Origin of the sequence: Thalassobius vesicularis, assembly GCF_004799325.1 — a bacterium.
GTDB classification, from domain to species: domain Bacteria; phylum Pseudomonadota; class Alphaproteobacteria; order Rhodobacterales; family Rhodobacteraceae; genus Thalassobius; species Thalassobius vesicularis.
Genome location: NZ_SSMD01000005.1, coordinates 225090 through 337433, shown reverse-complemented (window position 1 = coordinate 337433; position 112344 = coordinate 225090). Strand labels below are relative to the sequence as shown.

Below are 112344 nucleotides of genomic sequence, written 5' to 3'. Positions count from 1 at the left end.
CGTGACCCATCCAACCGTGCCAGTCGCTGCGGCACACACCGGTGGCCTCGACCTTCAGGACGACACCATGCGGTTCCGGTGACGGGTCCGCCACGTTTACGACCTTGGGGGCTTCTTGGAATTTTTCGAACAGGACAGCTTTCATGGCAAGATCTTTCGATTGTATGGACTGGTTGAGTGGAAGCTATCATATGGCGACGAAATTACCTTGCCATTCTGCCTTTTTTTGTAATATTTTTGAGGAGAAAACCCTCAACATGAGGGATTATTGAGGAAACTCTTCCCTTGTCCAGCATCGACACAGTCAACGCACAGATTCTCGAACTGCTTCAAAGCGACGGGCGCATGACCAACGCCAAACTGGCTGAGCACCTGAACATGAGCGAAACCCCCTGCTGGCGACGGCTCAAGAAACTGGAAGAGACGGGCATCATCGAGGGCTACCAAGCCCACCTCAATCGCCGAAAGCTCGGGCTCGGCGTCATGGCCTTCGTTCAGCTGAGCTGTTCAGAGCACAATCAGGCCGCGACCGCCGAGTTCCAACGTATTATCGAGGTCACGCCCAATATCCTCGCCTGCCATAACACCACCGGCGAGGACGATTTCCTGCTGATCGTGGTCGCGCGCGATCTGGACGACTACAGCGCCTTCGTCGACAGCACGCTGCGGCGTCTTCCCGGTGTGACTAGCATTCGCTCGAACCTGTCACTCAAAGAGATGAAGGCGTCTAGTAAACTGCCTGTGTGTGGTTCAGAGCGATGATCAATGCTCCACTCCGACAGCAGACATTCGTGCGAAGGGATTGAAAGGCAGCTTGGTCCGCATCTCGGTCCTTATTGCAAGCTGCAGCGAATGACTGGTCTGGGATCCGTCGACCACTGTCGCGGGAGCAGTGTCGCCCGACTTGGTTGTGGCCTAACCTACCAAGGCTTTCTCACCATCTCGCACTACCACGCCGCCTTCGGGTGTCTCTGTTCGCACCGAGAGCAGACGAACCGGGGTCAACTGCGGCGTAGTTGGATTTCATCAAATCGCTGAAAAGACGTCACTTTTTGAATCCGTCTCGATTTCCATGAAGGGCGGGTGGAAAGAGACGCGGGGCGTTCAGAGACCGATTTCGGTGGAAATACCAGTCTCCGAAAGTCGGATTGCTCCGCTAAACCCCTTTGAAACAAAAAGAAAAAAGGCCCCGTCAGGGACCTCATCTCGGGTTTGCGATGTGCAAGTGGCGGACAGTGAGGGATTCGAACCCTCGAGACGGTTCCCCGCCTACACACTTTCCAGGCGTGCGCCTTCGACCACTCGGCCAACTGTCCGTTCGGCCCTTCTAATCGCAGCGCCCTGTGGAATGCAAGCCCTGTTCAACCCATTGTCGGGATGCAGTGCGCCTGTTGTCACGGCGCGGGCAAAGGCCCATAATCGGTTGGAAAATCAGACCCCGGACATGACCGACAAGATGAACAAATTCCTTCGCCGTCCGCCGCAACCCAGACAACTGCCGGGCGCGGGGGCACGAAACGATCTGCAGCGCATCCAGACCGGGGCGCTGGTGATCATTGCGTTCGCGGTGGTGTTGTTCCTGCTGGTGCAGGCGCGGTTTTTGCTGATCTCTCTGGCCACGGCCATCGTGCTGTTCTCGCTGACCTCGGACGCGATCAACTTCATCGCGCGGCTCAGGATCGGCCCGATCCGCATCCCGAATTTCCTGGCCTCGCTGATGGCCCTGCTGCTGATCTCGGCGGCACTGCTGACGCTGACCTCGATCATCCTCAGCCAGGTCAATACCGTGCTGGCTACCACCGTCGCCTATGCCGAAAGCGCACCCTCGGCGATCGCGGCGATGTTCAAATGGCTGGGCGAGGATGTGCAGACCTCGGTCTACAACTCCGTCCGCTCGATCGAGGTCGCCGGCTACCTGCGCACCGCTGCCGGTCAAGCCGGCAACCTGATGTCGGCCACGGTGCTGGTGATCCTCTTCGTCGGCTTCCTGTTCGCCGAGAGGATCTGGTTCGCCACCAAACTGGAAAACTTCTTCGGCGGCGACACCGCCCAGGCCCAGCATGTCAGCCGCATCATCAGCACCATCATCCACCGGGTGAACTATTACCTGCTGGTGAAAACCGGCGTCAGCGCGATCACCGGCGTGATGGCCTTCGGCGTTGCCAAGATCTTCAACCTCGATCTGGCGGGCGCTTTGGGCATCCTGACCTTCGTGCTCAACTACATCCCCAATGTCGGCTCCATCGTCGCCACCGTGCTGATGGCGCTGGTCACCTTCGTGCAAACCTCGGACCCGGGCTCGACCCTGGCGGTGCTGATCATCGTGACGCTGATCCAGTTCACCAACGGCAGCGTGATCGACCCGATGCTGATGGGCCGCGCGCTGCGCCTGTCCTCGTTCGGGATCATCATCAGCCTGGCCTTTTGGGGCGCGGTCTGGGGCATTCCCGGCATGTTCCTGTCGGTGCCGATCATGGTGGCGATGCTGATCGTGTGCTCGCAGGTCCCTGCCCTTCGCCCCATCGCGATCCTGCTCTCGCGCCAAGGCCTCCCCGAGCCTGAAGACACGCCCGAACCCGCCGAATAACCCGGCCCCTGCTTCTTTCTGATCCTAAATACTCACATCCCGCCGCCGCCACAGGCCGCGACGCGTCCGGGCTCACTCCGCCAGCAACAGGCTCACGCGGCGGTTCTGACGGCCCTTTTTCTCGATCTTGCCCAGGGTGACGCGGCCGATCTCTCCGGTCCGCGCGACATGCGTGCCGCCGCAGGGCTGCAAATCGACCTGGTCGTCGCCCTGCCCGATCCGCACCAGACGCACCCGGCCCTGCCCCATCGGAGGCATCACCGACATCGTTTTCACCAGCCCCGGATTGGCGGCCAGTTCCTCGTCGGTGATCCAGTCCTCGGTCACCGGCAAATCCCGCGCGATCAACGCGTTCAGCGCGTCTTCCAGCGCCTGCTTGTCCTCGGGGGCTTCGGGCATGTCGAAATCCAGCCGGCCCTTCTCTTCGCCAATCGCCCCGCCGCTGACCGGCAGAGGGATCACCACCGACAACAGGTGCAGCGCCGTGTGCACCCGCATCAGGCGATGGCGCCGTTCCCAGTCCAGCTCCTGCTCGACCGAGGCGCCGATCTCGGGCAGCGCGCTGCCCTCTGCGGGCACCAGCACCACGGCACCGTTCTCCCCCTTCTCGGCGGTCACGATGCGGGCCTCGCCCCCGTCCCAGCGCAGCACGCCTGAATCCCCGGGCTGTCCGCCGCCGGTGGCGTAGAACACCGTCCGGTCCAGCACCACGCCCTGATCGGTCAGCGCCACCACCGTTGCCGGGACCTTGCGCAGATAGGCGTCGTCACGAAACAGCAGCTCGGTCATGCGTCGTCTCCTTCGGGGGCGTCCTGCGCGTTGGGCGGCAGCGGCTCGGCCGGAGCGGATGCCTGCGGGCGCAGCGCCTCGGGGTTGCGCAGCCAGATGTCCCGCTGGGCAAAGGGAATCTCGATCTTCTCATCCGCAAATCGTTTGGCGATCTGGTGGTTGATCTCGGATTTCACCGCCATCGACCAGTTGATGTCGCGCAGGATGGCGCGGATTTCAAAGTTCAGCGAATCCGCACCGAAGCCGGTAAAATACACGCTGGGCAACGGGTTCAGCAGCACCATCGGATGCGCCTCGGCGATCTCGCGCAGTATCTTGTCCACCCGCGCCGTATCGGTGCCATAGGCCACGCCCACCGGCACGATGACCCGCCCGATGGTGTTGCCGCGGGTGTAGTTCGTCACCGTCCCGCTGACCAGATCGGCGTTGGGCACGATCACATCCGTGCGGTCAAAGGTCTCGATCCGGGTCGAACGCACCGAGATGTTGCGCACATAGCCCATCTTGCCGCCAACCTCGATCCAGTCGCCTTCGGACACCGGACGCTCGATCAGCAGGATGATGCCCGACACGAAGTTCGACACGATATTCTGAAGCCCGAAACCGATGCCCACCGACAGCGCACCGGCGACAATGGCGATCGAGCTCAGGTCCAGCCCCGCGCTGGTGATCGCCACCAGTGCCGACAGGAAAATCCCGACATAACCCAGCCCCGAGACGATCGCGTTCTGCCCGCCCACATCGATCCGCGTCTTGGGCAGGATCGAGCTGCGCATCGTCCCCTGAATGATCCGCGTCGCCATGTAGCCAAGCGCGAAAACCAGCACGAAGACCATGAAATCCGTGGGCGAAATCCGCGTATCCCCGATCGAGAACCCGACCCGGAACTTGGTCCACAGCTCGGTCAGCTCGGCCACGCGCACGCCCCAGACCAGCGCCAGCACCGGCATCGCCGCCAGCGCCAGAACAAAGCCGATCAGCACCGGCCACAGCGCCTCTTGGGTGCTGTCCTCGTTGCGGGTGACCAGTGTGTAGACGTCATTCACCAGCTTGCGCAGCACCGCGACAAAGCCCAGCAAGGCAAAGGTCAGCACGGTGGGATAAACGATGGCGTCCGCCGCGTTGCGATAGCCCACCGCCCACATCAGCGGGCCAACCACGGCGACGACCTGCGCCAGCCGGTGCAGCGCCCGGATGATCCGGTTGCGATAGGTCAGACCGCCGGTTTCCGCCTCTTCGGTCAGGCTGATCTGGGCCGAGATGAACTGCCCCAGCCGGAACAGCACCAGCCCGGTCAGACAGACCACCGGAAAGCCGATTACCGCCTCGGCCTCGGGCGTGAAATTCCCGACCGAGCCCAGCACGTCAATCGCCGCGCTGATCACCACCAGGATCGCCAGCAGCGTGGCATAGCCGCGCGCCTCGGCCCGGCGGGCGGGTTCCACAGGCACCGGCGCGGGGCCGTCGCCCTCGGGGAACAGGCGGTCGGCCAGCCAGCGGATGACCAGGATCGACAGGCCCCAGGCCGGCAGATAATTCAACACGGTCGAGCCACGCAGACCGATGAACCCGGTCTGGATGATCGCCTGCATGATGACCATCAGCCCGATGAACGGCGTGACCACCTTGCCCAGCGACACCAGGAAGCCCCAGACATCGCCGCCGCGTTTCGACAGTTTACGCGCACGCAGGCCCAGCGTGTTGAACCAGCGCCGACCGCGCAGCAGCAGGATCAGCCCCAGCAGCAGCAACCCGGCCGAGACCGGCGCCGCCTGTTCAAACTCGGCCTGACGGACCTCGTTGTTCCAGTTGGCATAGGTTTCGCGCCACAGGTCGTGGAACGTTCCCAACACCTCTTCCAGCGAGGGGGTCCAATGCACCGGGTTCAGCGGCGACGGCCCAAGCGAGACCAGCTCCTCGGCCTGACGTTCGCGGAAAATGCGGTCGATCTCGGCGATCAGGCCGGTGGCGCGGGTGTGCGCCTCCTCAGCGGCCAGAACCGGGGCCTGCAGCCGGGTCAGCTGCGCCATCAGATCGGCACGGCGGGCCGAGATATCCTCGGATTCACCACCTTCGGGCACCGGGCCCAGGGCGGTCAGCTGCGATTGCAGCGTGGTGATCCGCGCCTTGTTGGTGTTCTGCGCCGCCAGGAACTTGTCCCGCCAGACCGCCAGATCCGAGCGCAGCGTCTCAAGCGCGGAATTCGAGGCTCGCCCCGCCTCCAACGCCGCTTCGGCCCGCGTGGCAGTGGCCTGCCAGGCCTCGTAATCCAGCGTCGATTGGGTGCCGGCGTCCTGGCTCAGCGGCACGTCCTGCGCCAGAACCGGCCCAGCCGGAGCCAGCGCCCAGGAAGCCAACGCCACCCACAGCCAAAGAACGATACGTGTCATGGGCGGCCTCAGTCTTGGAAAACCGTCGGCACGGCGGGCGCGTCGGCCACCAGCCATGCGGGCACCGGCAGCCCCTTGGCCTGCAGGAATTCAGGGTTGTACAGCTTGGACTGGTAGCGCGTGCCGTAATCGCACAGCACGGTCACGATGGTGTGCCCCGGCCCCATGTCCTTGGCCATGCGGATCGCGCCCGCGACGTTCACGGCGGACGACCCGCCCAGGCACAGCCCTTCGTCGGACATCAGGTCGAACACCACCGGCAGCGCCTCGGCATCATCGACGCGATAGGCGAAATCGGGGGTGAAGCCTTCGAGGTTGGCGGTGATGCGCCCCTGCCCGATGCCCTCGGTGATCGAGTTGCCGGGGTTTTCCTGCCCGGTGTAGATCTGGAACAGGCCCGCGCCCTCGGGGTCGGCCAGGCCGATCTTCACGCCCTTGGGCTGCAGCGCCTCGGCCACACCGGCCAGCGTGCCACCCGAGCCGACCGCGCAGATGAAGCCATCCACCTTGCCGCCGGTCTGTTCCCAGATCTCGGGGCCAGTGGTTTCCACATGCGCACGGCGGTTGGCGACGTTGTCGAACTGGTTGGCCCAGATCGCGCCATTGGGTTCGGTTTTAGCAAGCTCTTCGGCCAGACGGCCCGAGTAGCGGACATAATTATTCGGATTCTTATAGGGTGCGGCCGGCACCTCGATCAGTTGCGCGCCCGCCAGACGCAGCATGTCCTTTTTTTCCTGGCTCTGCGTTTCGGGGATCACGATCACCGTGCGGAACCCCATCGAGGCCCCCACCAGCGCCAGCCCGATCCCGGTGTTACCCGCCGTGCCCTCGACGATCGTGCCGCCCGGTTTCAGCAGCCCCTTGGCCACCGCATCGCGGATGATATACAGCGCCGCTCGGTCCTTGACCGACTGGCCGGGGTTCATGAATTCGGCCTTGCCCAGGATCTCGCAGCCGGTCATTTCGCTGGCCTTTTTCAGGCGGATCAGAGGGGTGTTGCCGATGGCCTCGGCCAGATCATGAGCGATACGCATTTCCGTTTCCTTTCCGGTTCCCCCTAGGTCTAGGGCGCAAGCCCCCGGAACTCAAGCACCCGCGCGCAGATGTTCGCGGTGTCGCGCCAGCCATAGCAGCGCCGTGACCAGCGGGATCACGCGGATTTCGCCCCGGTCCAGCATTCCCATCGCCGCGTCAAAGCTCAGGACATGGCTGCGGATGTTTTCCGATTCCGTGTCCAGCCCCCCAACCCCGTCCGCGCCATCGGGCAGATCGGCCAGGCCCAGGTAGATGTGGAAATACTCGTTGCTGCATCCCGGCGTCGGATAGCCGCGCACGATCGGGCGCAGGCCGGTCAGGGTTAGCCCTGCCTCTTCCTCGGCCTCGCGATAGGCGGTCTGTTCGGGGGTTTCGCCCGCATCAATGCGGCCCGCGATCGGCTCCATCTGCCACGGCACCCGGTCGCCGCGCACGTAAGGGCCCATGCGGAACTGCTCCAACAGCATCACCCGGTCGCGATGCGGATCATAAGGCAGCACCAGCGCCGCATCCGTCGCCACGAACGAGGCCAGATTGACCGCCGGCCCCATCTGCCCGTCGAACTGCCGGAACCGCAGGCGGTGCGCCTCGACCGCGAAATAGTCGACGTAAGGCTGGGCGACGGTCTCGCTGTCCACATCGTCCCGCGTCAGCCCGCCGGGGGCGTCCGGCACCGGCTCGGACTGGCCCAGCAGGCGCGAGTAGGCCCGCATTTCGATCATCGGGTACAACCGCGCGACCTCCTCGGCGGATTTACGGCCGAAATGGCTCATCATTTCCTCGGCCGCGCGCATGTTGATCGCCGCCCGGCGGGTTTCCCACGCGTCCAGATCGAACGGGGCGCCGCGCTCGAAGCGGTCCTCGGCGGTCAGCCAGATTTGCGCGGTTTTCGGCCCCTCCGCCGTTTGCACCGTGACCGGCGTCAGCGCATAGCCGAACCCACCCTCGTAATAGTCCAGCCGCGCCACGTCCTCGGCGCTCAGCCCCTCGGCCAGCAACCCCTCGGCAACCTCACCGGGGGCCTTGGTCAGGAAGGGATAGCCCTGCCCCTTGACCCAATAAGCCTGCCAATCCGGCAGCTGCGCCGGGGTCAGGCGGCAGGCATCGCTGCGGCCAAGGACGGTTTCCAGCAGCGGCAGATGCCGCAGCGTGCCGTAAAAGAACAAGGTTGTCATGTCAGTATCCGTTCAGCGCCAATGGCGTCCTGCAATTTCGGCCAGTATCCCGGCCAGTACGGCCCCCACCAGCAGCGGCACCAGAACATCCGGGTTCAGCACCAGCTTGGCGTAGCCGATGCTCAGATCGCCAATGTCCAGCAACGCCTCGACCGGGCCCTTGTAGTGTCGCCGCAGCGACTGGCGCAGCATCTCGTTGCTGGCTTGCAGGAAGATCGCCCAGAACACCAGCAGGAACGCCCCGGTCAGCCCGTTGCCAACCGCCGCCGGCATCCCCCGACCCGAGCGGCTGCCGACCGTGATCCAGCCCACCAGCAGCCCCAGCACCACGTTCACATAGTCGAACCATCCGAAAATCGTGCCCTCGGGCAGGTGCGGCTTGATCGTCTGCGAAACCAGCCAGGCTGTGGCGGCCAGAACAAGGGCGGCAATCAGCCGTGCGGCGGTGGGCATCATCGGTCAGGCGGGCCTTTTCATCGTGATCTGAGTCACGTCGCAGTTTCGCCACTCGAACGAGCCGGCACAAGAGGTCAGGTAGAAATTCCACATGCGGCGGAACCGCTCGTCGAACCCCAGCGCCTGCACCTCGTCCCAGCGGGCGTTGAACGTGTCGTGCCAGCGCCGCAGCGTCTGGCTGTAGCTTTGCCCGAACTCGACCGAGGTCTGGAACTCCAGCCCCGCCTTGTCGATCTGCTCCAGCAGCGCCGAGCGCGACGGCAACATGCCCCCCGGAAAGATGTATTTCTGGATGAAGTCCACGCCCTTACGATATGTTTCAAAACGCTTTTCTTGAAGCGTGATGATTTGCAACGCAGCCGATTTTCCGGGCTTCAGACAGTCGTGCACCTTGTTGAAATAGGTGGGCCAGTATTTCTCGCCCACGGCCTCGAACATCTCGATGCTGGCGATGCCGTCATATTGCGCCGCCTCGTCGCGATAATCCTGCAGCTTCAGCGTCACACGGTCGGAAAGCCCAGCCTTTTCAATGCGCTCCAAGGCATAACTCAACTGCTCCCTGCTGATCGTCAGCCCCGTGACCCGCAGCCCGCGTTCGCGCGCGGCGTATTCCGCGAACCCGCCCCAGCCGCAGCCGATCTCCAGCACGTGGTCGCCCGGCTGCACGCCCATCAGGTCCACCAATTGAGCATATTTCTGGGTCTGCGCTTGCTCCGTGCTTTCCTGCCCTGTCAGGAACAGCGCGCTGGAATAGGTCATCGTGTCGTCCAGCCACAGCCCGTAGAAGTCGTTCCCCAGATCGTAGTGATAGCTGATGTTCTTCTTGGCCTGCGCTTTCGAGTTCCGGTTCATCCAGTGCCGCAGCCGTTCATAGGCGCGCACCAGGAACATTCCGGGGAAACCGTCGTAAAGCTCGTCATTCTCGGCATGCAGGAAGTCCAGGAACGCCTGCAAGTCCGGGCTGCTCCACCAGCCGTCCAGATAGGCGTCACAAAAGCCCAGATCGCCCTCGCGGATCAGCCGGGTAAAGGTTTCGGGGTTGTGCACCACCAGCGCGGCCACCGGGCCGGGGGTCGGTGCCTCGACGCGAAAGGTCCGCCCGTCGGGCATCACGAAATCCAGCCGCCCGCGCTTGATCCCCTTGGCCAGTTGGAACACGGCCGGGAAATATCGGGGCAAGTCTGTCTGGCCTTGCGTCTCAGTCAGGATCATCCGCGCCTCCCGTAGCGGTTGGTCCCTGACAGGCTGACAAGAAATCGGGTTTCGGGCAAGAAAATCGTTAATAACCCGTTAAAATCCCCGGTTTTCATAGGCATGTAGCGCCCGTTTGCGCCCGTCCTCGGCACTGACGATGGGCGCGGGATAGCGATCCTGCGCCGTCAAACCCCAGCTGAGCGGCACCGCGCGGAACCAATCCAGCGCGGTTTGCGGCGGGTTTGTCTGCCCCTCGGCCAGCCAGCGGCGGGTGTACGCGCCCTTGGGGTCGAACTTCTCCAGCTGCGTCACCGGGTTGAACACGCGGAAATACGGCGCTGCATCGGGGCCAGATCCCGCCACCCATTGCCACCCCATCGCATTGGCCGCCGGGTCCCAGTCCGTCAGGCAGTCGGCGAACCACGCCTGCCCGATGCGCCAATCCGTCAGCAGGTGCTTGGTCAGGTACGAGCCGACGATCATCCGCGCCCGGTTGTGCATCCGCCCCGTCACGTACATCTCGCGCATCGCCGCATCGACAAAGCGGATCCCCGTCCGCCCCTGTTTCCACGCGATGACATGCGGGTGTTCGGGGTCGGTTTGCCAGGGAAAAGCGTCCCATTCCTGCCGCCAGTTGCGGGTCAGCATGTGGGGCGTGTGATAGGCCAGGTGATAGGCGAACTCGCGCCAGACCACCTCTTTGAGGAAGGTCTCGGCCCCTGCCGCCCCCTCTTGCATCGCGCGCCAGCCCGCATGCCAGACCTGCGCGGGGCTGATTTCCCCCAGCGCCAGCGGTTCCGACAGGCCCGAGGTCGCCGCCTCGGCCGGGAAATCCCTGCGCGCCTTGTACTGCGCGATGGGGCCGTCCACGAACTCCGCCAACCGTTTCTGCGCCGCGGCCTCGCCCAACAGCAGATGTGGGCGCACGACATCGACCCCCCGGCGCATCCCGGCGCCCAGTCGCCAGTCGCTCAGCGCCTCGGAGCTGGGCCAAACCTGCGGCCCCGGCACATGCATCGGCGCGGCCAGAGGCACCGGCACCGACCGACCCCGCACCGCGTTCCAAAACGGCGTGTAGACGCGGTAAAACCCGCCCGTCTTGGTCTCAACCGTCTGCGGCTCGAACAGCAGCTGGCCGCTGTAGCTTTGCGCTGCAACCCCCTGCTCTTTCAGTGTTTTCTTGACGGCGGCGTCACGCTCCATGTACGCCGGATCATAGCAGCGCGACCACATCACCGCCCGCGCGCCCGTCTCGGCGATCAGCCCCTGCAGCACCGCCAACGCATCGCCCGAGCGCAGGATCAACCGGCTGCCCACGCCCTCCAGCGCGCGCGCCAGCACCTCCAGCCCCAGACCCAGCCGCCAAGCGGGGGCCGTGCCCAGACCGTCGACCAACTCGTCCCGGACAAAGACAGGAATAACAGGCCCGCCACGCGCCACGGCGGCGCACAGCGCCGGGTGATCGGTCAGCCGCAGATCGCGGCGCAGCCACAAAAGGGTCGGAGCGTTCGTCATACCCCCACTACGCCCCGTCCGCCCGGTTGGATCACAAAACCGCGTCCAGCGCCTGGATCAGCTTGGCCACCTCGTCGGGGCGGGTGTAGTGCACGAAGCTCAGCCGCAGCACGCCCTGATCGGGGTCCACGCCCATGCCCTGCAAGGCGCGCACCGCATAGAAGTTGCCGCCCCCCGCCATGATCCCGTGTTTCGCCAGCTTGGCCGCCAGTGGTTCGGCCGCACGGCCGACCTCCAGCGCCACGGTCGGTGCCCGCCGCCGCGCATCCGACGGCCCCAGCAACCGGACCGAGTTCTTCTCCGAGACATAATCCAGCAGCGGCTGCAGCAGCGCGATCTCATGCGCGCGCATCAGGTCATGCACCGCCTGCCCGCCCTTGATGCCGTGATGCGCCGCCAGATCGTCGAAATAATCCGCCATGCCCGCGCTGGCAGCGACCTGAGCATGATCCGGCCCCGCCGGGGTGAACCGCTTGTACAGCACCTCGCCGTTGAAATAATGCGCCTGATTGGGCAGCTGCATCCCCAGACCACGCCGGATCACCATGATGCCCTGATGCGGGCCATAGGTCTTGTAGGCCGAGAACAGGTAGATATCCGCCCCCAGCATCCCCACATCCGGCAGCCCGTGCGGCGCGTAGGACACGCCATCGACGCACACAAACGCCCCCGCCGCATGGGCCATCGCGGTGATCTGCGGCACCGGGTTGATTTCCCCCACCACGTTCGAGCAATGCGGAAAGCACACCAGCCGCACCTTGTCGTCCAGCAGATCGGCCAGCCGGTCCGTGTCCAGATGCCCGGTCTCGGGGTCGATGCGCCATTCGCGCACCTCGATCCCCGTATCGGCCAGCCGCCGCCACGGGCCGGTATTCGCCTCGTGATCCTGGTTGGTGACGATGATTGCCTCGCCCGGCTGCATCCACTGCCGGAACGCCTGCGCCAGCACATAGGTGTTCTGCGTGGTCGAGGGGCCAAAGCTGACCTCGTCCGCCTCGACCCCCAGATAGCCCGCCAGCCGCGCGCGCGCCTCGTCCATCTCCTCGCCCGCCAGCCGGCTGGCCTCGTAGGGCGCATAGGGCTGCACCTTGCGCTGGTGGTAGTAGCGGTTCAGCCGGTCGATCACCGGCGCGCAGGTGTAGGACCCACCCGCGTTTTCAAAGAACGCCTGCTTCTTCAAGGACGGCTCCTGAAACGCCGGAAACTGCGCGCGGACATAGTCCAGATCAAGGCTCATGGTGGCTCCTTTCAGGCGCCGTCACAGGGGGCGTTTCGAATCGTACGAAAACGGCGCGTTTTCCTACAATTCGGGCGGTTAATCAGACGTGACTCAGCCGTCCAGACCGGCGCGGATCTTGGCCGCGATCTCTTTGATGACGGCCTGATCTTCCATCTTTCCGGGGGGACGCAGGCGCACGCCGTCATGGCGCGGCAGGATGTGGTAATGCAGGTGGAACACCTCTTGTCCGCCAACGGCCTCGTTGAATTGCTGGACCGTGACGCCCTCGGCGCCCAGCCCTTTCATCACCGCATGGCCCATCTTGCGCACGGTGCGCAGGCAGGCGGCCAGTTGGGCATCAGAGGCGTCCAGCATGTTGCGGCAGGGCGTCTTGGGGATCACCAGGCAATGGCCATCCGCACGAGGCATAATGTCCATGAAAACAAAGGTTTCGTCGTCTTCGTAAAGCTTTTCACAGGGGATTTCCCCGCGCAGGATCTTGGCGAAGATGTTGTTGGGATCATAGGCCATGCGGCACCTTTCTGACTCGGATTCGGGGCCAAGGCTAGCGCCCCGGCCCCGTCTGTTCCAGTCCGATCAGGCGTTGACGTCGACGACGACGCGGCCCTTGACCTGGCCCTTCAGGATGTCGCGCCCCAGCCCCGGCAGATCCGACAGGGTGGCGGGATGGACCATCGCCTCCAGCTTGTCCATCGGCAGGTCCTTGGCGATGCGTTCCCAGGCCCGCACACGATCCGCATAGGGCCGCATGACCGAGTCGATCCCCAGCAAATTCACGCCCCGCAGAATGAACGGCGTGATCAGCGCGCCCTCGATCGCGGCACCGCCTGCCAGACCGACAGCGGCGACCGAGCAGCCGTATTTCATCTGCTTCAGCACGCGCCCCAGCATCGCCCCCCCGACCGCATCGACGCAGCCAGACCAGGTTTCGGATTCCAGAGGTTTGCGTGTGATTTCAGTAAGTTCCTCGCGCGGAACGATCTGCGTGGCACCCAAGGAGCGCAGGTATCCTTCGGTATCCGGACGGCCCGTGACGGCGGCAACCTCATGCCCCAGATTGGCCAGAATGGCGGTGGCGACCGAGCCCACACCACCCGCAGCACCCGTCACCAGAACCGGCCCGTGACCCGGTTTCAGCCCGTGATCTTCCAGCGCCATGACGCACAGCATCGCGGTAAATCCAGCGGTGCCGACCGCCATCGCCTGACGCGTGCTCAGCCCCTCGGGCAGCGGCACCAGCCAGTCGGCCAGCACCCGCGCCTTTTGCGAGTAACCGCCCCAATGCGCCTCGCCCACGCGCCAGCCGGTCAGCACGACCTTGTCGCCGGGCTTGTAGCGCGGATCGTCCGAGCTTTCGACCGTGCCGGCAAAGTCGATCCCCGGTACGTGCGGGTACTTGCGCACCAGCCCGCCGCCCGGCCCGATGCACAGCCCGTCCTTGTAGTTGACCGTCGAGTATTCGACCGCCACCGTCACCTCGGCCTGCGGCAGGTCTGCCTCGCTGAGTTGTTGCACGGCGGCGTGGGTCTTGCCCTCGTCATCCTTGGTCACGACCAATGCGTTGAACATGTGTTTTCTCCTCTCTCCCGCGCGTGAAAGCGCTGTATTTTCAGCTCGTTACAGCCATGGGCCGTCTTTTGGCATAAAGACCAGATCGGTGTTCCAGCCGGTACCGCCCGCTGCGGTCACCATGGCGTGGATCTGGCCGCGATGGTGGGTCTGGTGGTTAAAGAAATGGGTCACGCATTGCGGCGTCGGCACCGCGACGTTCGTTCCCATCGCGCCCGAGTACCATCGCATCTCGCCCAGCAGTTCGACCGTCTGAACACGCCGCGCCCAGTTCAGAATCCGGGCATCCGTGCGAAAACGATCCGCGCTCCAGGCGGCCAGGGTCGGGTTCAGATCCACGCTGCCCGGAATACCGCCCGAGGGCGGCTCGCCCCCGTCGAACTTGGCCATCCAGATCAAATCGCCCCACAGGATGTGATTGGCCGTTTTCAGGATCGAGCCAAAGAACGCCCCGCGATCCTGCGTCAGCGTCTCGTGATCCAGCGCCTCCAGCGCGGCCTTCATCTGCTTGTTCTGCCAGGCATTGTAACGCGCCATCATCCGGCAGTAGTCGGGTGTCATCATCACGGTGCTCCGTTCGGGCGGCCTTTGACCCGCAGGCTAGCACAGGTTTTGGCCCTGTCATCCCGTGGGAAATCGACTCGGGCCTTGTGTTGTGCCCCGCCCCGCCCGTAAATGTCTGACAAAATCAAACGGCTCTGCCAAGCACAAATGTCAGACAAATGAAAATCGACCCGAACAGCACCGCCGACCTTTCCGCCCAGATCGCCAGCGCGATCCGAGACGCCATTGTCAGCGGCGAGTTGATCGTCGATGCCCGCCTGCCCTCCGAGGCCGAGCTGGCCGACCAGTTCCAGGTGTCACGCCCCACGGTCCGCGAGGCGCTGAAACGGCTGGCCGCGCAATCGCTGATCCGCACCCAGCGCGGGGCCACCGGCGGGGCCTTTGTGAACCGGCTGTCGTTCGAGGAGGCATACGGTCAGCAGATCACCACATCGACCCTGCTATTGTCGATGAACGAGGTCAGTTTCGACGTCGCCTGCGAGGCGCGCTACGCGATGGAGCGCGCCTGTGCGCCGTTGTCCGCAAAGCGCCGGACCGGTGACCAACTGGCCACGATGCGCGCCGAGATCCACCGCCAATCGCAACCCGGCCTGTCGGACGAAGCGTTCTGCGCCTCGGACGTGACCTTTCACCGGGCCTTGGTGGATGGTGCGGGCAACCCGGTGCTGTCCTATCAACTGGCCGGCGCGGTCGAGGCGATGCAGCCCCTGATGAACATGATCACCTTTTCCGAACGCTCGCGCGAACGGATCGTGGCGCTGCACACCGCCATCACTGACGCGCTGGAGGCCCGCAATCCCGCCCAGATCGAGGCCCTGCTGGCCGATCTGGAGGCGTATACCCTGAAAATCGCCCACGAAATCGCTGCCCGCCGCCGCGCGAAGTGATGGACAGGGCCTGACGCGCCGCCTACCCTTCCCGTAGGGAAGGAGAACCGGATGCGCCTCGTCTACATGCTCAGCCTGCTGGCGCTGACCGGTTGTCAGTTGGGCAGTTACGGGCAATCCGCGCACTATCACTACTCGGTCGAGCATCCGATTCCGGTCAGCATTCCGGCCAACGCCCCTTCGGTCATCCAGCAGTATCGCCCACCGCGCAGGGATCGTGGCCGCGAAGGTGGCGGCGAACATCCCGGCATCGACATCTACGAGGCGCGCGGCGTGCCCGTTCTGGCGGCAGCCGATGGCGTGGTTCTGGCCTCGTTCAGGGAACCGTCCTACGGCAACCGCGTGGTGATCCAGCACAAGGCGGGCCCCAACGGCCTGCCCCTGCAAACGGTGTACAAGCACCTTGACACCCGGCTGGTGTCCAAAGGCGATCGCGTGAAGCGCGGCCAGCAGATCGGCGGGCTTGGCAACTCGGGCATCTTGGCGGCGGGCATCCTGCACCTGCATTTCGAGGTGCACGAGACCGATCAGGGCCACACCGCCCCGCGCGATCCGAACCGGTTCTGGGTCAAGGGCGAAGGCCAGATCACCTGCTACAATCCGCGCCGACACGTATCGCGCCGCCCGGTCCGCCTCAGCTATCCGATCCTGTGCAAACCCACGAAGTGAGGGCTTTAATTCCGTCGCGCGCCGCACTATATCTGGGTTGTCCTTCGGGACTATGGGCATAAACGCGCATGTAATAAACGGATCGGACCCGGGGGCGGTACCCGGCGGCTCCACCAAAATCCTTCGTTTGAGGATCATGGGGCCGAAACAGGATCGACGAACGCGTAAAGATGTAGCTTTGTCCCGGTGAGGTACCACCGTTATCGGTCCGAAAAGTACAATTGCAAACGACAATCGTGCTCCGGTCGCAATGGCTGCGTAAGCAGTCGGAGTTACCGAAATCTAAGTCCTTGCGCCTAGCAGCGTAAGGCGGGGTTCGCAGGTACCTGGCAACAGAAACCTGCACTTTCCCCCCATCGTGGAAATCCCGTAGTCGTTCACACTTTGTTCAGCAGATTGACCTAGCTTCGCCCCACAACGTGCAGAGCGAGGTTTGCCATGTCCAATACCGACATCATGCGTGAATGGTTTTCCCGAGTTTGGGAACAAGGCGATGTTTCCGCCATCGATGAATTGTTCGTCCCCGACACCCAGGCCCGCGGGATCGTGCCCGACATGGAAATGGGCGGGGAAGAGTTCAAATTCCTGGTCGCCACCATGCAGGAAATCATCACGCCGCCCAAGGTGCGCATCGACAAACTGGTCGAACAAGACGACTGGATCGCCGGTCTGATGACGATGCAGGCCGAAAGCCTGATCGAGCGGAAACCGGTTCAGGTTTCGGCGATGGTGTTCTGCCGTTTCCGCGACGGGCGCATCGTCGAGGCCTACAACAACTTTGATTTTGTTGGATTTTTCGAACAGATCGGGATGCTGCCGGAAAACACGATCGCGCTGTGCCTGTCGGGCCAGTCAATCGGGTAAGGCGCATTTCCTGACGTCCGGTCGCAAAACGAAATGGGGCGCGGAAAAAATCTCCGGGTCCTCTTTCGTTTTGTTCCGAATCCCCTATGCTCTGGAACCGGACTTTCAAGGAACCCCTGATGTCGAAATCCATCGATTATGGCAGACTGATGCACCGCGCCATGCGTGGCCTGATCCAGCAAGTGCTGGAGGGTGTCGCCCAACACGGTTTGCCGGGTGCGCACCATTTCTTCATCACCTTCGACACCACTCACCCCGAGGCACAACTGGCCGATTGGCTCAAGCAGCGTTATCCGACCGAGATGACCGTGGTGATGCAGCACTGGTACGAAAACCTTGAGGTCACGGATGACGGCTTCTACGTCACGCTGAATTTCGGCGACCAGCCTGAACCGCTGTACATCCCCTATGACGCGATCAAGACCTTCGTCGATCCGTCGGTGGAATTCGGCCTGCGCTTCGAATCGGCCGAGGCGGAGGATGACGAGGATCCCACCCCACCGAACGACGATCCCGCCCCGCACCACGATGCCGAGGTCGTCAGCCTGGACAAGTTCCGCAAGTAATCGCTGATCCATCCGACCCTTCACGCGGCTGAAACACAGCTCTGGCGCGCCCCCTTTCAACACTTGAAGGGAAGGCCAACATGACGACTGATTTTGCTGTAGTTCTGGGCCATATGATGCGCCACCCGACCGAAGGACTGGAACAGGGTCAGGGTCCGATCATCGAAATCGGGCCGGTTCTCGGCCGCGCCCTGCGCGTCATACCCCCCGCGCGTCAGCGTCGCAAAATACGCACGGTATGGGCCAATTTGCCGCCCGCCCGCACACTTGTATTCCATCGTATGCAACATTGAATTTCCTGCTGGTTTCGGTATGTAGGCGGCAATTCCCTTCAGGAGGCTGACCTATGACTCAAACTCGTACCGAAACCGACAGCTTTGGCCCGCTGGAAGTCCCCACCGACAAGTACTGGGGCGCACAGACCCAGCGCTCGATCATGAACTTCCCGATTGGCTGGGAAAAGCAGCCGGTCGCCATCGTTCGCGCCCTGGGCGTGATCAAGAAGGCCTGCGCCATGGCCAACAAGGCCTCGGGCAAGCTGGACGCGACACTGGCCGATGCGATGATCCAGGCCGCCGGCGAAGTGATCGAAGGCAAGTTCGACGACAACTTCCCGCTGGTCGTCTGGCAGACCGGTTCGGGCACCCAGTCGAACATGAACGCGAACGAGGTGATCTCGAACCGCGCCATCGAGATCCTGGGCGGCGTGATCGGCTCGAAAAAGCCGGTGCACCCGAATGATCACGTGAACATGGGTCAGTCCTCGAACGACACCTTCCCGACCGCGATGCATGTGGCCGCCGCGATGACCACGCGCGACGTTCTGCTGCCGGGCCTGCGCAAGCTGCTGGCCGGGCTGGAGCAAAAATCGAACGAATTCAAGGACATCATCAAGATCGGCCGGACCCACACCCAGGACGCCACCCCGCTGACGCTGGGCCAGGAATTCTCGGGCTACGCACACCAGATCCGTCAGGCAATCGCCCGCGTGGAAATGGCCCTGCCCGGCATCTACGAGCTGGCACAAGGCGGCACCGCCGTCGGCACCGGCCTGAACACCGATCTGGGCTGGGGCGAAACCGTCGCTGCCAACATGGCTGAAATCACCGACCTGCCCTTTGTCACCGCCCCCAACAAGTTCGAGGCCCTGGCCGCCCATGACGCGATGGTTTTCATGTCGGGCGCGCTGGCGACCGCAGCGGGTGCGATGTACAAGATCGCCAACGACATCCGTTTCCTGGGCTCGGGCCCGCGTTCGGGTCTGGGCGAACTGATCCTGCCGGAAAACGAGCCGGGCTCGTCGATCATGCCGGGCAAGGTGAACCCGACTCAGGCCGAAGCGATGACCCAGGTCGCCGCTCACGTCATGGGCAACGACGCCGCGATCAAGTTCGCCGGCTCGCAGGGTCACTTTGAACTGAACGTCTACAACCCGATGATGGCCTACAACCTGCTGCAATCCATGCAGCTGCTGGGCGACGTGGCCGACAGCTTCACCGAGCGTATGCTGCTGGGCATCGAGGCCAACAAGCCGCGTATCCAGAAGCTGATGCAGGAATCGCTGATGCTGGTGACCGCGCTGGCCCCGACCATCGGCTACGACAACGCCACCAAGGTCGCCAAGACCGCGCACAAGAACGGCACCACCCTGAAGGAAGAGGCGATCGCCCTCGGCTTTGTGGACGAGGCAACGTTTGATGCCGTCGTGCGCCCCGAAGACATGATCGGCCCGAAAGGCTGATGACTGAACCGGTCAACCTGAACCGGTTTCGAAAAGACAAAGCGCGGGCCGAGAAAAAGGCCCGCGCTGACGAAAACGCGGTCAAATTCGGGCGTACCAAAGCGCAAAAGGATCTGGACCGCGCCCGCGCCGAGAAAGCCGACCGCGATCTGGACGGCAAGAAGCGCGAATGAGCACCCGGCCTGTCAAACGCTCGCTCACCCTCAAGGGGCACCGTACCAGCGTGTCGCTGGAGGATGAATTCTGGCAGGCATTCCGCGAAATCGCCGAGCTTCAGGACAAACCCATCAACGTACTGGCTGCCGAGATCGACGCCACCCGCGATCTGGAAACCGGTCTTGCGACGGCGATCCGCCTGTTCGTGCTGCGCCACTACCGCGCGCGTTAACGCGGTGTGACTGCCAGCCAAATGCCATCCTTACCGCGCACCGTCAGATGTGCGACCGGCATGGCGGGGCGGTCCTGCACCAGTTCGAACCGATAGGCGCGCACCAGCATCGACAGGATCAGCGGCCCCTCGATCATCGCGAACGCCGCACCCGTGCAGACTCGTTGCCCGGCCGAGAACGGGATATAGGCGTTCCGCAGGCAGGTCTTGCCGTTTTCGGTCTTGAAACGGGTCGGATCGAACTCATCCGGCCGATCCCACAGCCGCTCATGCCGATGCAGGTGCCACGGGCTGAGCACGATCTGGCTGCCCTTTGGCACCGTCCGCCCCCGGAACGTCTCGGCCTGCGTCGCCTCGCGCACCATCATGGGGACGGGGGGATAAAGGCGCAGCGTCTCGCGGAACACATTGCGCGACAGGGTCAGTTTCGAGACCGTCGAAAAGTAGATGGTTTCGGGGTCGATTACCTCCTGCGCCTCTGCCGCGACCCGCTCTTGCCACTCGGGATAAAGCGCCAGCAGATACAGCGCCCAGGCCAGCGCCGAGGCGCTGGTTTCATGGCCGGCGAGGAAGAAGATGGCAACCTGATCAACCATCTCATCCGTGTCGAACCGCGCCCCGTTCTGCGGATCGGCCGTGGTCATGATCTTGGTCGCCAGGTCATCCGGGGCCGTCCCTGCCCGGATCGCGGTCATCCGTTCGGCGGTCAGTTGCGTGATCAGCCCCCTGATCTTGCGCGCCGTGGCTTTCGTACGACGATTGTGAAAGCGCGGGAACCATTTCGGCAGGGGCAGCAAGGCGCCCAGATTTACGACCGGCTGCGCGCGCTGATGCTCTCGGAATTCAGCAAACACCTGCGTGGCGACCTGATGTTCGATAGGAATCGAGAATAGCGTGCGAAAGATCACGTCCGCCGCCGCGTGACTGGTTTGCGCTTCGATTTCAATCGGTTGGCCGTCCGCCAAGGGCCGCAACCGCGCGACCGCCGCACACGCGGCGTCCCACATCGCGGGAAACACCTCGCGCAGACGCCCCCCTTCGAAGGCCGGATCAATGATCCGCCGCTGCCGCTTCCACGTCTCGCCGTTGGTGACGAAAACCGAGTTGCCCAGCAATGGTGTTAGCCCCTCGCGGATGCGGTCGGACTTGGGGAAGTCGTCGGGGCGGTCGCGCAGGACCAGGTTCACCAGCTCGGGCTGATTGCACAGATACGATCGGAAAAACGGCGTGCGAAACTCGGCCATCCAGGCCCGGTACAGCCGCGCGGGCTGCGCCGACAGGATATCGCGGCGGAACAGCTGCAAATACCGCCAGAGCGAGACCTTGTCGGCCCGCGCGGGCGGCTTGGGGGGCATCGGGCAACTCATGGTGCAACCGATACGTATTTCGAGACGGCGTAATCAATGCGCGACTTGGACGCGGCGCGGCCGTCATAGCGCGCGCGCAGGGTCAGCGGGCCGGCGGTGATCTGGAAATAATCATAGTCGCGGGGCTGGTCAAAGGCGCAGAGGTACTGAAAATGCAGGCGGAAATAGCGGCGTTTCAGGCGGTTCCACGTCTCGGGGCGCAGCGTCTGGCTGAAGGCGGCAGAAAAGACCAGCGGCCAGCGTTTGGTCGGCCCCGCCACGCCCGAGACCGCAACCGGATCGCACAGCGCAAAGGCACAGCCATCGCCGGGGGCCGTCACGTCCACCCAGGCGATCTGGGAACGCTCGGACAGATAGGCCAGATCGGCGCGCAGCTGCCAGGCGTCGGGCAGGAACGACACCATCGGCACCACCTGGCCCAGCGTCAGCAGGTTCAACTCGGGGCCAATCGTGCGCCCCTCGCGCAGCAGCTGCGCCAGGATTGACACCGCCAGATGCGCGCCCGAGCTGTGACCGACGACCAGAACCTCGTCCGCATCCGTGTCCAGCGCGGCCCGGATCGTTTGGGTAAACTGCGCCAGACGCTCGGCCAGTTCGGGGGCGATGGCCCCGCCGGTCCGGGCGGAATAGGCATAGTCGTGCATCAGGTAATAGGCAAAGAACTTGCTGTCCTGACGGCGGAACCACATCAGGATCGGGGGCACGGCCGCCAGCCCCAACAGCGACAACGCGGGATGCAGCAGCGCCAGAGCCCAGCCGATCAGCCCCGCAACCCCAAGCGCGAGGGCCAGCTGCACCAGCAGAAACACCACTGGGTAGAGCGCCGCGATCACCGGCCCTTTGCGCAGCCGCATCAGCCGCCATAACGCGCCCGAGCCGATGTACATCCACGCCGTACGCACCAACTGCCCGTAGGTCGCCAAGATCCCCTGATCCATGCTGTCGCGCACGATGTCAGACCAGACCAGCACCTCGACATCAGCCTCGACGTCCCGCCCATCCATCCGGGCCGAGACGTGCCAGCCATAGGGCCCTGGCGCGGTTTTGGGTTTCAGCGCAATATCATAGCCCGAGATCTGCGCCTGCGCGGCGCTTTCCTTGCGGTACAATTCTCGATAGCGACGCGGGTGAAACGGGTCATAGCCGGGGATGTAGAACACCCGGCGTTTGCGGACCTGTTGTTGCTCGACTGCGCTCATCTCACCCTCTTGGAGGCACGCTAGCGCAGCTTTCCGACCGAAGTAAGACTTAACCGAGGCTGGCCAGCGCGGGGAAATGCTCCAGCAGCCAGTAGGAGAATGTCGAGAAGCCGCCGGTCAGCATCAGCAAGCCGATGGTCCACAGCAGCAGCCCCATGACGCGCTCGATCTGCTCCATGTGGCGTTTCATCCAGCCCATCAGCCCGCCCAGACGCGGCAGGAACGCGGCGACCAGCAGGAAAGGAATGCCCAGGCCCGCCGCATAGACGGCCAGCAGGATGGTGCCCCGGCTGATCGACGCCTCAGAGGCGGCCAGCGACAGGATCGCGCCCAGCTGCGGGCCAATGCAGGGCGTCCACCCGAACGCAAAGGCCAGCCCCAGGATGTAGGCACCAAACGCGCTGCCACCGCGATCACCGGCATCCAGGCGCGCCTCGCGGTCCAGGAACTTGATCCGGTAGACCCCCACGAAATGCGCGCCGAAAATCATCACGACGACGCCTGCGATGGTGTTGAACCAGTTCTGATAGGCCAGAAACACCGAGCCGATCGCCGACGCGGTAAAGCCGAGGAACAGGAAGACCGTCGACAGGCCCAGAACGAAGAAGAACGCCGGACCCAGCGCTGAGCGCCCCTTGCCGCCAGAGTTCAGATCGCCCAACGAGACCCCGCTCATATAGGCCAGGTACGGCGGCACAATGGGCAACACGCAGGGGCTGAGGAACGAGAGAAACCCCGCCAGCAGCGCCACGAACATCGCAGGCATCAGGCCTGCATCTATGATCTCGATTCCGAACATGGCTCTCTGTTAGGGGAAATTTTCGGCCGCGTCACTGCGACGGAATTCACAATTGCGTTGCGTCAACGAAAAACGCCGCCCCGGTGTGGAGCGGCGTTTTTGGATCAGCGACCGGCGTTCCACCAGCCACGGCGTTTCGGCTTGTCCGGCTCTTCCTCGGCGACCACTTCAGGCTCTACAGCCACGGGTGCCTCGGCGGGCTCGGCCACAACTTCCGCAGCGGGTTCCGACTGGGCGGGTTCTTCAACCTCGGCGACAGGCTCAGGCTGCGGTTCGGCAGGCTGTTCCTCGGCGACGGGTTCGGCCACCTCTGCGACCGGTTCCGCTGCCGGTTCCTCAGAGGCGACGACCTCCTCGGTTGCCGCAGCGGGTTCTTCCGCAGGCGCTTCGGGGACAGGTTCTGCCACCTCTGCCACGGGCTCTGCCGCAGCAGGCTCGACCGCTTCTTCTGCCGGTGCTGCAGCCTCAACGGGGGCTGCCTCTTCGCTCACGGCCTCGTCCGAAGTTTCCGCATCATCGGTGTCGCGCGATTTGGAGCGCGAACGGCGGCGGCGCGACCGCTTCTTGGGGGCCTCTTCGGCGGCGTCTTCACCTTCGGTGGTCTCAGCCTCCGAAGCATCCGCTTCGGCTGCGCCCTCCTCGGCATCGTCCGCACCATCCTCATCCGAGGAGTTGTTCCCGTTCTCGCCATTCTCGCCATCCGACGAGCTGCGCGAACGCGAGCGACGACGACGACGACGGCGTTTCTTGGGCTTGTTTTCTTCCTCGGTCTCGGCATCCGCTTCGACTTCGGCTTCGACGATATCTTCGTCCTCTGCCTCGGCAGCCTCGTCGATCTCGTCCATGATCTTGCTGTCGACCGAGACAACCGGGGTCGTCTGTTCCGGCACCGAGCGGGTGGCCGTCTTGAACTTTTCAAGCGTGAAATCGGGGCTGATCAGCATCGGGTCGCCCTCGATACGGACCGACAATCCATAGCGCGCTTCGATGCCCGCCACGTGTTCACGCTTCTGGTTCATGATGAAGTTGGCGATGCCGACCGGGCATTTCACCAGCACCTCGCGCGAGCGACGGCGGGTGCCCTCTTCCTCGATCTGACGCAGGATCGACAGCGCAAGGTTGTCGTCCGAGCGGATCAGGCCGGTGCCGTGGCAAGCCGGGCACGGCTGGGTGGTGGCTTCGATCATGCCTGGGCGCAGGCGCTGACGGCTCATCTCCAGCAGGCCGAAGCCCGAGATACGGCCGACCTGAATGCGCGCGCGGTCGGTCTTCAGCTTGTCCTTCAGACGCTTTTCGACCGAGGCGTTGTTCTTGCGCTCGTCCATGTCGATGAAGTCGATCACGATCAGACCGGCCAGGTCGCGCAGGCGCAACTGGCGGGCCACTTCCTCGGCGGCCTCAAGGTTGGTCTTCAGCGCGGTTTCCTCGATCGAGCCTTCCTTGGTGGCCCGGCCCGAGTTCACGTCGATCGCAACCAGCGCCTCGGTGACACCGATCACGATGTAACCGCCGGATTTCAGCTGAACCACGGGGTTGAACATGCTGCTCAGGTAGCTTTCGACCTGGTAGCGCGCGAACAGCGGCAGTTGCTCGCCGTAATGCTTCACGTTCTTGGCGTGGGACGGCATGATCATCTTCATGAAGTCCTTGGCGATGCGATAGCCGCGTTCGCCCTCGACCAGCACTTCGTCGATATCGCGGTTATAGAGGTCGCGGATAGAGCGTTTGATCAGGTCGCCTTCTTCATAGATCTTGGCCGGGGCCACGGATTCCAGCGTCAGCTTGCGGATCTGCTCCCACAGGCGGAACAGGTATTCATAGTCGCGCTTGATCTCGGCCTTGGTGCGCTTGGCGCCCGCGGTGCGGATGATCAGGCCCGCGCCACGCGGCACGTCGATCTCGGTGGCGATGTCTTTCAGTTTCTTGCGGTCAGCAGCGTTGGTGATCTTGCGGCTGATGCCGCCGCCACGGGCCGTGTTGGGCATCAGCACGCAGTAGCGGCCGGCCAGCGACAGGTAGGTGGTCAGCGCTGCGCCCTTGTTGCCGCGCTCTTCCTTGACGACCTGGACCAGCAGGATCTGGCGAACCTTGATCACTTCCTGGATCTTGTAGCGACGCGGGCGCGGTTTGCGAACCGGGCGCACGTCCTCGGGATCGTCCTCTTCCGAGACGTTCTCGATCGTGTCGTCTTTTTCGATGATTTCGACCGGGCCGTCGTCATCCTCGTCATCCGAGGCGTCGCTCTCGTCGGACGTTTGCGCTTCGGTCTCCAGCTCCGGCGTATCGGCGGTGGGTTCCTCGACCGGCGTTTCGGCCACACGCTCCATCGGAGAGCTGCCTTCGGCGGCTTCGTCCTCGTCCAGATCGATGGTTTCCATGCCCGCGATCTCGGCGTTCACCTCACGCGTGGCGACAGCGTCAGCCGATTTGGCCGATGCAGCACTGGAACGCGAACGCGAGCGTGACCGACTGGAGCGCTTGCGGGACGAGCCATCGTCGTCCTCTTCGGCCTTCTGCGCTTCGGCATAGGCGCGTTCTTCTTCCAGCAGCGCCTCGCGGTCTGCGACGGGGATCTGGTAGTAATCCGGATGGATTTCCGAGAACGCAAGGAAACCATGGCGATTTCCACCATAGTCCACGAACGCAGCCTGAAGCGAGGGTTCGACCCGCGTTACTTTTGCCAGATAGATGTTGCCAGCAAGCTGACGTTTGTTTTCGGATTCAAAATCGAATTCCTCGACCTTGTTTCCGTCAACCACCACGACCCGAGTTTCCTCGGAGTGGGTGGCGTCGATGAGCATTTTCTTTGCCATTGGGTCCGTCTGCACTGCGGCAAAACCCCTTGACCCGGTGGGCGGGGGCGTTGCGGCAAGTGTCTGTTAGGGGCGAATGCGGACGCGCGGCAGACTTGGCCATCTTGGCCTTCTGCTCCAACACTCTGGTGTCTTGCGCGCCTCATCGCGTTTCTTCTCCGACAGGTTCGCGGCCATGCCACGCCCTGCCCGTTCATTGCCCGGCGGTCCGAAAACGAACGCGGGCGTTTATCATGCCTCTTACGAGGCCAATCGGTCTGCCTGATCGGGCCGGGTTTGATCGGTCATCCGCTCAGGACAGCGAAACTCTCGCGGCGGGCAGAAACCTGCCTGTCGCCGTTCTACCAACATAAGGTGTGCGAGGGATGAATGACAATATGCAAAATTCCCAACCGCCAGCGCGATTGCCTCTGTTGGGGTGTTCTGCTTCGCTTTCCCGTCACCAAGGCTTCATTTGCGCGTCATTCAGACGTCACCGCGCTGTAGCGCGCCTGCCCCACCACTGGGCCATCTCATGACATCCTGATGGAGTTCCCAAGATGAAGACCACCCTTCTGGGCGCACTGGCGCTGACCGCGCTGACCGCCCCCGCCTTTGCAGACCGGATCGAGATGGGCCCCCGCCCCGGCTTTCTGATCGACCGCATGCCCGTCTCTGAGCTGAAGACCAAGCTGGCCGCCTGCGCCGACGCCGAGCCGATCCGCAGCGACTTCTCGATTGGTCACCGTGGCGCCGCGATGATGTTCCCCGAACATACCGAGCAAAGCTATCGCGCCGCAGCCCGCATGGGTGCCGGCATCGTGGAATGCGACGTCACCTTTACCAAGGACAAGCAGCTGGTCTGCCGCCACGCGCAAAACGACCTGCACACCACCACCAACATCTTGGCGACCGAGCTGTCCTCGACCTGCGCCAAGCCGTTCAGCGTCACCGACGGCGTCGCCTCGGCCGAGTGCCGCACATCGGAACTGACCCTGGCCGAATTCCAGAGCCTGACCGGCAAGATGGACGCCGCCGACAAGACCGCCACGACCGTCGAAGGCTACCTGAACGGCACCCCGCGCTGGCGCACCGATCTGTACGCCACCGAGGGCAAAGTCATGACCCACGCCGAGTCGATCGCGCTATTCAAGGAACTGGGTGTGAAATTCACCCCCGAGCTGAAGTCGCCCTCGGTCGAAATGCCCTTCGACGGGTTCACCCAGCAGGACTATGCCCAGAAGATGATCGACGAATACAAGGCCGCAGGCGTGTCGCCTTCGGACGTGTTCGCGCAAAGCTTCAACCTCGAGGACGTGCTGTACTGGATCAAGGCCGAGCCCGAGTTCGGCAAGCAGGCCGTCTACCTGGTCGAGCTGTCCGACAGCTTCAACCCGCAGGACGCCAAGACCTGGAAAGAGGATTTCGCGGCGCTGAAGGCGCAAGGCGTGAACTACCTGGCCCCATCGATGAACATGCTGCTGACCGTCAAGAACGGTCAGATCGTGGCCTCGGACTATGCCAAAGCCGCGAAAGAGGCCGGACTGAACCTGATCACCTGGACGCTGGAACGCTCGGGCCCGCTGGCGGCTGGAGGTGGCTGGTATTTCCAGACCATCAAGGACGCGACCACCGACGACAGCGTCTATTTCACCGCGCTGGACGTGCTGGCGCAGGACGTTGGTGTGAAAGGCGTGTTCTCGGACTGGCCGGCGACCACGACCTACTACGCCTCGTGCATGGCGCAAAAATCGAACTGACCCCTGAAAAACGCGAAGGGCGGCCCTCGTGGCCGCCCCGAATTCTTTCCAAGAATTCGGACAAGAATTTTGAAAAATTCTTGTCCCAGCCCGATCCGTCAGGACAGGTAATCCGCGCGTTGCAGGCCGTACTTGGCCATTTTCTCGTTCAACGTCCGGCGCGGCAGGCACAGTTCGTCCATGACACCCGAGATCGAGCCCTTGTGACGCCGCATCGTGTTGTCGATCAGCATCCGCTCGAACGCCTCGACATATTCCTTCAGCGGTTTGCCTTCGGTCGTCATCACCGGCTGCATGTCATCATGATCGGCCATCAGCAACGAGGTGATCGTCCCGCTGCCCCGGCGCGATTGCAGAACGGCGCGTTCGGCGATGTTGATCAGCTGGCGCACGTTGCCGGGCCAGGGCGCCTGCAGAAGTTGGGCCGCCTCTTGCGCGCTGACTTGCGGGGCGTCGCAGCCATATTCCTCGGCGAATTGCTCGGACAGGCGGGTGAATAATGTCAGGATGTCCTCTCCGCGCTGGCGCAGCGGCGGCAGGGTAATACGCAAGGCGGCGAGGCGATAAAACAGGTCGGGGCGCAGGGCGTCCTCGCAGGTGCGATCCTGCTCCTGCATGTTGCAGATCGCCACGATCCGGGTTTCCGGCGGGGTGCCTTGCTCGTTAATCACGCTCAGCAGGCGGGCTTGCAGCCCGTCCGAGAGCGCCTCGATCCCTTCCAGAACCAGCGTGCCGCCGCGCGCCTCTTCAACGGCGGGCAGTTGCGAATCCTCGGGCAACATCGGGCCGAACAGGCGTTTGGCCAGCGCGTCCTCGTCCCAGGCCGAGCAGGGGATCAGCACGAATTTCTTGCCCGCCCGCGCGCCAACCGCGTGCAGCGCGTGCGCGACCAGCGTCTTGCCGGTGCCGGTTTCGCCGTCGATCAGCACGTGACCATCGGCCTGCCCCAGATCCAGAATATCTTCGCGCAGACGCTCCATCACCGGGGACGTCCCGATGAGTTTCTTCATGATCTGACCACCATCCGACAGCTCTTTGCGCAGTTGGCGGTTGTCCAGCGTCAGGCGGCGGGCGTTGGTGGCCTTCTTGGCCAGCTCGGTCATGCGGTCCGGATTGAACGGTTTTTCCAGAAAATCGTACGCTCCGACGCGCATCGCCTCGACCGCCATCGGCACGTCACCGTGACCGGTGATCATAATCACCGGCAGGGCCGAGTCCGTGCCCATCAGCTTCTTGAGGAACTGCATCCCGTCCATGCCGGGCATCTTGATGTCGCTGATGACGATGCCGGGATAGTCGGCGCCCAGAACCTTCAGCGCGTCTTCGGCGCTGGCGTAGGTTTCCGTGTCATAGCCCGACAGCGCCAGCCATTGGCTGATCGACTGCCGCATATCCTGCTCGTCATCCACAATGGCGATCTTCATCACCTTCGACATGGGCCTTACTCCGCCGCTTCTATTTCAGTGTCATTGGTTAAGATAGGAAGCTGCATCTCGAATACAGCCCCCCCGCCCTCGGCGTTTCGCGCCGTCAGGCGGCCGCCAAGGTCGTGTACGATGCCCGAGGAGATGGCCAAACCCAGCCCGACCCCCTCGCCCGGTTTCTTCGTCGTGTAGAACGGCTCGAACAGCGCATCGAGGTTGTCGATGCCGTGGCCGTTGTCGCGCACGGTCAGGGTCGCGGTTTCGCCCGCAGCCAGAATGATGTCGATCTCGGGGTCTTTCACACCCTGCGTCGCATCCAGCGCGTTGCGCAGCAGGTTGATCATCACCTGCTCGATCCGCACCCGGTCGCCCATCACCTTTACGGGAAGCGACGGGATCGCCCGCGTGATCCGCACATGCCTGTTTTTCAGCTGCGGCTCCATCATCGACAAGGCCGAGGCCAGCGCCTCGTTCATGTTCACCTCGGTCAGGCTGTCGCCACCCTTGCGGGCATAGGATTTCAGCTGACGTGTGATCGCGCCCATCCGGGTGATCAGATCGTCGATCCGCTGGAACGAAGACAGCGCCTCTTCGGGGCGGTTGCGGTTCAGCAGCAGGCGCGCGCCCGCCAGATAGGTTTTCATCGCTGCCAAGGGCTGGTTCAACTCGTGGCTGACGGCCGCCGACATCTCGCCCAAGGCGGCCAGTTTCTGGCTTTGCGCAAGGGTCTGTTCGGCCACGGCAAGGGTTTCCTGCACGCGCTCGCGCTCGGCGATTTCCCGCTGCAGGCGGGCGTTCAACAGGCGCAATTCAGCCGATTCCCGCTGGAACAGCGCCATGCGCAGCGCCGTCTTGCGGCTGAGGAAGTAGAAGGCCAGCGCCAGGAAGATCGCGAAGCCCATGATTTCCAGCGCCAGAAAGCCGTTTACCTTTTCCCGGACCGAGTCGTAGGTGGTGAAGCTGGTGATGCGCCAGCCGCGGAACGGGATGCGCGATTCCATCCGCATGACCGCCTCGCCCTTCACGTAGGCGTCGGCGGGCAGCGCGGCCCAATCGCTGGTGGCCTGGATCGCGCGTTGGATCGCGCCTGATGCCGGATCGGTCTTCAGTGCCTCGGCCTCGGACAGACCACGCCAGCGCGGTTCGGTCGCCAGGATGATCGTGCCGGCACTGTCAGTGACCAGAACGGCATCGGAAATGCCGGCCCAGGCGCGCTCGAATTTCTGTAGGTCGACCTCGACCAGGATGGCTCCCAGCACCTCGCCCTGGTTTTCGACGCGCCGCGAATAGGTAAAGCTGTAGCCGCCGCTTTCGCGCCGCAGCACCGTGAAAACCGTGTCCGACGCCCTTACAGCGTTGAGGAAATACGGGTCATTGCGATGCTGCGAGCCCAGCCGGTTGCGATCCGTCGCGGCCACCGCGCGGCCGTCCTTGTCCAGCAGCATCAGCGAGGCCGCGCCGATTTCATCGACAAAGGAAATCAGCCGCTGCGTGGATTGCGAGAAGTCACCCGAGTTCAGCGCCCCGATCAGCGCCGCGTCCCGCGCCAACAGCTGCGGCACGATGGCGTTCCGGCGCAGCTCGGACAGCAGGTTGCCGCCGTAGAGCGCCAGACGCAGCTCGGCCCGGATGCGGGTGTTCTGGGTGAAGCGGTCAGTCAGAAGGCTGTTGGTGACAAAGACCGTGACCACGGCCAGCGCGAACAGAACGCCCAATGCAACACGCACCCGCCAACTGATCGGGCCGGTGCGTCTTGCAGTATCTCTGGATCGTCGTTTCGTCGCCATGCCCCAGATTACGCCGGGGCCGTGGCAGCCTCAAGTCACGCCGTTGCCAGCTGGTCCAGCAACGCGCGGAACATTGCCACCCCGTCGGTGCCGCCGTGACGTTCGTCCACGCAGCGCTCGGGGTGGGGCATCATGCCCAGCACGCGACGGTTGTCGCTCAGCACACCGGCGATCGAGTCGACCGACCCGTTCGGGTTGTCGGTGTAGCGGAATGCAACGCGGTCTTCGCCGTTCAGGCGGGCCAACAGTTCGGCGTCGGCGTTGTAGTTGCCATCATGGTGCGCGACCGGAACGGTCAGCACCTGGCCCTTTTCGTAGCCCGAGGTAAAAGCGCTGTCGGCGGTGGCCACTTCCAGGCCCACCGGGCGGCAGATGAACTTCAGGTTGGCGTTGCGCATCAGCGCTCCCGGCAGCAGGCCGGTTTCCGTCAGCACCTGAAAGCCGTTGCAAACGCCCAGCACATAGCCGCCACGCTCGGCATGCTTCACCACCGAACGGCAGATCGGCGAGTTGGCCGCGATCGCACCGCAGCGCAGGTAGTCCCCGAACGAGAACCCGCCCGGAATGCCCACGATATCGATATCGCCCGGCAGCTCGGTGTCCTTGTGCCAGATCATGCTGACATCGGCGCCGGCGCGCTCGAAGGCGACGGCCAGGTCGCGGTCACAGTTGGAACCGGGGAATACGACGACGGCAGCTTTCATGGCTGGGGCTCCTTGGCGCTCAGTTCAGCTCGATCGAGTAGCTTTCGATGACGGTGTTCGCCAGCAGCTTCTCGCACATCTCTTTGACGGTGGCTTCGGTGGTGCCGTCAGCCAGGTCCAGCTCGATCACCTTGCCCTGACGGACGCCGTTGACGCCAGCAAAGCCCAGCGAACCCAGAGCGTGGCGCACGGCCTCGCCCTGCGGGTCGAGAACGCCGTTCTTCAGCATGACATGAACACGAGCTTTCATCTGTCTTTCCTTATCTCGCAGCCGGATCAGTTGATCAGGGTCGGTTTGATGGGGGTGGTCGTCTTGGGCAGAACGCCCAGGCGGCGGGCCACTTCGGTATAGGCATCGGTCAGGCTGCCCAGGTCGCGGCGGAACACGTCCTTGTCCAGCTTCTGGCCGGTCTGGATGTCCCACAGGCGGCAGCTGTCGGGGCTGATTTCGTCAGCAACGACCAGGCGCTGGTAGTCGCCTTCGTAGACGCGGCCGATCTCGATCTTGAAGTCGATCAGCTTGATGCCAACGCCATACATGACACCGGCCAGGAAATCGTTGACCCGCAGAGCCAGGCTCAGGATGTCGTCCATGTCCTGCTGGGTGGCCCAGCCAAAGGCGGCGATGTGCTCTTCGGTGACCAGCGGGTCGCCCAGCTTGTCGTCCTTGTAGCAATATTCCACCACGGGGCGCGGCAGCTGGGTGCCTTCTTCGATACCCAGACGAGTCGCCAGCGAGCCAGCGGCAAAGTTGCGCACGATGATTTCCAGCGGGATGATCTCGCAGCTGCGAACCAGCTGTTCGCGCATGTTCAGGCGCCGAAGGAAGTGCGTGGGCACGCCGATATTGATCAGCCCCAGCATGAAATACTCGGACAACAGGTTGTTCAGAACCCCCTTGCCCTCGATCACGTCCTTCTTCTGCGCGTTGAACGCAGTCGCGTCGTCCTTGAAATACTGGACAATGGTTCCCGGCTCCGGACCCTCGTAAAGGGTCTTTGCCTTGCCTTCGTAGATTTTCTTGCGCCGTGCCATGGTCACTCCGTCGCTGGGCCGGGATGAGTCCCGGTTTTGCGCCCTCTTAGTCTAAGGACGCCCCTGTCGCAAGAGAGCCTGACCGGAAAGGCCCGGAACCCCTTGCGCCGAACGTCTCATGCGGGCATATCAGTCTTAACACCAACGTCAGCCGAGGACACTGGAATGACCACCTTTGACGATCGCGAAAACGCATTCGAGAACAAATTTGCCCATGACGAAGAAATGAAGTTCAAGGCCGAAGCACGCTGCAACAAGCTGCTGGGCCTGTGGGCTGCCGAACTGCTGGGCAAGTCGGGTGACGCTGCCGCCGAATACGCCAAATCGGTGATCGTTGCCGATTTCGAAGAAGCCGGCCACGAAGACGTCGTGCGCAAAGTTGCCAAGGATTTGGACGGCAAGGCCGATGCCGACGCCATCCGCGCCAAGCGCGCAGAGCTGCTGCTGGTCGCCAAGGACCAGGTGATGAAAGAAGGCTGAGACCTTCTTTATCAGAGACTTAAGGGAAACGCGGCCTGTTGTGGGCCGCGTTTTTCTTTGGGGGGTGCCTGCACCGCAGCCCCCTGCCCCCGCGAATACCGCGCAATATGGGTTTGCCCTTTGCACGCAAATCTGACAGTTAGCGCCCCGAAACGGCCTGCTTTTCAAGGAACCGACGATGACCGACGCATTGACCAAACTGCTGCAAACCCGCGACTGGCTGATGGCCGATGGCGCGACCGGGACCAACCTGTTCAACATGGGCCTCAGCTCGGGCGACGCGCCCGAGATGTGGAACGAGGAACACCCCGACCGCATCAAGAAGCTGTACAAATTCGCCGTCGATGCGGGCTCGGACATTTTCCTGACCAACTCGTTTGGCGGCAATTCGGCCCGTCTGAAGCTGCACGGCGCGCAAAACCGGGCGCGCGAATTGTCGCGGATCAGTGCTGAACTGGGCCGCGAAGTCGCGGATGCCTCGGGTCGTACCGTGGTTGTGGCCGGCTCCGTCGGCCCGACCGGCGAGATTTTCGCCCCGATGGGCCCGCTGACCCATGCCGCCGCCGTGGAAATCTTCCACGAACAGGCCGAGGGTCTGAAAGAAGGCGGCGCTGACGTGCTGTGGCTGGAAACCATCTCGGCCCCCGAAGAATACAAGGCCGCGGCCGAGGCCTTCGCGCTGGCCGGCATGCCCTGGTGCGGCACGATGAGCTTTGACACCGCCGGGCGCACCATGATGGGCATCACCTCGGCTGCGATGGTGGACATGGTTGAAAAACTGCCGAACCCGCCGATCGGTTTCGGTGCCAACTGCGGCGTCGGCGCGTCGGATCTGCTGCGCACCGTGCTGGGCTTTGCCGCCCACGGCACCGAGCGTCCGATCATCGCCAAGGGCAATGCGGGCATCCCCAAATACCACGACGGCCACATCCATTACGACGGCACGCCCGAGCTGATGGCCGAATACGCCGTGATGGCCCGTGATGCGGGCGCAACCATCATCGGCGGCTGCTGCGGCACCATGCCGGAACACCTGTCCGCGATGCGCGAAGCCTTGGAAACCCGCGAGCGCGGCCCCCGTCCGACGCTGGACGAGATCGCCGCGAAACTGGGCGGTTTCTCCTCGGCATCGGATGGGACTGGCGACGACGACGGCGCGCCCGCACGCCGCACCTCGCGCCGCCGCCGGGGTTAATTTGCACGGCAAAAAACAGAAATGCCAAGTTTTCAATAACTTGGCGTTTCTGGAATGTGATTTAGATCAAATTGATTAACATGTTTTGCACCTAGGGTGTGAGTCGAGTATCTCACCCACTCAAGGAACAAACCATGTCAACCAAACCGGATTTCCCCGAGCGCTGGCGAACCATGCCAGATGAAAAGCGCGCCATTTTCCTGCAAGCCGTTCAAGGCTGCGGCCGACTGACCGAGGAACAGATCAATGCCTTTCCTCAGGTCAAAGCCCTGAAAGGCATCATGAATTGCCTGGTGGATTGCGACGACAAATACGAAGCGGCAGCAAACGCGGGCCCCTCGGACACGCCCAATGTCGAGGCCGGGAAAATGGCGATAAGGATGGCGCTTCGGCAGCATTGCAGCCTGTGCACGGCCTGACCGGCCCGTCAGAACAAGCTTAACTGATCGCCCGCCTTTGGAGGTGGGCGAAACAGATCACAGCGCAACGGCGGCTGCGGCGCATCCAGACCCAGCCGCCGGGCGGCCACGGCAAAACGGTCGGCGATCATCCTGGCATAATGCCCCTCGCCGCGCATCCGGTGGCCCCAGCGCGCCGCGTAATCCGCGCCTCCATGCATCTCGCGCACGCGCGCCATGATCCGCTCGGCCCGGTCGGGGCGATGTTCGTGCAGCCATTCGCGAAACAGCTGCGACACCTCCAGCGGCAGGCGCAGCATGATCCAGCTGGCCGCATCCGCGCCCGCCGCCTTGCCCGCCTTCAGCAGCGCCTCGATCTCGTGGTCGTTCAGCATCGGGATGATGGGAGAGGTCATGATCCGAACCGGCACCCCGGCCTCGGTCAAATGCCGGATCACCTTCAACCGGCGGCGCGGCAGGGGCACGCGCGGCTCCATCGCCCGCGACAGCCCGTCGTCCAGCGTGGTGACCGAGATGCCAACCCGCACAAGCCCCTTCGCGGCCATCGGCGCCAGGATATCCAGATCCCGCTCGATCAGAGTGCCCTTGGTGACGATGGCCACCGGGTGATTGAACGCGCTCAGCACCTCAAGGCAGCCGCGCATGATTCCCCGCGCCTTTTCCAAGGGTTGGTACGGGTCGGTATTCGTTCCGATCGCCAGCGGCGCGACCTTGTAGCCGGGTTTGCGCAACTCGGCGGCCAGCACAGCGGGCGCATCCGGCCGCGCCACCAGCCGGGTTTCGAAATCCAGACCCGGCGACAGTCCCAGATAGGCATGAGTCGGACGGGCGAAACAGTAGATGCACCCATGCTCGCACCCGCGATAGGGGTTCAGCGTCCGGTCAAACGGCAGATCGGGCGAGCGGACATAGTTGATCACGCTGCGCGGCGTTTCCTCGCGCACTTCGGTGCGCAGCTTCGGCAGGTCCTCCTCGATGTCCCAGCCGTCATGCACGCGCACCCGTTCGCAACCCTCGAACCGCCCCGTTCGATTGGTGCTTGCCCCCCGGCCGCGCCGCCGGTCTGCCTGAATTTCATGTGTTTCATGGCTGTCCATCGCCACATCATGAACAAATAGGGAACATTTGCAATCTGCGTCACAATCATCCTGAAGATTTTTCAATCCCCATTCGTGACAATCCCCCCTATAAGTCGGAACCGAAACCAGTCCGGTCGCAATCCGCCTAGTCTACGCGTCGGAAACGGACCAAAGCTGACACGAATATAGGACCACGGCGGCCCCCGCCCCTACAAAGGAATCGCGCCATGTCGGAAGAAGACGACATCATCCTGTCTGAGCTGAACGACGACGAACTGGTCGAACAGATGTTCGACGACCTCTATGACGGCATGAAGGAAGAGATCGAGGAAGGCGTCAACATCCTTCTGGATCGCGGCTGGGCGCCCTACGACGTGCTGACCAAAGCCCTGGTCGGCGGCATGACCATCGTCGGCAACGACTTCCGCGATGGCATCCTGTTCGTCCCCGAAGTGCTGCTGGCCGCACAGGCGATGAAGAGCGGCATGGCCATCCTCAAGCCGCTGCTGGCTGAAACCGGCGCCCCGCGCATGGGCAAGATGGTGATCGGTACCGTCAAGGGCGACATCCACGACATCGGCAAGAACCTGGTCGCCATGATGATGGAAGGCGCCGGCTTCGAAGTGGTCGATCTGGGCATCAACAACGACGTCGACAAATACCTCGGCGCGCTGGAAACCGAACAGCCCGACATCCTGGGCATGTCCGCCCTGCTGACCACCACCATGCCCTACATGAAAACGGTGATCGACACGCTAGCCGCCAAGGGCCTGCGCGACGACTACATCGTGCTGGTCGGCGGCGCCCCCCTGAACGAGGAATTCGGCAAGGCCATCGGCGCCGACGCCTATTGCCGTGATGCGGCCGTCGCGGTGGAAACCGCCAAGTCGTTCATCGCCCGCAAGCACAACCAGATGTCGGCCTGACCGGCCCCCGGCCCGCGCGCACCCCGCGCGGGCCTGTTCCCATGACCCTGCCCAGCGACGCCAGCCTCACCACCGACGGCCTGCCGCCCACCCATAATACCGGGCGGGTGTTGATCATCGCTTGCGGCGCGCTGGCCCGCGAAATCCTGACCCTGATCGAGCTGAACAACTGGTCCCACATGGACCTGACCTGCCTGCCCGCGATCCTGCACAACCACCCCGAAAAGATCGCTACTGCGGTCGAGCAGGCCATCACCAAACACCGCGCCACCCACGCCCAGCTTTTCGTGGCCTACGCCGATTGCGGCACCGGCGGCGCGCTGGAACAGGTCTGCGGCCGCCTCGGCGTACAGATGATCGCCGGCCCGCATTGCTACTCGTTCTTCGAAGGCAACACCGCCTTCGCCCGCCACGACGACGAGATCACGGCCTTCTACCTGACCGACTTCCTGACCCGGCAATTCGACGCCTTCGTGTGGAAACCGCTGGGCCTCGACCGCCATCCGCAACTGCGCGACAGCTATTTCGGCCACTACACCAAACTGGTCTACCAGGCCCAAACCGACGACCCCGCCCTGACCGCCAAGGCCCAGGACGCCGCCGCCCGCCTCGGCCTCGCGTTCGAGCGCCGCTTCACCGGCTACGGCGATCTCGCCACCGCCCTCGCCGATCAGGCCTGACTTCTTCTTTTCTCAAATATCCTGGGGGAATGCGCCGCAGGCGCAGGGGGCAACGCCCCACCCCGCTTCGGCGCAGGCCGAAGCACCCCATGCGCGGCGCAGCCGCACCATTGGATCACGCGGCCGCAGCCACGCTCCGGATGCGCTCGATCATCGCCCGCACCCCGTTCGAGCGTTGCGCCGACAGATGCTCGTGCAGCCCCAGCCGCGCCAGTTCGGCATGGGCGTCGATCTTGCCGACCTCTCCCACCGCCACGCCGTTATAGAGCGACCGAAGTACGGCGATCAGCCCGCGCACGATCAGCGCGTCGCTGTCGCCGTCAAAGCTGAACACGCCGGCATCGATCTTGGGGTGCAGCCAGACCTGGCTGGCGCAGCCGTCCACCTTGGTGGCGGGCACCTTCAGCGCCTCGTCCAGCGCGGTCATCGCCTTGCCCTGCTCGATCACATAACGATAGCGATCCTCCCAGTCCTCCAGGAATTCGAAATCCTCGACGATCGCTTCAAAGCTTTCGGTGGCCATGCGTGTCCCCTTTTTGCCTGTTCCTCAGCTAGCCCCCGCGCGCCCAAAGGTCCAGCCCCGCCTTGCGTCTTTTCAAGCCCGCGCGGATGAGGTAACCCAAACAGGACAGCGACAAAGGCGGATGTTATGCGGATACCCCTCTCGGCCCTTCTGATCTCCACGCTCGTACTGGCGGGCTGCGGCAGTTCCCGTTGGAACCCGGTGAACTGGTTCGGCGGCGGCCGCTCTGAACCTGTCGCGGTTGAGGGGACGAACCCGCTGATCCCGCGCAAATCCGGCAGCATCTTCCGCCGCGGTGAAACGCCCTATACCGGTCAGCTGGTGGACAAGGTCACCGGCCTGAAGGTCGAGCGTGTGCCCGGCGGTGCCGTCGTGCGTGTCACCGGCGTGGCCCGGCTTCAGGGTCAGTACGATGTCAAGCTGATCTCGCCGACCAAGAAAAAGCCCGAAAAAGGCGTGCTGACCTTTGAACTCCGCGCCGAATTGCCGGCAGGCCGTCAGGCCCAGGGCACCGAATGGACGCGCACGCTGACCGTGGCCACTTTCCTGACGGATAACGAGCTGTTCGGCGTCGGCACCATCCGCGTGGTCGGTGCGACCAACGCGATGACCTCGCGCCGCTAAGAAAAAAGGCGCGTCCCCGACGCGCCCTTTTCTTACAATTCCACGATCTTGACGGCCTTGCCCTTGGCAGCCAGGGCGATCTCGCCCTTGCACAGGCGCAGCGCGTCGTCGCCAAAGACCTCGCGCCGCCAGCCTTGCAGCGCAGGCACGTCCCGCAGCCCCGCCGCAATCGCATCCAGGTCCGAGGCCGGTGCGATCAGCTTGGGCGCCACGCCCGACGACTCGGTCTTGGCCTTCAGCAGCACGCGCAGCAGGTCGGCCAGCGCCGGGTTCACCTGCAACTTGTCGTTTTCATCAGCAACCTTGGGGTAGTCGGCGGGCTTGCATTCCACACCGGCCTTGACCGCCGCCAGAATACCATCCGCGATCTCGCCCTTGCGGGCCTCGCGCAGCAGCAGGCGCGAGCGGCCCAGATCGTTCAGCGTCAGCGGCTTGGTCGAGGCCAGCTCGACCAGCGCGTCGTCCTTGTACACCCGGTTGCGCGGGACGTTGCGCGACTGGGCGTAATCCTCGCGGAAGCGTGCCAGTTCGCGCACCACGGCCAGGAATTTGCCGCTGGTGGTGCGGGTTTTGACCCGCTGCCAGGCTTCCTCGGGGCGCACGATATAGGTCTCGGGGTTGGTCAGAACCTGCAGTTCCTCCTGCACCCATTTCTCGCGCTTGTTCTTTTTCAGCTGCGCGGACAGGAATTCGTAGATCTTGCGCAGATGGGTCACATCAGCCAGCGCATAGGTCTTTTGCGCATCCGTCAACGGGCGGCGCGACCAGTCGGTGAAGCGGTGCGATTTGTCCAGCGACGCCTTGGCGATCTTCTTGACCAGCGTTTCATAGCCGACCTGTTCACCAAAGCCGCAGACCATCGCGGCGACTTGCGTGTCGAACAGCGGCTCGGGGAAAACACGCGCGTCGATAAAGAAAATCTCCAGATCCTGACGCGCGGCGTGGAACACCTTCACGACCGAGGTATCGCGGAACAGCTCGTACAGCGGTTCCAGCGACAGCCCATCGGACAGCGGATCGACCAGAACGGCATTTTCATCCGTCTCGCCCGGCATCGCCATCTGGATCAGGCAAAGCTTGGAATAATAGGTCCGCTCGCGCAGAAATTCCGTGTCCAGGGTGACGTAATCGTGGGTGCGGGCTTCGGCGCAGAATGCGGCCAGTTCTTCCGTAGTCGTCAGTGTCTTCATGCGGGCGGTTTTCGATTGTGCCTGTTTGTGGCGAATTGTGCGATTTTGTGCCTATACGCGAAAGGCCCGCCAAAGGAAAGGCGGGCCTTGGGGCGTCTCAGCCCAGATACAGCGGCGAGGTGTCGCCCCTTGCAAAGCGTTCCAGCACGGCGGGGTATAATTTGTGCTCTTGCACCAGAACCCGCGCGGCCAGAGTGTCGGCATCGTCCTCGGGCAGGATCGGTACGCGGGCCTGTCCCAGGATCGGGCCATCGTCCAGCGCGGGCGTGACCAGATGCACGGTGCAGCCGGCCTCGGTATCGCCGGCCTCAAGCGCGCGGGCATGGGTGTGCAGGCCCTTGTACTTGGGCAGCAGCGAAGGGTGGATGTTCAGCATCCGCCCGTCCCATTCGCGCACGAAGCTTTCGGTCAGCACGCGCATGAACCCGGCCAGGCAGACGATATCCGGCTTTGCCGCTTTCAGGTGCTTCAGCAGCTCGGCCTGAAACGCCTCGCGGTCGCCCTTGAAGGGGCGGTGATCCACGGCAAACGTGTCCACGCCCATTTCGGCGGCTTTCTTCAGCCCAGCGGCATTCGCGTCGTTCGAGCCGACCAGCACAGCGCGGGCCGGATGATCCCCCACCATGCTTTCGACCAGTTTCACCATGTTCGAGCCACCGCCCGAAATCAGGATGGCGACCCGTTTGGTCACAGGATCGCCCCGGTATAGCTGACGCCCTCGCCGGCACCCACGGTGCCCAGGCGGCTGACGGATTCGCCAGCGGCGACCAGCAGCTCGGCCAGCGCGTCGGCGCGGTCAGCGTCCACGACCAGGATCATGCCGATGCCGCAGTTAAAGGTCTTCAGCAGTTCGGGTTGCTCCATCCCGCCGGTGGCCGCCAGCCATTTGAAGACGGGAGGCAGCTCCCAGCTGTTCAGGTCGATGCTGGCGCCCATGCCCTCGGGCAGAACGCGCGGCAGGTTCTCGGTCAGGCCGCCGCCGGTGATATGCGCCAGCGCGTGAACGCCGCCTGCGCGCACCGCTTCCAGCGCCTGTTTGACGTACAGACGGGTCGGCGCCAGCAGGGCCGCGCCCAGCGTACCCTCGGCAAAGGGACAATCGGCGTCCCAGCCCAGGCCGGACACTTCGACCAGCTTGCGGACCAGCGAATAGCCGTTGGAATGCACCCCGTTCGAGCCAAGGCCCAGCAGCACGTCGCCCTCTTTCACGCCGGCGGGCAGATCCGCGCCGCGTTCCATCGCGCCGACGGCAAAACCGGCCAGGTCGAAGTCGCCCTTGTGGTACATGCCGGGCATTTCCGCGGTCTCACCACCGATCAGCGCGCAACCGGACTGCGCGCAGCCCTCGGCGATGCCCTCGATGATGCGGGTGGCCTGCTCCAGCTCCAGCTTGCCGGTGGCGAAATAGTCCAGGAAGAACAGCGGTTCGGCGCCTTGGCAGACCAGATCGTTCACGCACATGGCGACCAGATCGATGCCGATCGTGTCGACGTTGCCGGTGTCGATGGCGATGCGCAGCTTGGTGCCCACACCGTCGGTCGCGGCCACCAGGATCGGGTCTTTATAGCCCGCGTCCTTCAGGTCAAACAGCGCGCCAAAACCACCCAGCCCCGACATCACGCCCGAGCGCGTGGTCCGCTTTGCGGCCGGTTTGATCCGGTTGACCAACTCGTTGCCTGCGTCGATATCCACGCCTGCGTCTGCATAGGTGATGCCGTTCTTGCCAGTGCTCATAGCTATTCCCCGATTTCGTTGCGCACCCGTTAAACCAAACCCGCGCCCGAGTCCACGGGGCCACCGATTCAAACACGTACAACACCGCAGGAAGGCCGCCTTTTGCGCCGCACCCGTGGGCCGCGCGGGCAACAAAAAAGCCCTCGAGCATCAGCTCAAGGGCTTTTTATGGCTCCGGCGGTAGGGATCGAACCTACGACCAATTGATTAACAGTCAACTGCTCTACCGCTGAGCTACGCCGGAACATGGGGGGGTGTATAGCTATGTCATTTTCCGGCGTCCAGAGGCTTTTGCCACTTTTTTCCGAAAAAAATTCATCCCCCTCAAACCAGCCGGAAAATCGCGTCCGCGGCCAGTTCATCCATCGCGGTGACGGTGTTTTTTCCAGACAGATCAACGAGATGCGCAAAGACGTTGCGCGTGGCCGCCGGAATCAACGCAGGCGGGGTTTCGGTGTAGATGCGCAGCGCAAGGTCGCGGGCGGTGGCGGGATTGCCCTCCAGCGCGGACAGGATCGCGGCCTCGCGGGCGCGGCGGTGACTCAGCAGCCAATCGACCCGTTCGGCGGTTTCCGTAACCGGCGCGCCGTGGCCCGCATGATAGCGCCGGGCCGGCAGGTCCTGCAGCAACTCGCACGAGCGCATGAAGTCCGTCAGGTCACCATCCGGCGGCGACACCAGAGAGCTGGCCCACCCCATCACCAGATCGCCGGTAAAGATCGCATCGTTCCAGGCAAAGCTCAGGTGGTTGCCGAAATGACCAGGCGTCCAAAGCGCGCGCAGGGCCCAACCGTCGCCCGCGATCACCTCGCCATCGGCGACGGTGATGTCCGGCTCGAACTCGGCATCGGTGCCTTCGCCGCCGCCCGCCAGCCCGCCCTGGGCCAGTTGCACCATCACATCGGACCGGCCCGCCAGGTAATCGCCATAGGCGTAGACCGGCGCGCCCACCCGCGCGGACAAGGCCCGCGCCAGCGGCGAGTGATCCAGATGCGCGTGCGTCACGATGATGTGCGAAATCTGCTGACCCGGATGCAGCGCGTCCAGAATCGCCTGCAAATGGCGCGGATCGTCGGGGCCGGGGTCGATCACCGCGATATCCCGCTCGCCCAGCAGGTAGGTGTTCGTGCCGCGATAGGTCATGGGCGAGGGATTGGGCGCCAGCACCCGGCGCAGCCCCTCTTCCAGCTGTTCGGCCACGCCCACGGGCGGATTGAAATCGTCCGGTGGCAACATCCTCTATTCCTCTCGCTGCGGCTGCCCGCTAGGTTTAGCCCATGTTCTTTCGCTGGCTCAAACGCTATTTGCCCCGCGGCCTCTATAGTCGTGCGGCGCTGATCCTGATCCTGCCTGTGGTCACGCTGCAGCTGGTGGTCTCTGTCGTCTTCATCCAACGCCATTTCGAGGGCGTCACCCGCCAGATGACCCAGACCGCCACGCGCGAGGTTCGCCTGCTGCTGGATGCCATCCCCGCCGATCTGCCCGCCACCGAGATCCCCCAGACGATTGCGCATCTGGCCGTGCCGCTGCAAATCCCCGTCTACCTGCCGGGCCAGACGCCCCCTGCCCCGCCGGGTCAGCGCCGCTGGTACGATGTCTCGGGGCTGATCGTGGAATATTACTTTGGCCAGATGCTGCCCGAGCTGCGCGCGATCTCGCTGCCCGATGACGACACGGTGCTGCTGTTCGTGGACATCCCGCAGGGCATCACCGTGCTGGAGCTGGACCGCGTTCGCGTCTCGGCCGCCAATCCGCATCAGCTGCTGGTGAACATGGCATTCTTCGGCGGGCTGATGACGCTGATCGCTTACATCTACCTGCGCAACCAGCTGCGTCCGATCACACGTCTGGCCGCCGCCGCCGAGGCGTTCGGCAAGGGCCGCAACGTCCCCTATCGCCCCACCGGCGCGATCGAGGTGCGGGCGGCCGGCAACGCCTTTCTGGACATGCGCGCCCGGATCGAGCGGCACATCGAGCAGCGCACCCTGCTGCTGTCCGGCGTCAGCCATGACCTGCGCACGCCCCTGACGCGGCTGCGTCTGGGCCTGGCCATTCTGGACGACCCCGAGGCCGACGCCCTGATGAAGGACGCCGACGAAATGCAGCACATTCTGGATGAATTCCTGTCCTTCGCCCGCGGCTCCTCGGAAGGTGAGCCCGAGCCGACCGATCCCATCGCGCTGGTCCGCAACTTGGTCGACGCCCTCAGCCTGTCGGGCCAGCCCGTCACGCTGATCACCGCCGAGGGCGAAGGCCTGGTCGCCCTGCGCCCCGTCGCGATGCGGCGCGCGGTGTCGAACCTGATCGAAAACGGCCTGCGCTACGGCAACACCGTACAGGTCTCGGTCGTGGTGACAGACAAATCCCTGCGCATCCGGGTCGAGGATGACGGCCCCGGCATCGCCCCGCAGGACCGCGATCAGGCGCTCAAGCCGTTCACCCGTCTGGACAGCGCGCGCAACCAGAACAAAGGCAGCGGCGTTGGCCTTGGCCTTGCGATCGTCGCGGACATCGCGCGATCGCATGGTGGTGTCCTGCGTCTGGGAGAAAGCGGAACTCTGGGCGGTCTGCAGGCCGACATCGTTATGGCCCGCTAGCCCTAAAAGTAAACAATCAGCGCAACAACGCCTGCCCAAAATACGGTCGCCAGAATCACCGCCATCCCAAGGCTGAATCCCTCGGGCTTCGCTGACTTGTGCGACCGTCTCTCTCTCTTGACGCCGGACAGGTTCTTAAATTGCCCCATCCGTTTCCCGTGCGTGCAAAGTTTTAATAAACGTAAAGCGAGCGTACAGCATAACCAGTGATATCCAAAATGGAATTTAACCCTGAGTTATTCGCGATCCCCCATAGCGAGAAAATCCGTGCTGTGACGGTGGCCTAAGCGACCACAAAAGCCACCACGCCTACCCAGAAAAACCCGGCCAGAATAAACGCCAGTCCCAGACCGGCCCCGCTCCGCTTGCGCAGGTCCTGATGTTCGTGATGCTGAGGATCGGTGTAATCAGTCATGTTCCCGCGGCTCATTTTCCCAGTTCGCTGGCCCCCAACGTGCCAATCTCGGGAAAGTTCCCGTCAAAGATGATTTTTTTGATTCCTGAGCGCATCGGCGTCCCGCCGATAAAAAGGCCCATCGCCAGCACCAGCGGTCCGGGTCGCTGTCCCGTCGCTCCCAAGAACGCCTACCACATCCTTTTGATAGCGCCAGCGTTCCTTTCGACACATTCCAATATCGTAATAGTTACCGCCAGTCACTTATGCCCAAAACGCACCTGCGACAGACATGTTACCTTTGGTTAACAAAAGCTTAGGTGACCAAAATGGGAATGATCCGCAAATTCAACTCCGGTTCTCTGTGGCAAGAGCAGCGCGTGTTCGGTTCTGCGCACCTTTCGAACCCGGCAGAGCCCGCTGACACGGCGCTGCCAACCCGGTCTTTTGCCGAAGGTTTCGGCTACGTCTCGACGAATGCGTCGATCGTGGGCACGACCCCCACGGATTCGTTGCTGCGGTCGTGGCTGGGGCGCGCCGGTTTTTCGGTGACCGCTCAGCCCACGCTGGACGAGATGATCGACGAATTGGCCGCCGACCCGGACAACACCGGCATCGTCTTTGTTGAGATCGAGTCGCTGGGTGGGATCACCCAAACCATCGAAGCCCTGCTGGAAATTCGCAAGATCGCGCCGGCTGTCACGATTGTGCTGCTCAGCGAAAAAGCCACCGTCAGCGAATTCGGCACCGAACGACTGGCGATCTGCGACGCGACCGTGAAGTCGCCCATCGGCTGGAAATCCCTGGTGGAAGCACTGGAACAGGCAAAAACCAACAATAAAATCTGGCAAGCTCGGCGCCTCTCCTGACCGACTTGCCGCGCAACTGAAAAGGCGACCCATCGATCAGGATGTGTCGCCTTTTTCTTTTGGGCAAGCCGTGCCTGCCCCCGTCAGGAAAGCCCCAACTCGCGCGCGATCAGCGCAGCATGGGTCCGGTTGCGGGCGTCCAGCTTTTTACAAATCGCGCGCAGATGCATTTTCACCGTCACCTCGCTGATTTCTTCTTCGCGGGCGATTTCCTTGTTGGTGTTGCCATTGCACAGGGAACGCAGAACAGATCTTTCGCGGGGCGTCAGATCGCTGCCCTGGCCTTGCTGCTCGTCATCCGAGGCCTGCGCAGCGATCAGGGTAGACGGCAGAAATACCTCGCCAGAGGCAATCAGCTGGATCGCGTTGACCAGCGCCCCGGCCCCCAGCGTCTTGGGGATGAACCCACGCGCGCCCAAAGTCACCGCTTCGTTCACCACGTCCGGGTTGGCGGTTCCGGAAAACAGTACGGTCGCACCGTCCGAGTTCGCATCGACGACCTTGGTCAGCCCATTCAGGCCGTTCATGCCCGGCATGGCCAGGTCCAGCAAGACCACGTCGAAAGAGCCTACCGTCTCGATCCGCTCCAGCGCCTCATCAACGCTGCCACATTCCGTGACTTCGATTTCGTCGTTTTTCTCCAAATGAGTCGAAATGATCTCGCGTACAAGCTTGTGATCATCGGCTACAAGAATCTTCATTTTGGTATTCCAAAAAAGTACGTTTCGGCTGTTTCCAGCCATTGAAACCCTAAGCACCGGGTTGTCGCGCGTGCAGGGCGGCTCTTTGATTGCGGGTTACATTGCAAACTCTTTTCTCAACTCATTCAGCTGATTACCGGCCATTATCCCCAGTAATTCGATGGCCTCGCACTGATGACAGCGCAGGCAGGTTTCGACCTCGGACAGCGTTTCAGCCAGCTCTTGCAGCCCCATCATCGCGCAGGCCCCGGCGGATTTGTGGATCAGCGCCAGTTGCTCACCATTGGTCAGCTCATCATCGCTCAGCGCCTTTAGAGCCTCCGCGGCCTCCTGCAAGACCTCCGCCAAAAGGCCGTTCGCTGTCTCCTGACCCATTACCTGAGTGATTTGATCAAAGGTGGGATCTTGCACCAGCACGGTCATAGCCGACAGATCAGACACAGCAGCCGCCGAAACAGCCGCCGGCACAGCCGACAACGCATGAGATGTGTAGAGGAACCGGTGCCGGAACGAACGCAGGTTTAGATCGATCTTTTCTACACCGATGGGCTTGATCAGGATCTTATCAAAGATTGTGCCCAATTTTTCGTTTGCTGCGGCACTGGTTGCCGTGACCCCAAAGATGACCGAGTTTGCAGACGGCCCCCGCCCTTCGCGGATGATCTGCGCGGCCGTGACCCCATCCATGACCGGCATCGAGAAATCCATCAGGATCGCGTCGAAATGCCGAAGCTTGGCCTTATCCACCGCAATTTGCCCATTTTCGGCGCACTCGGCAGTGTGGCCCAGACGTTCCAGCATCCTGCACATCAACGCGCTGTTCACCGGGTGATCTTCGACCACCAGAACGTTCAGTCTGCCGGTCCCGGTCCAATCCGGTTGTCCTGCGGTTTGCCCCACCTGCAAGACGGGGTTGATCGCTTTCGCGAACGGGATGGTAAAGTAGAACCTGCTTCCCTCGCCCAGCTGGCTTTCCAGCTCCAGCTGCCCACCTTGTTGCTGGACGGCCCGTTGCGCGATGGCCAGACCCAGCCCCGTGCCGTGTTTGCCGATCTGTCTGGAGCCAATGGGGACAGCGCTTTCAAACGCCTCAAATATCTTTTCCTGCATCTCAGGGGCGATTCCGACCCCGGTGTCCTCGACACTGACGGTCATACAACCGCCGCCGATTGCGTTGTCATTCGTGCACAGACGAATGGTGATTTGGCCGTGTGTCGTGAATTTGACCGCGTTCCCGGCCAGATTGTAGATCGCCCGAGAAAACGAGACCGGCCAGCCGCGAACGACCTGGTTCTGCACCTCGGGCGCAATTTCCAGCGTCAGCGCGTTTTCGTTCTGCTCGGCCAGGGCGCGCAACTCGTCTGCGATGTCCGCGACGATGCGCGCCGGGCTGAAATCTTCGCGCGGGGGGGCTGCCTCGCCCAATTGGGTCAGGTCCAATACGTCGTTGATCTGATCCAGGGCACGTTTACTGCAATCGTTCGCCGTCTTCAGCAGCGACTTTGTGTCGGCATCGATCTTGCTGGTGTCGACTAGACTGAGCGAAGCCATCAGACCATGCAGCGGCGTCCGCATCTCGTGGCTCATGGTTGCCAGGAACATGCTTTTCGCATGCGCGGCCTGCTCGGCCTGTCTGGCCGCGTCGCGCAGCTTTTCCTCAAAGGCCAATTGCTCGGTGATGTCACGCATGAACGAGACAACGACCCCATTCCCCGAGACATCCCGGTCCGTCATCATGGTGACTTCGATCGTGATCTCGGTGCCGTCCGCCCGCCGGGCCGGCATGATCCTAGGCCCAAGGACATACCTGTTTTCCGGCGCAACCGCGCGGATCTTCTCCATCTCGGTTTCGTGGGCGTCCAGCAACTCAGGCGGCAGAATAAGCTCTGGGACGGTCTGCCCCATGACCTTTTCCACATCTTGTCCGAAAATCTTTCCGAACATGGCGTTGCAGTACAGGATCTTGCAATCCAGATCGGTCACGATCACCGCATTAAGCGCGCAATCGAACGCTGCCGACAGGCTGGACGCAATCTGCGCAATCTGTCCGTTGCGCCGCTCCAATTCCCGCCAAAGCTGGTAAATCAGGAAAGTCCCGAACGCCATGAGCATCAGCAGGAAGATCGATTCAAGATAGAACCTGAAGAAAAGCCCTTCTTCTTCTTTTCGCTTTTTATCGGATTCGACCGCAAACAAGCCCAAGCATTCCAACGCAAATGATCGGATTTCAGGAAGCATTTGATCCACGGACGCGCGCAAATCGCGCAAGCCACCCTCGTCAAAGGCTGCACCCGAGTCAATTTCGGCCGCAAGCGCCTCTCGCCACGATATCAGGCGGTCCATATGGTCTTGCAGTTTATCCGAGGCAGGGTACCTTTTCAGCGAAACTCGTATTACCTCGATGCGGCTATACAAAATATCGAATTTTCGCGTGATAATTTTCCGAAAATCTTTTCCGCTATCGACATGCAGAATGTAGTCGTCAATTTCATGAAGAACCTGATGCGCGTCCACCTCCACACGCGCCACGCGCCAGGCTTCGTTTTCAGTATCATAAGATCTGATCAATTCCAGCTTGGTGCGAAAGTCGACAGCAGCGACAAAAAGCAAGGCGCTGACGCCTATCATCAGAACCAACAACAGGAAAATCGAGCCCCGGTTGGAGCGTTCACGCAATTTTGCGACCAGAACCTCGAAAGAGTATGAAGGAAATGCGTAAGACCAGCTCATTGGGAATTCTTCGACTCGGACTTTTTTCGTTATTGCCCGACCCAAAGCCGAAACATGTTTCAAATCAGTGGCGGATTTGCATCCGCAATTACCTAGGACAGATCGAACAGCACCTTGCCACCTTCCGGGGTCAAAACCACGACCTGAGGATAGGATAGATACCGCAACGAAACATGCACGTGGTCAAAGGATACCTAATCGTATCGTTCGAGTTGCGACCTACCCGAGCGGGTAGGAAACTACCCGAAATGGTTAGGACTCCGACGAACCGACGGCACGGAAAGTGCTGCGAGCGTCCATCATAAGTTCATTGACTGTGTTAATCATTACTAGCAGCGCAACTGCTTTGAAGCGACCGGTAAGAACATACAGGCGACCCAGACAACATATTGGTATCACGCCACGCCAATAATACCAAATACACCGACCACTATCTTTCGATAGCTTCTTCTATCCAATGATTTTCCCCGAATACTTACGACAACTTGCGCGAGTGGTCGGGTGAATTATCCTTGGATCAACAATTGACGATGTAGGCCACCAGCAGTTTCCGCCACGCAGGACATAACCGATGTTTGCTTCAGACCACGCGAAATTCGCCTCGCTCGATCACGGTAGCGTCGGCATTACCGGCAAGATCGGCGCCTGGTTCCGCAACGCCGCGGCAAGCCTTGTGTCCTCTCTCATTGATGACGTCGAAAGCGATGAGATCATCCGCGACGCGCTGGTTCATAACCGCGTGATGTATGTTGGCGACAACAGCAAGGAATATCAGAAAATCCGGTCCTGGATGAAGGAAAAGCTGGCCGTCGATTTCATCGAAGAGCCCTTTTCCGAATTCGTCGGCGAAGTACTGGCGGATTACGGCGACGATTGCGATGTCTTCGTGATTGACCATGACCTGTTTGAAGGCGATGCAACGGCCTTTGCGGAAGTCTGGGGAAAAATGCGGTCCATGTTCCCCAATAAGCCGGTCATTGTTCTGCAGGGACAGCAATATCCCAATTGTCCTGCGCAGATATACGGAATTCAGGGCGCCTCGGTCCTGCAAAAACCCCTCACGACAACTGATATGTGGTTTGGGCTACGGCAATCTATTCAGCTAGGTAAACTCCGCGCTGACGATTGAATGTGAAAACTAAAACACCCCCAGTGTTATCACTCCGGAGCCTCGAAAGGCGGGCATTTATTTCTGATGCCCGCCTTTCAAAATTTTCGACGCCCAGATGAAGCCACGAATACAAGGACTATTGGAGTTTCCAATGAACGATAACATCAACTCAAATAAATCGAGCTTCATTGACGTCAGCCGTTTTGCAAACGCGCTTTCTGATCTGGCGCCGGGTTGGTGGATCGCACCCTTCCTGTTGATCGGCGGATTGATCTGGGCCTTTGTATTCGCGCGGGTCTGGATGAGCCTTGGCTAAGCCGCGCTTAAACGGCCAAAGCCCCCTCAGACCAGCCCGGACAAGCGCAGCGCAATACCAAGCGCCGCAGCACCGCCCAGCACCGTGACCATGCCCAGCTTCAGCCGGAACACCGCCAGCAGGGCCAGCACCGACAGCCCCGCCGCCGCCCAGTTGACCGAGGCCAGAACCGGCAGCTCGATCCGCACCGGCCCCAGGCCCATCTGTGCCACCTGACCAAAGACCACGTGCACCGCGAACCAGATCGCCAGGTTCAGGATCACCCCCACCACCGCCGCCGTCACCGCCGTCAGCGCGGCCGAGACGCGGGTGTTGCGGCGCAGCCGCTCCATCCACGGCGCGCCCAGGAAAATCCAGGCGAAACAGGGCGCAAAGGTCACCCAGGTGGCCAGCAGCCCGCCCGCCGTGCCTGCCAGCAGCGGCATCGCCCAGCCCGCCTCGCGCCAGGCGCCCATGAAGCCGACGAATTGCAGCACCATGATCAGCGGTCCCGGCGTGGTCTCGGCCATGCCCAGCCCGTCCAGCATCTCGCCGGGGGCCAGCCAGCCGTGGGTGGCGACGGCCTCTTGTGCGACCCAGGCCAGCACCGCGTAGGCCCCGCCGAATGTCAGCACGGCGAGTTTCGAGAAGAAGACCGCGATCTCGGTGAAAACGCTGTCCGGCACCAGCACCAGCAGCGCGACCACCGGCAGCGCCCACGCCGCCAGCGCCCAGGCCCCTGCCCTGAGCGCGCCCCGCGCCTCGGTGCCGGATTCGGCCCCCAGCACCGTCTCGGCGTCATCGACATGGGTCTTGCCGACCGCGCCATGCCCGCCGCCGCCCCTGAACGCCGCGACCCCGGCGGCCGAGCCCATCCAGCCCAGCAGCGCCGCGCCCAGCACGATCACCGGAAACGGCACCCCCAGCGCCCAGATCGCCACGAACGAGGCCGCCGCAATCCCCATCATCGCCCCGTTCTTCAGCGCGCGTTTGCCCACCCGGATCACCGCCTGCACGACGATGGCCAGCACCGCGGCCTTCAGCCCAAAGAACAGCCCGTCGACAAAGGCGACATCGCCCCACAGCGCGTACACCCAGCTGAGCGCCATGATCGCCACTACCCCCGGTGCGATGAACAGCAGCCCCGCCACCAACGCCCCGCGTACGCCATGCATCAGCCAGCCGATATAGGTCGCCAACTGCTGCGCCTCGGGCCCCGGCAGCACCATGCAAAAGTTCAGCGCGTGCAGGAACCGGTCATCGCCCAGCCAGCGTTTCTCCTCGACCAGAATGCGGTGCATGACCGCGATCTGACCCGCCGGCCCGCCAAAGGAAAGTGCCGCAACCCGCGCCCAGACCCGAGCGGCTTCGGTCAATGTTGGATAGCTCATGCGCAGATGCCTTTCGAAAGCAGGTTTGCCCCCGAAATATCTGCTGGCTGTAAAGGAAATCCAGCACTTTCCGTGCAATACGGTTTTAATGGAAAGCGGATGGTAGGCCCGGCAGGATTTGAACCCGCAACCAAAGCGTTATGAGCGCTCTGCTCTAACCGTTGAGCTACAGGCCCGCCTGTGCGTTGAATAGGGCGCGCCGCCGCAAGCGTCAAGCATTCAGCCCACCCCGGAAATCCCCCCGCACAGCGGCTGAAAAAGACGCTGCGTCACCGAAAAATGACGCACCGTCCCCGGGGAATTCCGCAGCGCGGCATCTGGACAGAAGGTTTGCCCGCACGGCAGTACACCGTTGGATACAGCATTGCGCGGGATCCCCTCCCCGCGCTTCCAGAGGAGGAACCCCATGCTTGGTCAAATGATGCGCCACGAGCTGACGATCAGCTCTTTGATTTCCCACGCTGCCCGCTACCACGCCGATGCGATGGTCGTCTCGGTGGAAACCGACGGCTCGGTCGCCCGCACCACCTGGGGCGAGACCGAACTGCGCGCGCGCAAGCTGGCCTCGGCCCTGGAAAACCGCGGCATCGAGATGGGCGACCGCGTCGCCACCATCGCCTGGAACAACCAGCGTCACCTGGAAATCTACTTTGGCGTGGCCGGTGCTGGCATGATCTGCCACACGATCAACCCCCGCCTGTTCCCCGAACAGCTGGTCTACATCATCAACCACGCCGAGGACCGCGTCCTGTTCCTGGACCGCACCTTCCTGCCCGTCGCGGCCAAGCTGGGCGCGCACCTGAAGACCGTCAAACACATCGTCCTGATGGGCCCGCGCGACGAAGAAGCCGCCGCCATGGTGCCCGGCCTGATGTTCTATGACGAGCTGATCGAGGAAGGCGACGCCGCCTATCAATGGCCGCATGTGGACGAAAACAGCCCCTCGTCGCTGTGCTACACCTCGGGCACGACCGGCAACCCCAAGGGCGTGCTGTACACCCACCGCTCGACCGTGCTGCACAGCCTGGGCGGCAACCAGCCCGACGCGCTGAACATCTCGGCACGCGACTGCGTGATGCCGGTGGTGCCGATGTTCCACGTCAACGCCTGGGGCGTGCCCTACATGGCGCCCGCCGCGGGCTGCAAACTGGTGCTGCCCGGCCCGAACCTGGACGGCGAAAGCCTGGCCAAGCTGATCGACGCCGAGGGCGTGACACTGGCGCTTGGCGTGCCGACGATCTGGATGGGCCTGCTGCAGGCGCTGGAAAAGCTGGGCTCGAAGGCCGACAGCCTGAAGCGCACGGTGATCGGCGGCTCGGCCTGCCCGCCCTCGATGATCCGCGCCTTCCGCGAAAAATACGGCGTCGAGGTGATGCACGCCTGGGGCATGACCGAAACCAGCCCGCTGGGCACGCTGAACAACCTGCTGAACAAGCATGACGCCCTGAGCGAGGACGACCAGTACAAGATCCGCGAAGGCCAGGGCCGCCCGCCCTTTGGCGTGGAGTTGCGCATCATCGATTCCGAAGGCCACGTGCTGCCGCAGGACGGCGTGACCCAGGGCGAGCTGCAAATCCGCGGCCACTGGATTGTCGACACCTACTTCAAGGTGGAAAAAACCGCGCTGACGATGGACGGCTGGTTCGACACCGGCGACGTGGCGACGATTGATCCCAATGGCTTCATGATCATTCGCGACCGCTCGAAGGACATCATCAAGTCGGGTGGTGAGTGGATTTCCACCGTCGAACTGGAAAACATCGCCATCGGCCACCCCGAAGTTGCCAACGCCGCCGCCATCGCGGCCCGGCACGAGAAATGGGACGAGCGCCCCGTGCTGGTCGTACTGCCCGCCGCCGGCGCCACCCCGACCGAAGAACAGATCCTGGCCTTCTACGAGGGCAAGATCGCCAAATGGCAGGTGCCGGACAAGGTGATCTTCGTCGACGCGCTGCCGATCGGCGGCACCGGCAAGGTGCTGAAGAACAAGCTGCGCGAGCAGTTCGGCGAGGTGCTGATCGAGGCCGCCCAGTAAGGTACCCAGTAAGACGACCAGTAAAAAGACGGTGCCGGCGCGTGTCTGCGTGCCGGTGCCCTGCCCGGCGGCGCGCGTGTGTGGCGTGCGGGAGCCTCCGGCGGGAGTATTTTGCTCAGAAAGAAGCCCGATTTCTGCGCGGAATGGGGCCGGTGAGCACAAGTTCGCAACCTGCTGCATTTCCGGGCAAATTCCCCCTTTACAGGGTATCGCGGCGGGCCTAAACGCCCAGCACCGTGATTTCGGGGCGCGCGCGCCCTTCTGCGCAGAGGATTTTTCAGATGATCACCCGTATCGGCATCGGCCCCCGCATGAGCCAGGCCGTCGTTCATAACGGCACCGTTTACCTGGCCGGTCAGGTCGGCGAAGGCGCCACCGTGGCCGCGCAGACCCGCGACTGCCTGCGTCAGGTCGATGAGTTGCTGGCCCAGGCCGGGTCCTCGAAAGAGGCGATCCTGGCGACCACCATCTGCCTGGCCGACATCGCTGATTTCGCCGAGATGAACAGCGTCTGGGACGAGTGGGTGCCGCAGGGCAACACCCCCGCCCGCGCCACCGTCGAAGCCAAGCTGGCCGCGCCGAAATACCGTGTCGAAATCATCGTGACCGCCGCCGTCACCGCCTGATTTCCGACCGTTTTCCGACACTCCGGGACCCTCGGCATGCCGTAATGATTGGCTATGCTGATCCCGTAACCCGTTCTGCTGCCGGGGCTTTTCCGGCAGCCGTTGTGTTGCCTCGCTAAAGGATCATCAAGATGGAACATGCACAGCAAACCCAAGCTCCGACCCAGCAACAGCAGGGTCAGGCGCCCGCCCAGGGCCAGCAGCAGGCCGCGCCGGTTTTCACCGACTACGCCAGCATCTGAAAGATGACTGACCCCGGCGGGCCTGTTACTGTCGGGGTCATGTCCACACCTGTTTCCAGCATCCGCAACCTTGGGCCCGCGGTCGAACGCGACTGCGCCCGCGCCGGCATTCACAGCGCCGAAGTGTTGCGGGATCTGGGCGCGCATGAGGCCTACCGGCGGATGATCGCCAGCGGCACGCGCCCGCATTTCATCGGATATTACGCTCTGGTCATGGGCCTGCAGGGCCGCCCCTGGAACGATTGCCGGGGCGCGGAAAAGGACGCCCTGCGCGCGGCGTTCGACACGTTGAAGGCCGAGACGGCGGGCAGCGAAAAGGGCCGCTCGAAACTCGAAGCGGCCCTTGACGAAATCGGTGTGATCGAACGGAAGGCTTAGCCGACCAGTTCCAGACCCGAGAAGAAGTAGGCGATCTCGACCGCGGCGGTGTCTTCGCCGTCCGAGCCGTGGACCGAGTTTTCACCGATCGACAGCGCGAATTCCTTGCGGATGGTGCCTTCGGCGGCTTCGGCCGGGTTGGTGGCGCCCATCACTTCGCGGTTCTTGGCGATGGCGTTTTCACCTTCCAGAACCTGCACGACGATCGGGGCCGACGCCATGAAGTCGCACAGTTCGCCGTAGAAGGGGCGCTCTTTGTGGACGGCGTAGAACACGCCAGCCTGGGCCGGGGTCAGGTGGATGCGCTTTTGCGCGACGATGCGCAGGCCGGCGGCTTCCAGCTTGGCGTTGATGGCGCCGGTCAGGTTGCGTGCGGTTGCATCGGGCTTGATGATCGAGAAGGTACGCTGGATGGCCATTGGGCTCGCTCCTGTTTCCATGTGTTACAGTCTGGCGTGCCTCTAGCACGGGGGCTGTCAGGGATAAAGGGGGATATGGCGAGTTCCGCAGGGTTGCGCTTGACTTATCTGACTGTTTTGGTCAGAAAAGCCGCAGCCAAATCTTCAAGGATCCCAGCCATGAAACTCGCCATTGCCGCCCTGGCCCTGCTGGCCACGCCCGCGATTGCCGAAGACGCCCTGCCCTTTACCTATGAGATGTTCGAGGCCTCGGTGCTGCATACCGACATCGCCGAATGCCCGGCCGAGCTGGCGGGCGAAGGGCGGTTCTGCCGTGCGACGCTCTACATGGACGCGCTGCACATCTTCGTGTTCGAGGACGCAGGCGATCAGCCGCTGGTCGATTTCCTCAGCTATGACGCCTCGCAGCTGCATACCCTGCTGAAAACCCCGATCCCCGATTGACTTGGGCTGGGCGCTGGTTCACAGCACGCCCATGCTACGCATCGACGATCTTCATTATTCCATCGAGGGGCGCCCGATTTTCGAAGGGGCCAGCGCCACGATTCCCACCGGTCACAAGGTCGGCCTGATCGGCCGCAACGGCGCCGGGAAAACCACCCTGTTCAAGCTGATCCGCGGTGATCTGCATCTGGACGCGGGCTCGATCCAGCTGCCCTCGCGCGCCCGCATCGGCGGCGTTGCCCAAGAGGTGCCGGGAAACGAGGTCAGCCTGCTGGACACGGTCCTCGCCGCCGATACCGAGCGTGCTGCGCTGATGGCCGAATCCGCCACCGCGACCGACCCCGCCCGCATCGCCGAGATCCAGACCCGCCTGGCCGACATCGATGCCTGGAGCGCCGAGGCCCGCGCCTCCTCGATCCTGCGCGGCCTTGGCTTTGACGCCGACGAACAGCTGATGCCCTGCTCGGCCTTCTCAGGCGGTTGGCGGATGCGCGTTGCGCTGGCTGCCGTACTGTTCTCGCAGCCCGACTACCTGCTCTTGGACGAACCGACCAACTATCTGGACCTCGAAGGCGCGCTCTGGCTGGAAAACTACCTGGCAAAGTACCCGCACACCGTCATCATCATTAGCCACGACCGTGACCTGCTGAACCGCGCCGTCGGCTCGATCCTGCACCTCGAAAACCGTCAGCTGACCTATTACACCGGCCCCTACGACCAGTTCGTCCGTCAACGGGCCGAGCAGCGCGCCGTCCTCGCCGCCCAGGCCAAGAAACAAGAGGCCCGCCGCGCCCACCTGCAATCCTTCGTAGACCGGTTCAAGGCCAAGGCGACCAAGGCCAAGCAGGCGCAATCGCGCGTCAAGATGCTGGAAAAGATGGACATTATCCGCACGCCCGAGGATGCCGCGCGCACCGTCTTTACCTTCCCCGAGCCCGAAACCCTGTCGCCCCCCATCATCTCGACCGAGGGCGTGACCGTGGGCTATGACGGCACCCCGATCCTCAAACGCCTGAACTTGCGCATTGATCAGGACGACCGCATCGCGCTGTTGGGCAAGAACGGTCAGGGCAAATCCACGCTGGCGAAACTGCTCTCCGATCGCCTCCCCGCGATGGAGGGCAAGATCGCGCGCTCCTCGAAGCTGCGCATCGGGTTTTTCGCCCAGCATCAGGTCGATGAATTGCGCGTCGAGGAAACCCCGATCCAGCACCTGCAACGCGAGTTGCCCGACCAACACCCCTCGAAACTGCGTGCGCGTCTGGCCGGGTTTGGCCTCATGGCCGAGCAGGCCGAGACCGAGGTCGGCCGTCTGTCCGGCGGTCAAAAGGCCCGCCTGTCGCTGCTGCTGGCCACCCTGCCCGCGCCGCATCTGCTGATCCTCGACGAACCGACCAACCACCTCGACATCGAATCCCGCGAGGCGCTGATGGAGGCGCTGAACGACTATTCCGGCGCCGTGATCCTGGTCAGCCACGACATGCACCTGCTGTCGATGGTCGCCGACCGGCTGTGGCTGGTGAAGGACGGAACCGTCAAACCGTTCGAGGATGACCTCGACGCCTACCGCCGATTGTTGCTGCAATCGGACGCCCCGGCCAAACCACAGGAAACGGCGGGTGAATCCCACAAAACACCTGAAACGCAGCGCCGCAAATCGCGCGATCAGATCCTTGCCCTGCGCGCCGAAGTCCGCAAATGCGAGGAGCGGGTCGAGAAACTCTCGGACATGGAAGAAAAGCTGCAAACGCTGCTGAACGACCCCGAGCTTTTCACGACCAAAAAGGACCAAGCCATTGCTTTGCAAAAGAAATATGCAGAGCTGCAAGAGGCGATGGCCCGCGCCGAGGCGCTGTGGATGGACGCGTTGGAGCAACTGGAGGCCGCCGAGGCCGGCTAAAGGTTAATCTCAAGAGTTCTCTGCAAGCTGCTGGAACTGCGGGCAAAATACGGAAATTCGGCGGGGCCGCGTTAACCTCTGGCGCGCCCGGCCACCTTTGGCTAGGCTTTTTGGCATGGACACCGCCTTTCTCATCACCGGTTTCGTCACGCTGTTCGTGATCATCGACCCGATCGGGCTGACGCCCCTGTTCGTGGCGCTGACCCAAGGCATGACGCAAAAACAGCGTCAAACCATAGCCTTACGGGCCATTCTTACAGCTGTTTTCGTACTCAGCCTGTTCACCTTGTTCGGCGAGGCGGTGCTGGGTTTCGTCGGCATCTCCATGCCCGCCTTCCGCATCGCGGGTGGCCTGCTGCTGTTCCTGACCGCGCTCGACATGCTGTTCCAACGCCGCACCAAACGCCGCGAGGATCAGGCCGAAGAAGAAGACCACCACGACGACCCCTCCGTTTTCCCCCTCGGCATCCCCCTGATCGCAGGCCCCGGCGCCATCGCGACGATGATCCTGCTGTCCGGCCAGCAACCCGGAATGGCGGGGCTGGCGATGGTAATGGGGATCATGCTGGCCGTGCTGGTGATCGTGTTTTTGCTATTCATGACAGCAACTTGGCTGGAGCGCGCCCTGGGTAAGACCGGCATCAACGTGGTCACGCGACTGCTGGGGATGTTGCTGTCCGCCCTTGCGGTCCAGTTCGTTCTGGACGGTCTGCGCGCATTTGGCATCGCCAGCTAGGTGCAACCCGCCGCCCGCCGCCCTATATCAATTTGGCACGGTTTGAAGGGGGCGCTGAAATGGACGGCTGGGATTACGGACGCATCCTGTATCTTGGATTGCTGCTGGTCGTGATCGGCGGCTGGTTCTTTGTTCAGAACCGCCGCAACCTGTCCAAACTGCTGCAACAGGCGTTGGTCTGGGTGTTTCTGTTCATAGGTGTGATCGCCGCCGTCGGCCTGTGGGACGATGTGCGACAGTTGAGCTATCCCGTCCAAACCATTCATTCCGAAGGACAAATCGAGATCCCTCGCGCGCCTGACGGGCATTTCTACCTGACCGCAAAGGTTAACGGAGAGGCGCTGCGCTTTGTCATCGACACCGGTGCGACGGACATCGTGCTCAGCCAGCGGGACGCCGCCAAAGCCGGTCTGAACACCGAAACCCTAGCCTTTTGGGGGCAGGCCATGACCGCCAACGGCCCGGTCAAAACCGCGCCCGTCAAACTAGAACTGGTCGAGGTCGGCCCGATCCGCGACAACTCGGTCCGGGCTTGGGTGAATGGTGGTCAGATGGAAACGTCACTGATGGGCATGTCCTATCTGCAGCGGTTCTCGAAGATCGAGATGACGCCGAAAACGCTGACGCTGACGCGCTAATCGTTTATTTTCTCGGCCTTTTTCTGCCAGCGCCCGCTTTCCTCGGACCAGTAGATCGCCGAGCACCCGGCATCCGTCAGCGTCTTCCACTGCACCCGCGCGCGCTGCACCGCCTGATCGTCCAGACCGTCGAACAGGATGCTGACCCGTTGCAAGGCGTTCACCTCATCTGGGGCGACGTCCGCCCCGTCGATGGTGATCAGGCAATCGGGGCCATTGGTGGCGGGGCCGGTCGTCAGCAGAACCGGCTGCAAGGCGTCATTCGGCCCCCCGGCCAAACCGTGCGGCAGGAACCCCTCTTCGGGGCCCAGCCACAGTTTCTGGTCCAGCCAGTCCATCCGCCCCAGATCGGTGCCGCGCACTGCCACCGTCCAACCTGCCTCCAGAGATTTCTCCAGAAGCATCGGCAGCGTCGCCTCTAGCGGCTGCCGGGTCAGGTGGTAAAAATACACGGCGCCCAATGGGTTAGCCCTCGTACTTGTCCGCGATCAGGCGGTTCAGCGACAGCACACCCCAGCCCGTCGCGCCCTTGGGGGCATATTTCGACTCGCCCTTCACGCTGGCCACACCGGCGATATCCAGGTGGATCCAGGGGGTTTCATCCTTGACGAAGCGGCGCAGGAATTGCGCGGCGGTGATCGAGCCAGCCGGACGCCCGGCCGAGTTCTTGATGTCCGCGATCGCCGACTTGATCATATCGTCATAGGCCGGGCCCATCGGCATCCGCCAGGCACCCTCGCCCTCGGTGGCGGCGGCTTTCAGGAAGTCGTTGCAGATCAAGTCGTTGTTCGAGAAGACACCAGCGTTTTCATGTCCCAGCCCAACGATGATCGCGCCGGTCAGCGTGGCCAGGTTGATCATGCCCGCGGGCGCAAAGCGTTCCTGCGCGTACCAAAGGACATCGGCCAGAACCAGGCGGCCTTCGGCGTCGGTGTTGATCACCTCGATCGTGTCGCCCTTCATCGAGGTCACCACGTCGCCCGGGCGGGTCGCGGTGCCCGAGGGCATGTTTTCCACCAGCCCGACCAGACCGACGACATGCGCATTGGCCTTGCGCAGGGCCAGCGCCTTCATCACGCCAGCCACGACGCCCGCGCCGCCCATGTCCATGGTCATGTCTTCCATGCCCGCCGCCGGTTTCAGCGAGATACCGCCGGTGTCAAAAACCACGCCCTTGCCGACCAGCGCCAGGGGCGCGCCCTCGCCGCCTTTCCACTGCATCACCACCACCTTGGACGGGCTGGCCGAGCCCTGACCCACGGACAGCAGGCTGCCCATGCCCAGTTCGGTCAGCTTGTCCTCGTCCAGAACCTCGACCTCGACGCCCAGATCGGTCAGGGCCTGCAGGCGGGTGGCAAATTCGGTGGTCGTCAGGTAGTTGGCCGGTTCGCTGACCAGATCACGGGTAAAGAACACGCCCTCGGCCACGGCCAGCAGGGGCGCGGCTTTCTCGGCCACCGCCTCGGGCGAGGAGCACATGATCGTGACGCCCGCGCCCGCCTCGGCGGGCTTGCTTTTGCGCTGGGTAAAGCTGTAGGCACGCAGGGCGATCCCCAGCGCAACCTCTTCACAACGTTGCAGATTTCCGGCCAGAACCAGCAGCGCGGCCTTACCCTTAGCGCGGGCCAGAACGGTGCCCGCCTTGCGCGCGGTCTCAACCTCGGCGCGGCGGCCCAGCTTGACGATGTCCAGCGCCTCGGCGGCCAGACCGACCGGCCAGGCCAGCGAGGTCATCTCGCCCGGTTTCATTTGCTCGAACGCGTCGGAGTCCAGGAACCGTTTCACCGCGCCACGGGTCAGTTTGTTGGCCCGCGCAGCCCCCGGACCCATCTTGCCGTCACCACCCACGATGATCGCCACGCGCCCCGTTGTAGCGGCGATCGCGTCGATGTCGGTGGCGGTGAACTGGATGGAAACGGGGTTGGTCATCTGGGCCTCCTTGGCTGCTTTGACCAGAGTCCTAGCGCGCGCCCGCCCACTTGACCAGAGAGCAAGTCCAGTTAGCAGTTTTCCCCCGCCGTCGCATGGGGTAACACAAACACCAACTGTGGTTCCCGGGGGGGTATCTTGGCCAGATTCGACAGATATATGCTGTCCCAGCTGATGGTCCTGTTCGGATTCTTCTCGCTGGTGCTGGTGTCGATCTACTGGATCAACCGTGCCGTTCGCCTGTTTGACAAGCTGATCGGCGACGGACAGTCGGCGTTTGTCTTCGTGGAATTCACTGCGCTGGCCCTGCCCAACGTGATCCGGTTGGTGCTGCCGATGGCGGCCTTTGCGGCCTCGGTCTACGTCACCAACCGGCTCAGCAGCGAATCCGAGTTGGTGGTGATGCAGGCCACCGGCTACAGCCCTTGGCGTTTGTCCCGGCCCGTGGTGTTCTACGGCCTGATCGTGGCGCTGATGATGTCGGTGCTGACCAACCTGCTGGTGCCCAGCAGCCTGTACCAGATGCAGCAACGCGAGGCCGAGATTGCCGAAAACGCCACCGCCCGCCTGCTGACCGAGGGAACATTCCTGCACCCGACCGACGGCATCACCTTCTTCATCCGCGAAATCACCCCCAAGGGCGAACTGGAAGACGTTTTCCTGTCCGACCGGCGCGAGGAAGACCGCGCCCAGACCTACACGGCGACGCGGGCCTATCTGGTGAATGACGATGGCCAGATCAACCTGGTGATGCTGGACGGCATGGCGCAAAGCTTTACCCGCAAGGGCAACCGGCTGTTCACGACACATTTTTCGGATTTTTCGTACGATATCACCGCGCTGATCCGTCAGACCGACGCGGTGGCCCGCAACGTGGCCCATGTCGGCACGTTCGAGATGCTGGCCAACCCCGATGCCATTGCCGCCGAAACCGGCGAAACCGTGGGCGCGGTGATTGTCGAGGCGCATAACCGCTTCAACCAGGCTCTGCTGTGCATCGCGGCCTCGCTGATCGGGTTCGCCGCGCTGCTGGTTGGCAGTTTCTCGCGGTTTGGGGTGTGGCGCCAGATCATCGGGGCACTGTTCCTGCTGGTGCTGGTCAAGCTGGTCGAGGGCGTCTCGGCCGAGGCCGCGCTGAACGATCCCACCCTGTGGCCCGCGGTCTATGCCCCGTCGATCTTTGGCATCGGCGTTGGAATGGCGCTGCTGGCGTGGTCAGGGCGCAACCGCCGCCCGCTGAAACCCAAAGTGTCGGAAGTGCCGGCATGAAACTTCACCTCTACTTCGCCCGCAAATTCGCCGTCACTTTCCTGGGCATCCTTGGGGTGTTTTTCCTGTTGATGGCGCTGATTGATCTGGTCGAGCAGATCAGCCGGTTTTCATCGCGCGGCGTGGCGCTGCCGAAGATATTCGAGCTGACGCTGCTGAACACCCCGCAGGCGATCTACAACATCCTGCCGCTGGTGATGATCCTGGCGACGATCACGCTGTTCCTGGGGCTTGCGCGTTCCTCCGAGTTGGTGGTGACGCGGGCGGCTGGCCGTTCGGCGTTGCGCAGCCTGATGGCCCCGGTGGCCGTCGCTGCAATGATCGGCATCATGGCCGTCAGCATGTTCAACCCCATCGTCGCCGCCACCTCCAAGCGTTTCTCGGAACTGGACGAGACCTATCGCACCGGCGGCGCGGACGTGTTGTCGATCAGCTCCGAAGGGTTGTGGCTGCGCCAAGGCGGGATGGAGGGCCAGACCGTGATCCGCGCCGCCGCCGCTGATGCCGAGGGCACAACGCTTTTTGACGTGACCATGCTGTCCTACGCCCCGCAAGGCGGCCCGATCCGCCGCATTCAGGCGGATAAGGCTGAACTGGGCGACGGTGCCTGGACCCTGACCAACGCCAAGGTCTGGCCGCTAGCCGCCGGAACGAACCCCGAAGCAGGGGCCGAGGTGCACGACACGCTGCGCATCACCTCCAGCCTGACACAGGACCGCATCCGCGACAGTTTCGGAACCGCAACGGTGATTTCCGTCTGGGACCTGCCGCAATACATCCAGCAACTGAAAGAGGCCGGGTTTTCCGCCCGCCGCCACTCTGTCTGGCTGCAGATGGAGCTGGCCCGCCCGCTGTTCCTGATGGCGATGGTGCTGGTGGCCTCGGCCTTTACCATGCGGCACACCCGGTTTGGCCATACCGGCATCGCAGTGCTGACCGCGATCATGCTGGGCTTCGGGCTGTATTACATCCGGAACTTCGCCCAGATTCTGGGGGAAAACGGCCAGATTCCGGTGATGCTGGCCGCTTGGGCGCCGCCTGTGGCCTCGGTCCTCTTGGCGCTTGGCCTGCTTCTGCATATGGAGGACGGATGACACCGCGTATCGCCCCCCTTCTGCTGGCCGCAGCCCTGGCCCTGACGGCCCCCGCCCTGCCGGGGCGTGCCGATGACGCGCCGCCTGCGGTGCTGATCGCCGACAGCCTGCGGGTGGACGGGCGCAACCGGCTGATCGCCAATGGCCATGTCGAAATCATGTATGACGACGTCCGCCTGAAGGCCGCACGGCTGAGCTATGACCGCAAGGGCGACCTGCTGGAGATCGAGGGCCCGATTGTCCTGACCCAGGGCGACAGCACGATCATCCTTGCCGGCTCGGGCGAGTTGGATGGCAAGCTGCAGAACGGCATCCTGCGCGGCGCACGGATGATCATGGACCGGCAGGTGCAACTGGCCGCGAACCAGATCAACCGCACCGGCGGGCGCTACACGCAACTGTACAAGGTCGCCGCGACCTCGTGCCAGGTGTGCGATGCGAAAACGCCGCCGGTCTGGCAAATCCGCGCGCAACGCACCGTGCATGACCAACAAGAACGCCAGCTGTATTTCGAGAACGCACAACTGCGGCTGATGGATGTGCCGGTGCTGTGGGTGCCCCGGATGCGCCTTCCCGACCCGACGCTGGACCGCGCCTCGGGCTTTCTGATCCCCGAATTGCGCCAAAGCTCGGAACTGGGCCTGGGTCTGGTCATGCCGTACTTCATCAAGATGGGCGATCACAGGGACCTGACGCTGACGCCCTACCTTTCGACGCAGACGGCGACGCTTGAATGGCGCTATCGGCAGGCATTCCGGCGCGGACGGATCGAGTTTCAGGGCGCGATCTCGGACGACACGCTGCAGCCCGGCGACCTGCGCGGATACGCCTTTGGCTCTGGCCTGTTCGAACTGCGCAACGACTACAAACTGTCCTTCGGGATCGAGGCCGTCACCGACCGCGCCTATCTGCTGGATTACGACTATTCCGACAAGGACCGCCTGAAAAGCGAAGTCGCCCTGACCCGTGCCACACGCGACGATTACCGCCGCGTCGCGCTGGTGTCGTTCCAGTCCCTGCGCGACGGCGAGGATAACTCGACCATCCCGACCATCATCGGGGACGCCGAATACGAGCGCCGCTTTTTCCCGTCCCGCTTTGGCGGTGAGCTGCGGATGAATTTCGCCGCACATTCGCATTACCGCTATTCCGACATGGCCACCGATGGCCCCGACAGCGATATCTGGGGCGACGGGCGCGATGTCAGCCGGGCCGAGGCGTCGCTGCTGTGGCTGCGCGGCTGGACCTTTGGCCCCGGCATCAAGGCCGATTTCCGCGCGGGGGCCGTAGTGGATGCCTACACGATCCGTCAGGATGTCTCGGCCGCGCTGAACAACGAGATTCTGGTGACGCCGCAAACCTCGATGGCGCTGCGCTGGCCGTGGCTGAAGACCACCGCGCGCGGTGATGTCCACGTGGTCGAGCCGGTTCTGATGATGGGCTGGGTCGGCGGCAACAGCCTGAACATTCCCAACGACGAAAGCACCCGGGTCGAGTTCGACGAAGGCAACTTGCTGTCGCTGTCGCACTTCCCGGCCCCTGACCGGCGCGAACGTGGCGGTGCGGCCGCACTGGGCCTCAGCTGGACCCGCACCACCCCCACGGGCTGGAGCAACGCGCTGACCTTTGGCCAGATCCTGCGCGAGGACAGCGAGGCGGCGTTCTCGGAAACATCTGGCCTGTCGGGCACGCGCTCGGATCTGCTGGTGGCGGGTCAGATCCGCTCGGACAAGGGGCTGGGGCTGACGGCGCGCGCGCTGATGACCCAGTCGTTCGACCTGCACAAGGCCGAGGCCCGCGCCAGCTGGCAAAACACCAATAACGCCTTTGCCCTGTCCTATGTCTGGCTGGGCGCCGATACCGCCGAAGACCGCGCCGACACCGTCTCGGAATGGTCGCTGGACGGGTATCGCCGGTTCTCGACGCATTGGTCGGGGACCGCGAACTGGCGCTATGACGTGGCCGACAGCCGCGCCACATCGGCGGCCTTTGGCCTGCGCTACACGAACGAGTGTATCGAGGTGAACCTGAACCTCTCGCGCCGCTTCACCTCTTCGACTATCGTTGATCCGTCGACGAATTTGAGCTTTACCGTAGGGCTGAGAGGGTTCAGTGCGAAAACCTCTGATCGCAGCTATGCCCGCACCTGCCGGAACTAAAGGATGTACAGATTGACCATGCGCCGGATTTTCCTAGCTTTCGCCACCCTTGGACTGGTTCTGACCGGGGCTGCCCTGCATGCGCAAAGCCTGTTCTCGCCGGCGATCCGGGTCAATGACCGCGCCATCACCTGGTACGAGCTGGACCAGCGCGCGCTGCTACTGAAGGCGGTCAACTCTCCCGGTGATCCGGTAAAGGAAGCGCGCAAGCAGCTGATCGAAGACCGCCTGAAACTGGATGCGGCGATTGCTGCCGGCGCGCGCGTCACCCCCGAAATGATCGAAACCGGAACCAAGGATTTCGCAGGCCGCGCCAATCTGTCCCCCGAACAGTTCATCACCGCGCTCGAGGAAAAAGGCGTTGCGCGCCAAACCTTTGAAGATTTCGTCTTTGCCGGCCTGGCCTGGCGCGAGGTCGTCCGTCTGAAATTCGCCAGCCGTCTGGCCGTCACCGACGAAGACATCGACAAGGCGCAGCGCGCGCTCAGCAACCTGAACTCGGCCCAGGTGCTGCTGTCGGAGCTTTTCATCCCCGTCCCGGAGGGCCGCGAGGCCGAGGCGATGGAGCTGGCGCAAAACATCATTCAGGACGCCACCATCGAAGGCTTCTCGAACAACGCGCGCCAATACTCGGTCGCACCCACCCGTGACGTGGGCGGCCGTCTGGAATGGATGTCGATCACCAAGCTGCCGCCGCAATTGCGCCCCGTCATCCTGTCGCTGAAACCCGGCGAGATTACCCAGCCGCTGCCGCTGCAAGGCGCGATTGCGCTGTTCCAGCTGCGCTCGATCGCGGAATCGGGCTGGCGCGCGCCGGACATCGCGGCCATCGAATACGCGACCTACCAGATCCCCGGCGGCCGTTCGCCCGAGGCGCTGGCCGCCGCGCAGACCCTGATGAACGACACCGACACCTGCGACGACCTTTACGGCACGGCCAAGGGCCAGCCCGACGAAGTGCTGTCGCGCGTCACCCAGAAACCCGGCGAAATCCCCCGCGACATCGCGATTGAACTGGCCAAGCTGGACAAGGGCGAACTCTCGGCCAACCTGACCCGCAACAACGGCCAGACCCTGCTGGTGGTCATGATGTGCGGCCGTACCCCGGCGCTGACGCAGGACGCCTCGCGCGAGGAGCTGACCGCCCAGTTGCGCAACCGCCGCGCCGAGTCGCTGGCCAACGGCTATCTGGAACAACTGCGCGCTGACGCCCGGATCATCGAGGAATGAGCCTGCCCATCGCGCTAAGCTGCGGAGAACCGGCAGGCGTCGGCCCCGAAATCGCGGCCACCGCCTGGGCCGCCCTGCGCGAGACGTTGCCGTTTTTCTATATCGGTGACCCCCGGCACCTGCCACACGGCACCGCCTTTGTCGAAATCGGCGCGCCCTCGGACGCCGCCGAGGCTGCTAAAACCGGCCTGCCGGTGCTGGTGCATCCGTTTGCCGCCCCAGCCGTCCCCGGCCAGCCCGACCCGGCCAACGCGCAAGGCGTCATCGACGTGATCACACGGGGGGTGGATCTGGTGATGCAAGGACAGGCCGCCGCCCTGACCACCGCGCCCATCCACAAGAAGGCGCTGAAGGACGGCGCGGGTTTCGCCTATCCCGGCCATACCGAGTACCTGGCCGCCCTTGGCGGGGTCGAACGTGTCGTGATGATGCTGGCCTGCCCGCAATTGCGCGTGGTCCCCACCACTATACACGAGGCGATCGCCGACGTGCCTCGCCTGCTGACCGACGAGTTGCTGGAACAGACCATCCGCATCACCCACGCCGCCCTGATCCGCGATTTCGGCCTGTCCGCGCCCCGTCTGGCCGTGGCCGGGCTGAACCCACACGCGGGCGAAGGCGGCGCAATGGGCACCGAGGAAATCACCCTGATCGCCCCCCTGCTGGACCGCCTGCGCGCCGAGGGGATGCAGATCACCGGCCCCTCCTCGGCTGACACCATGTTCCACGCCGCTGCCCGCACCCGTTATGACGCGGCGATCTGCATGTATCACGATCAGGCGCTGATCCCGATCAAGACGCTGGATTTCGCGGGCGGCGTCAACGTCACCCTGGGGCTGCCGTTCATCCGCACCTCGCCCGATCACGGCACCGCCTTTGACATCGCGGGACAAGGCATCGCCGATGCCAATTCCCTGATCGAGGCGCTGAAACTGGCCCGCCAGATGGCCGACGCACGAAAGGCCACCGCATGAGCGCCATCGACTCCCTTCCTCCGCTGCGGCAGGTCATCGACGACCACGGCATTGCCGCCAAGAAATCGCTGGGCCAGAACTTTCTGCTGGACCTGAACCTGACCGCCAAGATCGCGCGGCTGGCCGGGGATTTGTCGCAATCCGACGTGCTGGAAATCGGCCCCGGCCCCGGCGGTCTGACCCGTGGCCTGCTGGCCGAAGGCGCGCGCAAGGTGCTGGCGATCGAGAAAGACAGCCGCTGCATGCCCGCGCTGGAGGAGATCAGCGCCGCCTACCCCGGCAAGCTGCAGGTCATCAACGGTGACGCGCTAGAGGTGGACCCGCTGGCCCACCTGACCCCACCGATCCGCATCGCCGCCAACCTGCCCTATAACGTCGGGACCGAGCTGCTGATCCGCTGGCTGACGCCGCAGGAATGGCCGCCGTTCTGGTCCTCGCTGACGCTGATGTTCCAGAAGGAAGTTGCCGAGCGGATCGTCGCCCAACCCGGATCCAAGGCCTACGGCCGTTTGGCCCTGCTGGCGCAATGGCGCACAGAGGCGCGGATCGTGCTGCACCTGCCGCCAGAGGCGTTCAGCCCGCCGCCCAAGGTGCACTCGGCCGTCGTCCACCTGACCGCCCTGCCCGAGCCGAAATACCCCGCCGACCCGAAGAAACTGGAACAGGTCGTCGCCCGCGCCTTCAACCAGCGCCGCAAGATGCTGCGCGCCGCCCTGAAGGGCATGGCCCCCGATCTGGAGGACCGCCTGCTGGCCGCCGGCATCCAGCCAACCGACCGGGCCGAGACTGTCTCGCTTGAACAGTTCTGCGCGCTGTCCCGACTGTTGGCGCAATAAAAAAGCGCGAAGGCCGAGCCATCGCGCTTTTCGAAATCCTGACGTTTAGATTACGCCGCTTCGGGCGCCGGGGGCTGATCCCCGCCTTCGCTGTCGCTTTTCTTGGCGCGCGGCTTGCGGGGGGCGGACGACCGGGTCCGCTTCGGCTTGGGCTTGTCTTCCGGCGCGGCCTTGTTTTCGGGGGTCTCGACCAGGTTGCTGTCGCTGTCGTCGCCCAGATCCAGAACGTCCGGCGCTGCGCTTGCTTCGCCCGCTGCGGTTTCTTCCACCTCGGGGGACGAGTCGTTCGACTCGCGTTCCTGACGGGCGGCGCGTTCACGGTCGCGCTCGGCCTGACGCTCGCGGTTCTGGCGGTCCTGCTCCTCGCGGCGTTGGTCCTGTTCGCGCTGCGCTTCGGACAGCATGCGCAGGTAATGCTCGGCGTGCTGCTGGAAGTTCTCGGCCGCGACGCGGTCATTGCTCAGCTGCGCATCGCGCGCCAGCTGGTTGTACTTGTCGATGATCTGCTGCGGCGTGCCGCGCACCTTGCCCTCGGGGCCCGAGCTGTCAAACACGCGGTTGACGATGTTCCCGACGGTCCGGTTATTGTTGCGGTTCGATTTCGACCGCGAGCGGCTTTTCGAAGATCTCATATTCCTGAATTCCAGCCCGAAAATTCTGTGTGCTGTGCCGGTCGTGCGCCTCATGCGCGTTCAAGTCTGCCCGGACCACAACGATGTTGGCTTGGCGTCAAGCGGGACCGCACTCAGGCATCCACCGCATCGACACAACCTGACTAATGCGTAAAAGCCTGTGATGACAAGTGGAATCACGGTGATTTCACACGGGTTTTGCAAAAAATTGCCGTGTGCCGTTGCAAATCAGCCGCGTATTGCCGCTACCACCCGATCACGGCCGTCGAGGTCGGGCAGAACCCTGATCTCGCGCCAGCCGTTCTGCGCGAATAGCGCGGCCACGTCCGGACCCTGTTTCCAGCCGATCTCGACCAGTACACGGCCCTCGGGGGCCAGATAGGCCGCCCCGTCGCGCGCAATCACGCGGTACGGCTCCAGCCCGTCACCGCCGGGGGTCAGGGCCATGTGGGGGTCGTGGCCCAGAACCTCGGGCGACAGCTCTGTCATTTCCTGCGCGGTGATGTAGGGCGGGTTCGAGACGATCAGGTCGAACACTCCGTCAACCGCGCCGAACCAGTCCGAACGGCGCAGATCGACCTGCCCCTCCACTCCCAAGGAGCGAGCATTTTCGGCGGCAACGTTCAGCGCGGCGGCGCTCAGATCGCAGGCAACGCCGCGGGCCTGCGGCCATTCCGCCAGCAAGGTCAGCGCAATACAGCCCGATCCGGTGCCCAGGTCCAGAAACCGCGTAGGCGCAGGGCCAGCCAAAGCCTCGGCGATCAGGGTCTCGGTTTCGGGACGCGGGTCCAGCACATCGGGGGTCACGCGGAACTCGCGCCCCCAAAAGGCGCGCGTCCCGACGATCTTTGACACAGGTTCGTGCGCGATGCGCCGGGTCAGTGCTTCGTCGAACCGCGCGGCAGCCTCAGAGGGCATCGCGTCGCCCCCCATCAGGACCAGCCGGTCACGCGACACGCCCAAGGCAAAGGCCAGCAAGTGCCGCGCATCGCCCGCGTCGATCCCGGCCTCGGCCAACCTCGCCGCACCAAAGCGGAGCGTCTCGGACACCCGCGGCTTCATCCGTCCATCTCGGCCAGCAGCGCGGCCTGATGATCGGCGATCAGCGCGTCGATCACCTCGTCCAGATCGCCCTGCAGGATCTGGTCCAGCTTATAAAGCGTCAGGTTGATCCGGTGATCCGTCATCCGCCCCTGCGGAAAGTTGTAGGTGCGGATGCGCTCGCTGCGATCCCCGCTGCCGACCTGCGACTTGCGATTGGCCGCCCGTTCGGAATCGATCCGCTGCCGCTCCATATCGTAAAGCCGCGTTTTCAGCACCTGCATCGCAATAGCGCGGTTCTGGTGCTGCGATTTCTCGGAACTGGTGACGACGATCCCCGACGGAATGTGCGTGATCCGCACCGCCGAGTCGGTGGTGTTCACGTGCTGCCCACCGGCACCCGAGCTGCGCATCGTGTCGATCCGCAGATCATTGGCGTCAATCTGGATATCCACGTCCTCCGCCTCGGGCAGCACAGCCACTGTGGCCGCCGAAGTGTGGATGCGCCCACCGCTTTCCGTCTCGGGCACACGCTGCACCCGGTGCACGCCGCTCTCGAATTTCAGCCGGGCAAAGACGCCCTCGCCCTTCACATGGGCGGTGACTTCCTTGATCCCGCCCAACTCGGTGTGCTGCATCTCAAGGATCTGGAACGACCAGCCGCGCGCCTCGGCATAGCGCTGGTACATCCGCAGCAAATCGCCCGCGAACAGCGCCGCCTCGTCGCCCCCCGTGCCTGGGCGGATCTCGATCATCGCCGGACGCGCATCAGCGGCATCCTTGGGCAGCAGCGCCAGTTGCAGCGCCTTCTCGGCCTGCGGCAGACGCGCCTTCAACACCGGCAGCTCTTCCTCGGCCAGCGCCCGCATCTCGGGGTCGCGCAGCATCGCCTCGGCCTCGGCCATGTCGTCCAGCAATTGGCGATAGGCGTCGATCTGGTCGACTACCGGACGCAACTCGGAATATTCGCGCCCGAGGGCAGCAATATCCCCGCCCCCCTCGGCCATCTTGGCCTCAAGGAATTGGAAGCGTTGGGTGATCTGGGCTAGCCTGTCGAGCGAAATCATGACCGGTTCCTTGGCTGATCGACTGTATTTGGTCAAGCCCCGCGCTTGTGATAGCATCTCCCCATGCGCCTTAGCCTGATCCTGATCCTTGCGGCCACGCCCGCCCTGTCCGACGCCAATATCGGCGGCAAGACGGTGGATTGCTATTGCACCGACAGCCAGGGCAAACGGATCGAACTGGGCGAGACGATCTGCCTGCAAGTCGACGGCCGCATGTTCATGGCGCAATGCCAGATGTCACTGAACGTGCCGATGTGGCGCGAAGTGGCCCAAGGCTGCCTCAGCTCATCCCTGCGCCAAAGCCTTCAGCCACCCGTCGACACGGGCCTTGTTGACCCCCAGATCTGAGCGCCCGAACCGCAACCGCCCCAGGATCGCGATCTGACCGTCGCGCAACTCCACCGTGGTGTAATCAGGAAACCCCCACAGGGCCGAGCGCGTCACATAGGTGATCCGTCCCTCGGCAACCGAGCCCGCCAACACCCGCGTCCGCGCCGTGGCCCGAATGATCGCATCCAGCCGCGCCATCACCGCGGCATCGCCCGCAATCACGCGCCGCACCCCGGCCTTGAACGCGGCATCCCCCTCGCCACTGACAGGCACATGCCAACGCGACGGCTCACTCGGCGCCACACGCACCCAGATCGCCACCCCGACCAAAGCCGCAAGAACCAGCCCCAACCATTTCATACGTCCTACCCTTCTTTCTGACGGGAAATACTCCCGCCGGAGGCCCGGAAAATTTCAAATTTTCCGGACAAAATTCTTTGCAAGAATTTTGCGTCCCCCAACCGTCGGGTTCAAGCGTTCCGCCGCGTCCAGCCCCAAAGGCAGATCAGCTCCATCGCCACATGCGCGCCTGCAATCGCGGTGGCCCCGGTGGTGTCATAGGGCGGCGAAACCTCGACGATATCCCCACCGACCAGATTGATCCCCGCAAGATCGCGCAGGATGATCGCCGCCTGACCGCTGCTCAGCCCACCCCAGACCGGCGTGCCCGTACCCGGCGCAAAGGCCGGGTCCAGCGCGTCGATGTCGAAGGTCAGGTACGTCTGATGATCCCCAACGATCTCGCGTGCCCGCCGCGCCACTTCGGCCGGCCCCACCTCGTGCACCGTCCGCGCGTCGATGAAGTTCATCCCGCAATAGTCGTCGCACTCCGTCCGGATGCCGATCTGGACCGAGCGTTTCGGATCCACCAGCCCCAGTTTCACCGCCTTGTACATGAAGGTGCCGTGGTCGATCCGCTCCATGTCGTCATCGGCCCACAGGTCCGAATGCGCGTCGAACTGGATCACGCTCAGCGGGCCGTATTTCTCGGCATAGGCTTTCAGGATCGGCAGGGTGATGAAGTGATCGCCGCCCAGCGTCACCGTCCCCACGCCGCCCGCCAACAGGGTCCGGAAATGCTCTTGGATCGCGCCCGGCGTCCCGCTGACATTGGCGTAATCAAAGGCCAGATCGCCGTAATCAATCACTGCAAACTCGCCCAGCGGGTCAAACCCCCAGCCATAGGGCGGGTCATAGGGTTGCAGCGTGCTGGCCTCGCGGATCGCACGCGGTCCCATCCGGGTGCCGGTCCGGTTCGTCACCGCCTGATCGAACGGCACACCTGTCACCGCCAGATCAACGCCCGTCAAATCCTTGGTATACTTGCGCCGCAGGAACGAGGTCGCGCCCGCAAAGGCGTTCTCATAGCTCAGCCCCCGCAGATCCCTGCGCGTGAACGCCATGTCGATCTGCTTTTTCGCGTCTTCCAGTGCCATGTTTTTTCCTTTCCCTGACGAGCCCGCCGATCACGGACGGGCAATCGCCCTCACAACGGCAGTGCCGTCTCGACCACCCGCGCAAAGAACGACGCCCCGATCGGCGAGATCCGGTCGTTGAAGTTGAAGCCCGGCTGGTGCAGCCCCGCCCCCGGCCCCGCCCCCAGGAACAGATAGGCCCCCGGTCGCGCGTTCAGCATGTACGAGAAATCCTCGGCCCCCATTTCGCGGCTGTAATCGTCGACCACGTTTTCGGCCCCTGCCACCTCGCGCGCCACATCGGCTGCGAAGGCGGTTTTGGCCGGGTCGTTCACCGTGGCCGGATACCAGACCTCGTAATTCAGATCGACCTTGACGCCATAGGCCGGGGCCATGCCCGCGACGATCTCTTTCATTCGGCGGCGCACCATTTTCTGCACCTCGGGGTCAAAGGTCCGCACCGTGCCGTTGATATAGGCGGTCTCGGGTATGATGTTTTCGGCGCTGCCGGTGTGGATCTGCGTGACCGAGATCACCAGATCGTCCAGCGCATAGTGGTTCCGGCTGGAGATCGTCTGGATCGCCTGCACAATCCCTACTGCCGCCACCACCGGATCGCGGCTTTCATGCGGCATCGCACCGTGTCCGCCGACGCCCTTGATATGGATGTGGAACGTATCCACCGCGGCCATGATCGGCCCGGGCGTCGTGAAAAACTCGCCCTCGTGGAACCCCGGCGCGTTGTGCAGTGCATAGACCTGCGCGATGTCGAAGCGGTCCATGATGCCCTCTTCGACCATCACGCCGCCACCGCCGCCGTTTTCCTCGGCCGGTTGGAAAATCAGCGCCACGCGGCCCGCGAAATTGCGCGTTTCGGCCAGGTATTTCGCGGCCCCCAGCAGCATCGTCGTGTGCCCGTCATGCCCGCAGGCATGCATCACTCCCTTGTTTTCCGAGGCATATTCGGCCCCCGTCTCCTCCAGAATCGGCAGCGCGTCCATGTCGGCGCGCAGGCCCACCGTCGGCCCGTTTTCGCGGCCATTGATCAGCGCAACGATGCCGGTTTTGGCGATACCGGTATGGATTTCGTCCACGCCGAATTCGCGCAGGCGTTCCTCGACAAAGGCCGCCGTTTCAAAGCAGTCAAAGCCCAGTTCGGGGTGCTGGTGCAGGTGCCGACGCCAGGCGGTCATCTCTTCGGACAGGCCGGCGATGCGATTGATGACGGGCATGGGTGGACTCCTTTGGGCCGAAGCGTCAGTCTCCCACTCAATCCCAAACACGGAGCCGCTGCAATGCCCGATCACGACCTGATCCATGACCCCAACGGCGGGATGCCGCGCCTTCTGGCGATCATGCGCGCGCTGCGTGATCCGCAGACCGGCTGCCCCTGGGACATCGAACAGGACTTCTCGACCATCGCGCCCTACACGATCGAGGAAGCCTACGAAGTGGCCGACGCGATCGAGCGCGAGGCCTGGGACGAGCTGAAGGGCGAGCTGGGCGATCTGCTGTTCCAGTCGGTGTTTCACGCCCAGATGGCGGACGAACGCGGGCTGTTCACCTTTGATCAGGTGGCCGACACCATGTCCGACAAGATGGTCGCTCGTCACCCGCATGTGTTCGGCGACGAATCCCGCGACAAGTCGGCCGAGCAACAGACCCAGGACTGGGAAGCGATCAAGGCGCAGGAACGGGCTGGAAAGGCGCAAAAGGGCACTCTGGACGGGGTCGCGGTGGGCCTGCCGGCCCTGTTGCGCGCCTACAAGCTGCAAAAACGCGCGGCACGGGTAGGCTTTGACTGGCCCGCCATCGACCACGTCATCGACAAGATCGCCGAGGAAGCCGCCGAGTTAAAAGAGGCCCGCGACACCCTGACCCAGGCCGAGATCGAGGAAGAATTCGGTGACCTGCTGTTCGTTATGGCCAATCTGGGCCGCCACCTGAACATCGAACCCGAGGCCGCCCTGCGTGCTGCAAACGCCAAATTCATCAAGCGTTTCCAAGGTGTTGAGGCGAAGCTGGCCGAGATGGGCAAACGCCCCGAAGACTCGGATCTAGCCGAGATGGACGCGCTGTGGGATGCGGTAAAGCTGGAGCATCGCGCAGGTCAAAATAAAAGTTGATGCAATTAATCAGGTATTGACCTGAGTAATTTTGTCAGATTAAACCGCCACAGCGAAACCGCACTAGTCGAAAGGGACCCCCATGTTCGCTCTGCCCAAATCCGCCCTGGCCGCCGCCGCTCTGACGATGACCGCGCTGCCCGCGCTGGCCAAGGATGTGAACCTGTATTCGTACCGCCAGCCGGACCTGCTGAAGCCGCTGACGGATGCCTTCACCGCCGAAACCGGCATCACCGTGAACGTCGCCTACCTGGAAAAAGGCATGGTCGAGCGCCTGCAGGCCGAGGGCAAACGCAGCCCCGCCGATCTGGTGCTGACGGTCGACATCTCGCGCCTGTCGGCCGTGGTCGAGGCCGGGCTGACCCAGCCGGTGCACTCGGACGTGCTGGCCGCCAACGTGCCCGCCGCCTTCCATGATCCCGACGGCCAATGGTGGGGCCTGACCACTCGGGCGCGCATCGTCTATGCCAGCAAGGACCGTGTGAAGCCCGAAGAGGTGACAACCTACGAAGACCTCGCCGATCCGAAGTGGAAGGGCCGCATCTGTACCCGCTCGGGCATGCACGCCTACAACGTGGCGCTGACCGCCGCCTACCTGCACCACCACGGCGAAGAGGCCACCAAGGCTTGGCTGGAAGGGCTGAAAGCCAACCTGGCGCGCAAACCCCAAGGCAACGACCGTGGCCAGGTCAAGGCGATCTGGGCGGGCGAATGCGACATCGCCATCGGCAACACCTACTACATGGGCGAGATGCTGGAAGACCCCGAACAGAAAGAATGGGCCGACAGCGTGAACATCGTCTTCCCGGTGTTCGAGGGCGACGGCGCACACGTCAACATCTCGGGCGTGGCGATGACGAAATACGCCCCCAACAAGGACAACGCCCTGAAGCTGATGGAATTCCTGTCCTCGCCCGAGGCGCAGAAGATCTATGCAGAAGCCAACCACGAATACCCGATCGCTCCGGGCACCGAACCGGCGGCGCTGGTGAAAAGCTGGGGCAGCTTTACCGCTGACAGCGTCAACCTGATGGAGCTGGCAAAGCTGCGTCCGGCTGCAGTCAAGCTGATCGAGACCGTCGATTTCGACGGCTGATTTGATCGGAAAGAGTTGAGGTTTGGGGCGGTCCACGCAGGGCCGCCCCTGTCGTTTTGGCGGTTTGGCTGCGGGGCAAAGGGGGGCCAGCCCCCCTCTGGCCTGCGGCCATTCACCCCCCGGGATATTTGGAAAAAGAAGAAGGCAGGGGGCATGGACTTTGCCCCGGCAAATGGGCAGGGTCTGGCGGCGACAGGAGGCCACATGACCAAGCACCGCATCATCATCGACACCGATCCCGGGCAGGACGACGCCATCGCGATCCTGCTGGCGCTGGCCAGCCCCGAAGAAATCGAGGTTCTGGGGATCACCGCGGTGGCGGGCAATGTGCCGCTGCCCCTGACGCAGCTGAACGCGCGCAAGGTGTGCGAGCTGGCCGGGCGGCCGGATATCAAGGTGTTCGCCGGGTGCGACCGGCCGCTGGGGCGTGATCTGGTGACGGCCGAGCATGTGCACGGCAAGACCGGGCTGGACGGGCCGGTGTTGCCGGACCCGCAGATGCCGTTGCAGGCGCAGCACGCGGTCGATTTCATCATCGACACGTTGCGGGCAGAACCTGTAGGTTCGGTTACGCTGTGTCCGCTGGGGCCGCTGACCAACATCGCCATGGCCTTTGAGAAGGCCCCTGACATCGTTACCCGCGTGCGCGAGATCGTGCTGATGGGCGGGGCCTATTTCGAGGTGGGAAACATTACCCCAACCGCCGAGTTCAACATTTACGTTGACCCGCAGGCGGCGCGGATCGTGTTCCGCTCGGGTGTGCGGATCGTGGTGATGCCGCTGGATGTCACCCACAAGGCGCTGGTCACGCGCGAACGCAACGACGCGTTCCGCGCGCTTGGCAATCGGGTTGGCGAAGCGGTCGCGCAGATGACCGATTTCTTCGAGCGCTTCGACAAGGAGAAATACGGCGGGCTGGGTGCGCCGCTGCATGATCCCTGTGTCACGGCCTATCTGATCCGCCCCGACCTGTTTCAAGGCCGCCATGTCAATGTCGAGATCGAGACCCAGTCCGAGCTGACCATGGGCATGACTGTCGCCGACTGGTGGCGCGTCTCGGGGCGTGAACCGAACGCGCTGTTCATGGGCGACATCGACGCTGACGGCTTCTTTGCCCTGCTGACCGAAAGGCTGGCCCGGTTGTGACCGCGCTCCATCTGGCCCGCCCCGAGGATGCCGAACGCCTACTTGCCCTGATCGCTGCCGACCGGGCCGAGCGTGGGTTGGCCCCTGACCCGCAAGGCATCGCCGCCGCACTGACTCCGCTTCTAGAAGGCTCGCCGCATGGTGTAGCCTATCTGATCGGCCCGCAACGCGCGCCCATCGGCCATATCGTGATCGGCTTTGGCTGGTCCGTGGATGCGGGCGGGTTGGTCGGCACCGTGGATCAGCTGTTCATCCGCCCCGGCGTGAGGGGGCGCGGCATCGGGCAAGAGGTGCTGAGCGCGCTGCCCAAGGCGCTGGCCGCTGCCGGTCTGACCGCCCTGACCGGCGAGGTCGCGCAGGACGACACCCGCACCCGCGCCTTTCTGGCCCGCGCCCGGTTTCAGGACCGCCCCGGCCGGCTACTGATGACCCTGCCGCTGTAACGCCTCTTTCGCCCTGCCCTGCCTTGCTTTCAGGGCCGCCCGTCATATTTGCCCCTCATGACCCTGACCTTAGCTTTCGACAACAGCTTCGCCACCCTGCCCCCGCGGTTTTACGCGCGCGTGCTGCCGACCCCGGTCGCCGCGCCCCAGCTGATCGCCTTCAACACACCGCTGGCAGCAGAGCTTGGCATCACCCCCGGCAGCACTGAGGAGATGGCGCAGGTCTTTGCGGGCAACACCATCCCGCAGGGCGCCGCCCCGCTGGCACAGGCCTATGCCGGGCACCAGTTCGGCGGCTTCTCGCCCCAGCTGGGCGACGGCCGCGCGATCCTGCTGGGCGAGGTGATCGACCGCCACGGCCACCGCCGCGACATCCAGCTCAAAGGCTCCGGCCCGACGCCGTTCAGCCGCCGTGGCGACGGGCGCGCCTGGCTGGGCCCCGTCCTGCGCGAATACGTGATGTCCGAGGCGATGTACGCCCTCGGCATCCCCACCACCCGCGCCCTCGCCGCCGTCAGTACCGGAGAGCGCATCCAGCGCGAACGCGGCCTGCCCGGCGCGATCCTGACCCGCGTCGCCTCCAGCCACCTGCGCGTCGGCACCTTCCAGTATTTCGCCGCCCGTCAGGACCTGGACGGGCTGCAAACCCTGTTCGAATACGCCCGCACCCGCCATTACCCGCAGGCGGAAACCCCGCTGGATTTCCTGCAATCCGTGATCAATCGGCAGATCAAGCTGGTCGTGCAATGGCTGTCCATCGGCTTCATCCACGGCGTGATGAACACCGACAACACCTCAATCTCGGGCGAGACGATCGACTACGGCCCCGCCGCCTACATGGATACCTACCACCCCGTCACGGTCTATTCCTCGATCGACCAGCACGGGCGCTATGCCTATGATAACCAAGCAAATGTCCTGGCCTGGAACATGGCACAACTGGCCACAGCACTGGTCCCGCTGATGCCCAATTCGGACGAGGCGATCAAACGCTTCACCACCGCGATCCACGGCATGGCCGACCAGCTGAAATCCGAATGGATCGCCGCGTTCGGCCGCAAGATCGGCTTGGCGAATGCCACCGCAGCCGACGAGGCCCTGCTCAACGCCCTGCTCAACACCATGACGCAGCAACAGGCCGATTTCACCAACACCTTCCGCAAGCTCGCCACCGGCGCCGCCGCGCGCGATCAGTTCACCGACCCCGCCGCCTTCGACAGCTGGGAACCCCAATGGCGCGCGCGCCTAGCTACCGAACCCGACCCGCACCGCCTGATGTGCGCCACCAACCCGGCTTTCATCCCGCGCAACCACCGGGTCGAGCAGATGATCCAGGCCGCCGAGGCCGGCGATTACGCCCCCTTCCACCGCCTCAACGCCGTGCTATCCCGCCCCTACGACGACCAGCCCGAGGCCGAAGACCTGACGCGCCCGCCCCTGCCTTCCGAGGCCGTCACCCAAACCTTCTGCGGCACCTGAAGCGCAAAACCGCCCCTGGCTTCTTTCTGATGAAAATACTCAAATCCGTCGCCCCCAAAGGCGTCATGCCGGGCGCTTCTTGCGATTGATCAACACGATCCCCAGCGCCACCAGCACCATCGCGCCGATCACGTTCCAGCCCATCTCTTCGCCCAGCAGCAACCAGCCCAGGGTCACGCTCAGCACCGGGGTCAGAAAGGCGAAACTGGCCACGCCCGAGGCCGGGTAGATGCTGATCAGGAACACCCAGAACAGGAACCCAAAGCTCGCCACGGCCAGGATCTGGTAGGCCAACCCCATGAAATGCCACATTCCCGGATCACGCAGGAACGGCCCGAACATCGGGGAAACCGCCAGCAGGATCACCGCCGAGACGGACAATTGCCAGAACAGCTGCATCTCGGGGCGCACCGTGGACAATCGGCTCAGCCGCAGCACCAGCGCGATCCCGGCCCATCCGAACGCCCCTGACAGTGCCGCCAAATCGCCCGCCAGCGTCGCCTGCCCGCCGCGATGCCCACCCAGAACCAGCGCCACGCCCCCCATCGCCAGCACCAGACCCAGAACGCGCAGCGACGTCAGCCTCTCGCCCGGCAACAGGAAATGCGCCGCGATCGAAAGGATCACCGGCATCGTGTAAAACAGCAGCGAGGCATGGGACACGCTGGTATGATCCAGCGCCCAGAACAGCGCCACGAACTCTTGCGCGAACAGCGCCCCCAGCAGCAACCCCGGCCCCAGCGTCCCCTTGCGGAAATCGAACGGAATGCCCCGCAACCGCATCCACGCGATCAGCACGATCACCGCCCCGACCGAGCGTAGCCCGGCCATGAACACCGGCTGAAAGCCGCCGTTGCCCAGCTTCACCACGACCTGGTTGACCGCCAGCACGATTCCGAAGGCGACCAGCGAGACCGCTCCGAATGTGTCGATTTTGTCCTTGCGCTCCATGCCGGCCAACAGAGGCGGGAAATCCGGCGGCGTCAATGCGGATCGTACGGGGGCGAACTATTTTTTGAAGCGACGGAACAAGTGCGGGTTGCGATGCACGAACTCGTCGATCATCCCCATCGGCCCGCCCATCGCCTGCCCCTTCAGGTACAGATAGCCCGACGCGGCCCCGATGAACGCCCCCAGCGTGTCGACGATCAGATCGCCCATCGTGTCCAGCAGCCCCGATTTCTGCATGTTCAGGCCAAAGATCTGGTCCATGCCGAACTCGAACACCTCCCACATCGCGCCGACAGCCAGCGCAAAGCAGAAGGCGAAGAACGCCACAGCGATGGGCGGTGCCGCGAACCTGTCGCCCTGGAACATGATGAACACTAGCACGAAGCCGATCAGCCCGAAGCCGATCGCGCTGCCGCCGTGCAAGGCGATGTCCCACCACCAAAACCTGTTATAGAAATCAAAGGCTTCGCCCAGGAACAACGTCCCTGCCACGAACAGCACGATCAGCGTCACGAAACTGGGCGGCACCCGGACTGCGGCCCACCGCGCCAGCCACAGCGGCGCCAGCGACAGCGCCAGCGTCACCACGCAGACAAAGGCCAGCGACCAATTCGCCGTCGCCAAGGCCCCCGCCGCCAAAAGCAGCAGCGCGCCCCAGATCGCCCTTGCCAGCCATGTCTGTTCGGCGAACATGCCGTGACTTTTCCCTGTGACCATGCTGTTGCTTTCAGATGACCGCATCTTTGCTGACGATTGCAAGCTACAACCTCCAGAAATGCGTCGGCATGGATTTGCGGCGACGCCCCGACCGCAGCTTGTCTGTCATCAACGCACTTGGGGCCCAGGTGGTGACGTTGCAAGAGGCCGACAAACGCCTGCCGCCCCGTCCCGCCGCCTTGCCGCACGATATGGTCGAGGCTGACGGCTGGCGCATCCTGCCCTTCGGCCAGCCCGGCGGATCACTTGGATGGCACGGCAACGCCATGCTGGTGCGCCCCGAGATTGCCGTTCTGACCACCGCCCATCTTGACCTGCCGGGGTTGGAGCCGCGCGGCGCCATCCGCGCCGATCTGCTGACTCCGCTTGGCCCTGTGCGGGTGATCGGCACGCATCTGGGGCTGGTCCGGCGCTGGCGCATCCTTCAGGTCTCGGCCATCGCCCGCCACCTGGCTGCGCTGCCACCGATGCCCGCGATCCTGGCGGGCGATCTGAACGAATGGGGCTCGGTCGCGCCGATGGATCACGCAGCGCATGGGCTGGATTTCGCGCCCGCGCATCCCTCTTACCCCGCACTGCGCCCGGTGGGGCGACTGGACCGCTTTGCCACCACGCCCGATCTGCGCGTTCTGGCCACCGGCGTACATCTGGCCCAACCCGCCCGCGTGGCCAGCGATCACCTGCCCGTCTGGGCCCGCATCACCCATGCCTGAGCGGCTTCACCGCCTGCGCATTCCGTGCTAGCCCTGACGAGACACAAGGAATTTTGATCCAATGACATTGCTGCAAATCACCTCGCTTCTGATCGTGCTGGCCGGGGCGTTCGGTGCCATCAACTACCTGTTTTTGAAACTGCCCTCGGCCATCGGCATTCTGGTCGTTTCGCTGCTGGCCTCGGTCGCCGTGCTGGTGCTGGACCTGTTCCTGCCGGGCCTGCACATGGCCCAGACCGCCCGCAACGTGATCCTGGGCATCGACTTCTCGGACGCGCTGCTCGAAGGGATGCTGGGCCTGTTGCTGTTCGCGGGCTCTCTGCACGTCAAGCTGGCCGACCTGCGCGCGCAATGGCGCGTCGTGGTGCTGATGGCAACGCTGGGTGTCGCGCTTTCCACCGCCGTGGTCGGCGCGGGTTTCAGCTGGATCACCGGCATGCCGCTGGCCGTGGCGCTCGTCTTTGGCGCGTTGATTTCCCCCACCGATCCGGTCGCCGTGATGGGCGTTCTGCGCGAAGCCAGCCTGCGCAAGTCGCTGGAGACCAAGATCGCCGGGGAATCCCTGTTCAACGATGGCGTCGGCTACGTCGTCTACCTTGTGCTGGTCGCGATGGCCTTTCCGGCCACATCCGGCGGGCACGGGGCCGAGGCGGGCTCTGAGGTCGAATTCGCCACCATGCTGTTCCTGCAAGAGGCCGCGGGCGGCGCGATCCTGGGCATCGTGCTGGGCTGGTTGGTTTTCCGAATCATGCGCCTGATCGACGACTATTCGCTCGAGGTGCTGCTGACCCTCGGCCTGGCCTTTGGCGGCTACGAACTGGCCGTCTGGCTGCACGTCTCGGCCCCGATCATGGCCGTCTGCGCGGGCCTGCTGATCGGCGACATCGGCGCCAAACACGGCATGTCCGAGGAAACCCGTAAATACGTCGACGCCTTCTGGAAACTGATCGACGAGATCCTCAACGCCGTCCTGTTCCTGCTGATCGGGTTCGAGGTCTTCGCCGTCGCCTTCTCGGCCGATCTGCTGGTTGCTGGCGCACTCGCCATCGCGCTGGCTTTGCTGGCGCGACTGGCCGCCGTCGCGATCCCGATCTACCTGCTGGGCGGGCCGCGCAAATTCGGCCCCGGCGTGATCCCGATCATGACCTGGGGCGGGCTGAAGGGCGGCATCTCGGTCGCGCTGGCCCTGTCCCTGCCCGACAGCGAATGGAAGCCGGTGATCCTGACCGCGACCTATATCGTGGTGGTGTTCTCGATCATCGTGCAGGGGCTGAGCGTCGGCAAACTGGCCGCCAAAGTGGGCCGCGAACCCGAACTGGTCTGACCCCATAAAAAAAGCGGCACCAGATTGGTGCCGCTTTGCTGTCTCAGGCCGCGTTACGGGCCGAGCGTTTCTGCGAGGGCCCCTTGCGGCGGCGGAACGGCTTGCCACCGGGGGCGCCTGCATCCGCGCGGGCACCGGGCTTGTTGCCCTGCCCATGACCCTGGCCATGTCCCTGACCCTGACCACCGCGACGGCCCTGCCCGGGTTTACCCTGCGGACGGCCCTGTTGTTGCTTGGGCTGGCCCGGCATTGCCTCCCACGGGCGGCCCGAGGCGACGGGGATCGTCAGCTTCATGACCTTCTGGATGTCCTTCAGCTGGTCCATCTCGTCCGGCGCGCACAGCGCGATCGCCTTGCCGTCACGACCCGCACGCGCGGTCCGACCGATGCGGTGCACGTAGTTTTCCGGCACGTTGGGCAGCTCGTAGTTGTAGACGTGCTTCACGTCCGGAATATCCAGACCGCGCGCCGCCACATCGGTGGCCACCAGAACGCGCGCCTCACCCGACTTGAACGCCGAGATCGCCCGTTCCCGCTGGCCCTGGCTCTTGTTGCCATGCACGGCGGCGACGGCATAACCCGCCTTTTCCAACTGACGCGCCAGACGGTCCATGCCGTGCTTGGTGCGCCCGAAGACCACCGCCAGTTCGTCGCGGTGCGCGTCCAGCAGCTCGATCAGCAGGTTGGTTTTCTCGGCCTTGGCGATGAAGTGGATCGACTGGTCGATCTTGTCGGCCGCCTTGCCCGGGGGATTCACCTGCACCCGGCGCGGGTTGGTCAGATAGCTTTCCGCGATTTCTGCCATCAGCTTCGGCATCGTGGCCGAGAACAGCATGGTCTGGCGTTCCGAGGGCAGCATCCCGGCGATCTTGCGCAGCGCGTGGATAAAGCCCAGGTCCAGCATCTGGTCGGCCTCGTCCAGCACCAGGAACTTGGTTTCCTTCAGGCTCAGCGCGCCGCGATCCAGCAGGTCGATCAGGCGGCCCGGAGTGGCCACCAGAATGTCAACGCCGCGCTCCAGCCGCTTGGCCTGCGCGTTCAGCGAGGCGCCGCCGACGACCAGCGCCACCTTCATCGGCATGCCCTGCACGAATTCGGCCAGCGTATCGGCGATCTGCTTGGCCAGTTCGCGCGTGGGGGCCAGCACCAGGCCGCGCACGGCCTTGGGGGCGGGTTTGCCCTGACCCGACAGCAGCTCGACCAGCGGCAGGCCAAAGGCGGCCGTCTTGCCGGTACCGGTCTGGGCCAGGCCCATCACGTCATGGCCTTCCAGCGCCAGCGGGATGGCGCGGCTCTGGATCGGGGTGGGTTCGGTCAGGCCCAGCGTTTCGATGCGCGCGGCCAGTTTGGGCGCAAGGCCCATCATCTCGAATTGGTTCAAAATCGGTTCCTCTGGCCTTGCAATATGCAAAGCCGATTGCGGACGCCTCTGCGCCCGTGTCGTGGTTGCCCGGGGGTCTCTGCCGACAGGCCTCGTGCCTGAATGCCGCCGTCCGGTCGATCCCACGCGTGATATTGGGAAAACGTCTGTCGGGTGTCCCGGGCGCGGCTGGATGCCGGCAATCGCCCCCTGCTCACGCGGCAAAGGACACCTGTTAGCGCCCAAATGGGATGCTGCGGCGCAGAAGTCAAGGAAAATCCCCGCCGACGCGGTGCAATCGGTCTGGAAACGGGGTCGGCTTGGCCTTAGAACAGGGCGCAAAAAAGGTTGCCCATGTCCCAGACCATCACGTCCCGCTGCGAGGCCATCGGCCTGCGCATGACCGGCCAACGCCGCATCATCGCAGCCGTGCTGGAGGAGTCCGAAGACCACCCCGACGTCGAGGAACTGTACAACCGCGCCTCGGCCCGCGATTCCGCGATCTCGCTGGCGACCGTCTACCGCACCGTGAAACTGTTCGAGGAATCGGGCATTCTGGACAAGCTGGAATTCGGCGACGGCCGCGCCCGATACGAGGACGCCGAGCGCGACCACCACGACCACCTGATCGACATGAACACCGGCCAGGTCATCGAATTCTGCGACCCCGAGATCGAAGCCCTGCAGGAAAAGATCGCCGCCAAGCTGGGCTACACGCTGAAAGGCCACCGGCTTGAACTCTACGGTGTGCCGATCAAGAAACGCTAGACCTCGCCCCCCTGCGCGCTACCCTTGCCGCAGGAGGACCCCATGAAGCCGATCATTTATCATATTCCCGTTTGCCCATTTTCCCAGCGCGTGGAAATCCTGCTGGCCCTCAAGGGCCTGACCGATGCGGTCGAATTCCGCACCGTCGACATCACCAAACCCCGCGACCCCGAGCTGCTGCGCAAGACCCGCGGCACCACTGCGCTGCCGGTGCTCGAGGATGAACAAGGCCGGATCATCAAGGAATCCCTCGTGATCCTGCGCTATATCGAGGACCGCTTTCCCACCCCACCCGTCGCGCGCACCGATCCCTACGAACGGGCCGTGGAAAACCAGCTGATCGCACTCGAAGGGCCATTCGTCGGTGCCGGCTACATGTTCGTTATGAACCAGGACCGCGCAAAACGCCCTGATTTCGAACAGAAAATGCTGGGCACCTACAAACAGCTGAACGACTTCCTCGCCCATCACGCGCCCTACGGCCCCTTCCTGTTCGACACGTTCGGGCTGGCCGAGGCGGTCTATACCCCGATGTTCATGCGCTTCTGGTTCCTGGACTATTACGAGGGCTTCCAGATCCCCGACACGCCCGACTTTGCCCGCGTCAAGCAATGGCACGACGCCTGTCTGGCCCACCCCGCCGCCCAGCAGGTCAGCCATGACGAGATCGTCAAGCTTTACTACGACTACGCGCTGGGGGCCGGGAATGGCGCGCTGCTGCCGGGCCGCGCGCGCTCGTCCTTCGTGTTCGAGCCCGACTGGCCCGGCCGCCCCATGCCCCCGCGCGACAAGTGGACCACCCATGCAAGCGACGCAGAGCTGGGTCTCGTCTGACGATCCTTGCCCTTTGCCCTGCGCCCCCGTATGGCGGGATCAGAGCGAACGGGAACACATCACATGAACAACATCCGCGGGATCCTTCTGGTCATCCTGTCCATGGCCGCTTTTGCGACCGAGGACATGTTCGTCAAGGCCATGACCCAAAGCCTGCCGACCGGACAGGTGATGTTCCTGCTGGGCGCGGGCGGCGCGCTGGTGTTCGCCGCCGTCGCCAAATCGCGCGGCGAGACGCTGATCGCGCCGCTGTTCCGCAACCGCGCCCTGCTGATCCGCACCGTGGCCGAGGGGTTCGCGGCGTTCTTCTTCATCACCTCGCTGTCGCTGGTCGCCATGTCCACGGTCGCCGCCGTGTTCCAGGCCACCCCGCTGGCCATCACGCTGGGGGCCGCGCTGTTTCTGGGTGAACAAGTCGGCTGGCGGCGGTGGAGCGCCATTCTGGTCGGTTTCGCCGGCGTTCTGATGATCATCCGCCCCGGCATGGCGGGGTTTGACCCGGCGATGCTGATGATCCTGGGCGCGGTCGCCGCCATCGCCACGCGCGACCTGATCTCGCGCCGCCTGCCCGCCGACATGTCCTCCTACGTGGTCAGCTTCCACGGCTTTGCCTCGCTTGCCGTGGTCGGCCCGCTGATGATGTTGACGCAAGTCACGCCGCCCGCCGCGCTGTCGCTGCCGCATCTGGGCCAGATCTTCGGCGCGCTGGTCTTTGGCGTCTCGGGCTATTACGCCATCGTCATCGCCACCCGCACCGGCGACGCCTCGGCCATCACGCCGTTCCGCTACACGCGTCTGATCTTCTCGATGATCCTCGGGATGCTGGTGTTTTCCGAACGCCCCGACCTGATGACCTATCTCGGCTCGGCCATCATCATCGCTTCGGGGCTGTACACTTACTTGCGCGAACGCCGCCTTCTGGCCCGCGCGGCCCCCGCCGCCAGCGCCTGAAACGCGGCAATTCACCCCCGTTAACGCAAACGTCCGCGCCGCCCCCTTTTCACTTGGGCCTTGTGCCTCTAAAAGCCCGCTCAAATACCTATTTCACAAGGGAAGCGACCCAATGAGCACCATTATCGACATCCACGCCCGCGAGATCCTGGATTCCCGCGGCAACCCCACCGTCGAGGTGGACGTGATCCTCGAAGACGGCACCATGGGCCGCGCCGCTGTGCCCTCGGGTGCGTCGACCGGTGCCCACGAGGCCGTGGAAAAGCGTGACGGCGACAAGTCGCGCTACATGGGCAAGGGCGTGCTGGAAGCCGTCGCCGCCGTCAACGGCGAGATCGCCGAGGCGCTGGTTGGCTTTGACGTGACCGAGCAGGTCGCCATCGACATGGCCATGATCGAGCTGGACGGCACCCCCAACAAATCCCGTCTGGGCGCGAACGCCATTCTGGGCGTGTCGCTGGCCTGCGCCAAGGCAGCCGCCGATTTCACCGCCCAGCCCCTGTTCCGCTATGTCGGCGGCACCTCGGCCCGCGTCCTGCCGGTTCCGATGATGAACATCATCAACGGTGGCGAACACGCCGACAACCCCATCGACATCCAGGAATTCATGATCATGCCCGTCTCGGCCACGAACATCCGTGACGCCGTCCGCATGGGCTCTGAGGTGTTCCACACCCTGAAGAAAGAGCTGACCGCCGCGGGCCTGTCCACCGGTCTGGGTGACGAAGGCGGCTTTGCCCCCAATATCGAATCCACCCGCGCCGCGCTGGATCTGATCCTGGCCTCGATCGAGAAAGCCGGCTACAAGCCCGGCGAGGACATCTACCTGGCCCTCGATTGCGCCTCGACCGAGTACTACAAGAACGGCAAATACGAGATGGTTGGCGAAGGCAAGTCGCTGACCTCTGCAGAAAACGCCGAGTATCTGGCCCAGCTGTGCGCCGACTACCCGATCATCTCGATCGAAGACGGCATGAGCGAAGACGACTGGGAAGGCTGGAAAATCCTGACCGACAAGATCGGCGACAAGGTGCAGCTGGTCGGTGACGACCTGTTCGTGACCAACCCCGCCCGTCTGGCCGATGGCATCAAGCAGGGCGTCGCCAACTCGATGCTGGTGAAGGTCAACCAGATCGGTTCGCTGACCGAAACCCTGAAGGCCGTCGATATGGCCCACCGCGCGCGCTACACCAACGTGATGTCGCACCGCTCGGGCGAAACCGAAGACGCCACCATCGCCGACCTGGCCGTCGCCACCAACTGCGGCCAGATCAAGACCGGCTCGTTGGCGCGTTCGGACCGTCTTGCCAAGTACAACCAGCTGATCCGCATCGAGGAACTGCTGGGCGAGACCGCCGAGTATGCAGGCCGCTCGATCCTGAAATAATCCGGCTTTTTCGGATGCAGACGGCCCGCCAATCGGCGGGCCGTTTTCGTTTGGACTCAACGATTTGCCCAAAAATGACCCGTCGGGGCGAAAAAATTTCAACGTCAGCGGGAACAATTTGATCAATCTTGCGTTGATCTCTCATCTGCACACGCAGAAAGCGAGCAATCCGGTGGGGGCATCGGAAGGGAGACAATGGAGAAAATCTACGAAGAGGCGTCACAGCCGTCCCGTTTACGCAGATGGATCTACTGCGCGATTGAACCGATTGTTACTGTGCTTTTCGTTGTGTTTCTTTTGGCTTTGCCTGACCTGCTGCATGCACGGCAAAAACCCCTGCATATCGTGATGAACGACCGCGGCGGCGTCGTGTCGCAACGCAAGGCCGAGATCCAGAAAATCGCCGCCGCCGGTGGCCGGGTCGAGATCCGGGGCCGCGTTTGCCTGTCCTCGTGCACCATGTATCTGGGCGCGCCGGATGTCTGCGTTTACCCGACCACGAGTTTCGGGTTTCACGGCCCCTCGAACCACGGCCGCCCGCTTGGCTCCAAACAGTTCGAGTACTGGTCCAAGGTCATCGCCTCCTACTATCCGGCCGATCTGGCGCGCTGGTATATGAAGACCGCCCGCCACATCGAGAAGGGCTATTACAACCTGACCGGCGCGCAACTGATCGCCCTGGGCATCCCCGCCTGCTAGGCATTTCGGCAGGGTCGTACGACCATTTAGCTGCGGCGCCCGCCCCCGGAAAATCCCGGCAGGACGGGCGCAATCGACAATATACCCGTTCAATATCAGCGCCTTACAAGAACGCGCCAAAAGTCGACCCCCTTGTGGTCGTATAAACCAACGTCCCATAACCGGCCAGCAACTCCCCCCGATAAGCTATGGCCGCGGACCCGCCGCCATCTGCAATCCGGCCGGCCGCATCTGCTTTAGGGAGGAAACCAAGCATGAATCTCATCAACGCGCTCGCGATCTCGATCGGCGTTCTGGCCGCCGTCGCAACCTGGCTGTGCCTTGGCACGCCCTATGGCCTGGCGGTCTGGGCCCTGTTCATCGGCTGGGGCAGCTTTTACCACACCGGAGGCGGCACCGCAGGCTTCGCCAAATCCGCCGTCAACCACGCCTGGGGCGCTGCCGTCGCCGCCATCGCGCTGTTCATGGTCGCCACGGTCGGCGGCTCGGTCGTCGTGACCTCGGGGATCGTCGGCGTGTCGGTCGTCGTGCTGGTCCTTGGCGCGCATCTGCCGCTGCTGTCCACGATCCCCGCCGCTGTTTATGGCTACGCCTCGACCGCCGCGTTCTGCCTGCTGTCCGGCGTGGCGCTGGGGGATCTGGGCGCCGTCGTGATGGCGGCGGTCATGATCGTCGTCTCGCTGGTTCTGGGCAACGCCTTTGGGTTTGTCTCGGAAAAGGGCGCGGGCCTGCTGGTCGGCAAAGCCGCCAGTTGAACGGCGCGAAGGGGCCACACCGGCCCCTTCAAGCCAAGGGTTGGCAGAAGAAAGTGATCGTGCTATGATTGAAATATCAACCATTTACTCACCTTTGAGGAAAGTAGGCCGAAAACGCGCCGTTTGTTCCCCCTCTGCTGCCGCGCCCTGGCGGTGTTCGTGGTCCTCGCCACCACGCCCCTGAGCGGCACCGCCGCCACCTCAGGCCGCGTCCAGATCGGCGACGATCACGGCGGCAAGGTCTCGGACCGTCAGCGCCAGATCGCCATCCTCAGCAAGTCGGGAAAAACCGTGGCGATCCTGGGCCAACATTGTCTGTCCTCCTGCACGATGTTGTTGGCCCTGACAAACCTGTGCATCCATCCCAAGACCGTGTTCGGGTTTCACGGCCCCTCGGATTTCGGGGCGCAACTGCCGCCGGCTCAGTTCGAGTATTGGTCGCAGATCATCGCCAGCCACTACCCGCCGGGCCTACGGTCCTGGTACCTGCGCGAGGCGCGCTTTACCCTGACGGGGTATTACTACCTGACCGGATCGCAACTGGCGCAGCACTATGGTTTTGACCTCTGCGGTGGGAAACGGATAGGCATCGGCATCCCCTCCTATAACCCGTAATGCCCCAAGATCCCCATGACCGCCGACCAGATCATCGACCTTCTGAACCTGATCCCCCACCCCGAGGGCGGCCATTACCGCCAGACCTGGGTGCAGGACCCCGCCAGCGGCCGCCCCGCCGGCACCTGCATCTACTTCCTGCTCCGGCAAGCCGAACGCAGCCACTGGCACAGCGTGGACGCCGCCGAGATCTGGCACTTCTACGCCGGTGCCCCGCTGATCCTGTCGCTGTCGGAAACCGCCCAAGGCCCCGCGCAGCAGCATTTGCTGGGCCCCGACCTGCTCGCAGGGCAGCAGCCGCAGATCATCGTGCCGCCGCACCACTGGCAATCCGCCCAAACGACCGGAGACTGGACGCTGGTCGGTTGCACCGTCTCTCCCGGGTTTCAGTTCGAGGGCTTCACTCTGGCGTCGCCGGAATTCGACATCCCGAATGTGACGTAACGTCACAGCAAAATCGTCGCAGCACCCGACACATGAATCACCTAGCTTGAAAGTTGCCTACACAGAAGGCGCACACGCCCGAAGCTCTTGCGGACGGCACCCCCCGGTTGGCTTTTCTCGGTTTGAGTGTTGCAAGGTTGGCCAGACCGGGGGCAGCCGCCGCAGATCAGGCAGCCCAATGGATTTCGGCGTTTTCCAGAATGGTGGCGACCGGCGCGCGCTCGGGCGGTTGATTGCGCGCCACGCTCAGCGCGTCGCGTTTGGCCTGCCCGGTGATCACCAGATGCAGCGACAAAGACCCGCGCAGCGCCCGCGCGCTCAGGCTGACGCGCGGTTCGGGCTGGGCGGCCGTACGAATTGCCACCAGCGACGGCGCATCCGCGGCCAGCGCCTGCGCCAGACCATCAGCATCCGGGAACAGGCTGGCAGTGTGCATGTCCTCTCCCATCCCCAGCAAGGCGACCGCGGCGGGCAGATAGGGGCGGATGACCTGCTCCAGCTGGCCCAGCGCCAGCTCGGGCGTGTCCGCCGTAGCGTAAAGCGGCAGGAACCGCGCAGCAGCCGCCCGCCCCACCAGCAAGCGTTCCCGGATCAGACGCCCGTTCGAGCGGGGGTGATCCTCGGGCACCCAGCGCTCGTCACTGGGCATCACGTCCACCCGCGCCCAGTCCAGATCGGCCGCGCAAAGCGCATCAAAGATCGGCGCCGGTGTCGTCCCCCCCGGCACGATCAGCGTCGCGCGCTCCTCGTGCATCAGGGCGGCGGTCAGTTCCCCTGCCAGTTGCTGCGCCAGATCGATCGCCAGCATGTCCCGGTCGGCGTAGTCGATCAGCTTCATGCCCGGATCTCCCGCCATTTGCGGCCCGAGCGGTGCAGCAGCGCCAGCGCATCTTCTGGGCCGAAACTGCCGGTGGCATACGGGATCGGTTTGTCGCCGCGCGCCTCCCAGCTGGCGATGATCGGGTCGGTCCAGGCCCAGGCGGCCTCCACCTCGTCGCCGCGCATGAACAGCGTCTGGTTGCCGCGCACCACGTCCATGATCAGCCGCTCGTAGGCATCCGCCGCGTCGTCCGCATCCGGGCCCAGCGCCTCGGAAAAGGTCATGTCCAACGGCACGTCCACCAGCCGCATCCCACCCGGCCCCGGCTCCTTGATGGTCACATCCAGGTCGATGCCTTCATTCGGCTGCAACCGGATCGTCAGGATGTTCCGGTGCCGTCCGGTATCCTCGGTAAAGATGTTGTGCGGCGCCTCCTTGAAAACAACCGCGATCTCGCTCGCCCGGTCGCTCAGCCGCTTGCCGGTGCGCAGGTAGAACGGCGTGCCCGCCCAGCGCCAGTTGATCACGTTCAGCTTCATCGCGATAAAGCTTTCGGTGATCGAGTCCGGGTTCTCCACGTGCTCCAGGTATCCGGGCTTTTCGTGATCGGCCAGGTACTGCCCGCGCACCAGATCGTCGCGCCCCACCTCGCCCAGCGCGCGGATCACCTTCAGCTTTTCGTCGCGTACCGCGTCCGGGTCAAACTTGGCCGGAGGCTCCATCGCAATCAGGCACAGCAACTGCATCAGGTGGTTCTGCACCATGTCCCGCATCGCCCCCGCGCGGTCATAGTATTCCCCCCGTCCGCCAACCCCCACGGTTTCGGCCACGGTGATCTGGATGTGGTCGACGTAACGGCTGTTCCACAGCGGCTCGAACAGCATATTGCCAAAGCGCAGCGCCATCAGGTTCTGAACGGTTTCCTTGCCCAGGTAATGGTCGATCCGGTAGATCTGGCTTTCGTCGAAATGCTCGGCCAGCGAGCGGTTCAGCGCCTGTGCCGTCGCCAGATCCCGGCCAAACGGCTTTTCCACCACGATCCGCGCGTCGTGATCCGCCATCCCGTACTGGTGCAACCGCTGCGCCAGATCGCTGAACAGGCTGGGCCCGACCGAGAAATAGAACGCCCGCACCCGCCCCGGATGCATCTTGGCGGCCAGCGCGTCCCAGCCTTCCTCTCCGCGCGCATCCAGCGTGACATAGGACAGGGTCTTCTGAAACCGCTTGATCGTGCCCGGCTCGCACCCGGAATGACCGCTGTTGAACTCCAGCAGCGCCTCGGCCACGAAGGCCCGGTATTCCACGTCGTCCATCTGCGAGCGTGCCGCCCCGATGATCCGCGTCCCTTCCTCCATCTGGCCCGCGCAAAAGCGCCGGAACAGCGCCGGCAATATCTTGCGCCGCGCCAGATCACCGGTGCCGCCAAATATCACCAGGTCGAACGGATCGACCGGAATCACGCGCGATGCCATCGCCTTCCCCTTGTTTGCAGGCCCCAGAGGTTCCCGGATGATGCGGCCCCCTCCAATGTCTAGCACACCCCCCTCGGTTCACAATGGTGTCAGGGCCAAAAGCGCCTCTTCCCTCCCCTTGCCGCACACACTAGCCTGCCGCGCAATCAGAACGAACGGACGCGCCATGAAAGATCACAGTGTAACCAGTGCAAACGTGGGCAAGTTTCAGGACCCAAAGCTGACAGCAGACGGCCAGACCCGCGCCACCGTCGCGCTGACCCATCCCCGCACGCTGTGGTTCAACACCGGCACCCTGTGCAACATCACCTGCGCGAACTGCTATATCGACAGCTCTCCCACCAATGACGCGCTGGTCTACCTTTCGGCGGCCGAAGTCGCCTCGTACCTAGCCCAGACCATCCAACGCGCCTGGCCCATCACCGAGATCGGCTTCACCGGCGGCGAACCCTTCATGAACCCCGAGATCATCGAAATGGCCCGCCTCTCTCTGGAAGCCGGCCACGAGGTGCTGATCCTCACCAACGCCATGCTACCGATGATGCGCCCCAACATGCGCGACGGCCTCACCCAGCTGAACGCCGCCTTCCCCGGCAAACTGACTCTGCGCGTATCGCTGGACCACTGGGACGAAACCCGCCACGACGCCGAGCGCGGCCCCGGCAGCTTTGCCAAGACCCTGCAAGGCATGGACTTCCTGCGCGATGCAGGCATCCCCATGTCCGTGGCAGGCCGCGCCCTCTGGCACGAAAGCGACGCCGCCGCCCGCGACGGCTATGGCCGCTTGTTCGCCGAGCGCGGCTATGCCATCGACCCGCACAACCCCGGCCAGACCGTCCTCTTCCCCGAAATGGACCTGACCGCCGAAGTCCCCGAGATCACCACCGCCTGCTGGGGCATCTTGAACAAATCTCCCGACGACGTGATGTGCGCCTCTTCCCGCATGGTGGTCAAACGGAAGGGCGCCGAAAAACCAACCGTTCTGGCCTGCACCCTACTAGCCTACGACCCGCAATTCGAACTGGGCGAAACGCTGGAACAGGCCGAACGCCCCGTCGCCCTGAACCACCCCCATTGCGCAAAGTTCTGTGTGTTGGGTGGGGCAAGCTGCTCGGCCTGATTGCGCCTGCGGCGAGCGGGTATGGGGGGCCAGCCCCCCTCTGGCCTGCGGCCATTCACCCCCCGGGATATTTGGAAAAAGAAGAAGGGTAAGGGCGCGCGCCTTCTGGCTTCTTTCTGATCCAAATACTCACGGCGCAACGGTGTCGCCGATAAGACGCTACAGAATGGAGGGCGACGAGATTTCGCCGCCGCCGACCAATGCGCGCACACCTGTTGTTGTGGGGCAGGACGTGGGTAGGCCGCGTTGAACCCGGGCGGCCAGGTAGGCGAAGGCCTGCGCCTCCAGCATGTCGCCGTTCAGGCCGACCTCTTCGATGGCATGGACCGGGCAATCGAGGCCGACGCGCAGCATTTCCATCATCACGGGGTTGTGGCGTCCACCTCCGGTGATCAGAAGCTGATCGGGCGGGATTGGGCAATGTTCCATCGCCTGCATCACGGCGGCGGCGGCCATGCCGGTCATCGTGGCGGCGGCATCGGCGTCGTCCAGTTCGCGCACCAGCTCGAGCATGTCGGCAAAGGCGTCGCGGTCCAGCGACTTGGGCGGCATCCGGCGGAAATACACGTCATCCAGGAACAGCTCCAGCGCGCCGGCGACCACCTCGCCCTGAGATGCGAGCGAGCCGTCGCGATCGAAAGGCTCGCCGCGGCGTTGCATCATCAGGTCGTTCAGCGGCGCGTTCGCGGGGCCAGTATCGAAGGCCAGCAGCGCCCCCGGGGTTTCCGGGCCGGGTTTATGCGGGTCGATCCAGGTGATGTTGCCCACCCCGCCCAGGTTCAGCATCGCCAGCGGCCGTTTCGCCCCGATCCATTGCGCGCAGGCGAAGTGGTAGAACGGCGCCAACGGGGCCCCCTGCCCGCCCATCCTTACATCGGCTGAGCGGAAGTCCCACACCACCGGAATGCGCAACTCCTCGGCCAGGCGGGCGCCGTCTCCGGCCTGATGGGTGCCGCGCCCCTCGGGGTCATGCGCCAGGGTCTGGCCGTGAAAGCCGATCAGCGCCGCGCCGCCGATGCTTGACAGCAGCTCCAGATGTGCGTCCTCGACGATGCGGGCGGCCTCGGCCACGCCGTCCTCACCGGGCCAGCGTCCCAGGGCCGCGCGCAGCACCGCCTGTTCCTGAGCCGAATAGGGCCGATAGCCGCTTTCGCCGAAGTCCAGAATGCGCACGCCGTCGGTCAGCACCATCGCCGCGTCCACCCCGTCCAGCGAGGTGCCCGACATCGTGCCCAGAACCCAAAGCGGTTCGCTGTTTTTCATACCCCAACCCTGCCGAAAACCGGTTTCGCTTGCCCGGATTGCACACTATACACAGCCGCGCAACGTTCAAAGGGACAAAACCATGACCTACCACCCCAAATCGGACTTCATGACCGTCATGATGCAGCGCGGCTTTCTGGCCGATTGCACCGATTATCAGGGCCTTGACGAGGTGCTGAGCAAAGGGGTGGTTCCGGCCTATATCGGCTTTGACGCGACGGCGAAATCGCTGCACGTCGGCAGCCTGATCCAGATCATGATGCTGCGCTGGCTGCAAAAGACCGGCCACCAGCCGATCACCCTGATGGGCGGCGGCACCACCAAGGTGGGCGATCCCTCGTTCCGCGCGGATGAGCGCCCCCTGCTGACCCCCGACCAGATCGACGACAACATCGCCGGGATCAAGAAGGTCTTTGCCAAGTACCTCGATTACGACCGCGCCGACACGCCCGCCTTGATGCTGAACAATGCCGAGTGGCTGGACGGCCTCAACTACCTCGATTTCCTGCGCGACATCGGGCGGCATTTCTCGGTCAACCGGATGCTGTCGTTTGAATCCGTGAAATCGCGTCTGGACCGCGAGCAGTCGCTCTCGTTCCTCGAATTCAACTACATGATCCTGCAGGCCTATGACTTCCTCGAGCTGAACCGCCGCTATGGCTGTCTGCTGCAAATGGGCGGCTCGGACCAGTGGGGCAATATCGTCAACGGCATCGACCTGACCCGCCGCGTGCTGGACAACCAGATCTTTGGCCTGACCTCGCCGCTGCTGACCACCTCGGACGGCAAGAAGATGGGCAAATCCGCCGATGGCGCGGTCTGGCTGAATGCCGACATGCGCAGCCCCTACGAGTTCTGGCAGTTCTGGCGCAACACCACCGATGCCGATGTGGGCCGGTTCCTGAAGCTCTATACCGAGCTGCCGCTGGACGAATGCGAGCGTCTGGGCGCGCTGGCCGGGTCGGACATTAACGCCGCCAAGGTGATCCTGGCCAACGAGGTCACCACCCTGTGCCACGGCGCCGAAGCCGCCGCCGCCGCCGAGGCGACCGCGCGTGAAGTCTTCGAAAAGGGTGGCGCCGGTGACGACCTGCCCACCGTCGAAATCCCCCGCGCCGAGCTGGGCGACGGCCTGTCCATCGTGCAGGCTCTTGTCCGCTCGGGCCTGGCGAAATCCGGCAAGGACGCCAAGCGCCTGATCGCCGAGGGTGGCGCGCGCATCGACGACGAGCCGCTGACCGACGCCGGCCTGATGCTGGACGCCGGTGCGCTGTCCTCGCCGGTCAAACTGTCGGCCGGCAAGAAGCGGCACGCGCTGGTCAAACTGGCCGACTGACCCCGGATTCGGGACGTGCGAAAACGTCCCGAATCCTTACAAATTTCCGTCTGAACGGATCGTGACCCCGCCGCGCGCTCTCCCCGAGTCGCGCGGCGTTTGTCACTTTACCGTCCGCCCTGTCAGGACAAAATTCTCACAATGGCAGGGCCGTCGTGGACTTGATTTCCTCCATCGACAGCAGCGCCGTGACGTTGTGCACCTTCACCTCGGAAATCAGCGACTGATAGAATTCGTCGTAGGCGCGCGCGTTCTTGACGCGCACTTTCAGGATATAGTCGATATCCCCCGCCAGCCGGTGCGCCTCTTGCACTTCCGCGCGATCTTGCAATGCTTTCAGGAACTTGCGCTGCCACTCAGCCTCGTGCTCGGACGTGCGGATCAGCACGAAGAAGCACGCGTCGAACCCCAGCTTCTCGGCGTCCAGCACCACGGTCTGCGGGCCCATGACGCCGGCCTCGCGCATCTTGCGGATTCGATTCCACACCGGCGTCTTTGACGACCCGACTTTGCGCGCGATTTCGTCTAGGGATTGCCCCGCATCGCGTTGCATCTCCACAAGGATTTTTCTGTCCGTCTCATCCAGCCGAACCGACATTTTTCTTTCTCCGCTTCATTTGGAACAATCCGTTCGGTTTTGGGTGCCAAACTCGATGATGTCCTTATTTCTTCCCGCATATGGCGGAATAGGGGGAATATTTTCTATATTGCACAGCAAGTCAACACGACATCCGAAACGATTTCCCAAGCAGAGGATACACCCGATGCCCCGTCCTTTCACTCCCAAGGTCATCACCGCCAACGCGTTGCTCGAAGGTGACGTGGTCTATCTGACCACCGCCGACACCTGGACGCGCCAGATGTGCCAGGCTGAACTGATCGAGGACGAGGCCCACGCCCAGATGCGCCTTCTGGATGCAGAACGTCAACGTAATCAAGTGGTTGGCGCCTATCTGATCGACGTCAGCAAGGGCGAGAACGGCCCTGAGCCGACCCATTTCCGCGAGGATTTCCGCCGCACCGGCCCCTCGAATTATTTCCACGGCAAGCAGGCAGAGGTGGCGTGATGTATAAATATTCGGACTTCGACAAAAAATTTCTGGCCGCCCGGAATGCCCAGTTTCGTCAACAGGTCGCGCGCCGCATTGACGGCTCGCTGACCGAGGACGAATTCCGCCCCCTGCGCCTGATGAACGGCCTGTACCTGCAGCTGCACGCCTACATGCTCCGCGTGGCCATTCCCTATGGCACGCTGAACGGCGCCCAGATGCGCCAACTGGCTGTGATCGCTGACAAATTCGACAAGGGCTACGGTCACTTCACCACCCGTCAGAACATCCAGTACAACTGGCCCAAGCTGCCCGACGTGCCGGATATCCTGGACGCGCTGGCCGAGGTGAACCTGCACGCGATTCAGACCTCGGGGAACACGATCCGCAACGTGACCTCGGACCATTTCGCCGGTGCCACCGCCGAAGAGGTTAACGACCCCCGCCCGCTGGCCGAGCTGATCCGCCAATGGTCCACCGATCACCCGGAATTCCAGTTCCTGCCGCGAAAGTTCAAGATCGCGATAACCGGCAGCGCGCAGGACCGCGCCGTCACCGCCGCGCATGACATCGGCCTGCGTCTGGTGTCGCGCGACGGCGTCGAAGGCGTGCAGGTGATCGTCGGTGGCGGTCTGGGCCGGACCCCGGTTGTTGGTAAGGTTATCAAGGACTTCCTGCCCAAGGCCGACCTGCTGCCCTACCTCGAGGCGGTCGTCAGCGTCTACAACCTGCTGGGTCGTCGCGACAACAAGTACAAGGCGCGAATCAAGATCACCGTGAACGAAAACGGGCTCGACACTTACCGCGATCTTGTCGAGGCGCGCTTTGCCGAGCTGCGCCCGCTGTTCTCGGGCGTCGATCAAGAGGCCCTGGCCGAGATCGAAGCCATGTTCGCCGCGCCTGACTTTGCGGACAAGGACACGCAAGCCTTTGATACGGCTTACGAAAACGATCCCGTCTTCCGCTCTTGGGCTGACACCAACCTGTCTGCGCACAAGGCGCCGGGCTATGCGATCGTGACCGTTTCGCTCAAGGCGCACGGGCAAACGCCGGGCGATGCGACCAGCGACCAGATGCGTCTGCTGGCCGATCTGGCGCAACAGTATGCGCACGATGAACTGCGCATCAGCCACGAGCAGAACGTGATCCTGCCGCATGTCCACAAATCGGACCTGCCCGCGCTGCACGCCGCGCTGAAATCGCAGGGTCTGGCGACCGCGAATATCGGCCTGATCAGCGACATCATCGCCTGCCCCGGCATGGATTATTGCGCCCTGGCGACTGCCCGCGCGATCCCCGTCGCGCAGCAAATTGCCGTGCGTTTCGAAGAGCTTAAGCTGGAGCATGAGGTCGGTCCGTTGAAGATCAAGATCTCGGGCTGCATCAATGCCTGCGGCCACCACCATGTCGGCCATATCGGCATTCTGGGTCTGGATCGCGCGGGCGTCGAGAACTACCAGATCACGCTGGGCGGCGACGGCACGCAGGACATGGTGATCGGCGAACGCGCCGGCCCGGGCTTTGCCTATGACGAGATCGTGGACGCCATCGAGCGAATCATCCGCGCCTACCTGGAACTGCGCGAAACCCCCGAGGAAACCTTCCTCGAGGCCTACCGCCGCCTTGGCCTGGACCCGTTCAAGGCCGCCCTCTACCCGGAGGCTGCGAGGAAAAATGCCGCTTGAACAACCGCTTGGCTCGATCGACGAGCGTGTGGAGCATCTGAACCGGCGCTATCAGCACCACGCGGCCAGCGCGGTGCTGAAGCGGGCCATGTCCGACAGTCAGGTCGGCCGGATCGCCATGGTGTCCTCGTTCGGCGCGGAAAGCGTCGTGTTGCTGCACATGGTGGCGATGGTGGACCGCACCACGCCGGTTCTGTTCATCGACACCATGATGCTGTTCCCGGAAACCCTGCAATATCAACGGGATGTCTCGGAACGGCTGGGGCTGACGGATGTCCGCGTGATCCAGGCCAGCAAGGCTGATCTGGACGCACAGGACCCTTACGGCGCGCTGCATCTGCGCGACACCGACGCCTGCTGCGACCTGCGCAAGACCCGCCCACTGGAGGACGCGCTCAGCGGTTTCGACGCCTGGATCACCGGCCGCAAACGGTTTCAGGGCGCCAGCCGCGCCGCGCTGGACTTCTTCGAAAACGAAGACGACCGCCGGATCAAGGTCAACCCGCTGGCCCATTGGGACAAACAGGACGTTCAGGATTACCTGATCAACAACCGTCTGCCGAGGCATCCCCTTGTTTCCAAAGGGTTTCCGTCGATTGGCTGCCGGCCCTGCACCTCGGCGGTCAAGCCGGGCGAAGACGAACGTGCAGGCCGTTGGCGCGGCAGTGAGAAAACCGAGTGCGGCATCCACATGGTGGACGGCAAACTCGTCAGAACAGGAGCAGCGCAATGAGCGTGATCGTGACCGATGCGGGCTTTGGCCCTGATGACTGGACCGGCGGATTCACCGCCCTGGGCGAGGCCGCCAATGACGTGCTGTCGCTGGACGTGCCCTCGGACGCCGAACCCGAAGCACTGACCGAACAGCTGGCCCATCTGCAAATGGTGCGCATCGCGTTCCCGGCTTTCTCGGACGGGCGCGGGTTCACACTGGCCAAACGTCTGCGGCTGATGGGCTACACGGGCCGTCTGCGCGCGCATGGCCACGTGATCGCGGATCAGTACACGATGGCGCGCCGCTCTGGCTTTGACGAGGTGGAAATCAACGACGACCTCGCCGCCCGTCAGCCTGCCGATCAGTGGCAATTCCGCTCCGATTGGCAGGAAAACGACTATCAATCCAGGCTGCGCCGGGGCTGAGGCCCCTTGCCGCCTTTCATCTGACATGGATCAAAGATAACTGGGGAATGCTGGTTTAGACCACCGGCAAAATGGACATATGACCGAGATTAGACCTGTGACCGAAGCGAAAGCCGTAAAAGTCCCCCACCTGCCCGACGCCCAGACCGTGACCGAGGTCAAACACTGGACCGACCGCCTGTTCTCGTTCCGCTGCACGCGCCCCGCGTCGCTGCGGTTCCGTTCGGGCGAGTTCGTGATGATCGGCCTGATGGGCGACCCGGACCCCAAGACCGGCAAGCAAAAACCGCTGCTGCGCGCCTATTCCATCGCCTCGCCCAGCTGGGACGAGGAGCTGGAGTTCTACTCGATCAAGGTGCAGGACGGCCCGCTGACTTCGAAACTGCAGCACATCCAGGTGGGTGACGAGGTGATCCTGCGACCCAAGCCTGTCGGCACGCTGGTGCACGACGCCCTGCTGCCCGGCCATCGTCTGTGGTTCTTTGCCACCGGCACCGGCTTTGCGCCTTTCGCCTCGCTGCTGCGTGAACCGCAGACCTATCAGGATTACGACGAGGTCATCATCACCCACACCTGTCGCGAAGTGGGCGAGCTGCAATACGGCCGCGAGCTGATTGAAAGCCTGAAAACCGACGAACTGCTGAACGAACTGATCGGCGAAGGCTTCTGGAAGAAGATCAAGTATTACCCGACCACCACCCGCGAAGAGAGCCCCAAGATGGGCCGCATCACCGACCTGATGCGCTCGGGCGAGGCGTTCGAGGATCTGGGCGTGCCGCCGCTGACCAAGGAATGCGACCGCGCGATGGTCTGCGGCAACCTGGCCTTCAACCTGGAAATCAAGCAGATGCTGGAAGATTACGGGCTTGTCGAAGGCGCCAACTCCTCGCCGCAGCATTACGTGGTCGAGAAAGCGTTCCTGGACTAACCCATTCGCTTTACGCAATAAAAAACGCCGCGCCTTTTCGGGCGCGGCGTTTTCTTTTGGCCTGCGGACCGGATCAGAGACCCAGCGCGCCCCGTGCCTGCTCCAGCACTTTGGCCAGAACTTCGGGGTTGTCCCGCGCGCCTTCCAGAGCGGCCTTGGTGGTCATCTTGGTGGCGGCGTCCAGTTCCGACGCATCGATGGCGGCGATGGCCTTGTCGTAGTCAAAACCCTCGAGGGTGAACAGCTCGCCCAGCGACGGCGCGGCGGTTTCGGCGGCGGTGGTTGCCTCGGCGACGGGTTCGCTGGTCACCGCCTCTTTGGCCTGCTCAACAGCCTCGGCGGCTTTCTCCATCACGTTGCCAGCTGCGTCCTTGGCTGCCTCCACGGCTTCGGTCGCCTGCTCTTTTGCGGCAGCGGCGGCAGCTTCAGCAGCGGCCTTGGCTTCGGCAGCGGCAGCTTCGGCAGCAGCTTTTGCTTCGGCGGCAGCGGCCTCGGCAGCTGCTTTAGCCTCTGCAGCAGCGGCCTCGGCGGCAGCTTTGGCTTCGGCAGCAGCAGCTTCGGCGGCGGCCTTCGCCTCGGCGGCCGCGGCCTCGGCATGGTCACGCGCGGTATCGGTGGCCGCTGCCGGTTCACTTGCTTGCGCGGGCGCCTGAGCCTCTACCGGCTCGTTCTTGGGGGTCAGAACAAAATACCCCAGCACGGCCAGAGCAGCCACAACGGCAATCCCAACAAAGCTTTTCATGAATGTCTTCCTTATTTCCTTGGACGGCTCACCAACAGCGGTCCTTCACAGGACACATGTTCCGACACCAACGCCACGACAAGGGGGAAAAGCGATCGGTTTGCATCATCGGCACCGTTTTGCCGCTTGAAGAAAGCCAGCCCCGGGGATAGGTTACAGCCGCAAAATTCGTCAATTATCGAAGGAACAAAACCATAGCTCGCAGACCTCACAATGCCCCGCCGTCGCGTGAAACCGGTCCCCGTATCAACGACCGTATCCGTGGCTCTGAAATCCGCCTGATTGGTGCGGACGGGGAAAACGTCGGCGTCGTCTCGCCGCAACAAGCCCTGAGCATGGCCGAAGAGGCTGGCCTGGACCTGGTCGAGATTTCTCCGAACGCCACGCCGCCGGTGTGCAAGATTATGGACTTCGGCAAGTTCAAGTACGAACAGCAGAAGCGTGAATCCGAAGCTCGCAAGAAGCAGAAGATCATCGAGGTCAAAGAGATCAAGTTCCGCCCCGGCACCGACACGCACGACTACGAGGTCAAGATGCGCTCGGTCCTGAAGTTCCTTGAAGGCGGCGACAAGGTGAAGATCACCCTGCGCTTCCGTGGCCGCGAAATGGCCCACCAGAACCTGGGCCGCGAGCTGCTGGAACGTGTGGCCGAGGACGTCAAAGAGGTCGGCAAGGTCGAGAACATGCCGAAGATGGAAGGCCGCCAGATGATCATGATGATCGGGCCGCTGTCCAAGTAATCTGACGCAACAGTGATTTGCCGCGCCCCTGCGTTTGTTTCAAACGTGGGGGCGTTGTGTTTTCAGGAGAGGCCCATGTGGGAACAGCGATACGCCACCGATGAATACGTCTTCGGCACCGAACCCGCGCGCTTTCTGTCCGAACATGCCAACCTGCTGATCCCCGGCGCAACGGCGCTGTCTGTTGCCGACGGCGAGGGGCGCAACTCGGTCTTCATGGCACAGCGCGGCATGCAGGTCACGGCGCTGGAATTCGCCCCCTCCGCCATCCGCAAAGCCCGCGCACTGGCGTCGGATCGCGGCGTATCCGTGGACATCCAGCATGCGGACGTGCTGCGCCACGACTGGCCCGCGCAATACGATCTGGTCGCTGGCATCTTTATCCAGTTCGTCGGCCCGCACGACCGCAAACGCCTGTTCGACGGCATGAAAGCGTCGGTCAAACCCGGCGGCCTGATGATGTTGCACGGCTACACCCCCAAACAGCTGGAGCATGGCACCGGCGGCCCGCCCTTTCCCGAAAACATGTACACCGATGTGATCCTGCGCGCCGCCTTCGTCGGCTGGGACATCCTCGAATGCCGCGCCTACGAACGCGAAGTCCAGGAAGGCCGCGGCCACTCCGGTATGTCCGCTCTCATCGATTTCGTCGCGCGCAAACCGGCCTGAACCCGCCCCGGCCCAAAACCCAACCCCTGGCTTCTTTCTGATCCAAATACTCAATTCCAACGGCACCGCAAAACTGCGGCCCGAAGGTCTCGCACCGATCAGGATTTTCCCCGTCGTGGCATTGGTCGGGTCGGGATTTCCTTCAGCAAACCGCCCACCCCCATACGGGCAATATCAGCCGCCCCAACCGCAACGCCGCAGACCACGCGTGACAGCACCCAATCCGCCCCGTTCAGCGCGGGCGAGCGCGCGCAGCCGGGCAGGCCGATCACCGACGCCTCTCCTAAACTGCCCAAAAACAACAGGTTGCCCGGATCGACAGGCATCCCGAACCGTTCGATCTGCCCCCCCGCCCGACGCACCGCCTGCGGCGCCACATCCATTGGGTCCGACGTGGCCGAGCCTGTCAGGATCAGCTTCAACTCCCCCTGCGCGGCCTGCAACGCCTGCGCCAGAGGGCCCTCGCGGTGTGGCACGGTGACAACCTGCTCCAGCGTCACCCCCAAAGCCTCCAGCCGTGCGGCGATCGCAGGAACGCCTTTTTCGCCCGCACCACCCGGGATTTCGGTCACGATCAACGAGGCCGTCTTCAGCACCGGCGGCGCGAAACTGATCGCACTGTCCGCCAACGCGCAGGCCCGCTCCAGATCGGCGACGGGCACCCCGTAAGAGATGATCTTGACCGTCGCCACCATGCCGCGCGGGCCCATTTGCTGATAGGGCGGAACCGTCGCGACGGTGATCATCGGATGCACTTCGTTGACCGCGTTCAGCCGCGCCTCGTCCAGCAGCGCCACACCCGGCCCCTCGGCCAGGACATTGACACGCCCGGTGAAGGCCTCGGTCAGGCGCAGCCCCTTGGGCGCGGGCACCAGTGCCGCCGCCAATTGCGCCGCCGCGGCATCCTCGTGCAGGTCATCTTCGGACAAGCGCGCGACGATAACCGAGTCCAGCCCGGCCGCCTGCATCGCCGCGACATGCTCCGCGTTCAGAACCACCCCCTTGCGCAGCTTTTGCCCGGGCAATTCCAGCGAATGCGCCAGGATCGCGCCTTCGGCCTGCGACGGAGGAACGGGGCCGAACTTCATCCTTTTCTCAGCACTTGCGTGCATTCCGCCAGGATCGACACGGCGATTTCCGCGGGGCTGGCGGCACCGATGTCCAACCCTACGGGGCCGTGGATGCGGCCGATTTGTTCGGGCGTGAAGCCGCGCGCGGTCAGCCGGTCCACCCGTTTGGCATGGGTCCGGGTCGAGCCAAGCGCACCGATGTAGAACACGTTTGCCGCCAGCGCCTGCTCCAGCGCGGGGTCGTCGATCTTGGGGTCATGCGACAGCAGCACCAGCGCGGTGCGACTGTCCAGGCCCAACTCTTGCACGGCATCATCGGGCCAATCGTGCAGGATCCGCTCGCCAGGGAACCGCGCATCCGAGCCGAACGCCTCGCGCGGGTCGATCAGCGTCAGGTCGTAGCCCGCCAGCTGGGCCATCGGCACCAGCGCCTGCGCGATATGCACTGCCCCCACGATGATCATCCGCAGCGGCGGGTTGTGGATCGAGACGAAGAACCGCCCCTCCTCCTCGAACCCCGAGCGGTCCATGCGGAACCGCTCGGCATAGCCGTGATGGGTCAGCACGCGGTCACCGTCGACCAGATCGGCCACCACGGCGACAGGCCGCCGGGCGGCGCGGGCGGCGACCAACTCTTCTAGCAGACCAACGGGCAAGGCCTCTCCGACCGGCTCGACAAGCACGCGGATGGTGCCGCCACAGGCCAGACCCACGGCAAAGGCGTCGCCGTCGCTGACGCCGAACTCCAACACGCGGGCCTTGCCGTCTTCCAGAGCCTCAAGCGCCTCCATCACGACCGCGCCCTCGACGCAGCCGCCGGAAACCGAGCCCATGATCTCGCCCTCGCCCGAGACGGCCAGTTGGCTACCCACCCGGCGCGGGGCACTACCCCAGGTTTCCACCACGGTCGCCAAAGCCGCGCCCTTGCCAGAGCGGTGCCAGTCCAGCGCGATCTCGGGAATATTGTCGAAACGGTCCATGATGAGCCTCCCTCTGGGGCGCAGATTAGCACAGGTTTCGCCGCTGTCTGCCCCCGTCGGCGTACGACGAAAGTGTCAGCCCTCGGCGCGCAGCAGGGCCATCAGGCGGGCTTTCTCGCCGCCGTCTTCGGGGCGCGAGATGGCGTCGGCGAGTTGCTCCAGCGTGGCGATGGAGTGGCCGGCGCGGAAGGCGTCGACATGGGGGAGCATGGCTTTGATGCCTTGGGCCTTGGGCGCGAAACCGTCCCAGCGCAGCAAGGGGTTCAGCCAGATCAGCCGGCGCGAGGAGAGGTGGAGGCGCTCGACCTCTTTTTCCAGCGCGACGGGATCGCCCCGGTCCAGCCCGTCGGTGATCAGCAGAACGACCGCGCCCTGCCCCATGACCCGGCGCGACCAGTCGCGGTTAAATGCATGTAAACACTCGCCAATTCGCGTACCTCCCTGCCAATCCTGCGCCTCGGCCCCGGCGGATTTCAGCGCCTGATCGACGTCGCGGGTGGCCAGATGACGGGTGATATTGGTCAGCCGCGTGCCAAAGGTGAAGGCGTGCACACGCGCCCAGCCCGCCCCTTTTTCATTCGCGACGGCATGCAAAAAATGCAAAACCATGCGGCTGTATTGGCTCATCGAGCCGGAGATATCGCACAGCACGATCAGGTTCGGATAACGGGTTTTGTGTGATTTGAGCGCCAAATCACAGGGTTCACCACCGCGCCGCATCATCGCCCGCATGGTGCCGCGCCAATCGACCTGACGGCCCTGCAAACTGGCTTGCATCCGGCGCGTGGCGATCGGTTTCACGGGTAGCTTCAGCCGCGCCAGCATCCGCTTGGCCTGGCGCACTTCCTCGGCGCTCATCAGCTCGAAATCGAGGGTCTTGAGGCGTTCCTCGGCAGACATGGTGTAGGAGGCGTCGACCTCGATCTGGGTCTCTTCCTCGCCGCCTTCGGGCTGGGGGATGTCGGGCATCTGGCCTTCGAGCAGCGCCTCGGCGGCGCGTTTCTCGGCGGCCTGCGCGGGGCGTTCCTCTTGCACGCCGCGAATGGCGGGGAGCATCATCGCCATCATGTGCTCCATGTAGCGCGGATCGCGCCAGTAGAGCCGGAAGACCTGGGAGAAGATCACGCGATGTTCGGGGCGGTTCACGAAACAGGCGTGCAGAACCCAGTAGAAATCGCGTTTGTCGGTGAACCCCGCGGCCTGCACGGCGCGGATGGCGTCGATCACCCGGCCCGGCCCGATCGGCAACCCCGCCTTGCGCAGGGCGCGGGCGAAATGGGTGATGTTATGGGTGAGCTTGGGGTTGTCCGGGAGCGGAAGATCGGGGAGTTGCACCATGTGTCACCCGTAGAGGTGGGGGGCTGTCTGCCCCCCACACCCCCCGAGGATATTTGCAAAAAGAAGAAGCATCAGGCGGGCGCGAGGGCGGCGCGGGAGTCGTCCAGCAGGCGCTTGGCCTCGGAGCCTTGCAGGCGCTGGATGTCGTCCTGGTATTTGAGGATGGCGCCGATGGTGTCGGCGATGACTTCGGGCGAGAGCGAGAGCACGTCGAGGGCGAGCAGGCATTTGGCCCAGTCGATGGTTTCGGCCACGCCGGGTTTCTTGAACAGGTCCTCGGTGCGCAGGCGCTGGACGAAGGCGACAACCTCGCGCGAGAGGGATTCTGCGGCTTCGGGGGCGCGGGCGTGCAGGATGTCGAGTTCGCGGTCGAAGGTGGGGTAGTCGACCCAATGGTAGAGGCAGCGGCGCTTGAGGGCGTCGTGCACCTCGCGGGTGCGGTTGGAGGTGAGGATGACGATGGGCGGTTCGGGCGCGTGGATGGTGCCGAGTTCCGGGATGGTGACCTGGAAGTCGGAGAGGGCTTCGAGCAGGAAGGCCTCGAACGGTTCGTCGGTGCGGTCCAACTCGTCGATCAGCAGGACGGGGGCGCCACCGGGTTGCGGGCGCATGGCCTGCAGGAGGGGGCGTTCGATCAGGTAGTCCTCGGTGAAGAGTTCCGTTTTCAGGGCGTCGCGGTTGGCGCCGCCTGACGCCTCGGCGGTGCGGATGGCGATCATCTGGGCGGCGAAGTTCCATTCGTAGACGGCGCTGGCGGCGTCCAGCCCTTCGTAGCATTGCAGTCGGATCAGGCGGCGGCCGAGGGCGGTGGCGATGGCCTTGGCGATCTCGGTCTTGCCGGTGCCGGCCTCGCCCTCGAGGAACAGCGGGCGGCCCAGTTTCAGCGACAGAAAGGTCACCGTGGCCAGGGCGCGGCCGCAGACGTAGTTCTGCTGTGCCAGCGCGGTTTGCACGTCGTCGATTGAAGTGATGTCGCTCATGTCCGTCCTCCCGTTCCCCATCCATGCAGGCGCGGGGGGGCGCGTCAAGTAGCACCAAAGGCGCAGATGCGGGGTGACGTTGACGCTGGGGGCCGAGGCTGTCATGATTCCGGTAAGGATTTCCGGGGTAGAACGGGCAGACCCGCAACCGGAGCATGGGCAGTGCCGTCATGAGTGAGCAACACGATCAGAGCGCGATGCGGATCGCCGCCGTTACCTGCGTCAAGAACGAGGGGCCGTTCCTGCTGGAATGGATCGCCTATCAGCGGGTGATCGGGGTGCGCGATTTCCTGTTCTACTCGAACGATTGCACGGATGGGACGTATGCCTTGCTGGATGCGCTGGCGGCGCGGAGGATCGTGCGGCATCTGCCGAACCCGGCCGAGGGGCGGAATTACCAGATGGAGGCGCTGCGCGATGCGCAGAAGCAGGATGTCATCAGCGGCGCTGATTGGGTCTGGGTCGCTGATGTGGACGAGTTTCTGAACATCCATGTGGGCGATCACACCATCCCGGCGCTGATTGCGGCTTGTGGTGATCCTCAGGCGATCTCGGTCACGTTCCAGTTTTTCGCCAATGCCGGGGTTGAGCGGCACGAGGACCGCCCAGTCATTGCGCAATTCAGGCGGACACATAACCCCGACATCTGGTGCGGCGAGTTGGCGATCGAGGTCAAGACCTTGATGCGCAAGGATTTCCCGTTGAAATACTTCGGCGCGCATCGGCCGTTTTTCCGAGAGAAGCTGCCTCCGCGCAAGCACCCGCGCTGGACGGATGGATCGGGGCGCGAGGTGCCGCACAAGTTCCTGATCGCCGCCAATCCGCGCCGCATCCGCAAGTTTCCGGCCAAGGGCGCGCGCGATTTCGCGACACTGAACCATTACGCGCTGCGGTCATTGGACAGTTATCTGGTCAAGAACGACAGGGGCGACGTGAACCGCGCCAACCGCGCCTTTGACGATACCTATTGGCGGGAACGGAATGACGGCGGGGTTGAGGAGACCTCGATCCTGCGGATGCTGCCGGCGCTGGAGGCCGAGATTGCGCGGCTGAAATCCGACCCCGAGATTGCCGCCCTGCATGACGACTGCGTGGCCCGCCACCGGGCGCGGCGCGATGCGCTGATGCAGCAGGACGCGTACCGCCAGATGCGCGACCAGCTGCTCACGGCCCCTGCCCTGATCGACGCCGAACTGGCGCTGATGGCCAAACTGGGGGTCGAGGCATGAGCGAGCGACTGCGCATCATCAATCTGGGCCTGCCCAAATCCGGCACGACGACGCTGGCGCGGGCGCTGCGCCTGTCTGGTTTGCGCGTGGCCGATTACCGCATCCGCAAACGCCAGACCCCGGACAAGAGCCTGCATGACGCGTTTCTGGGCGATCTGATGTATCGCGGCTATTTCGAAACCGGCGATCCGCTGCACGGGTTGGATCTGTTCGACGGGTTCTCGGAACTCAGTACCCTGCGCGAGGGGCATTCGCTGTGGCCGCAGATGGATTTCGGCCTGATCGAGGCGATCCGCAGCCACCATCCCGGTGCGAAGTTCGTGGCCTCGTGGCGGCCTGCGACGGCGATGTCGAGCTCGATCTTGCGGTGGTCAAACCTGGGCAGTGAACGGTTGCCGGACGGCCATGTGCCGGGCCTGCCGCGCGGCTACGGGGCGACGGACGCACAGCGCACGCAATGGATCAGCGCCCATTACGCGCATCTGGAGCGGCTGTTTCAGGACAGCCCGCAGTTTCTGCTGCTGGACATGCAGGCCGCGGACGCGCGCGCGCAGTTGGGCGCGTTTCTGGGGATCGAGATCGGCTGGTGGGGCAAGGCCAACCGCAATCCCGGCGTCGACCCCGCGGCGGAACCTGTCTGATGCGTATTGATCTACATATCGGGCTGGAACAATGCGGCGCCGCGCGACTGCAAGAGGTTCTGGCCGCCAAGCGCGAGCAGCTGATCGGTAAGGGGTTTCTTTACGCGCGCTCTCCGGGGGCGCGGAACCATACCCGGCTGTTCATGGCCGTAACGGACCCCGACCATGTCGACCCGCTACGCCACGCGCGCGGCTTTGGCGAGGCATCGGTGCAAGAGCAGTTGCGCACTGATCTGGCGCGCAAACTGGCGTCCGAGGTCGAGACGCACAAGCCCGAGGTGCTGATCCTGTCGTGCAGCCAGCTGTGCGGCCTGTCGCGGCCCTCGGAATTGGAACGGCTGCGCGATCTGCTGCTGCCGCTGTCGCAGGACATCCGCATCATCGCCCATGTGGACGAACAGGCCCGCCTGCTGGCCCGCCACTATGCACAACAGGTGATGGAGGGACGCGCCGCCTCGCTGGCCTTGGAGCAGGAGATGGCGGGCAGCGCCGATTGGTGGGACGACGCGCTGTTGGACGGGCACCGGATCGAGCCTGAAAAGGCGCAGTTTCAGGAAACCCAATGCCCCGCCTTCTGGCTGGACTACCCGCGCCTTGTGCAAGAGTGGGAGGCGGTGTTCGGCGCGGGGTCGGTCACGTTGCGGCCCTATGATGCGGTGCTGTTCGGGTCTGAGCTGGTGACAGATGAACTCCGCTCGGCATTCGGGATCGAGGCGCAGATCGGCAAGGCCGAGGAGGCCGAGACGTCCGCCCCATCTGCGGCGCATGTGGCGCGGGGGCGGCAGTTGAACGACCTGCTGCTGCGGCTGCTGGCACGGTCAGACCGGATCGTCTCGCGCAAGCTGTGGAAAGGGTTCATGGAGGAGATCGCGCTGGACGGCCCGCCGATTGCACCGGGGTCTCTGGCCGCGATTTCCGAGGGGTTCGCGGAGGTGAACGCCGCGCTGATCGCCGCCAACCCCGCGTTGGCCTCCTGCCTGACGCCGGACGCCCCCCTGCCCGCGTGGCAAGAGGACGACCCGCAAAACGGCTATCGCGCGACGCAATACCTGCTGGCCTTCATGGCCCGGATCGACCGCCACACCCGGACCGAGAAACGCGCCGCGCGCCCGTCCGCTGCCAAGCCCACCAACGGCCCCAGCGCACAGGCGCAGGCGTTGATGCCGCCTCAGGCGTTGGAGAATTTCGCGCGGTTGCAACATTCCTCGTTCAAGCCGCATGACCGGCTGGGCAGCATCAACGAAGGCGTCCCCGGCCCCGCCTATCCAACGAGCGAGGCAAAAACCGGCACCGTCATCGTCGGCTGCATGAAGAACGAGGCGCCTTATATCGTTGAATGGATCGCCTATCACCGCGCGATCGGGGTGGAAAATTTCCTCATCTACTCAAACGATTGCAGCGACGGGACCGAGGAAATCCTGACCCGTCTGGACGCGATGGGCATCATCACCCACCGCAATAACGACGCGTGGAAAGGCAACTCGCCCCAGCAATACGCGCTGGATCAGGCGCTGAAAGAGCCGGTGATGCAGGCCGCCAGATGGATCGCACATATCGACGTGGACGAGTTCATGAATATCCGCTGCGGTAACGGCACCTTGGCCGCGCTGTTTGACGCCGTGCCGGATGCCACCAACGTGGCGATGACATGGCGGCTGTTCGGCCATTCGGGCGTCACCAATCTGGCCGACCGTTTCGTGATCGAGCAATTCGACCGCTGCGCCCCGAAATTCTGCCCCAAGCCGCACACCGTCTGGGGCTTCAAGACGCTGTTCCGCAATATCGGCGCCTATGGCAAGCTCAGCTGCCACCGCCCCAACAAGTTGACCGACGGGATGGAGGGGCAGGTGAAATGGGTGAACGGATCGGGTCAGGACATGACCGGCGAGGCGATCCGAAATGGTTGGCGCAGCTCGAAAAAATCCATCGGTTATGACCTGATCCAGCTGAACCATTACGCGCTGCGCTCGGCCGAGAGTTTTCTGGTCAAACGCCAACGCGGGCGGGCGCTGCATGTGGACCGCTCGATCGGGTTGAATTACTGGATACGGATGGACTGGAACGACCACCGCGACCTGACGATCCAACGCAACATCCCGCGCGTGAGGGCTGAATATGACCGGCTGATGCAGGATGACGCCTTGCGTGACCTGCACGAGCGCGGGCTGAAATGGCACCGCGCCAAGGCGGATGAACTGCACGCCATGCCCGAGTTTCAGGAGCTCTATGAACAGGCGCTGGCGGTGAAACTGACCGAAACGGAACGCGTCGCCTGGGCGCTGGCGCTGGATATGGATAGCTGAGATGCCCGACACCTTCCTTGCCATCCTGAGCGTGCGAAACGAGGCGGGTTTTCTGCTGGAATGGCTGGCGCATCACCGCGCCTGCGGGTTCGGCGAATTCCTTGTGTTCTCGAACGACTGCCAGGACGGCACGGATGCGATGCTGGACCGGCTGGCCGAGATGGGGCTGGTCGTGCACAAGCGTAACGAGGGGCCGTATGACG

General features: G+C 63.6%; 115 protein-coding genes, 3 tRNA genes and 1 other RNA gene (2 of these 119 running past the window's edge). 63 read left to right on the top strand and 56 right to left on the bottom strand.

Annotation, left to right across the window (positions count from 1 at the left end; genetic code table 11):
* Positions 1-145, bottom strand: partial view of a zinc-dependent alcohol dehydrogenase family protein gene (locus E7681_RS12685; RefSeq protein ID WP_136339670.1) — the beginning only. The gene continues 890 nt to the left of window position 1, outside the view; the window shows 145 of its 1035 coding nt (coding positions 1-145); it begins with the start codon at positions 143-145; the stop codon falls past the left edge of the window.
* Between the two features lie 140 nt (positions 146-285).
* On the opposite strand from E7681_RS12685, the gene E7681_RS12680 reads away from it, so the two are divergent.
* Positions 286-762: an Lrp/AsnC family transcriptional regulator gene (locus E7681_RS12680; RefSeq protein ID WP_136339669.1), complete on the top strand. Its 477-nt coding sequence runs from the start codon at positions 286-288 to the stop codon at positions 760-762.
* Between the two features lie 464 nt (positions 763-1226).
* Here E7681_RS12680 and E7681_RS12675 read toward each other — a convergent pair.
* Positions 1227-1316: transfer RNA gene (locus E7681_RS12675), tRNA-Ser, on the bottom strand.
* Positions 1317-1444: 128 nt separating this feature from the next.
* Here E7681_RS12675 and E7681_RS12670 point away from each other — a divergent pair.
* Entirely contained in the window at positions 1445-2587 is a 1143-nt protein-coding gene (locus tag E7681_RS12670; protein WP_136339668.1) for an AI-2E family transporter, read from the top strand.
* A gap of 72 nt (positions 2588-2659) precedes the next feature.
* On the opposite strand, the gene E7681_RS12665 is transcribed toward E7681_RS12670, so the two are convergent.
* The 11 genes from E7681_RS12665 to E7681_RS12615 all read right to left on the bottom strand — a co-directional run bounded on the left by E7681_RS12665 (position 2660) and on the right by E7681_RS12615 (position 14514).
* Positions 2660-3376, bottom strand: a complete 717-nt coding sequence (locus E7681_RS12665; RefSeq protein WP_136339667.1) for an alanyl-tRNA editing protein — start codon at positions 3374-3376, stop codon at positions 2660-2662.
* On the bottom strand, positions 3373-5766 hold the full coding sequence (locus tag E7681_RS12660) for a DUF3772 domain-containing protein (RefSeq protein WP_168733202.1): 2394 nt from the start codon (positions 5764-5766) through the stop codon (positions 3373-3375). The genes E7681_RS12665 and E7681_RS12660 overlap by 4 nt, the downstream gene beginning before the upstream one ends.
* 8 nt (positions 5767-5774) lie before the next feature.
* Positions 5775-6800, bottom strand: coding sequence for a cysteine synthase A (locus tag E7681_RS12655; RefSeq protein ID WP_136339665.1), 1026 nt, complete (start codon positions 6798-6800; stop codon positions 5775-5777).
* 51 nt (positions 6801-6851) lie between these two features.
* Positions 6852-7976, bottom strand: a complete 1125-nt coding sequence (locus E7681_RS12650) for a gamma-glutamylcyclotransferase (protein ID WP_136339664.1) — start codon at positions 7974-7976, stop codon at positions 6852-6854.
* Positions 7977-7988: 12 nt separating this feature from the next.
* The gene (locus E7681_RS12645) at positions 7989-8429 is read right to left on the bottom strand and encodes a TrgA family protein (protein WP_136339687.1); all 441 of its coding nucleotides are present in this window, start codon (positions 8427-8429) and stop codon (positions 7989-7991) included.
* A 6-nt stretch (positions 8430-8435) separates the two neighbouring features.
* The gene (locus E7681_RS12640; protein ID WP_136339663.1) at positions 8436-9644 is read right to left on the bottom strand and encodes an SAM-dependent methyltransferase; all 1209 of its coding nucleotides are present in this window, start codon (positions 9642-9644) and stop codon (positions 8436-8438) included.
* Between the two features lie 78 nt (positions 9645-9722).
* Positions 9723-11141, bottom strand: coding sequence for a cryptochrome/photolyase family protein (locus E7681_RS12635; RefSeq protein ID WP_136339662.1), 1419 nt, complete (start codon positions 11139-11141; stop codon positions 9723-9725).
* 31 nt (positions 11142-11172) lie between these two features.
* Positions 11173-12378, bottom strand: a complete 1206-nt coding sequence (locus E7681_RS12630; protein ID WP_136339661.1) for an aminotransferase class V-fold PLP-dependent enzyme — start codon at positions 12376-12378, stop codon at positions 11173-11175.
* Between the two features lie 93 nt (positions 12379-12471).
* Positions 12472-12891 (bottom strand): HIT family protein, encoded by a 420-nt coding sequence (locus E7681_RS12625; RefSeq protein ID WP_136339660.1) that lies wholly within the window; start codon positions 12889-12891, stop codon positions 12472-12474.
* A gap of 66 nt (positions 12892-12957) precedes the next feature.
* A complete protein-coding gene (gene acuI, locus E7681_RS12620) occupies positions 12958-13950 on the bottom strand; it encodes an acryloyl-CoA reductase (RefSeq protein ID WP_136339659.1) in 993 nt (330 codons plus the stop codon).
* 48 nt (positions 13951-13998) lie between these two features.
* Positions 13999-14514 (bottom strand): DinB family protein, encoded by a 516-nt coding sequence (locus tag E7681_RS12615; protein WP_136339658.1) that lies wholly within the window; start codon positions 14512-14514, stop codon positions 13999-14001.
* A gap of 158 nt (positions 14515-14672) precedes the next feature.
* Between E7681_RS12615 and E7681_RS12610 the strand changes: the two genes are divergently transcribed.
* The 5 genes from E7681_RS12610 to E7681_RS12590 all read left to right on the top strand — a co-directional run bounded on the left by E7681_RS12610 (position 14673) and on the right by E7681_RS12590 (position 17500).
* Complete coding sequence (locus tag E7681_RS12610; RefSeq protein ID WP_136339657.1) at positions 14673-15401, top strand: FadR/GntR family transcriptional regulator; 729 nt, start codon at positions 14673-14675, stop codon at positions 15399-15401.
* 51 nt (positions 15402-15452) lie between these two features.
* On the top strand, positions 15453-16070 hold the full coding sequence (locus E7681_RS12605; RefSeq protein WP_136339656.1) for a M23 family metallopeptidase: 618 nt from the start codon (positions 15453-15455) through the stop codon (positions 16068-16070).
* Positions 16071-16417, top strand: a transfer-messenger RNA (tmRNA) gene (gene ssrA, locus E7681_RS12600).
* Positions 16418-16508: 91 nt separating this feature from the next.
* Positions 16509-16934 carry an ester cyclase gene (locus E7681_RS12595; RefSeq protein WP_136339655.1) on the top strand — a complete coding sequence of 142 codons (426 nt, stop codon included), beginning with the start codon at positions 16509-16511 and terminating at the stop codon, positions 16932-16934.
* A 119-nt stretch (positions 16935-17053) separates the two neighbouring features.
* Positions 17054-17500 (top strand): SspB family protein, encoded by a 447-nt coding sequence (locus E7681_RS12590; protein ID WP_136339654.1) that lies wholly within the window; start codon positions 17054-17056, stop codon positions 17498-17500.
* A 56-nt stretch (positions 17501-17556) separates the two neighbouring features.
* Here E7681_RS12590 and E7681_RS12585 read toward each other — a convergent pair whose 3' ends face one another.
* Positions 17557-17790 (bottom strand): hypothetical protein, encoded by a 234-nt coding sequence (locus tag E7681_RS12585; protein WP_136339653.1) that lies wholly within the window; start codon positions 17788-17790, stop codon positions 17557-17559.
* Between the two features lie 56 nt (positions 17791-17846).
* Between E7681_RS12585 and fumC the strand changes: the two genes are divergently transcribed.
* Genes fumC through E7681_RS12570 form a run of 3 tightly spaced genes read left to right on the top strand, consistent with a single transcriptional unit; the run spans position 17847 to position 19629 of the window.
* Entirely contained in the window at positions 17847-19241 is a 1395-nt protein-coding gene (fumC, locus tag E7681_RS12580; RefSeq protein ID WP_136339652.1) for a class II fumarate hydratase, read from the top strand.
* Entirely contained in the window at positions 19241-19414 is a 174-nt protein-coding gene (locus E7681_RS12575) for a DUF4169 family protein (RefSeq protein ID WP_136339651.1), read from the top strand. Before fumC ends, E7681_RS12575 begins: the two co-directional genes overlap by 1 nt.
* Positions 19411-19629 carry a ribbon-helix-helix domain-containing protein gene (locus tag E7681_RS12570; protein WP_136339650.1) on the top strand — a complete coding sequence of 73 codons (219 nt, stop codon included), beginning with the start codon at positions 19411-19413 and terminating at the stop codon, positions 19627-19629. The genes E7681_RS12575 and E7681_RS12570 overlap by 4 nt, the downstream gene beginning before the upstream one ends.
* Here E7681_RS12570 and E7681_RS12565 read toward each other — a convergent pair.
* From E7681_RS12565 to E7681_RS12550, 4 genes are all read right to left on the bottom strand, one after another.
* Positions 19626-20984, bottom strand: a complete 1359-nt coding sequence (locus E7681_RS12565; RefSeq protein ID WP_136339649.1) for a cytochrome P450 — start codon at positions 20982-20984, stop codon at positions 19626-19628. The two genes, E7681_RS12570 and E7681_RS12565, sit on opposite strands and share 4 nt — an antisense overlap.
* An 8-nt stretch (positions 20985-20992) precedes the next feature.
* Positions 20993-22195, bottom strand: a complete 1203-nt coding sequence (locus tag E7681_RS12560) for a hypothetical protein (protein WP_136339648.1) — start codon at positions 22193-22195, stop codon at positions 20993-20995.
* 49 nt (positions 22196-22244) lie between these two features.
* On the bottom strand, positions 22245-22994 hold the full coding sequence (locus E7681_RS12555; RefSeq protein ID WP_136339647.1) for a cytochrome c biogenesis CcdA family protein: 750 nt from the start codon (positions 22992-22994) through the stop codon (positions 22245-22247).
* 104 nt (positions 22995-23098) lie between these two features.
* Positions 23099-25807, bottom strand: coding sequence for an Rne/Rng family ribonuclease (locus E7681_RS12550; RefSeq protein ID WP_136339646.1), 2709 nt, complete (start codon positions 25805-25807; stop codon positions 23099-23101).
* A gap of 539 nt (positions 25808-26346) precedes the next feature.
* Here E7681_RS12550 and E7681_RS12545 point away from each other — a divergent pair.
* Entirely contained in the window at positions 26347-27546 is a 1200-nt protein-coding gene (locus E7681_RS12545) for a glycerophosphodiester phosphodiesterase family protein (protein WP_136339645.1), read from the top strand.
* A 98-nt stretch (positions 27547-27644) separates the two neighbouring features.
* Here the strand turns inward: E7681_RS12545 and E7681_RS12540 are convergent, their stop codons facing one another.
* The 5 genes from E7681_RS12540 to purC are packed head-to-tail and all read right to left on the bottom strand — an operon-like array spanning position 27645 to position 32496.
* Positions 27645-28982: a sigma-54-dependent transcriptional regulator gene (locus E7681_RS12540; protein ID WP_136339644.1), complete on the bottom strand. Its 1338-nt coding sequence runs from the start codon at positions 28980-28982 to the stop codon at positions 27645-27647.
* Between the two features lie 5 nt (positions 28983-28987).
* Entirely contained in the window at positions 28988-30757 is a 1770-nt protein-coding gene (locus tag E7681_RS12535) for a sensor histidine kinase (RefSeq protein WP_136339643.1), read from the bottom strand.
* Positions 30758-30792: 35 nt separating this feature from the next.
* On the bottom strand, positions 30793-31461 hold the full coding sequence (gene purQ, locus E7681_RS12530; protein WP_136339642.1) for a phosphoribosylformylglycinamidine synthase subunit PurQ: 669 nt from the start codon (positions 31459-31461) through the stop codon (positions 30793-30795).
* Between the two features lie 19 nt (positions 31462-31480).
* A complete protein-coding gene (gene purS, locus E7681_RS12525) occupies positions 31481-31711 on the bottom strand; it encodes a phosphoribosylformylglycinamidine synthase subunit PurS (RefSeq protein ID WP_136339641.1) in 231 nt (76 codons plus the stop codon).
* A gap of 26 nt (positions 31712-31737) precedes the next feature.
* Positions 31738-32496, bottom strand: a complete 759-nt coding sequence (purC, locus tag E7681_RS12520) for a phosphoribosylaminoimidazolesuccinocarboxamide synthase (protein ID WP_136339640.1) — start codon at positions 32494-32496, stop codon at positions 31738-31740.
* A gap of 165 nt (positions 32497-32661) precedes the next feature.
* Here purC and E7681_RS12515 point away from each other — a divergent pair, with 165 nt between their 5' ends.
* The 3 genes from E7681_RS12515 to E7681_RS12505 all read left to right on the top strand — a co-directional run bounded on the left by E7681_RS12515 (position 32662) and on the right by E7681_RS12505 (position 34590).
* Positions 32662-32976 (top strand): DUF1476 domain-containing protein, encoded by a 315-nt coding sequence (locus tag E7681_RS12515; RefSeq protein ID WP_136339639.1) that lies wholly within the window; start codon positions 32662-32664, stop codon positions 32974-32976.
* Positions 32977-33154: 178 nt separating this feature from the next.
* Complete coding sequence (gene bmt, locus E7681_RS12510; protein WP_136339638.1) at positions 33155-34171, top strand: betaine--homocysteine S-methyltransferase; 1017 nt, start codon at positions 33155-33157, stop codon at positions 34169-34171.
* A gap of 134 nt (positions 34172-34305) precedes the next feature.
* Positions 34306-34590, top strand: a complete 285-nt coding sequence (locus tag E7681_RS12505; protein WP_136339637.1) for a hypothetical protein — start codon at positions 34306-34308, stop codon at positions 34588-34590.
* A gap of 8 nt (positions 34591-34598) precedes the next feature.
* Here E7681_RS12505 and E7681_RS12500 read toward each other — a convergent pair whose 3' ends face one another.
* Positions 34599-35687: a PA0069 family radical SAM protein gene (locus tag E7681_RS12500; RefSeq protein WP_136339636.1), complete on the bottom strand. Its 1089-nt coding sequence runs from the start codon at positions 35685-35687 to the stop codon at positions 34599-34601.
* Between the two features lie 209 nt (positions 35688-35896).
* Here E7681_RS12500 and E7681_RS12495 point away from each other — a divergent pair, with 209 nt between their 5' ends.
* Together E7681_RS12495 and E7681_RS12490 are read left to right on the top strand one after the other, a co-directional pair.
* On the top strand, positions 35897-36595 hold the full coding sequence (locus E7681_RS12495) for a corrinoid protein (protein ID WP_136339635.1): 699 nt from the start codon (positions 35897-35899) through the stop codon (positions 36593-36595).
* Positions 36596-36636: 41 nt separating this feature from the next.
* On the top strand, positions 36637-37275 hold the full coding sequence (locus E7681_RS12490; RefSeq protein WP_136339634.1) for a DUF1638 domain-containing protein: 639 nt from the start codon (positions 36637-36639) through the stop codon (positions 37273-37275).
* Between the two features lie 115 nt (positions 37276-37390).
* Here the strand turns inward: E7681_RS12490 and E7681_RS12485 are convergent, their stop codons facing one another.
* Positions 37391-37798, bottom strand: a complete 408-nt coding sequence (locus tag E7681_RS12485) for a SufE family protein (RefSeq protein ID WP_136339633.1) — start codon at positions 37796-37798, stop codon at positions 37391-37393.
* Positions 37799-37924: 126 nt separating this feature from the next.
* Here E7681_RS12485 and E7681_RS12480 point away from each other — a divergent pair, with 126 nt between their 5' ends.
* On the top strand, positions 37925-38422 hold the full coding sequence (locus tag E7681_RS12480) for a hypothetical protein (protein ID WP_136339632.1): 498 nt from the start codon (positions 37925-37927) through the stop codon (positions 38420-38422).
* A gap of 32 nt (positions 38423-38454) precedes the next feature.
* Here the strand turns inward: E7681_RS12480 and rnd are convergent, their stop codons facing one another.
* The 5 genes from rnd to E7681_RS12455 all read right to left on the bottom strand — a co-directional run bounded on the left by rnd (position 38455) and on the right by E7681_RS12455 (position 42582).
* Entirely contained in the window at positions 38455-39612 is a 1158-nt protein-coding gene (rnd, locus tag E7681_RS12475) for a ribonuclease D (protein WP_136339631.1), read from the bottom strand.
* Positions 39613-39709: 97 nt separating this feature from the next.
* Complete coding sequence (gene purN / locus E7681_RS12470; protein ID WP_136339630.1) at positions 39710-40303, bottom strand: phosphoribosylglycinamide formyltransferase; 594 nt, start codon at positions 40301-40303, stop codon at positions 39710-39712.
* The gene (gene purM / locus E7681_RS12465) at positions 40300-41346 is read right to left on the bottom strand and encodes a phosphoribosylformylglycinamidine cyclo-ligase (RefSeq protein WP_136339629.1); all 1047 of its coding nucleotides are present in this window, start codon (positions 41344-41346) and stop codon (positions 40300-40302) included. Before purM ends, purN begins: the two co-directional genes overlap by 4 nt.
* 169 nt (positions 41347-41515) lie before the next feature.
* Positions 41516-41590, bottom strand: a tRNA-Asn gene (locus tag E7681_RS12460).
* An 80-nt stretch (positions 41591-41670) separates the two neighbouring features.
* Positions 41671-42582: an MBL fold metallo-hydrolase gene (locus E7681_RS12455; RefSeq protein ID WP_136339628.1), complete on the bottom strand. Its 912-nt coding sequence runs from the start codon at positions 42580-42582 to the stop codon at positions 41671-41673.
* A gap of 41 nt (positions 42583-42623) precedes the next feature.
* On the opposite strand from E7681_RS12455, the gene E7681_RS12450 reads away from it, so the two are divergent.
* Complete coding sequence (locus E7681_RS12450; protein ID WP_136339627.1) at positions 42624-43943, top strand: ATP-binding protein; 1320 nt, start codon at positions 42624-42626, stop codon at positions 43941-43943.
* Positions 43944-44226: 283 nt separating this feature from the next.
* Here E7681_RS12450 and E7681_RS19295 read toward each other — a convergent pair whose 3' ends face one another.
* Positions 44227-44358 carry a hypothetical protein gene (locus tag E7681_RS19295; protein WP_281277661.1) on the bottom strand — a complete coding sequence of 44 codons (132 nt, stop codon included), beginning with the start codon at positions 44356-44358 and terminating at the stop codon, positions 44227-44229.
* Positions 44359-44672: 314 nt separating this feature from the next.
* Between E7681_RS19295 and E7681_RS12445 the strand changes: the two genes are divergently transcribed.
* Positions 44673-45206 (top strand): hypothetical protein, encoded by a 534-nt coding sequence (locus tag E7681_RS12445; RefSeq protein WP_168733201.1) that lies wholly within the window; start codon positions 44673-44675, stop codon positions 45204-45206.
* An 83-nt stretch (positions 45207-45289) separates the two neighbouring features.
* Here E7681_RS12445 and E7681_RS12440 read toward each other — a convergent pair whose 3' ends face one another.
* Together E7681_RS12440 and E7681_RS12435 are read right to left on the bottom strand one after the other, a co-directional pair.
* Positions 45290-45907 carry a response regulator gene (locus E7681_RS12440; RefSeq protein WP_168733200.1) on the bottom strand — a complete coding sequence of 206 codons (618 nt, stop codon included), beginning with the start codon at positions 45905-45907 and terminating at the stop codon, positions 45290-45292.
* A 96-nt stretch (positions 45908-46003) separates the two neighbouring features.
* Positions 46004-48637 carry a PAS domain-containing hybrid sensor histidine kinase/response regulator gene (locus E7681_RS12435; RefSeq protein ID WP_136339624.1) on the bottom strand — a complete coding sequence of 878 codons (2634 nt, stop codon included), beginning with the start codon at positions 48635-48637 and terminating at the stop codon, positions 46004-46006.
* A gap of 571 nt (positions 48638-49208) precedes the next feature.
* Here E7681_RS12435 and E7681_RS12430 point away from each other — a divergent pair.
* On the top strand, positions 49209-49766 hold the full coding sequence (locus E7681_RS12430; RefSeq protein WP_136339623.1) for a hypothetical protein: 558 nt from the start codon (positions 49209-49211) through the stop codon (positions 49764-49766).
* Between the two features lie 133 nt (positions 49767-49899).
* Complete coding sequence (locus E7681_RS18840) at positions 49900-50064, top strand: hypothetical protein (protein WP_168733199.1); 165 nt, start codon at positions 49900-49902, stop codon at positions 50062-50064.
* Positions 50065-50090: 26 nt separating this feature from the next.
* Here E7681_RS18840 and chrA read toward each other — a convergent pair whose 3' ends face one another.
* On the bottom strand, positions 50091-51434 hold the full coding sequence (gene chrA, locus E7681_RS12425) for a chromate efflux transporter (protein ID WP_136339622.1): 1344 nt from the start codon (positions 51432-51434) through the stop codon (positions 50091-50093).
* A gap of 100 nt (positions 51435-51534) precedes the next feature.
* Positions 51535-51610, bottom strand: a tRNA-Ile gene (locus E7681_RS12420).
* A gap of 230 nt (positions 51611-51840) precedes the next feature.
* On the opposite strand from E7681_RS12420, the gene E7681_RS12415 reads away from it, so the two are divergent.
* The 3 genes from E7681_RS12415 to E7681_RS12405 all read left to right on the top strand — a co-directional run bounded on the left by E7681_RS12415 (position 51841) and on the right by E7681_RS12405 (position 54715).
* Entirely contained in the window at positions 51841-53469 is a 1629-nt protein-coding gene (locus E7681_RS12415) for a long-chain-fatty-acid--CoA ligase (RefSeq protein ID WP_136339621.1), read from the top strand.
* Between the two features lie 281 nt (positions 53470-53750).
* Positions 53751-54095 (top strand): RidA family protein, encoded by a 345-nt coding sequence (locus E7681_RS12410; RefSeq protein ID WP_136339620.1) that lies wholly within the window; start codon positions 53751-53753, stop codon positions 54093-54095.
* Between the two features lie 281 nt (positions 54096-54376).
* Positions 54377-54715, top strand: a complete 339-nt coding sequence (locus tag E7681_RS12405) for a TfoX/Sxy family protein (protein WP_136339619.1) — start codon at positions 54377-54379, stop codon at positions 54713-54715.
* Here E7681_RS12405 and ndk read toward each other — a convergent pair.
* Complete coding sequence (gene ndk, locus E7681_RS12400; protein ID WP_136339618.1) at positions 54712-55134, bottom strand: nucleoside-diphosphate kinase; 423 nt, start codon at positions 55132-55134, stop codon at positions 54712-54714. The two genes, E7681_RS12405 and ndk, sit on opposite strands and share 4 nt — an antisense overlap.
* Positions 55135-55293: 159 nt before the next feature.
* Between ndk and E7681_RS12395 the strand changes: the two genes are divergently transcribed.
* The 4 genes from E7681_RS12395 (at position 55294) to E7681_RS12380 (ending at position 58852) form a co-directional block, all read left to right on the top strand.
* On the top strand, positions 55294-55578 hold the full coding sequence (locus tag E7681_RS12395) for a hypothetical protein (protein ID WP_136339617.1): 285 nt from the start codon (positions 55294-55296) through the stop codon (positions 55576-55578).
* Between the two features lie 31 nt (positions 55579-55609).
* Positions 55610-57478: an ABC-F family ATP-binding cassette domain-containing protein gene (locus E7681_RS12390; protein WP_136339616.1), complete on the top strand. Its 1869-nt coding sequence runs from the start codon at positions 55610-55612 to the stop codon at positions 57476-57478.
* Between the two features lie 115 nt (positions 57479-57593).
* On the top strand, positions 57594-58214 hold the full coding sequence (locus E7681_RS12385) for a MarC family protein (protein WP_136339615.1): 621 nt from the start codon (positions 57594-57596) through the stop codon (positions 58212-58214).
* A gap of 59 nt (positions 58215-58273) precedes the next feature.
* Positions 58274-58852 carry a retropepsin-like aspartic protease family protein gene (locus tag E7681_RS12380; RefSeq protein ID WP_136339614.1) on the top strand — a complete coding sequence of 193 codons (579 nt, stop codon included), beginning with the start codon at positions 58274-58276 and terminating at the stop codon, positions 58850-58852.
* Here E7681_RS12380 and E7681_RS12375 read toward each other — a convergent pair.
* Both E7681_RS12375 and E7681_RS12370 read right to left on the bottom strand, forming a co-directional pair.
* Positions 58849-59313 carry a DNA polymerase III subunit chi gene (locus E7681_RS12375; protein ID WP_136339613.1) on the bottom strand — a complete coding sequence of 155 codons (465 nt, stop codon included), beginning with the start codon at positions 59311-59313 and terminating at the stop codon, positions 58849-58851. The genes E7681_RS12380 and E7681_RS12375 overlap by 4 nt on opposite strands.
* A gap of 4 nt (positions 59314-59317) precedes the next feature.
* Positions 59318-60781, bottom strand: a complete 1464-nt coding sequence (locus E7681_RS12370; RefSeq protein WP_136339612.1) for a leucyl aminopeptidase — start codon at positions 60779-60781, stop codon at positions 59318-59320.
* Positions 60782-60940: 159 nt separating this feature from the next.
* Between E7681_RS12370 and lptF the strand changes: the two genes are divergently transcribed.
* Genes lptF through rsmA form a run of 6 tightly spaced genes read left to right on the top strand, consistent with a single transcriptional unit; the run spans position 60941 to position 68343 of the window.
* On the top strand, positions 60941-62050 hold the full coding sequence (gene lptF, locus E7681_RS12365) for an LPS export ABC transporter permease LptF (protein WP_136339611.1): 1110 nt from the start codon (positions 60941-60943) through the stop codon (positions 62048-62050).
* The gene (gene lptG, locus E7681_RS12360; protein WP_136339610.1) at positions 62047-63144 is read left to right on the top strand and encodes an LPS export ABC transporter permease LptG; all 1098 of its coding nucleotides are present in this window, start codon (positions 62047-62049) and stop codon (positions 63142-63144) included. The genes lptF and lptG overlap by 4 nt, the downstream gene beginning before the upstream one ends.
* Entirely contained in the window at positions 63141-65303 is a 2163-nt protein-coding gene (locus E7681_RS12355) for an LPS-assembly protein LptD (protein WP_136339609.1), read from the top strand. The genes lptG and E7681_RS12355 overlap by 4 nt, the downstream gene beginning before the upstream one ends.
* 3 nt (positions 65304-65306) lie before the next feature.
* A complete protein-coding gene (locus tag E7681_RS12350) occupies positions 65307-66533 on the top strand; it encodes a peptidylprolyl isomerase (RefSeq protein WP_136339608.1) in 1227 nt (408 codons plus the stop codon).
* On the top strand, positions 66530-67507 hold the full coding sequence (gene pdxA / locus E7681_RS12345) for a 4-hydroxythreonine-4-phosphate dehydrogenase PdxA (RefSeq protein ID WP_136339607.1): 978 nt from the start codon (positions 66530-66532) through the stop codon (positions 67505-67507). Before E7681_RS12350 ends, pdxA begins: the two co-directional genes overlap by 4 nt.
* The gene (gene rsmA, locus E7681_RS12340; protein WP_136339606.1) at positions 67504-68343 is read left to right on the top strand and encodes a 16S rRNA (adenine(1518)-N(6)/adenine(1519)-N(6))-dimethyltransferase RsmA; all 840 of its coding nucleotides are present in this window, start codon (positions 67504-67506) and stop codon (positions 68341-68343) included. The genes pdxA and rsmA overlap by 4 nt, the downstream gene beginning before the upstream one ends.
* Positions 68344-68393: 50 nt before the next feature.
* Here rsmA and E7681_RS12335 read toward each other — a convergent pair whose 3' ends face one another.
* From E7681_RS12335 to prfA, 3 genes are all read right to left on the bottom strand, one after another.
* A complete protein-coding gene (locus E7681_RS12335) occupies positions 68394-68975 on the bottom strand; it encodes a DUF4167 domain-containing protein (protein ID WP_136339605.1) in 582 nt (193 codons plus the stop codon).
* A 228-nt stretch (positions 68976-69203) separates the two neighbouring features.
* The gene (gene prmC / locus E7681_RS12330) at positions 69204-70037 is read right to left on the bottom strand and encodes a peptide chain release factor N(5)-glutamine methyltransferase (protein ID WP_136339604.1); all 834 of its coding nucleotides are present in this window, start codon (positions 70035-70037) and stop codon (positions 69204-69206) included.
* The gene (gene prfA, locus E7681_RS12325; protein WP_136339603.1) at positions 70034-71083 is read right to left on the bottom strand and encodes a peptide chain release factor 1; all 1050 of its coding nucleotides are present in this window, start codon (positions 71081-71083) and stop codon (positions 70034-70036) included. Before prfA ends, prmC begins: the two co-directional genes overlap by 4 nt.
* Before the next feature lie 63 nt (positions 71084-71146).
* Between prfA and E7681_RS12320 the strand changes: the two genes are divergently transcribed.
* Positions 71147-71431 carry a hypothetical protein gene (locus E7681_RS12320; protein WP_136339602.1) on the top strand — a complete coding sequence of 95 codons (285 nt, stop codon included), beginning with the start codon at positions 71147-71149 and terminating at the stop codon, positions 71429-71431.
* Here E7681_RS12320 and E7681_RS12315 read toward each other — a convergent pair.
* The 3 genes from E7681_RS12315 to E7681_RS12305 all read right to left on the bottom strand — a co-directional run bounded on the left by E7681_RS12315 (position 71369) and on the right by E7681_RS12305 (position 74060).
* Positions 71369-71773: a DUF1499 domain-containing protein gene (locus tag E7681_RS12315; protein ID WP_136339601.1), complete on the bottom strand. Its 405-nt coding sequence runs from the start codon at positions 71771-71773 to the stop codon at positions 71369-71371. The genes E7681_RS12320 and E7681_RS12315 overlap by 63 nt on opposite strands.
* A 110-nt stretch (positions 71774-71883) precedes the next feature.
* Positions 71884-72849 (bottom strand): agmatinase, encoded by a 966-nt coding sequence (speB, locus tag E7681_RS12310; RefSeq protein ID WP_136339600.1) that lies wholly within the window; start codon positions 72847-72849, stop codon positions 71884-71886.
* Positions 72850-72899: 50 nt separating this feature from the next.
* Positions 72900-74060: a M20 aminoacylase family protein gene (locus tag E7681_RS12305; RefSeq protein WP_136339599.1), complete on the bottom strand. Its 1161-nt coding sequence runs from the start codon at positions 74058-74060 to the stop codon at positions 72900-72902.
* Positions 74061-74123: 63 nt separating this feature from the next.
* On the opposite strand from E7681_RS12305, the gene mazG reads away from it, so the two are divergent.
* The 5 genes from mazG to E7681_RS12280 all read left to right on the top strand — a co-directional run bounded on the left by mazG (position 74124) and on the right by E7681_RS12280 (position 79118).
* On the top strand, positions 74124-74954 hold the full coding sequence (mazG, locus tag E7681_RS12300; RefSeq protein WP_136339598.1) for a nucleoside triphosphate pyrophosphohydrolase: 831 nt from the start codon (positions 74124-74126) through the stop codon (positions 74952-74954).
* An 82-nt stretch (positions 74955-75036) separates the two neighbouring features.
* Positions 75037-76050 (top strand): Fe(3+) ABC transporter substrate-binding protein, encoded by a 1014-nt coding sequence (locus tag E7681_RS12295; RefSeq protein ID WP_136339597.1) that lies wholly within the window; start codon positions 75037-75039, stop codon positions 76048-76050.
* Positions 76051-76254: 204 nt separating this feature from the next.
* Entirely contained in the window at positions 76255-77196 is a 942-nt protein-coding gene (locus E7681_RS12290; RefSeq protein ID WP_136339596.1) for a nucleoside hydrolase, read from the top strand.
* A complete protein-coding gene (locus tag E7681_RS12285; protein WP_136339595.1) occupies positions 77193-77639 on the top strand; it encodes a GNAT family N-acetyltransferase in 447 nt (148 codons plus the stop codon). Before E7681_RS12290 ends, E7681_RS12285 begins: the two co-directional genes overlap by 4 nt.
* A 57-nt stretch (positions 77640-77696) precedes the next feature.
* On the top strand, positions 77697-79118 hold the full coding sequence (locus tag E7681_RS12280; protein WP_136339594.1) for a protein adenylyltransferase SelO: 1422 nt from the start codon (positions 77697-77699) through the stop codon (positions 79116-79118).
* Positions 79119-79181: 63 nt separating this feature from the next.
* On the opposite strand, the gene E7681_RS12275 is transcribed toward E7681_RS12280, so the two are convergent.
* Together E7681_RS12275 and E7681_RS12270 are read right to left on the bottom strand one after the other, a co-directional pair.
* The gene (locus tag E7681_RS12275) at positions 79182-80069 is read right to left on the bottom strand and encodes a DMT family transporter (RefSeq protein WP_136339593.1); all 888 of its coding nucleotides are present in this window, start codon (positions 80067-80069) and stop codon (positions 79182-79184) included.
* Positions 80070-80126: 57 nt separating this feature from the next.
* Complete coding sequence (locus E7681_RS12270) at positions 80127-80786, bottom strand: DUF2238 domain-containing protein (protein ID WP_246032470.1); 660 nt, start codon at positions 80784-80786, stop codon at positions 80127-80129.
* 14 nt (positions 80787-80800) lie between these two features.
* Between E7681_RS12270 and E7681_RS12265 the strand changes: the two genes are divergently transcribed.
* Complete coding sequence (locus E7681_RS12265) at positions 80801-81499, top strand: endonuclease/exonuclease/phosphatase family protein (RefSeq protein ID WP_136339591.1); 699 nt, start codon at positions 80801-80803, stop codon at positions 81497-81499.
* A 61-nt stretch (positions 81500-81560) separates the two neighbouring features.
* The gene (locus E7681_RS12260) at positions 81561-82823 is read left to right on the top strand and encodes a cation:proton antiporter (RefSeq protein ID WP_136339590.1); all 1263 of its coding nucleotides are present in this window, start codon (positions 81561-81563) and stop codon (positions 82821-82823) included.
* Positions 82824-82866: 43 nt separating this feature from the next.
* Here E7681_RS12260 and E7681_RS12255 read toward each other — a convergent pair whose 3' ends face one another.
* On the bottom strand, positions 82867-84204 hold the full coding sequence (locus E7681_RS12255) for a DEAD/DEAH box helicase (RefSeq protein ID WP_246032469.1): 1338 nt from the start codon (positions 84202-84204) through the stop codon (positions 82867-82869).
* A 333-nt stretch (positions 84205-84537) separates the two neighbouring features.
* On the opposite strand from E7681_RS12255, the gene E7681_RS12250 reads away from it, so the two are divergent.
* The 8 genes from E7681_RS12250 to E7681_RS12215 all read left to right on the top strand — a co-directional run bounded on the left by E7681_RS12250 (position 84538) and on the right by E7681_RS12215 (position 90636).
* The gene (locus E7681_RS12250; protein ID WP_136339589.1) at positions 84538-84951 is read left to right on the top strand and encodes a Fur family transcriptional regulator; all 414 of its coding nucleotides are present in this window, start codon (positions 84538-84540) and stop codon (positions 84949-84951) included.
* 42 nt (positions 84952-84993) lie between these two features.
* Positions 84994-85785, top strand: a complete 792-nt coding sequence (locus tag E7681_RS12245) for a glutathione S-transferase family protein (protein WP_136339588.1) — start codon at positions 84994-84996, stop codon at positions 85783-85785.
* Positions 85786-85848: 63 nt separating this feature from the next.
* Positions 85849-86736, top strand: a complete 888-nt coding sequence (locus tag E7681_RS12240) for a DMT family transporter (RefSeq protein ID WP_136339587.1) — start codon at positions 85849-85851, stop codon at positions 86734-86736.
* 112 nt (positions 86737-86848) lie between these two features.
* A complete protein-coding gene (gene eno, locus E7681_RS12235; RefSeq protein WP_136339586.1) occupies positions 86849-88123 on the top strand; it encodes a phosphopyruvate hydratase in 1275 nt (424 codons plus the stop codon).
* A 348-nt stretch (positions 88124-88471) separates the two neighbouring features.
* Positions 88472-88822: a hypothetical protein gene (locus tag E7681_RS12230; RefSeq protein ID WP_211089796.1), complete on the top strand. Its 351-nt coding sequence runs from the start codon at positions 88472-88474 to the stop codon at positions 88820-88822.
* 254 nt (positions 88823-89076) lie between these two features.
* A complete protein-coding gene (locus E7681_RS12225; RefSeq protein ID WP_136339584.1) occupies positions 89077-89577 on the top strand; it encodes a DUF1097 domain-containing protein in 501 nt (166 codons plus the stop codon).
* 123 nt (positions 89578-89700) lie between these two features.
* Entirely contained in the window at positions 89701-90192 is a 492-nt protein-coding gene (locus E7681_RS12220) for a hypothetical protein (RefSeq protein ID WP_136339583.1), read from the top strand.
* Positions 90193-90207: 15 nt separating this feature from the next.
* On the top strand, positions 90208-90636 hold the full coding sequence (locus E7681_RS12215; protein ID WP_136339582.1) for a cupin domain-containing protein: 429 nt from the start codon (positions 90208-90210) through the stop codon (positions 90634-90636).
* Between the two features lie 166 nt (positions 90637-90802).
* On the opposite strand, the gene pgl is transcribed toward E7681_RS12215, so the two are convergent.
* The gene (pgl, locus tag E7681_RS12210; protein ID WP_136339581.1) at positions 90803-91474 is read right to left on the bottom strand and encodes a 6-phosphogluconolactonase; all 672 of its coding nucleotides are present in this window, start codon (positions 91472-91474) and stop codon (positions 90803-90805) included.
* Entirely contained in the window at positions 91471-92928 is a 1458-nt protein-coding gene (zwf, locus tag E7681_RS12205; RefSeq protein WP_136339580.1) for a glucose-6-phosphate dehydrogenase, read from the bottom strand. Before zwf ends, pgl begins: the two co-directional genes overlap by 4 nt.
* A 166-nt stretch (positions 92929-93094) precedes the next feature.
* On the opposite strand from zwf, the gene E7681_RS12200 reads away from it, so the two are divergent.
* Positions 93095-94048 (top strand): radical SAM protein, encoded by a 954-nt coding sequence (locus E7681_RS12200; protein WP_136339579.1) that lies wholly within the window; start codon positions 93095-93097, stop codon positions 94046-94048.
* A 159-nt stretch (positions 94049-94207) separates the two neighbouring features.
* Here E7681_RS12200 and E7681_RS12195 read toward each other — a convergent pair whose 3' ends face one another.
* Positions 94208-95311, bottom strand: a complete 1104-nt coding sequence (locus E7681_RS12195; protein WP_136339578.1) for an anhydro-N-acetylmuramic acid kinase — start codon at positions 95309-95311, stop codon at positions 94208-94210.
* An 82-nt stretch (positions 95312-95393) separates the two neighbouring features.
* Between E7681_RS12195 and tyrS the strand changes: the two genes are divergently transcribed.
* Positions 95394-96647, top strand: coding sequence for a tyrosine--tRNA ligase (tyrS, locus tag E7681_RS12190; RefSeq protein WP_136339577.1), 1254 nt, complete (start codon positions 95394-95396; stop codon positions 96645-96647).
* A gap of 136 nt (positions 96648-96783) precedes the next feature.
* Here tyrS and E7681_RS12185 read toward each other — a convergent pair whose 3' ends face one another.
* On the bottom strand, positions 96784-97245 hold the full coding sequence (locus E7681_RS12185) for an Lrp/AsnC family transcriptional regulator (RefSeq protein ID WP_136339576.1): 462 nt from the start codon (positions 97243-97245) through the stop codon (positions 96784-96786).
* A 166-nt stretch (positions 97246-97411) separates the two neighbouring features.
* Here E7681_RS12185 and E7681_RS12180 point away from each other — a divergent pair, with 166 nt between their 5' ends.
* The 5 genes from E7681_RS12180 to E7681_RS12160 all read left to right on the top strand — a co-directional run bounded on the left by E7681_RS12180 (position 97412) and on the right by E7681_RS12160 (position 101449).
* Positions 97412-97714: a DUF2849 domain-containing protein gene (locus E7681_RS12180; protein ID WP_136339575.1), complete on the top strand. Its 303-nt coding sequence runs from the start codon at positions 97412-97414 to the stop codon at positions 97712-97714.
* Positions 97714-99381 carry a nitrite/sulfite reductase gene (locus E7681_RS12175; RefSeq protein ID WP_136339574.1) on the top strand — a complete coding sequence of 556 codons (1668 nt, stop codon included), beginning with the start codon at positions 97714-97716 and terminating at the stop codon, positions 99379-99381. The genes E7681_RS12180 and E7681_RS12175 overlap by 1 nt, the downstream gene beginning before the upstream one ends.
* Positions 99371-100114, top strand: a complete 744-nt coding sequence (locus E7681_RS12170) for a phosphoadenylyl-sulfate reductase (RefSeq protein WP_136339573.1) — start codon at positions 99371-99373, stop codon at positions 100112-100114. Before E7681_RS12175 ends, E7681_RS12170 begins: the two co-directional genes overlap by 11 nt.
* Positions 100111-100521 carry a DUF934 domain-containing protein gene (locus E7681_RS12165; protein WP_136339572.1) on the top strand — a complete coding sequence of 137 codons (411 nt, stop codon included), beginning with the start codon at positions 100111-100113 and terminating at the stop codon, positions 100519-100521. The genes E7681_RS12170 and E7681_RS12165 overlap by 4 nt, the downstream gene beginning before the upstream one ends.
* Before the next feature lie 79 nt (positions 100522-100600).
* Positions 100601-101449 carry a ferredoxin--NADP reductase gene (locus E7681_RS12160; RefSeq protein ID WP_136339571.1) on the top strand — a complete coding sequence of 283 codons (849 nt, stop codon included), beginning with the start codon at positions 100601-100603 and terminating at the stop codon, positions 101447-101449.
* 73 nt (positions 101450-101522) lie between these two features.
* Here E7681_RS12160 and E7681_RS12155 read toward each other — a convergent pair whose 3' ends face one another.
* The gene (locus tag E7681_RS12155) at positions 101523-102191 is read right to left on the bottom strand and encodes a hypothetical protein (RefSeq protein WP_136339570.1); all 669 of its coding nucleotides are present in this window, start codon (positions 102189-102191) and stop codon (positions 101523-101525) included.
* A gap of 194 nt (positions 102192-102385) precedes the next feature.
* Here E7681_RS12155 and infC point away from each other — a divergent pair, with 194 nt between their 5' ends.
* Together infC and E7681_RS12145 are read left to right on the top strand one after the other, a co-directional pair.
* Positions 102386-102931, top strand: a complete 546-nt coding sequence (infC, locus tag E7681_RS12150; RefSeq protein WP_136339569.1) for a translation initiation factor IF-3 — start codon at positions 102386-102388, stop codon at positions 102929-102931.
* Between the two features lie 75 nt (positions 102932-103006).
* The gene (locus E7681_RS12145) at positions 103007-103600 is read left to right on the top strand and encodes an SAM-dependent methyltransferase (protein WP_136339568.1); all 594 of its coding nucleotides are present in this window, start codon (positions 103007-103009) and stop codon (positions 103598-103600) included.
* Between the two features lie 98 nt (positions 103601-103698).
* Here the strand turns inward: E7681_RS12145 and E7681_RS12140 are convergent, their stop codons facing one another.
* From E7681_RS12140 to E7681_RS12125, 4 genes are all read right to left on the bottom strand, one after another.
* On the bottom strand, positions 103699-104688 hold the full coding sequence (locus E7681_RS12140; protein WP_136339567.1) for a molybdopterin-binding protein: 990 nt from the start codon (positions 104686-104688) through the stop codon (positions 103699-103701).
* Positions 104685-105650 carry an XdhC family protein gene (locus E7681_RS12135; RefSeq protein ID WP_136339566.1) on the bottom strand — a complete coding sequence of 322 codons (966 nt, stop codon included), beginning with the start codon at positions 105648-105650 and terminating at the stop codon, positions 104685-104687. Before E7681_RS12135 ends, E7681_RS12140 begins: the two co-directional genes overlap by 4 nt.
* Positions 105651-105725: 75 nt before the next feature.
* The gene (locus tag E7681_RS12130; RefSeq protein WP_136339565.1) at positions 105726-106988 is read right to left on the bottom strand and encodes a vWA domain-containing protein; all 1263 of its coding nucleotides are present in this window, start codon (positions 106986-106988) and stop codon (positions 105726-105728) included.
* A gap of 71 nt (positions 106989-107059) precedes the next feature.
* Positions 107060-107968 carry an AAA family ATPase gene (locus E7681_RS12125; protein ID WP_136339564.1) on the bottom strand — a complete coding sequence of 303 codons (909 nt, stop codon included), beginning with the start codon at positions 107966-107968 and terminating at the stop codon, positions 107060-107062.
* A gap of 197 nt (positions 107969-108165) precedes the next feature.
* Between E7681_RS12125 and E7681_RS12120 the strand changes: the two genes are divergently transcribed.
* The 4 genes in view from E7681_RS12120 to E7681_RS12105 are tightly spaced (at most 1 nt apart) and all read left to right on the top strand, a layout consistent with a single transcriptional unit that may run on beyond the window.
* Complete coding sequence (locus E7681_RS12120) at positions 108166-109197, top strand: glycosyltransferase family 2 protein (RefSeq protein WP_136339685.1); 1032 nt, start codon at positions 108166-108168, stop codon at positions 109195-109197.
* The gene (locus tag E7681_RS12115; RefSeq protein WP_136339563.1) at positions 109194-109838 is read left to right on the top strand and encodes a sulfotransferase family protein; all 645 of its coding nucleotides are present in this window, start codon (positions 109194-109196) and stop codon (positions 109836-109838) included. Before E7681_RS12120 ends, E7681_RS12115 begins: the two co-directional genes overlap by 4 nt.
* Positions 109838-112141, top strand: coding sequence for a glycosyltransferase family 2 protein (locus E7681_RS12110; RefSeq protein WP_136339562.1), 2304 nt, complete (start codon positions 109838-109840; stop codon positions 112139-112141). The genes E7681_RS12115 and E7681_RS12110 overlap by 1 nt, the downstream gene beginning before the upstream one ends.
* Position 112142: 1 nt before the next feature.
* Positions 112143-112344, top strand: partial view of a glycosyltransferase family 2 protein gene (locus E7681_RS12105; protein ID WP_136339561.1) — the start only. The gene runs 869 nt beyond the window's last position; 202 of the gene's 1071 nt are visible here — the first part of the coding sequence; the start codon lies at positions 112143-112145; its stop codon lies off the right edge, out of view.

Coding starts and splice junctions, on each gene's coding strand:
- E7681_RS12670 (WP_136339668.1), top strand. CDS start 1,445: ATGACCGACAAGATGAACAAATTCCTTCGCCGTCCGCCGCAACCCAGA.
- E7681_RS12665 (WP_136339667.1), bottom strand. CDS start 3,376: ATGACCGAGCTGCTGTTTCGTGACGACGCCTATCTGCGCAAGGTCCCG.
- E7681_RS12660 (WP_168733202.1), bottom strand. CDS start 5,766: ATGACACGTATCGTTCTTTGGCTGTGGGTGGCGTTGGCTTCCTGGGCG.
- E7681_RS12655 (WP_136339665.1), bottom strand. CDS start 6,800: ATGCGTATCGCTCATGATCTGGCCGAGGCCATCGGCAACACCCCTCTG.
- E7681_RS12650 (WP_136339664.1), bottom strand. CDS start 7,976: ATGACAACCTTGTTCTTTTACGGCACGCTGCGGCATCTGCCGCTGCTG.
- E7681_RS12645 (WP_136339687.1), bottom strand. CDS start 8,429: ATGCCCACCGCCGCACGGCTGATTGCCGCCCTTGTTCTGGCCGCCACA.
- E7681_RS12640 (WP_136339663.1), bottom strand. CDS start 9,644: ATGATCCTGACTGAGACGCAAGGCCAGACAGACTTGCCCCGATATTTC.
- E7681_RS12635 (WP_136339662.1), bottom strand. CDS start 11,141: ATGACGAACGCTCCGACCCTTTTGTGGCTGCGCCGCGATCTGCGGCTG.
- E7681_RS12630 (WP_136339661.1), bottom strand. CDS start 12,378: ATGAGCCTTGATCTGGACTATGTCCGCGCGCAGTTTCCGGCGTTTCAG.
- E7681_RS12625 (WP_136339660.1), bottom strand. CDS start 12,891: ATGGCCTATGATCCCAACAACATCTTCGCCAAGATCCTGCGCGGGGAA.
- acuI (WP_136339659.1), bottom strand. CDS start 13,950: ATGTTCAACGCATTGGTCGTGACCAAGGATGACGAGGGCAAGACCCAC.
- E7681_RS12615 (WP_136339658.1), bottom strand. CDS start 14,514: ATGATGACACCCGACTACTGCCGGATGATGGCGCGTTACAATGCCTGG.
- E7681_RS12610 (WP_136339657.1), top strand. CDS start 14,673: ATGAAAATCGACCCGAACAGCACCGCCGACCTTTCCGCCCAGATCGCC.
- E7681_RS12605 (WP_136339656.1), top strand. CDS start 15,453: ATGCGCCTCGTCTACATGCTCAGCCTGCTGGCGCTGACCGGTTGTCAG.
- E7681_RS12595 (WP_136339655.1), top strand. CDS start 16,509: ATGTCCAATACCGACATCATGCGTGAATGGTTTTCCCGAGTTTGGGAA.
- E7681_RS12590 (WP_136339654.1), top strand. CDS start 17,054: ATGTCGAAATCCATCGATTATGGCAGACTGATGCACCGCGCCATGCGT.
- E7681_RS12585 (WP_136339653.1), bottom strand. CDS start 17,790: ATGTTGCATACGATGGAATACAAGTGTGCGGGCGGGCGGCAAATTGGC.
- fumC (WP_136339652.1), top strand. CDS start 17,847: ATGACTCAAACTCGTACCGAAACCGACAGCTTTGGCCCGCTGGAAGTC.
- E7681_RS12575 (WP_136339651.1), top strand. CDS start 19,241: ATGACTGAACCGGTCAACCTGAACCGGTTTCGAAAAGACAAAGCGCGG.
- E7681_RS12570 (WP_136339650.1), top strand. CDS start 19,411: ATGAGCACCCGGCCTGTCAAACGCTCGCTCACCCTCAAGGGGCACCGT.
- E7681_RS12565 (WP_136339649.1), bottom strand. CDS start 20,984: ATGCCCCCCAAGCCGCCCGCGCGGGCCGACAAGGTCTCGCTCTGGCGG.
- E7681_RS12560 (WP_136339648.1), bottom strand. CDS start 22,195: ATGAGCGCAGTCGAGCAACAACAGGTCCGCAAACGCCGGGTGTTCTAC.
- E7681_RS12555 (WP_136339647.1), bottom strand. CDS start 22,994: ATGTTCGGAATCGAGATCATAGATGCAGGCCTGATGCCTGCGATGTTC.
- E7681_RS12550 (WP_136339646.1), bottom strand. CDS start 25,807: ATGGCAAAGAAAATGCTCATCGACGCCACCCACTCCGAGGAAACTCGG.
- E7681_RS12545 (WP_136339645.1), top strand. CDS start 26,347: ATGAAGACCACCCTTCTGGGCGCACTGGCGCTGACCGCGCTGACCGCC.
- E7681_RS12540 (WP_136339644.1), bottom strand. CDS start 28,982: ATGTCGAAGGTGATGAAGATCGCCATTGTGGATGACGAGCAGGATATG.
- E7681_RS12535 (WP_136339643.1), bottom strand. CDS start 30,757: ATGGCGACGAAACGACGATCCAGAGATACTGCAAGACGCACCGGCCCG.
- purQ (WP_136339642.1), bottom strand. CDS start 31,461: ATGAAAGCTGCCGTCGTCGTATTCCCCGGTTCCAACTGTGACCGCGAC.
- purS (WP_136339641.1), bottom strand. CDS start 31,711: ATGAAAGCTCGTGTTCATGTCATGCTGAAGAACGGCGTTCTCGACCCG.
- purC (WP_136339640.1), bottom strand. CDS start 32,496: ATGGCACGGCGCAAGAAAATCTACGAAGGCAAGGCAAAGACCCTTTAC.
- E7681_RS12515 (WP_136339639.1), top strand. CDS start 32,662: ATGACCACCTTTGACGATCGCGAAAACGCATTCGAGAACAAATTTGCC.
- bmt (WP_136339638.1), top strand. CDS start 33,155: ATGACCGACGCATTGACCAAACTGCTGCAAACCCGCGACTGGCTGATG.
- E7681_RS12505 (WP_136339637.1), top strand. CDS start 34,306: ATGTCAACCAAACCGGATTTCCCCGAGCGCTGGCGAACCATGCCAGAT.
- E7681_RS12500 (WP_136339636.1), bottom strand. CDS start 35,687: ATGGACAGCCATGAAACACATGAAATTCAGGCAGACCGGCGGCGCGGC.
- E7681_RS12495 (WP_136339635.1), top strand. CDS start 35,897: ATGTCGGAAGAAGACGACATCATCCTGTCTGAGCTGAACGACGACGAA.
- E7681_RS12490 (WP_136339634.1), top strand. CDS start 36,637: ATGACCCTGCCCAGCGACGCCAGCCTCACCACCGACGGCCTGCCGCCC.
- E7681_RS12485 (WP_136339633.1), bottom strand. CDS start 37,798: ATGGCCACCGAAAGCTTTGAAGCGATCGTCGAGGATTTCGAATTCCTG.
- E7681_RS12480 (WP_136339632.1), top strand. CDS start 37,925: ATGCGGATACCCCTCTCGGCCCTTCTGATCTCCACGCTCGTACTGGCG.
- rnd (WP_136339631.1), bottom strand. CDS start 39,612: ATGAAGACACTGACGACTACGGAAGAACTGGCCGCATTCTGCGCCGAA.
- purM (WP_136339629.1), bottom strand. CDS start 41,346: ATGAGCACTGGCAAGAACGGCATCACCTATGCAGACGCAGGCGTGGAT.
- E7681_RS12455 (WP_136339628.1), bottom strand. CDS start 42,582: ATGTTGCCACCGGACGATTTCAATCCGCCCGTGGGCGTGGCCGAACAG.
- E7681_RS12450 (WP_136339627.1), top strand. CDS start 42,624: ATGTTCTTTCGCTGGCTCAAACGCTATTTGCCCCGCGGCCTCTATAGT.
- E7681_RS19295 (WP_281277661.1), bottom strand. CDS start 44,358: ATGACTGATTACACCGATCCTCAGCATCACGAACATCAGGACCTGCGC.
- E7681_RS12445 (WP_168733201.1), top strand. CDS start 44,673: ATGATCCGCAAATTCAACTCCGGTTCTCTGTGGCAAGAGCAGCGCGTG.
- E7681_RS12440 (WP_168733200.1), bottom strand. CDS start 45,907: ATGAAGATTCTTGTAGCCGATGATCACAAGCTTGTACGCGAGATCATT.
- E7681_RS12435 (WP_136339624.1), bottom strand. CDS start 48,637: ATGAGCTGGTCTTACGCATTTCCTTCATACTCTTTCGAGGTTCTGGTC.
- E7681_RS12430 (WP_136339623.1), top strand. CDS start 49,209: ATGTTTGCTTCAGACCACGCGAAATTCGCCTCGCTCGATCACGGTAGC.
- E7681_RS18840 (WP_168733199.1), top strand. CDS start 49,900: ATGAACGATAACATCAACTCAAATAAATCGAGCTTCATTGACGTCAGC.
- chrA (WP_136339622.1), bottom strand. CDS start 51,434: ATGAGCTATCCAACATTGACCGAAGCCGCTCGGGTCTGGGCGCGGGTT.
- E7681_RS12415 (WP_136339621.1), top strand. CDS start 51,841: ATGCTTGGTCAAATGATGCGCCACGAGCTGACGATCAGCTCTTTGATT.
- E7681_RS12410 (WP_136339620.1), top strand. CDS start 53,751: ATGATCACCCGTATCGGCATCGGCCCCCGCATGAGCCAGGCCGTCGTT.
- E7681_RS12405 (WP_136339619.1), top strand. CDS start 54,377: ATGTCCACACCTGTTTCCAGCATCCGCAACCTTGGGCCCGCGGTCGAA.
- ndk (WP_136339618.1), bottom strand. CDS start 55,134: ATGGCCATCCAGCGTACCTTCTCGATCATCAAGCCCGATGCAACCGCA.
- E7681_RS12395 (WP_136339617.1), top strand. CDS start 55,294: ATGAAACTCGCCATTGCCGCCCTGGCCCTGCTGGCCACGCCCGCGATT.
- E7681_RS12390 (WP_136339616.1), top strand. CDS start 55,610: ATGCTACGCATCGACGATCTTCATTATTCCATCGAGGGGCGCCCGATT.
- E7681_RS12385 (WP_136339615.1), top strand. CDS start 57,594: ATGGACACCGCCTTTCTCATCACCGGTTTCGTCACGCTGTTCGTGATC.
- E7681_RS12380 (WP_136339614.1), top strand. CDS start 58,274: ATGGACGGCTGGGATTACGGACGCATCCTGTATCTTGGATTGCTGCTG.
- E7681_RS12370 (WP_136339612.1), bottom strand. CDS start 60,781: ATGACCAACCCCGTTTCCATCCAGTTCACCGCCACCGACATCGACGCG.
- lptF (WP_136339611.1), top strand. CDS start 60,941: ATGCTGTCCCAGCTGATGGTCCTGTTCGGATTCTTCTCGCTGGTGCTG.
- lptG (WP_136339610.1), top strand. CDS start 62,047: ATGAAACTTCACCTCTACTTCGCCCGCAAATTCGCCGTCACTTTCCTG.
- E7681_RS12355 (WP_136339609.1), top strand. CDS start 63,141: ATGACACCGCGTATCGCCCCCCTTCTGCTGGCCGCAGCCCTGGCCCTG.
- E7681_RS12350 (WP_136339608.1), top strand. CDS start 65,307: ATGTACAGATTGACCATGCGCCGGATTTTCCTAGCTTTCGCCACCCTT.
- pdxA (WP_136339607.1), top strand. CDS start 66,530: ATGAGCCTGCCCATCGCGCTAAGCTGCGGAGAACCGGCAGGCGTCGGC.
- rsmA (WP_136339606.1), top strand. CDS start 67,504: ATGAGCGCCATCGACTCCCTTCCTCCGCTGCGGCAGGTCATCGACGAC.
- E7681_RS12335 (WP_136339605.1), bottom strand. CDS start 68,975: ATGAGATCTTCGAAAAGCCGCTCGCGGTCGAAATCGAACCGCAACAAT.
- prmC (WP_136339604.1), bottom strand. CDS start 70,037: ATGAAGCCGCGGGTGTCCGAGACGCTCCGCTTTGGTGCGGCGAGGTTG.
- prfA (WP_136339603.1), bottom strand. CDS start 71,083: ATGATTTCGCTCGACAGGCTAGCCCAGATCACCCAACGCTTCCAATTC.
- E7681_RS12320 (WP_136339602.1), top strand. CDS start 71,147: ATGCGCCTTAGCCTGATCCTGATCCTTGCGGCCACGCCCGCCCTGTCC.
- E7681_RS12315 (WP_136339601.1), bottom strand. CDS start 71,773: ATGAAATGGTTGGGGCTGGTTCTTGCGGCTTTGGTCGGGGTGGCGATC.
- speB (WP_136339600.1), bottom strand. CDS start 72,849: ATGGCACTGGAAGACGCGAAAAAGCAGATCGACATGGCGTTCACGCGC.
- E7681_RS12305 (WP_136339599.1), bottom strand. CDS start 74,060: ATGCCCGTCATCAATCGCATCGCCGGCCTGTCCGAAGAGATGACCGCC.
- mazG (WP_136339598.1), top strand. CDS start 74,124: ATGCCCGATCACGACCTGATCCATGACCCCAACGGCGGGATGCCGCGC.
- E7681_RS12295 (WP_136339597.1), top strand. CDS start 75,037: ATGTTCGCTCTGCCCAAATCCGCCCTGGCCGCCGCCGCTCTGACGATG.
- E7681_RS12290 (WP_136339596.1), top strand. CDS start 76,255: ATGACCAAGCACCGCATCATCATCGACACCGATCCCGGGCAGGACGAC.
- E7681_RS12280 (WP_136339594.1), top strand. CDS start 77,697: ATGACCCTGACCTTAGCTTTCGACAACAGCTTCGCCACCCTGCCCCCG.
- E7681_RS12275 (WP_136339593.1), bottom strand. CDS start 80,069: ATGGAGCGCAAGGACAAAATCGACACATTCGGAGCGGTCTCGCTGGTC.
- E7681_RS12270 (WP_246032470.1), bottom strand. CDS start 80,786: ATGGTCACAGGGAAAAGTCACGGCATGTTCGCCGAACAGACATGGCTG.
- E7681_RS12265 (WP_136339591.1), top strand. CDS start 80,801: ATGACCGCATCTTTGCTGACGATTGCAAGCTACAACCTCCAGAAATGC.
- E7681_RS12260 (WP_136339590.1), top strand. CDS start 81,561: ATGACATTGCTGCAAATCACCTCGCTTCTGATCGTGCTGGCCGGGGCG.
- E7681_RS12250 (WP_136339589.1), top strand. CDS start 84,538: ATGTCCCAGACCATCACGTCCCGCTGCGAGGCCATCGGCCTGCGCATG.
- E7681_RS12245 (WP_136339588.1), top strand. CDS start 84,994: ATGAAGCCGATCATTTATCATATTCCCGTTTGCCCATTTTCCCAGCGC.
- E7681_RS12240 (WP_136339587.1), top strand. CDS start 85,849: ATGAACAACATCCGCGGGATCCTTCTGGTCATCCTGTCCATGGCCGCT.
- eno (WP_136339586.1), top strand. CDS start 86,849: ATGAGCACCATTATCGACATCCACGCCCGCGAGATCCTGGATTCCCGC.
- E7681_RS12230 (WP_211089796.1), top strand. CDS start 88,472: ATGAACGACCGCGGCGGCGTCGTGTCGCAACGCAAGGCCGAGATCCAG.
- E7681_RS12225 (WP_136339584.1), top strand. CDS start 89,077: ATGAATCTCATCAACGCGCTCGCGATCTCGATCGGCGTTCTGGCCGCC.
- E7681_RS12215 (WP_136339582.1), top strand. CDS start 90,208: ATGACCGCCGACCAGATCATCGACCTTCTGAACCTGATCCCCCACCCC.
- pgl (WP_136339581.1), bottom strand. CDS start 91,474: ATGAAGCTGATCGACTACGCCGACCGGGACATGCTGGCGATCGATCTG.
- zwf (WP_136339580.1), bottom strand. CDS start 92,928: ATGGCATCGCGCGTGATTCCGGTCGATCCGTTCGACCTGGTGATATTT.
- E7681_RS12200 (WP_136339579.1), top strand. CDS start 93,095: ATGAAAGATCACAGTGTAACCAGTGCAAACGTGGGCAAGTTTCAGGAC.
- E7681_RS12195 (WP_136339578.1), bottom strand. CDS start 95,311: ATGAAAAACAGCGAACCGCTTTGGGTTCTGGGCACGATGTCGGGCACC.
- tyrS (WP_136339577.1), top strand. CDS start 95,394: ATGACCTACCACCCCAAATCGGACTTCATGACCGTCATGATGCAGCGC.
- E7681_RS12185 (WP_136339576.1), bottom strand. CDS start 97,245: ATGTCGGTTCGGCTGGATGAGACGGACAGAAAAATCCTTGTGGAGATG.
- E7681_RS12180 (WP_136339575.1), top strand. CDS start 97,412: ATGCCCCGTCCTTTCACTCCCAAGGTCATCACCGCCAACGCGTTGCTC.
- E7681_RS12175 (WP_136339574.1), top strand. CDS start 97,714: ATGTATAAATATTCGGACTTCGACAAAAAATTTCTGGCCGCCCGGAAT.
- E7681_RS12170 (WP_136339573.1), top strand. CDS start 99,371: ATGCCGCTTGAACAACCGCTTGGCTCGATCGACGAGCGTGTGGAGCAT.
- E7681_RS12165 (WP_136339572.1), top strand. CDS start 100,111: ATGAGCGTGATCGTGACCGATGCGGGCTTTGGCCCTGATGACTGGACC.
- E7681_RS12160 (WP_136339571.1), top strand. CDS start 100,601: ATGACCGAGATTAGACCTGTGACCGAAGCGAAAGCCGTAAAAGTCCCC.
- E7681_RS12155 (WP_136339570.1), bottom strand. CDS start 102,191: ATGAAAAGCTTTGTTGGGATTGCCGTTGTGGCTGCTCTGGCCGTGCTG.
- E7681_RS12145 (WP_136339568.1), top strand. CDS start 103,007: ATGTGGGAACAGCGATACGCCACCGATGAATACGTCTTCGGCACCGAA.
- E7681_RS12140 (WP_136339567.1), bottom strand. CDS start 104,688: ATGAAGTTCGGCCCCGTTCCTCCGTCGCAGGCCGAAGGCGCGATCCTG.
- E7681_RS12135 (WP_136339566.1), bottom strand. CDS start 105,650: ATGGACCGTTTCGACAATATTCCCGAGATCGCGCTGGACTGGCACCGC.
- E7681_RS12130 (WP_136339565.1), bottom strand. CDS start 106,988: ATGGTGCAACTCCCCGATCTTCCGCTCCCGGACAACCCCAAGCTCACC.
- E7681_RS12125 (WP_136339564.1), bottom strand. CDS start 107,968: ATGAGCGACATCACTTCAATCGACGACGTGCAAACCGCGCTGGCACAG.
- E7681_RS12120 (WP_136339685.1), top strand. CDS start 108,166: ATGCGGATCGCCGCCGTTACCTGCGTCAAGAACGAGGGGCCGTTCCTG.
- E7681_RS12115 (WP_136339563.1), top strand. CDS start 109,194: ATGAGCGAGCGACTGCGCATCATCAATCTGGGCCTGCCCAAATCCGGC.
- E7681_RS12110 (WP_136339562.1), top strand. CDS start 109,838: ATGCGTATTGATCTACATATCGGGCTGGAACAATGCGGCGCCGCGCGA.